Below are 115,343 nucleotides of genomic sequence, written 5' to 3' on the forward strand. Positions count from 1 at the left end.
CGGCAGCCTGTGCCATTGAGGTCAGCAACAGGGCCGAAAGGGCGACAAGACGCAATGGGGTTTTCATCGGGTTTCTCTTAATCCAAAAAGTTTCAGCCTGAGTGCCGGGCACTGTCAGGCAGCTGATAACAAGATGACGATTTTGTCAGGTAGGGGCATTTTTGGTGCATTCAAGACCTCAGTCTGGTTGTCGAGCAGCAGCTTGGCTACCATGGCTCTTCACTTTTCTGACGTCTTCAGTTCATGGCACTTGCAGTCCCGCCTGATTTGTCTGATCCCGGCGTGCCGGTTCAGCCGTTGGCCCGTACCTATCCGCGTGGTTTATACATTGATCCCCATGAGCATGAATGGGGCCAATTGTTATATGCCATGTCCGGGGTGATGTGGGTCGACACCCCGGAGGAAGCCCTGGCGGTTCCGCCACAACGGGCGGTCTGGCTACCGCCGGGGGTGCCCCACGGGATCCGGGTGGTCTCGGACTTGCAGATGCGCAATATCTATCTGCCTCCGGCACTGGCCAGCACTCTGGACAGCACCGTGCAGGTGATTGAAGTCGGACGTTTGCTGCGCGAATTGATCATCAATCTGGTGGAGCAGGCTGCTGGGCAATCGTCCTACACCGAGGCTGTGCTCAATCTGACGCTGCTCGAGTTGCAACGCGCGGGGCGTACCTTGCTCAGGGTGCCGATGCCCGATACACCTGACCGGCGCCTGCTGAACCTGTGCCAGTCGGTAATGGCCAGCCCGACCCTGGATATTTCCTTCGAGCAACATGCGCAGAACGCCGGGGCCAGTGTCCGTACCCTGGCGCGGCTGTTTCAGATGGAACTGGGTACGGGCTTTGCGCAGTGGCGGCGCCAGGTGCAACTGGCGACCGCAGCTGCCGAACTGATTCAGGGGACTTGTGTCAGCCAGGTCGCACGCTCGCTGGGCTATTCCCCCAGCAGTTTTAGCGACATGTTCCGACGCGAGTTGGGGGTCAGTCCTTCGTTATATGCACTGCGCCAGGGCGCAGCAACGGCGGTTTGACCGATAGGCAGAAGGCTTTGGCCGATACCTGTCGGCTGTCGGTCATACACTGGGGGCATTAATACACCACCCAGAGGGCTGAGCATGAAAGCACTGCAATTCTCCAGAACCGGCGATCTGGCCGCACTGACCCTGGTTGAAGTGCCAACCCCCGTACCCGGTGCAGACGAGGTGCTGGTGCAGGTCAAGGCGGCCGGCCTGAACCCCAGCGATGTGAAGAATGTGCTCGGGCGTTTCCCCTACACCATCTTGCCGCGTATTCCGGGGCGTGACTTTTCCGGGGTGATTGTCGAGGGACCAGCGGCGCTGATGGGGCAGGAGGTATGGGGTACCGGCCAGGAACTGGGCTTCTATGGTGATGGTTCCCATGGGGATTTTTTGCGCTTGCCGGTTGCGGGAGTCGCGCTCAAGCCCCGCACATTGAGCTTTGTTCAGGCCGCCAGCCTGGGCGTGCCCTATACCACGGCATGGGATGCGCTACAGCGCAGTGATGTAGGGGCGGATACCTGTTTATTGGTGATCGGTGCCAACGGTGCTGTAGGCAGTGCCGCCATTGCGCTGGCGAAAGTCCTCGGCGCCAGGGTGCTGGCTGCGGTGCGGCGCCCTGACCAGGCTCAAGTGCTACGGGAGCAAGGGATTGAAGTGATTGTGCTGGGCAAGCCCGAAGATCTGGCCGCTCAGGTCAGCGCAGTGTTCAGCGGTGGTGCTGAAGTCATATTCGACACCACCGGGCACTGGCTGCCAGCGACCGTTGCGGCGTTGCGGATTTTTGGTCGTGTGGCCTTCATTGCTGCACCTCTGGACGGCCATGTGCACTTGCCGGCGCTGGCGCTGTATCGCAAGGGCGGCACGTTGATCGGGGTTAACTCGCTGCTTTACAGCTGTGGCGAGTGCGCCCGGATGCTTGAACAATTTGGCCAGTATTTCGACCAGGGCCTGCTGCCCGTGCCCCGTGGGCTGCAAGAAGCGCGGTTGGCAGACGGGTTGAGCAGTTATGCCGAGGTCAATGCAGGGACCTGCGCCAAAGTGGTGCTGATCCCGTAGGCGCACTGCCGGTCAAACCCTGTAGGAGCGAGCTTGTCTCGCGATTTTTTCGCTGCGGTATCTGAGGCCGCAACAGCTCGCGAGGCAAGCTCGCTCCTACAGAGTGTGGGGTTGGTGAAATTCTTGTAGGAGCGAGCTTGTCTCGCGATTTTTTCGCTGCGGTATCTGAGTCTGCAACAGCTCGCGAGGCAAGCTCGCTCCTACAGAGGGTGGGGTTGGTGAAATTCTTGTAGGAGCGAGCTTGTCTCGCGATTTTTTTGCTGCGGTATCTGAGGCCGCAACAGCTCGCGAGCAAGCTCGCTCCTACAGAGGCGGGGGTTGGTGAAATCTTTGTAGGAGCCGAGCTTGTCTCGCGATTTTTTGCTGCGGTATCTGAGGCCGCAACAGCTCGCTCCTACAGGCCGGCTATTTCATCCATGAAATCCTGCACAAACCATTCAAGGCGCTTATGTCTGATGGCTGCCAGTCGCGCACCTTCCGGGGTTTGAAAACCTGACGCCAGCTTGAGCAACTTGGTATGGAAATGCTCGAGGGTGTAACGCTTGTCCTGATACTCGCGTCCCGTCGCCTGCGGGTTTGTGAAGTCGTACAGCGCCGCCCCCATTCTTCCCGATACATAAAAGCAGCGTGCTACGCCGATCAGGCCGATGGCATCCAGGCGGTCACTGTCCTGCAGTATCTTTGCTTCCAGGGTGGCGGGCGTCAGTGCCGCGGAAAAACTGTGGGTCTGTACCGCGTGGGCCACTGCGTTCACTCGCGACTCGGGCCAGCCCAGCCCCGTCAGGATGGTCGCGGCTTTATTCGCAGACAGGGTTGAGGCCTGCGCCCGTAAAGGCGAATCCTTTTCCACTGCCACGCAGTCGTGCAGAAGGGTGGCGGCCAGGAGAATTTCCAGATCGCCGCCTTCCCTGGCCTGAATCACTTGTGCATTGGTCCACACACGGTGGATATGTGACAGATCGTGGGAGCCGTCCCCGTTGTCCTCCGCCAGCCAGGCCTGCAAGGTGTCGGCCAGAGCCTGAAAGGGAAAGAATGGCTGAGTGTTCACGGGGCAGGCTCCGGTCCGGACAGGTAAAGGGCTTATTGCGCCAGACGCAGGCTGGCACGGATCCCCAGTACTTCAGCTTCGTTGGCTTTGTAGCCGTCTGCAGGACCTGCGTAGGAAAGGGCATAGGCGTTGCTGTCATGGGTGGCGGCGACCAGGGTCTGGGTGATCACGTGGTTGCCGTTCTGGGTGATTTTGCAGGTGGTTTCCAATGCCTCCAGACCGCCCAGGGTGCTGCTGTGAATTTTGTTACAGGCACTCTGGTAGCCGGCGCCGGCGAAGTTCTTCTGCAAGGTCTTGCGCATCTGCAGCAGTACCGCTTCCATATTGACCTTGTGGTCAGGAGCCAATGTGGTCTGGGTAAGCTCCATCACCATCAACGGATCACCGTTGGGGTCATTTTTTACCGCCCGCTGGCGCTGGCCATTGTCATCGGGGGCAGGTGGCACGGCCTGCACCTCCCAGTCGCCGGGCCAGGTAATCGTCTGACTTTCGGCATTCGCCGTCGGCAGCGAAAGGGCGGCGAGAAGTCCGATGAGTGCGGTGTAACGGTGCGAAAAAGTCATGGGCGACAGGCCTTTAGGGCGGTTTCATGGCAAGCATAGTGTATCAATTAGTGTCCAGCTCTTGCTTTGGGATGGAAGATCATTTGTACCATTGCTCAGCTAAACCTTTGCTTCTTATGACTAATCCCGGAGAATCGCGCCCTTCTTACGGCCGGGGCGTTGTCTGTAAGGTGTGTTTTGTCCGCCCCGGCTGCGTGGTAACGACCGGCTAGCGGAGATTCGACCGGATGAATGACCAGGCTAACAGCGTCGATGAACGCTTTGACGCGGCACCCGCGACCCTCAGTCGCTGGAGTCGTCATGACACTACCTGGATGCTGGGCCTGTTTGGCACGGCCATTGGCGCAGGTACTTTGTTTTTGCCCATCAATGCAGGGCTTGGCGGCTTTTGGCCGTTGCTGATTCTGGCGTTGCTGGCGTTTCCGATGACGTTTTATGCTCACCGCGGTTTGACCCGCTTCGTACTCTCCGGACGCGAAGGCTCTGACATCACGGATGTTGTTGAAGAGCATTTCGGCTTGCGGGCCGGTGCATTGATCACGCTGCTGTATTTCTGTGCGATTTTTCCGATTCTGTTGATTTACAGCGTTGCTCTGACCAACACGGTCGGCAGCTTCATGCTCAATCAACTGCATGTCACACCACCACCCCGGGCGATTTTGTCGCTGGTGCTGATTCTGGGCCTGCTGGCCGTGGTGCGTTGCGGCGAGCAAGTGATAGTCAAGGCCATGAGCATGATGGTCTATCCGTTCATTGTCGCGCTGTTGTTTTTGGCGGTGTTTTTGATCCCCCACTGGAATGGCGGGATTCTGAGCACGGCGAGCACCTTGCCGGCGCCTTCAGCATTGCTGCACACCTTGTGGCTGGCGATTCCGGTGATGGTGTTTTCGTTTAACCATTCGCCGATCATCTCGGCCTTTGCCGTTGATCAGAAGCGCCGTTATGGGGCGAACGCCGATGAGCGCAGCTCGCAGATCCTGTCCCGCGCCCACCTGTTGATGGTGGCAATGGTGCTGTTCTTCGTCTTCAGCTGCGTGCTCACCCTGTCACCTGAGCAGCTGGCTGAAGCCAAGGCGCAGAATCTGTCGATCCTGTCCTACCTGGCCAACCACTTCAGCAACCCGACCATTGCCTTTGCCGCCCCGTTGATTGCCTTTGTAGCGATAGCCAAATCGTTCCTGGGTCACTACATCGGCGCCAGCGAAGGTCTTAAAGGCCTGGTCCTGAAGACCGGCAAGCGCCCGGCAGCGAAAGCCCTGGACCGCATGACCGCAGCGTTCATGCTGATAGTGTGCTGGGCAGTAGCAACGCTCAACCCAAGCATTCTGGGAATGATCGAAACCCTGGGCGGCCCGGTGATCGCGGCCATCCTGTTCCTGATGCCGATGTACGCGATTCGTCGGGTACCAGCCATGCGCCAGTACTCGGGCAAGATCTCCAACGTGTTTGTCACCGCCGTTGGCCTGGTGGCAATTTCGTCGCTGGTTTACTCGCTGATTCCTTGATTCAGCTCCGCCCGTCGCTGCCATTCCGGGCGGCGCCGGGCGGGTGATTGTCCCTCGCAAGCCGTTCAAGGCTTGAGTCTGGCAAGCGCACCGAGGGTTCCCGTGGGCCATCCCAGTCGAACCCACTGCCGCTGCATGCAGACCTTCATACCCTCTATAGCGACCATACGGCTGGCTGGTGAACTGGCTGCGCCGGCGCCTGCGCGCTATTACGGCGATCCGCGTAACACATCCATACGTCTTATGCGTCTTCTGCGTCTTCTGTAGGAGCGAGCTTGCCTCGCGAGCTTCTGGCGATTCGAAGGACTGCGCAGGAAAAGCTCGCGAGGCAAGCTCGCTCCTACAATGAATGCGTAAATGCGTGAATGCGTAAATGCGTAAATGCGTGAATGGCTGAATGAATGGTTGAGCGGCAATCGAATCTCGGCGCTGTGGTCCGTGTGCCGTATGTCACTTTCGGCTATGTCACTCACTTGCGCGCTTGATCTGCATCAAGGCTGTCGGCCCGCACCGGCATAGCCTGAGCCCAAGCCATATTCCAGGAGGTAGTGACAGATGAGCATCATCGTAACCGGGGCCGCCGGTTTTATCGGCAGTAACCTGGTAAAGGCACTCAACCGGCGCGGTGAGCGTGACATCATTGCCGTGGACGATCTGACCGATGGCGACAAGTGCCGCAATCTGGCGGACTGCGATATCGCGGACTACATCGATAAACGCGAGTTCGTGCATCGTTTTTCCAATCGTCAGTTGGGCGATATACGCGCCGTTCTGCATCAGGGCGCGTGCTCCAGTACGCTGGAACGTGACGGCCGGTTGATGATGGAGAACAACTACCGCTACAGCTGTGACGTGCTGCAAGCCTGTCAGGAGCAAGCGACGCCCTTTATCTATGCCTCTTCGGCAGCGGTCTATGGCGCCAACCGGGACTTTCGCGAAGTTCGCGAGTGTGAGCGGCCGTTGAATGTCTACGCCTACTCAAAATTCCTCTTCGATCAGCATGTGCGGCAATTGTCGGGCAAGGCACGCAGCCAGGTGGTGGGGTTGCGTTACTTCAATGTGTTCGGCCCCCGCGAGCAACACAAAGGCCGTATGGCTTCGATGGTGCGGCATTGCTTCAATCAATACCGCGACCACGGGCATGTCGAGTTGTTCGGTGAGTACGGCGGCTATCCGGCAGGCGGGCACATGCGTGATTTTATTTCGGTGGAGGATGTGGTCAAGGTCAATCTGCACTGGCTGGATCACCCGCAAACCAGTGGCATTTTTAATCTGGGCAGCGGTGTGGCCCGCTCATTCAACGAGCTGGCGCTGGCAACGATCAACTGTTTGCGTGGAGCGCAGGGCCGACCTTCCCTGACCCTGGAAACTGCAGTGCTTGAAGGGGTGTTGCGCTACTGCGAGTTCCCCGAAGAGCTCAAGGGCAAGTATCAGGTCTACACCTGCGCCGACTTGAGCCGGCTGCGTGAAGCGGGTTATGAGGAACCGATGTCGGGGCTGGAGGCGGGAGTGGAGGGGTATTGCAGGCGTCTGCTGACTTGCTGAGTTACCGGGGGGCTGCCATCGCGGGCAAGCCCGCTCCCACAAGATAAGCGCAGCTTCTGTCGCTGGGCCCGCTCCTGCAGGTTGTGTGCAGCTTCTGTAGGAGCGGGCATTGCGCGGTCTGTTGCGGGATTACCTGGCCGTCAACAACGCCTCTAGCTTTTCCTGGTCACGGGCGAACTGGCGGATGCCTTCGGCCAGTTTTTCGGTGGCCATTCCGTCTTCGTTCGAGGCCCAGCGGAACTGCGCTTCGTTCAGGCTCTGGCGCGGTTCGCCCTGATGCCCAGGGCTCAATTTGCGCTCCAGTTTGCCTTCGTCCAGGGCCAGTTTTTCCAGCAGGTCCGGGCTGATGGTCAGACGGTCGCAACCGGCCAGCTGTTCGATCTGGTTCAGGTTGCGGAAGCTGGCACCCATGACCACGGTCTTGTAGTCATTGGCTTTGTAGTAGTTGTAGATGCGGGTCACGGACTGCACACCCGGATCATCGGATCCTGTGTAGTCAATGCCGGTGGACTTCTTGTACCAGTCGTAAATACGGCCCACGAACGGCGAAATCAGGAACACCCCGGCATCGGCACAGGCTGCGGCCTGGGCAAACGAGAACAACAGGGTCAGGTTGGTCTGGATGCCGTCATTTTCCAGTTTTTCGGCGGCACGGATGCCTTCCCAGGTCGAAGCGAGCTTGATCAGTACCCGGTCGCGGCCCACGCCGGCCTTGTCGTAAAGCTCGACCAACTGGTTGGCCTTTTTCAGCAAGGCAAATTCGTCGAACGACAGGCGGGCATCGACCTCGGTCGAAATACGGCCCGGAATGACCTTCAAGATACCGCTACCCACCGAGACCGCGAAGTGGTCGCAGGCCAGGCCGACATCACCGTTGGCGTGGGCGATGGCATTTTTCAGCAGCTCGGCATAACCCGGCATGGCTGCGGCTTTGAGCAGCAGGGATGGATTGGTCGTGGCATCAACGGGTTTGAGGCGGGTAATTGCGTCGAGGTCGCCGGTGTCTGCGACCACGGTGGTGAACTGCTTGAGTTGTTCCAGCTTGGAAGTCATGAGCGTCTCTGTCGGAAAAGGTGTTAATGGCTGTAAAGATTGAGTGCGGTGTCGATCAAAAGTTCGTTAAACCCAAGCTGGCAGAATGCCGCCGAATACCTTGGTAGTGCAACTGATCGTGCGATTTAATCTGCCTCAGCAGCCATTTACCTCGATTCAGAGTTCCAGCGTGTACCGGTCTGGCTCGCGGCTTTGCTCACTCATCTGTACTGCGTTGATGGTTTTGCCCGTGGCCTGCTCAACCCGGCGCGCCACTTCAGGGTCGTCGGCAAAGGGAATCAGGCTGGCTTCGTCGATATCGGTCGCGGTTTTATGTTTCAAACACCAGCTAATGGCGCAATAGAGGCTGATGACGGCTGCGCTATTGAGGGCTATTTCGATCATGTCCGGCACTCCTTGTCGAAAGCACCCGATACCGGTCCGGCGACCTGCATCGGGTTGTTGGTCAGGCTATCTGAGCCGTCAGTTCGGCTTGCTTGAGGTCGGCCACGCGCACTGTTCGCCACAGGTTCCAGCACATCAACAGCATGCCGCTGAGGAAGAACAGCCCGCCCACCAGACGTACGACGTAGCCCGGGTGGCTGGCGCTCAGCGACTCCACGAACGAATAGGTCAGGGTGCCGTCATCGTTGATCGCGCGCCACATCAGGCCCTGGGTGATGCCGTTGACCCACATCGAGGCGATGTACAGCACGGTGCCGATGGTCGCCAGCCAGAAGTGCAGGTTGATCAGCCCGATGCTGTACATCTGCTCGCGGCCGAAGATCTTGGGAATCATGTGATAGAGCGCGCCGAAAGTGATCATCGCCACCCAGCCCAGGGCCCCGGCATGGACGTGGCCGATGGTCCAGTCGGTGTAGTGGGACAGGGCATTGACGGTCTTGATGGCCATCATCGGCCCTTCAAAGGTCGACATGCCGTAGAACGCCAGTGACAGCACCAGAAACCGCAGGATCGGGTCGGTGCGCAATTTATGCCAGGCCCCGGAGAGGGTCATCATGCCGTTGATCATGCCGCCCCAGCTGGGAGCCAGCAGGATGATGGACATGGCCATGCCCAGCGACTGGGCCCAGTCCGGCAGTGCGGTGTAGTGCAGGTGATGGGGGCCGGCCCAGATATAGAGGGTAATCAGGGCCCAGAAATGCACGATGGACAGGCGATAGGAATAAATCGGCCTGCCGACCTGTTTCGGCACGAAGTAGTACATCATCCCGAGAAAGCCGGTGGTCAGGAAAAAACCTACCGCGTTATGCCCATACCACCACTGCACCATGGCATCGGTGGCTCCGGCATACACGGGATAAGACTTGAACCAGTCCACCGGAATCGCCAGGTGGTTGACCACGTGCAGCATGGCGATGACCAGAATGAAGGCGCCAAAAAACCAGTTGCCGACATAGATATGTCTGGTTTTGCGCTGCACCACGGTAGTAAAGAACACGATGGCGTAGGCGACCCAGACCACCGTCAGCCACACGGCACCGGTGAATTCTATTTCGGCGTATTCCTTGGTGGTGGTATAGCCCAGCGGCAGGGTGACCAGCATGATCACAATTACCGATTGCCAGCCCCAGAAGGTAAAGGCTGCCAGCTTGTCCGAGAATAACCGTACCTGACAGGTGCGCTGCACCGCGTAGTAGCTGGCGGCAAACTGTGCGCTGCCGGCAAAGCCGAAAATCACCAGGCTGGTGTGCAACGGTCGCAGGCGGCCGAAGGTGGTCCAGGGCAAATCCAGGTTCATTTGCGGCCAGACCAGTTGCGAGGCGATCCATACGCCCATGGCCATGCCGACCACCCCCCACACCACGGTCATGATGGCGAATTGGCGGACGACCTTATAGTTATAGGCCTGCCCGTTTAGTGCTGTGCTCATGCTCAAGTCTTCCACGGTTCAAAGTCCTGCCAGGCCTGGTGGTCTGGCGCTGGGTGAACTCTAGGAAGTTGGCAGGAAACAAGACAGATTCAGGGGGGGAGAATTAATACGGAGCAGATTTAGCGGCATATTTAAAAGTGTTTTTTAAAATCTGATCTGGTTTTTAGCCGATTTACATTTTTTAAATACTTCTGAGCTGTACTGTTTTCCCTCTGTGTCTCCGGAAAAATGGTCGGCGAAGCAGCGCTTTTTCCGCAGATTAGCTATACATAAATCCGGCACACAAATAGTTACGTTCTCCACAGGAGTTACAGAATGAAGCTCGGACTGATGATTAGTACGTTGTGTATTGCCTCGATCGGGGTAGTGGGCTGTGCAAGCAAGGTCCAGCAGCCGGATGAATACTCCGGTTTTTTGAAGGATTACAGTCGCCTTAAAGAAGCCAAATCGCCTTCGGGCGCCGAAGTGATGCGCTGGATCGATCCCAAGCTGAATATTAACCAGTACACCAGCGTCTATATCGAGCCAAGCCAGCTCTACCCGGCGCCGAAGCCGACGGAGAAGATCCCGCAAAGCACGTTGAACGGCATTACCCGCTACTACGATCAAGCACTCAAGCGTGAACTCAGCAAATCACTGCCACTGGCCAGCGCCCCCGGGCCGGGCGTGATTGTGGTGCGACCGGCGATCACTGCCGTGAGCAGCGAGACCGAGAGCCTGGCACCTTACGAATATATTCCGGTAGCGCTGGTGGCGGCGGCGGTCAGTACGGCGTCGGGCATTCGCGATCAGGAAACCCAGCTGGCAACCGAAGCCGTATTCATTGACGGGCAGAGCCAGGACGTAGTGGCGCAGGTGGTGCGCAAAGGCACCGGCAAACCGCTGGAGAACAGCAGCCAGCAAATGAAGACCGACGATGTGAAAAAAGTGATAGATGGCTGGGCATCAGATCTTCATCAGTCGTATTTGAAACTGAAGAGCCAGTAAGCTCCGGGATCTGCAACTGAGTGCGGGCAAAACAGTTGCAGCACCCCGGCTTGCCGGGGTGCTGCAGGTTACAGCTCAGGGTGCTACAGGTGTCAGCAAGGGCATTTTCCATTGCCCGTCGGCAAGTTCAGGCTTGGGCATATAAATACGCAGTACGCCGTAAAACGGCCCGTCAGGCGCCGGCAACCAGTTGTTTTGCAGATCCCCGGCCGGGGGTTGAGGCTGGAGGTACAGGGTCACACCGCCATCTGCGTCGCGCTTGAGATCGGGCAACATGCGCGAATTGATCAGGTAGCGATCCAGCGGGTTGTCCACCAGCAATTTGCTTTTGCCGTCATACATGGTCAGCGACCAGAAGGCATTGGCAGGGGGCAGGGCATTTTTGTCAAAGTGCAAGGTATAGCGCTGTCTGGAGCCGTCCAGGGGGCGGCCCTGATTGTCGACGAAATAGCCGATGTAATCGGCCTCTTCGGCAGAGTTGCCAAAGATCCCCATATTGGTCCCTGCATAACGGTACAGGTAGTTGTTTTTCAAGTGCTCGCGGGAGCCGAACAGGTCTCCACTGCTGATCTTGTGCGTGTCGACCTGCTCTTTCTTGAACTGCTCGAATTCGGCTTTACCTGCTGCAATTCCTTCTTCCAGGGCCTTGCGTTGCTCGGCGGACAGCTGGCCCGTTGCATAGGGCAGGCCCGGTTCAATGCCAATTTTTTTGAAGCGCTCGCGTAATGCCGTTTCACCGGGCTGCGGCTCGGCAAATGCGAGCATGAAATTCAAGTAGTTGAACAGCTCGGGGCTGTCACTCATGTTCGCCATGGGGGCCGGCCAGTCAATGGCTGCAGACAGCGGCGGGGCGGGTTGGCCGAGGAACTGGCTCAAGGGCTGCACTATGTAACCGCGCTGGATTTCCTTGACCCTGGGCAGGTCTTTTTCATCAAACAGCTGGGTCCGGTACAGGCCGTAGGCAATTTCGCTTTCGCTGGGAATCACGGCCTCGATACCGGCCGGTTTCTCACCTTGCCAGCCCGGCCCGACAATCAGGAAGTTCCCGCCTTTGTTGCCCGTGGTACGGCTACCGAGGTAGGCGAAGTTTTGCGTGTACAGGTCGATCAACTGCGTGGAGTAGTAACGACCGTCTTCAATTGCCGGCAGCGTCAGCACCAGCGGCTCGGCTCGCAGGTCCATCCATAGAAATGAATAGGGCGTGTCCGAATTGGGGGTCACGAAAGCGCTGTCTTTGGGGCTGAACACCATGGCGGTGTTGCCGATGTCATTGAACGGCGCCTTGAAGTCCTTGCCGCCTTGGTCCACGGCCTGGGCGTAGAGAGTTTTGTACATCTCCACCACCGGGAAACCATACAGATAGGCTTCTCTGGCGATGCTTGTGGCCTCTGCAGGCGACGCGCTGAAGTTCATGGCTGATACCTGGGTTGTCATCAGTGACAGGCAGGCTGCCAGGGCATAAACGGGGGGCTTGAGGTACCTGGCAAAGTCCCTGACTGTGGATTGACTGCTCATGACAGCAACCTGATGTCATCGGGTTTCCAGCTTTTATCGAGGCAAGCGCCGGTCTGGGCGAAGGTTTTGCCCTGTTCCATGCCTGGAGTGGCCAGCATGACGTGGGCGTGCTCCCGGGGCCGGGCGCTGAAGCCAGAAGCACGAAGCTGCGAATTCATGAAATTTCCTTATTTTCCGAAGGTGACATTAATGCCGGCGAACAGTGTGAATTGCGGCAAGTCATCGCCTTTGCGTTCCACTGTCCATTGTGGTTCCAGGTAGGCGTTGAGGATGTTGCCCCCGGCTTTCCATGCCTTGCCGAAACCCAGGCCGACGGGGATATAGTGGGTGTTGTTTTTCAGGTCATAGGTCCAGGTGCCGGTGGAGCGCAAGTACCAGCCCTTTGGCAGGTTGTGGATGATGAACGGCTGGAAGGTGGCGCTCTCGACATGCTGGCGATCACTGTGACCGGCAAAAGAGCTTTGATACTGCACCAGTGCCCCCAGCAGGCCACGGGATGAGGCATCTATGGCAATCGCTGCCAGCCCCGCTTGCCATTTGCCGGTGCCCAGTTCGTCATGCTCGGCAGTGGGCGCCGTAATTTGCGGGCCGATGCCCAACTGCACGCCATCGGTCTTGAGCAGGAAAATATCGAACAGGTTGAGATCGCCCATACCGGTGCTGTAACCACTTCTGGGGTCGGGGCGGGTGCTGATGGGCAGGGTGGCACGCAACAGTTGCGGTACGCCGATAAAGTCGTTCGGGGCGACGGGCAGGGCGCCGCGCAGCAGGGCGTCATTGGTGTGGATATTGCTGTCGTAGACCCGGGGCGTGTAGTAGTCCTGCAGGTTCAGGCCCGGGGCCAGGCTCAGGGGGTTGTTACTTTTGTTGGCTATATCGGGATTGTCTGCCAGGGCAGCAGTGACAGGGGCCAGGGCCAGGGTCAGTAAGAGTCCCGAAGCAAGGTGTGTCTTAGCCATGAGCGTCCAATTCCCTGGAAGTCTTAAGAATGCAGCGCTAGGAAGCTAGCAGCAAATGGCGCGCCTGCCAGTTCCCGGGGTCTGCTGCCGGGTACTGTTTTGCTCGAGGCTGGGCATTTTTGGAATTTTTCAGTACCGGCACGGTCTTTTTGTTCCGCGGCCCATGACATTTTACCTGCGGGCCGTAGGTCGGCTGCCTGATTCGTGTTTAACTCCGGCTTCTTCAAAAACCGTTAAGAAGGACATCGTTCATGGCTCAAGTGACGCTTAAAGGCAACCCTGTTCAAGTCAAAGGCGAACTGCCGGCAGTAGGCTCCAAGGCGCCGGCGTTTTCGCTGGTAGCAGGTAATTTGTCCGATGTGACGTTGGCCAGCTTTGCTGGTAAACGCAAAGTGCTGAACATCTTCCCGAGTGTTGATACGCCAACTTGCGCGACTTCGGTGCGCACCTTCAACACCAAGGCCAACGATCTGGAAAACACCGTGGTGCTGTGCATCTCGGCTGACCTGCCGTTCGCCCAGGCCCGTTTCTGCGGTGCCGAAGGTCTGGAACACGTACAGAACCTGTCGACCCTGCGCGGCCGTGAGTTCATCGAGAACTACGGCGTGGCAATTGCTGACGGCCCGTTGGCTGGCCTGACTGCCCGTGCGGTAGTCGTGCTGGACGAAAACGACAACGTGCTGCACAGCGAACTGGTTAAAGAAATCGCTGAAGAGCCGAACTACGAAGCAGCCCTGGCTGTTTTAAAGTAAGTCGCAACGCTTCAGCAAAAACGGCCGGGCATTTAATGCCCGGCCGTTTTTTTGTGGGCTGCTACAAATAACGCTGCAGGCGTCGAGCCCGGCCAGTGTCAATGTCACACCCGTCGGTTAAAACCGAACCGCTCCGACTGCTCCGGCAGGTGATTCACAGGATTCTGGGGCAAACCCGTGGCCTTGACAGCGCTATAACGTAAATACCCGGTAAAGAACCTTTTCATAACCGTGCGCACTGCTTATCTTTCAGCCTCCTGATAATAAGCGCTCGCCGCCCAATGGTTGATCATTCAATGCAATCGTCTGTTTCCCACAAATCTCGTCGCTGGCTGTTTGGCCTGCTGGTCCTGCTGATCGTTGTTGCCCTGTGCTGGTGGCTGTGGCCATCCGCCTCGAAAAAGGCAGCCACTGCTCAGCCCGCCGGGCACACCAGCAAGTCGGGGATGATGCGTCGCGGATTTGGCGGTTCGACCCTGGCGGTGCCGGTTCGGGTGGCGGACGTGACGCGGGGTGACTTTGCGGTCTACTACAAGGCACTGGGTACGGTGACCGCGCTCAACACCATTAATGTACGCAGCCGGGTGGCAGGGGAGCTGGTCAAGGTCTATTTCAAGGAAGGCCAGATGGTCAAGGCTGGCGAACTGTTGGCCGAAATCGATCCGCGCAGCTATCAGAACGCCTTGCTGCAAGCCGAAGGCACGCTGTTGCAGAATCAGGCCCAGTTGAAGAATGCCCAGGTCGATGTACAGCGCTATCGCGGCCTGTATGCTGAAGACAGTATCGCCAAGCAGACCCTGGACACCGCAGAAGCACTGGTCAGCCAGTATCAGGGTACGGTCAAGACCAATCAGGCAGCGGTCAACGACGCCAAGCTCAATCTTGAATTCACCAAGATTCGCGCCCCGATCACCGGTCGTGTGGGCTTGCGCCAACTGGACGTCGGCAACCTGGTGGCAGCCAACGACACCACGGCGCTGGTGGTGATCACCCAGACCGAGCCGATTGTGGTCAGCTTCACCTTGCCCGAGAAGGACCTTGCACTGGTGCTTGAGCGTTATCGCAGCGGCGCCAGATTGCCGGTACAGGCCTGGAACCGCGGCGACACCCAGGAACTGGCGACAGGGGTGCTGAGCAGTATCGACAACCAGATTGATATCACCACCGGCACCCTGAAATTCAAGGCCCTGTTCGATAACCGCGATCAGGTGTTGTTCCCCAATCAGTTCGTTAATGTGCACCTGCTGGCCGACACCCTGAAAAACGTGATCCTGGCCCCGACCGCAGCGATTCAGTACGGCACCAACGGTTCGTTCGTCTATGCGATGGACGGCGACAAGAAGGTCAAGATTCGCAGCATCAAGGTCGGTGTCACCGATGGCGATGTGACGGTGATCGAAGAAGGTCTTGAGCCCGGCGACCGTGTAGTGCTTGAAGGCACTGACCGCCTGCGTGATGGCGGCGCGGTGGAAGTGGTCAACGACAGCGCCGAGGTGCCGGCAACCCCGGCGCAACATCTGCAAGGCGGGCCTGAAGCCGATGCAACGGCCGATGGCAAGGTCAAGGGCAAGGCGCACGAATGAATCTGTCGCGGCTGTTTATCCTGCGCCCGGTCGCAACCACGCTCTGCATGCTCGCCATCGTGTTGTCCGGGATCATCGCCTATCGCCTGCTGCCGGTATCGGCCTTGCCCCAGGTCGATTATCCGACCATCCGCGTGATGACGCTGTATCCCGGCGCGAGCCCGGATGTCATGACCAGTGCCGTGACCGCACCGCTTGAGCGTCAGTTCGGGCAGATGCCGGGCCTGACGCAAATGGCTTCCACCAGTTCCGGCGGTGCTTCGGTGCTGACCCTGCGCTTTAATCTCGACATCAATATGGATGTCGCCGAGCAGCAGGTGCAGGCCGCGATCAATGCCGCCAGCAACCTGTTGCCCAAGGATTTGCCGGCGCCACCGGTGTACAACAAGGTCAACCCGGCCGACACCCCGGTACTGACGCTGGCGATCACCTCCAAAACCATGCTGTTGCCCAAACTCAATGATCTGGTCGACACCCGCATGGCGCAAAAAATCGCCCAGATCAGCGGCGTCGGCATGGTCAGCATTGCCGGTGGTCAACGTCAGGCGGTGCGGATCAAGGTCAACCCCGAAGCGTTGGCCGCCAACGGCTTGAATCTGGCGGATGTGCGCACCCTGATCGGCGCGTCCAACGTCAACCAGCCCAAGGGCAACTTTGACGGCCCGACCCGGGTGTCGATGCTGGACGCCAACGACCAGTTGAAGACCCCCCAGGAATACGCCGAGCTGATCCTGGCCTACAACAACGGCGCGCCGTTGCGGCTCAAGGATGTGGCGGAAATTGTCGATGGCGCCGAGAACGAGCGTCTCGCCGCCTGGGCCAATGAAAATCAGGCCGTATTGCTGAACATTCAGCGCCAGCCGGGAGCCAACGTGATTGAGGTGGTGGACCGGATCAAGGCACTGCTGCCAAGCATCACCGACAACCTGCCGGCCGGTATCGACGTCACTGTTCTCACCGACCGCACCCAGACCATCCGTGCCTCGGTGCGCGATGTGCAGTTTGAATTGCTGATCGCCATCGCGCTGGTGGTGATGGTGACGTTCCTGTTTCTGCGCCGTGCCAGCGCTACCCTGATCCCTTCGATTGCCGTGCCGCTGTCGTTGGTGGGCACCTTTGGGGTCATGTACCTGGCCGGATTTTCCATCAACAACCTGACGTTGATGGCCCTGACCATCGCCACCGGTTTTGTGGTCGACGACGCCATCGTGATGCTGGAAAACATCTCGCGCTATATCGAAGAGGGCGACAGTCCGATGCAGGCGGCGCTCAAGGGTGCCAAGCAAATCGGTTTTACCCTGATCTCGTTGACCCTGTCGCTGATCGCCGTACTGATTCCGCTGCTGTTCATGGCTGACGTGGTGGGGCGCCTGTTCCGCGAGTTTGCGATCACCCTGGCTGTGGCGATTCTGCTGTCGCTGGTGGTCTCGCTGACGCTGACGCCCATGATGTGCGCGCGCCTGCTCAAAGCCGAACCCAAGGAAGAAGAACAGGGGCGTTTCTATCGCGCCAGCGGCGCCTTCATCGACTGGATGATCGCCCGCTACGCCAGCATGTTGCAGTGGGTGCTCAAGCATCAGCCACTGACCCTGCTGGTGGCCATCGGCACCCTGGCGCTGACGGTCGTACTGTATATGGTGGTGCCCAAGGGCTTCTTCCCGGTGCAGGACACCGGGGTGATCCAGGGTATCTCCGAAGCGCCGCAGTCCATCTCGTTCAGTGCCATGAGCCAGCGTCAGCAAGAGTTGGCCCGGATCATTCTGCAGGACCCTGATGTCGAGAGCCTGTCGTCCTACATCGGGGTGGACGGCGATAACCCGACCCTCAATAGCGGGCGCATGCTGATCAACCTCAAGCCCCATAGCGAGCGCAGCGAAAGTGCCTCGCAAGTGATCGAGCGCCTGCAACCGCAGCTCGACCAGTTGGTGGGTATTCGCCTGTACATGCAGCCGGTGCAGGACCTGACCATCGAAGACCGCGTCAGCCGTACGCAATACCAGTTCAGCCTGTCCTCGCCGGACGCCGAGATGCTCAGCACCTGGAGCCAGAAACTGGTGACGGCGCTGAACAATCAGCCCGAGTTGACCGATGTGGCCAGCGACCTGCAGGACAAGGGCCTGCAGGTGTACCTGATGATTGACCGCGATGCGGCTTCACGCCTTGGGGTGTCGGTGGCCAACATCACCGATGCCCTGTACGACGCCTTCGGTCAGCGGCAGATTTCCACCATTTATACCCAGGCCAGCCAGTACCGCGTGGTGCTGCAAGCCCGGGACGGCGAAAAAATCGGCCCCCAGGCGCTGGAGCAGATCCACGTCAAAACCACCGATGGCGGCCAGGTGCGGCTGTCGAGCCTGGCCAAGGTCGAAGAGCGTCAGGCGCAACTGGCGATCTCCCATATCGGCCAGTTCCCTTCGGTGATGGTGTCGTTCAACCTCGCGCCCGGGGTGGCCCTGGGGCAAGCGGTCGAGTTGATCGATCAGGTGCAGAAGGACATCGGCATGCCGGTGGGGGTGAAGACCGAGTTCCAGGGCGCAGCCCAGGCCTTCCAGGCTTCGTTGTCGAGCACCTTGCTGCTGATTCTGGCGGCGGTGGTGACCATGTACATCGTGCTTGGCGTGCTGTACGAGAGCTACATCCACCCGATCACCATCCTCTCGACCTTGCCCTCGGCGGCGGTCGGAGCCTTGCTGGCCTTGATCCTGAGCGGCAATGATCTGGGGATGATTGCGATCATTGGCATCATCTTGCTGATCGGTATCGTGAAAAAGAACGCGATCATGATGATCGACTTCGCCCTCGACGCCGAACGCAATCAGGGCATGGCCCCCGAGCAAGCGATCTATCAGGCGGCACTGCTGCGCTTCCGGCCGATCCTGATGACGACTCTGGCGGCGCTGTTCGGCGCCATACCGCTGATGCTGGCCACCGGCTCGGGCGCTGAATTGCGTCAGCCATTGGGGCTGGTAATGGTCGGCGGTCTGCTGGTGAGCCAGGTACTGACCCTGTTTACCACTCCGGTGATCTATCTGTACTTCGATCGCCTGGGCCGCCGCTGGCGGGGTGATGCGGCTGCGCCCGAGCAGGCGTCGCTATGAACCTGTCCGGTCCGTTCATCAAGCGTCCCGTCGCGACCATGCTCCTGAGCCTGGCGATCATGTTGCTGGGCGGGGTGAGTTTCGGCTTGCTGCCGGTGTCGCCGCTGCCGCAGATGGATTTCCCGGTGATCGTGGTCTCGGCCAGTTTGCCGGGTGCCAGCCCCGAGGTGATGGCATCCACCGTGGCTACCCCGCTGGAGCGTTCCTTCGGCGCGATTGCCGGGATCAACACCATGAGCAGCCGCTCGAGCCAGGGTTCTACCCGGGTCATCCTGCAGTTCGATCAGGACCGCGACATCAACGGCGCCGCCCGTGAGGTGCAGGCGGCGATCAACGCTTCGCGCAACCTGTTGCCCAGCGGCATGAAAAGCATGCCGACCTACAAAAAGGTCAACCCGTCCCAGGCACCGATCATGGTGCTGTCGCTGACCTCCGACGTGCTGTCCAAGGGCGAACTGTACGACCTGGCCTCCACCATCCTGTCCCAGAGCCTGTCCCAGGTCCCGGGGGTAGGTGAAGTGCAGATCGGCGGCAGCTCGCTGCCGGCGGTGCGCATCGAACTGGAGCCGCAACTGCTCAACCAGTACGGCGTGGCCCTGGACGACGTGCGCAATACCATTGCCAACGCCAACGTGCGCCGGCCCAAGGGCGCGGTGTCCGATGGCGATCGCAACTGGCAGATCCAGGCCAACGACCAGCTGGAAAAGGCCAAGGATTACGAGCCGCTGATCATTCGCTACCAGGACGGCGCGGCCTTGCGCCTGAGCCATGTGGCCAAGGTTCAGGACAGCGTTGAAGACCGCTACAACAGTGGTTTTTTCAACAATGATGCGGCCGTATTGCTGGTGGTCAACCGCCAGGCCGGGGCCAACATCATCGAGACCGTGAACGCGATCAAGGCCCAGCTGCCGGCGCTGCAGGCGGTGTTGCCGGCCAGCGTCAAACTGAACCTGGCCATGGACCGCTCGCCGGTGATCAAGGCCACCTTGCACGAAGCCGAAATGACCCTGCTGATTGCCGTGGCGCTGGTGATTCTGGTGGTGTTCCTGTTTCTGGGTAACTTCCGGGCGTCGCTGATCCCGACCCTTGCGGTGCCGGTATCGCTGGTGGGCACCTTTGCCATCATGTACCTGTACGGCTTCTCGCTGAACAACCTGTCGCTGATGGCGCTGATTCTGGCCACCGGGCTGGTGGTGGACGATGCCATCGTGGTGCTGGAGAACATCTCGCGGCATATCGATGCCGGTATTGCGCCGATGAAAGCGGCGATGCTGGGGGCCAGGGAAGTCGGTTTTACCCTGCTGTCGATGAACGTTTCGCTGGTGGCGGTATTTCTCTCGATCCTGTTTATGGGGGGGATTGTCGAAAGCCTGTTCCGTGAATTTTCCATCACCCTGGCGGCCTCGATCGTGGTGTCGCTGGTGGTGTCGCTGACCCTCACCCCGATGCTCTGCGCGCGCTGGCTCAAGCCCCATGTGCCGGGTACCGAGAACGCCATGCAACGCTGGAGCATGGGCCTTAACGAGCGCATGGTCGCCGGCTATGCCCGCAGCCTGGACTGGGTATTGCGCCACAAGCGCCTGACCCTGTTGAGCCTGCTGGTGACCATAGGCGTCAACGTGGCGCTGTACGTGGTGGTGCCCAAGACCTTCATGCCGCAACAGGACACCGGGCAGTTGATCGGCTTTGTCCGCGGTGACGACGGCCTGTCATTCAGCGTGATGCAGCCGAAGATGGAAATCTTCCGCAAGGCAGTGCTGGCCGATCCGGCGGTGGAGAGTGTTGCCGGCTTTATTGGCGGCAATGGCGGCACCAACAACGCAATCATGATCGTGCGCCTCAAGCCCATTTCCGAGCGCAGGATTTCGGCGCAGAAGGTCATTGAACGCCTGCGTGAAACCATGCCCAAAGTACCCGGCGGGCGCCTGATGCTGATGGCCGACCAGGATCTGCAGTTTGGCGGCGGACGCGAGCAAACCAGTTCGCAGTACTCCTACATCCTGCAAAGCGGTGACCTTGGTGAACTGCGCATCTGGTACCCGAAAGTGGTGGCTGCGCTCAAGGCCCTGCCCGAGCTGACGGCCATCGACGCCCGTGAAGGACGGGGCGCACAGCAGGTAACGCTGGTGGTAGACCGCGATCAGGCCAAGCGCCTGGGGGTGGACATGGACATGGTCACCGCCGTGCTCAACAACGCCTACAGCCAGCGGCAGATTTCCACTATCTACGACAGCCTGAACCAGTATCAGGTGGTGATGGAGGTCAATCCCAAGTACGCCCAGGACCCGCAAACCCTGGAGCAGGTGCAAGTGATCACTGCCGAAGGCCAGCGCATCCCGTTGTCGGCCATTGCCCATTACGAGAACAGTCTGCAGGACGACCGGGTGGAGCATGAAGGCCAGTTTGCCTCGGAGACCGTTTCCTTTGACATGGCCCCCGGGGTATCGACCGAGCAGGGCACCGCCGCGATTGAGCGGGCCATTGCCAAGCTGGGCCTGCCCGAAGACGTGATTGCCAAAATGGCCGGCACCGGCGATGCCTTTGCCGCCACCCAAAAGAGTCAGCCGTTCATGATTCTCGGTGCGCTGCTGGCGGTGTATCTGGTGCTGGGGATTCTCTATGAGAGTTATATCCACCCCTTGACCATTCTCTCGACCCTGCCTTCGGCCGGGGTCGGCGCCTTGCTGAGCATCTACCTCACGGGGGGCGAGTTCAGCCTGATTTCCCTGCTGGGGCTGTTCCTGCTGATCGGGGTGGTGAAGAAAAACGCGATCTTGATGATCGACCTCGCGCTGCAACTGGAGCGGACCGCCGGGTTCAGCCCCGAGGCGTCAATTCGCAGCGCTTGCCTGCAACGTTTGCGCCCGATCCTGATGACCACCCTGGCGGCCATCCTGGGGGCCGTGCCCCTCATGCTGAGCACCGCCGAAGGGGCAGAAATGCGCCAGCCCCTGGGCCTGACCATTATCGGCGGGCTGATCTTCAGCCAGATCCTGACCCTTTACACCACCCCGGTGGTTTACCTCTATCTTGACCGCGCACGCCATCGTTTCAACAAATGGCGTGGCGTGCGCACTGATGCTGCTCTGGACACTCCGCTATGACTTCTCGTTTGCTTAAACTCGCTCCGCTGCTGTTATCTGGCTTGTTGCTCAGCGCCTGTGCAATAGGTCCGGACTACCAGCGTCCCGAATCGGCGGCAGCAGCGGATTACAAAGAGGCTGCCGGCTGGACCCGGGCCAACCCCAGCGATGCGCTGGCCCGTGGTGCCTGGTGGGAGCTGTATGGCGATGCGCAGCTCAATGGCCTGGTGGAGAAACTCAACAGCAGCAACCAGACAGTGGCCCAGTCCGAGGCCCAGTTCCGTCAGGCCCAGGCCCTGGTGCGCAGCGCCCGTGGGGCCTTTCTGCCAAGCGCCGACTTGAGCGTGGGCAAAACCCGCTCCAGCCAGGGCACCGGTAGCTCCAACTCCAGCCTGACCAGTTCCAGCAGCGGCATTCGCGACACCTTGAACGCCCAGGTGGGGGTCAGCTGGGAAGCCGATGTCTGGGGCAAATTGCGTCGCGGGCTGGAAGCCAACGAAGCCAGTGCCGAGGCCAGCCTGGCCGACCTGGCCGCCATGCGTTTGAGCCAACAGTCGGAGCTGGTGCAGAACTACCTGCAACTGCGGGTGATCGATGAGCAAAAACGCCTGCTGCAAGCCACGGTCGAGGCTTATCAGCGTTCGTTGAAAATGAGCGAAAACCAGTACAAGGCCGGGATTTCCGGCAAGGACGCCGTGGCCCAGGCGCAAACCCAGTTGCGTAACACCCAGGCCAACATGATCGACCTGATCTGGCAGCGGGCGCAATTCGAGAACGCCATTGCCGTGCTGACCGGGCAGGCGCCTTCCGGGTTCAGCCTGTCTGAAACCACAACCGTTCCGGCGCTGCCGCAAATCCCGCTGAGCCTGCCTTCGCAGTTACTGGAACGGCGTCCGGACATCGCCTCGGCGGAGCGCTCGATCATTGCCGCCAACGCCAATATCGGTGTGGCCAAAGCCGCTTACTATCCTGACTTCAGCCTGAGCCTGCAGGGCGGTTACAGCAGCAGTCAGTATCAGGACTGGATCAGCGTACCGAACCGTTTCTGGTCGGTCGGGCCAAAAGTCTCCTTGCCGCTGTTCGATGGTGGCCAGCGTTCGGCCGAGGTTGACCGTAACGAGGCGCTGTATGACCAGACCGTGGCCAAATACCGCCAGACCGTGCTCGATGGCTTGCGCGAAGTGGAAAACTACCTGGTGCAGCTGAAGGTGCTGGGGGATGAGGCTGTGGTTCAGGAGCAGGCACTGGAGTCGGCCCGCGAGTCGTTACGCCTGACCAGCAACCAGTACAAGGCCGGCCTGATCGCTTACCTGGACGTTGTGGTGGTCCAGGCCACTGCCCTGAACACTGAGCGCAACGTGCTCAACTTGCGACAAAGCCGCCTGATCGCCAGCGTCAAACTGATTGCCGCACTGGGTGGTGGCTGGGACGGCAATACCGATTTAAGCCAGGACCGCTAATCAGCCTGAACCTTGCAGCAGCGAGGCACCGGCCCTAATAAAAGGTAAACCGGTCCTTGCCGCTGTGCTTGGACACATACAGCGCCTTGTCCGCCTTGGCCAGGGCCTGGTTCAGGCTGTCATCGTCTTCGACCCGGGTCAGCCCGATGCTGACGGTCACCGGGTAAGGGTGCGGGTCTACGCGCACTAGCCGGCACAACTCGTCCATCAACGCCTCGACATCGCTGCGCCGCACACCCGCCAGGTACACCGCGAACTCCTCGCCGCCCAGCCGCGCATACTCATGGTCAGCCATCACCGCCTGGATGCTGGCTGCAGTGCGCTTGAGCACCTCATCGCCAATATCATGGCCGTAAAGATCATTCACCTTCTTGAAGTTGTCGATGTCGATCATCGCCAGGTAGTGATCCTGCTCCCGTGGCCGGGTCGCCAATACATTGCCGGCCTGGGTCATGAAGGAGCGGCGATTGGGAATCTCGGTCAAGGGGTCAATGTAGGCCTGGCTCACCAGCAGTCTGAACATGGTGAAGTTGTAGAGCTTGATTTTGCGCAACTTGAAAAAGTTGTAGATCGTCAGGCTGCTGAGAAAGGCCAGATAGCACAGGATCAGGGTGCCCCGCAGATCGGTGACCGACACTTGAGTCATCAGGAAAGGGTTGAGGGTCAGCCAGGTGATGGCCACCACTGCGATAAACCCCCGATGGCCCAGCGGCATCACGGAGGCGCCGTAGAGGATGCTGGAGCAGGCCAGAATCAGCCAGATCGGCTGGGCATCGGCCGGCAGGCCAAAAATGATCAGGCGGATACCGATGGCAATCACTGCCACGAACAGGGCATTGAGTATGTCGAAATGCCAGGACTTGCGAATGAAACCCAGAATGATGGTGAGCACCACCAGGGTGCTCAGAAACAGGATGGACAGGGCGGTGAACCCCTGGCGGCCCTTGATGCTGACGATCAGGTTGAACAACAGCCACATGAAGATGCTTGCGCTGAAGGTGAGGCGGCAGAAGTTACGCAGTTTTTCGAAGTCATGTTGGGCGAATTCAGCTCGCAAGGCGTGGGGCGCCGCTTGCTTGGAAATCTCTTTTTCAATGGTCTTGAGCATGGCGGCCTTGATCAGGATCAACCGACGGGATTCGGGCCACCTGTGGGACTGTGCCAAGGGGGCCTCTACGTCCGGGCCGGCAGACACTCTGACAGTGGCTGCACCCGGGCGCTGCACGGATAACCCTAGCAGGAGTTTCGGGCATCAGTGCAACGGCCGGGGCGCTTGCTTCTGGCGGTTAACGGGCCTGGGCGAGCACCTCACCGATACTGCGCCGGCGTGCATAGTGCTCGCTGGCGCGGATCAGCTGTTCAAGGTCTTCGGGGGTCACGTCAATGAACGCATCCATTTGCTCCAGGGCTTGTTGCAAGTCCTGGGCGGTAATGCCCGGGTCGCCCGGGTTCGGCTCCGGGGGTTTTTTCGGGTAGCGCACCCGGGTCAGATTGTTATAGGCCAGTGCTGCCACCAGCATGCACGCCGCCGCGAGCATTACCGGCGCCAGCAGGCCCCAGCCCAGGCTGGCGCTGTCCGGATCTGCCAGGACCACCAGCAAGGCCAGCGCCCCGGCGGGCGGGTGCAGGCAGCGCAACAGGCACATGACAATCAGCGCCAGGCCTACCGCCAGGCAGGCGCTGTCCAGATTGCGCCCAAAGAAGTGCGCCACCGCCAATGACACCAGGGTTGCACAGAGGTAGCCGCCAATAATCGACCAAGGTTGCGCCAGCGCCCCTGAAGACACGGCAAATAGCAGAACCGCACTGGCCCCCAGCGGGCCAATCAAATGCATGGCCACCGGCAGGCCGAAAAACAGGCTGCAGACCCAGACACTCAAGAGCGTGCCAAGGGATACGCCAATGGCGGCGCGGCTCCATTCGGTGGGACGGGTATTGGTGGCCGCAGGCAATAGGCGGCTGATCCAGCGGGTATGCATGGTGAGGAAAATCCGGGGGTTGGCGATTGAAAGGATAAAAAAAGGGCTGTGCGGGTTTCCCGGCAAGCCCTTGAAAATGTCCCTTCATTTGGGGGAGGAACGGGAGCAGTGTGCAACAGCTGGTAACAGTCCGCAAATTCATAATAATGCTGATTAACTGCATTAATTTTGATGTTTGGAGCTGTTTGTCCTAGTCGTCAAAGCCCACTTGCTCGTGGATTTCATCCACTTTGAGTTCCAGCCGGTAGGCCACGGCAATAAACAGGGCCTGGCACAGGCACAGGGTTGCGCTCAACGAGCGAAACGCGAACGAACTGCCCTCATTGACCAGCAGCACGCTGTTGGCGCGTTTGGCCAGCGGTGACAGGTTGCTGTCGGTGATGATAAGGGTTTTGGCCTGATGCAACTGGGCAATGCGCAGGCAATGCTGGGTTTCCTTGCCATAGGGGGTAAAGCTGATGGCAATCACCAGGTCGTTGGCCCGCACGCTGCGCATTTGCTCGCGATAACTGCCCCCCAGCCCGGACACCAGATGAATGCGCTTGTTGGTGTGCTGCAGGTTGTACACCAGGTAGTCGGCCACGGCGAAAGAGCGGCGCACCCCCACCACATAGATATTGTCAGCGTTGACCACCAGGTCCACGGCCTTGTCGAAGGACTGGTCATCCAGTTCCAGCCCCAGACGTTCGATACCCGATAGGGTCGCGTTGATGCACTCACGGGCCAGATCGCCGCCGCTGGCTTTTTGCGACTTGTTGGCAATCATGCTGCGAATACGTTGCTGGTAATTCTGCGCCGGCGTGGCCTTGTGGGTGTAGGCCTCGCGAAACAGCGCCTGCATTTCACTGAAACCACTGAAACCGAAGCGTTGCGAGAAGCGCACGATGGCCGAAGGGTGGACTTCGCACTCGCGGGCAATATCACTGATCCGGTCAACCATGATCCGGTCACTTTGCTGGCTCATATAGCTGGCAATACGTTTGAGCTGACGCGGCAGGCTCTCGTATTCCTCGGTAATGAGCTGCAACAGGCGTTCGGCATTGATCGGTGGGCCGGCCTGTTCGCTCTCTGGCGTTTGCTCGATCGGTGCCGGCTGATCAGGGGAGGGCATAGGGAGTCCTTATGGATGGCTCTTCAGGTCATGGGGCAGTTTAGCCTGCAAAGTCTACAGGGTAGGTGCGCAATAAATCCTGACCGGCCGTTCAAAGACCCTGTGGCTGAATCGTTACAGGGTCGAAAATTGATCCCTCTGGATCAATATGGAACAAAAATTCTACATTAAAAAATTATGGAATAAATATTGTTTATTGTGTCCGGACGTTTTAGTCTTCATCTCACAAAGAGCGCTCAACCTTCGGGGTGATGAGTGCAGGCTGATAAAAATAACAGGAGCCAGCATGGGACAGACTCGTTTTGCCACAGGGCGTGATTTGGATTTGATCTGCCTTGGACGCCTGGGCGTCGACCTCTACTCGCAGCAAGTCGGCGCGCGGCTGGAGGATGTCAGCAGCTTTGCCAAATACCTGGGTGGCTCATCGGCCAACATTGCCTTTGGTACTGCGCGCCTGGGCTTGCGCTCGGCCATGCTGAGCCGGGTGGGGGATGACCATATGGGGCGCTTTCTCACCGAGTCACTGGCTCGTGAAGGCTGTGACGTCAGCGCCATCACTGTTGATCCGCAGCGTCTGACCGCCCTGGTGCTGCTGGGCCTTAAAGACCGCGAAACCTTCCCGCTGGTGTTCTACCGCGAAAATTGCGCCGACATGGCGTTGCGCGCAGAAGACATCGACCCGGCCTTCATAGCCTCGAGCAAGGCCCTGCTGATTACCGGTACCCATTTCTCCACCGAAGGCGTGTATCAGGCCAGCGTCCAGGCGCTGGAATACGCCGAACAGCACAACGTCAAACGTATTCTGGATATCGATTACCGGCCGGTGCTTTGGGGCCTGGCGGGCAAGGCCGATGGCGAAACACGCTTTGTCGAAGACAGCAAAGTCACCGCCCACGTGCAATCGATCCTGCCGCGCTTCGACCTGATCGTGGGCACTGAAGAAGAATTTCTGATTGCCGGCGGCGGCACCGACCTGCTGGCGGCATTGCGTGCGGTACGGGCGCTGACCGCAGCAACGCTGGTGGTCAAGCTCGGTTCCCAGGGCTGTACGGTGATCCAGGGCCAGATCCCGGCCCGGCTTGAAGACGGTGCCATTTATCCCGGCGTGCGGGTTGAGGTACTGAATGTGCTGGGGGCCGGGGATGCCTTTATGTCCGGTTTCCTCAGCGGCTGGCTCAAGGATGCCAGCGATGAACGCTGCAGCCAGCTGGCCAATGCCTGCGGCGGCCTGGTGGTGTCGCGCCATGCCTGTGCTCCGGCGATGCCGACGCCTGCCGAACTCGACTACCTGTTCAGCAGCCCGGTGCCGATCACCCGCCCGGATCAGGATGTGGCATTACAGCGCTTGCACCGGGTCAGTGTGCCGCGCAAGCAGTGGAAACAACTGTTTGTGTTTGCCTTCGATCACCGCTGGCAGCTGGTTGAAGTGGCCCAGCAGTATGGTCGCGATCACAACAGTATCTGCGCGCTCAAACAGCTGTTTATCCGCGCGGTCGAGCGGGTTGAAACTGACCTGCGGCGTCAGGGCATCGACGCCGATGTCGGGTTGCTGGCCGACCAGCGTTTTGCCCAGGACTCACTGAATGCCGCCACCGGTCGCGGCTGGTGGATTGCCCGCCCGGTAGAGGTTCAGGGTTCACGGCCACTGGCCTTTGAGCATGGTCGCTCGATTGGCAGCAACCTGATTGGCTGGCCCCAGGAACACATCATCAAGTGTCTGGTGCAGTTTCACCCCGACGACGAGCCGCTGCTGCGCCTGGAGCAGGAAGCGCAGATCAAGGGGCTGTATGAGGCATCCCTGGTCAGCGGCCATGAACTGTTGCTGGAGATCATCCCGCCCAAGGATCACCCTTCGACTCATCCCGATGTGCTGTACCGCGCGTTGAAGCGCTTGTACAACCTGGGGATTTACCCGGCCTGGTGGAAAATCGAGGCCCAGACGCCAGAGGTCTGGGAGCAGCTTGATGCGCTGATTCAGGAGCGCGACCCCTATTGCCGGGGCGTGGTGCTGCTGGGCCTGAATGCCCCGGCACAAGCACTGGCAGAAGGTTTCCGCCAGGCACGTCACAGCAGCACCTGCCGCGGTTTTGCCGTGGGCCGCACGATCTTCCAGGAGCCAAGCCGTGCCTGGTTGGCGGGGGAGATCAATGATCAAACATTGATTGAACAGGTGCAGGGCACGTTTGTGCAGCTTATCGAATCCTGGCAAGCGGCCCGCCGCTAACCCGGTTCCTGTATCTGTCCTTGTATCGGCACCTGTATCTACATCGGCACCTGGACCTGCATCTGCATCTGCGCATACATCTGCATCTGCATCTGCATCTGCATCTGTAGGAGCGAGCTTGCTCGCGAGCTCTTCAAGATCAAAAGCTCGCGAGCAAGCTCGCTCCTACAGGTACAGGTACAGGTACAGGTACAGGTCCAGAGGTTCAGGTCCAGGTCCAGATTCAGGTTCAGGTTTAGGTTTAGGTTTAGGTTCAAGTTCAAGTTCAGATCCAGCTTCAGGCACAGGTTCAAGTACAGCCGCAGGGTGCTGTTTAATTCAGAAAACAATAATAGGTGCAGCCATGCCCGCTATTCGTATTGGCATTAACCCGATTTCCTGGAGTAACGATGACTTGCCGTCATTGGGCGGCGAGACGCCATTGAGCACGGCGCTCAGTGAAGGCAAGCAAATCGGTTACGAGGGTTTCGAACTCAACGGCAAATTCCCCAAGGACGCCAAGGGCGTCGGCGATGTGCTGCGTCCCTACGATCTGGCACTGGTCTCGGGCTGGTATTCCAGCCGCCTGGCCCGGCGCTCGGCGGCCGAGGAGATCGACGCAATCGCCAGTCACGTGCAGTTGCTGGCCGAAAACGGAGCCAGGGTGCTGGTCTATGGCGAAGTCGCCGACTCGATCCAGGGCCAGCGCATTCCATTGGTCGAGCGCCCGCGCTTTCACACCGAACAGGCGTGGCAAGCCTATGCCGACAAGCTCAATGAACTGGCACAGTTCACCCTGTCCCAGGGCGTGCGCCTGGCTTATCACCATCACATGGGCGCCTATGTAGAGTCGCCGTCGGACATCGACACCCTGATGAGCCTGACCGGCCCCGAAGTGGGTCTGCTGTTCGACGCCGGCCATTGCTACATGGGCGGTGGCGAGCCGCTCGAGGTGTTGCGCAAACATATTGACCGCGTCTGCCACGTGCACTTCAAGGATGTGCGCAAGGCCGTGGTGCAACTGGCACGCAACAACCTGTGGAGCTTCCCGGACTGCATCATCAACGGCACCTTCACCGTGCCCGGCGATGGCGACATTGATTTCGCGGCATTGCTCGATGTGTTGCTGGCTGCCGATTACCACGGCTGGCTGGTGGTTGAAGCCGAACAGGACCCGGCCGTGGCGCCGAGTTTTGCCTATGCGCAAAAGGGTTATCAAACCCTGCGCGGCCTGCTGGATGCGAGGACCGGAAAATGAGCTTGCTGATCAAGAGTCAGGCCACGGGTAAAACCATGGTCGAACTGCCACTGGGGGCGCTGGAGTACGTGGGTTTTAGCGCTTATCGCCTGGCCGCCGGCGAACATCTGCCGGTCAGCGCCGGCGATCAGGAGCTGTGCCTGGTGCTGCTCAGCGGGCGGGTCACCATCAGTGGCGAAGAGCCGGGCAAGGGCGCTTTCAGCTGGGCCGATATTGGCGATCGCGACTCGGTATTCGAGGACAAATCGCCGTTCGCTGCCTACCTGCCGCCAGGCAGTCAGGCCCGGGTACTGGCCTTGGGCGAGGTGCAAATCGCTGTCTGTGCCGCACCGGGTTCGGCCACCGCCGGGCTGGGTGCACGCCTGATCAAACCCGAGGCCATGAAGCGCAGCGTGCGCGGCAAAGGCGCCAATACCCGCTATGTCTGCGACATTCTGCCCGACACCGAGCCTGCGCATTCGCTGCTGGTGGTGGAGGTGCGCACCCCGTCCGGGCACTCGTCCAGCTATCCACCGCACAAACACGACACCGACGATCTGCCGCACCAGAGCTTTCTCGAAGAAACCTATTACCACCGGATCAACCCGCCCCAGGGCTTCGTGTTCCAGCGGGTCTACACCGATGACCGCAGCCTCGATCAGGCCATGGCAGTGGAGAACAGCGACCTGGTGGTGGTGCCCAAGGGCTACCACCCGGTCAGCGTGCCCTATGGCTATGAATCCTATTACCTCAACGTCATGGCCGGTCCCAAACGCGTCTGGCAATTTCACAACGACCCGCAGCACAGCTGGCTGATGGATCTTTAACGTTTTCGGAGAACAATAATGAGCACTACCCCGGTTATCGGTCACTACCTCAACGGCCAGCTCCAGGACACAGGCGGCGAGCGTTTCAGCGACGTATTCAATCCAGCCACCGGCGCCGTGCAGGCACGGGTGGCACTGGCCAGCCAGCACACCGTAGACGAGGCCGTGGCTTCGGCACTCAAGGCATTTCCGGCCTGGTCCGAACAGTCGTCCTTGCGCCGGTCGCGGGTGATGTTCAAGTTCAAGCAACTGCTCGACGAACACCACGATGAACTGGCTGAAATCATCTGCCGCGAACACGGCAAGGTGTTTTCCGATGCCAAGGGCGAAGTGACCCGCGGCATTGAAATTGTTGAATATGCCTGCGGTGCGCCGGCTCTGCTGAAAACCGATTTCAGCGACAACATCGGTGGCGGTATCGATAACTGGAACCTGCGCCAGCCCCTGGGCGTGTGCGCCGGGGTCACCCCGTTCAACTTCCCGGTCATGGTGCCGCTGTGGATGATTCCGCTGGCGCTGGTCACGGGCAACTGCTTCATCCTCAAGCCTTCGGAGCGTGATCCGTCAGCCAGCCTGCTGATGGCGCGCCTGCTGACTGAAGCCGGCCTGCCGGATGGTGTATTCAACGTGGTGCAAGGCGACAAGAGCGCGGTCGATGCGCTGTTGCAGCATCCGCACATCGAAGCCATGTCGTTTGTCGGCTCCACGCCGATTGCCGAGTACATCTATCAGCAGGGCACCGCGCGGGGCAAACGGGTCCAGGCATTGGGCGGGGCAAAGAACCACATGATCGTGATGCCCGATGCCGATCTGGATCAGGCGGCGGATGCACTGATCGGTGCGGCTTACGGCTCGGCAGGCGAGCGTTGCATGGCGATCTCGATTGCCGTGACCGTGGGTGATGTGGCCGACAAATTGATCGAAAAACTGCTGCCGCGCATCGACCGGCTCAAGGTCGGCAATGGCTTGCAGCCGGACAGCGAAATGGGGCCTCTGGTGACCGCAGAGCACAAGGCCAAGGTCATTGGTTTCATCGATCAGGGCGTGGCCCAGGGCGCACAGTTGATTGTCGACGGTCGCGACCTGAAAGTGCCGGGCGCAGAGCAGGGGTTCTTTGTTGGCGCCACCCTGTTCGACCAGGTCACCCCTGAGATGAGTATCTACCAGCAAGAGATTTTCGGCCCGGTGCTGGGGATTGTCCGGGTGCCTGACTTTGCCAGTGCCGTGGCGTTGATCAATGCCCATGAATTCGGCAACGGCGTGTCCTGCTTCACCAGCGACGGCGGCGTGGCCCGGGCCTTTGCCCGCACGATCAAGGTCGGCATGGTGGGCATCAATGTGCCGATTCCGGTGCCGATGGCCTGGCATTCATTTGGGGGCTGGAAGCGTTCGTTGTTTGGTGATCACCACGCCTACGGCGAAGAAGGTATCCGCTTCTACAGCCGTTACAAAAGCGTGATGCAGCGCTGGCCGGACAGCATCGCCAAGGGTCCGGAATTCAGCATGCCGACGGCCAAATAGCCAACCCCACAACCCCCACCTGACCTGCAGGAGCGAGCTTGCTCCTGCAGCGGGCAGCAAGTAGTCGGGACAGGTATTTTTTCAGGGTGAAAACATGAGTACGACACGACTGACCATGGCCCAGGCCCTGGTGAAATTTCTCGATAACCAATACGTCGAAGTCGATGGGGTCGAGAGCAAGTTTATCGCCGGGATTTTCACCATTTTTGGTCACGGCAACGTGTTGGGGCTGGGCCAGGCGCTGGAGCAGGACAGCGGCGATCTGGTGGTGCATCAAGGCCGCAACGAGCAGGGCATGGCCCATGCCGCCATCGGCTTCGCCAAGCAGAACCTGCGACGCAAGATTTACGCCTGCACCTCGTCGGTCGGCCCCGGGGCTGCCAATATGCTCACCGCCGCGGCCACTGCCACCGCCAACCGGATCCCGTTGTTGCTGCTGCCGGGCGATGTCTATGCCAGCCGTCAGCCTGACCCGGTACTGCAGCAGATCGAGCAATTCCACGACCTGAGCATCAGCACCAACGATGCATTCAAGGCCGTGAGTAAATACTGGGATCGCATCAACCGTCCCGAGCAGTTGATGAGCGCGGCCATCCAGGCCATGCGCGTGCTCACCGACCCGGCTGAAACCGGCGCCGTCACCCTGGCCCTGCCACAGGACGTTCAGGCCGAAGCCTACGATTACCCGGATTACTTCCTGCAAAAACGCGTGCACCGCATCGACCGTCGCTTGCCGACCCCGGCGATGCTGGCCGACGCCCAGGCCATCGTTGCGCGTAAACGCAAGCCGCTGATCATCTGCGGGGGCGGGGTCAAGTACTCCGCGGCCAACGCAGCCCTGCAGGCCTTTGCCGAGCGCTTTGATATTCCGTTCGCCGAAACCCAGGCCGGCAAAAGCGCGATTGTCTCGGCGCACCCGCTGAACGTCGGCGGGATCGGCGAGACCGGTTGCCTGGCCGCCAACTTGCTGGCCGCACAAGCCGATCTGATCATCGGCATCGGCACCCGCTATACCGACTTCACCACCTCGTCGAAATCCTTGTTTCAGCACCCGGAGGTGGAGTTTCTCAACCTCAACATCAGCCCTTGCGATGCCCTGAAACTCGATGGCGTGCAAGTGCTGGCCGATGCCCGGGCCGCGCTGCAAGCCCTGGGCGAGATCCTCGGGCAACAGGGCTATCGCTCAGACTGGGGTGATGCCCCCGAATTGGCCAGGGCGCAACTGGACGCGGAAGTCGACCGGGTTTATCAGGTCGACTATCAGCAGCCGGACTTCGCCCCCGAGATCACCGACCACCTTGACCCGGCGGTGCTGCGCGAGTTTATCGAGCTGACCGGTTCATGCCTGACCCAAAGCCAGGTGCTGGGCGTGCTCAACCACAGCCTGGCCGACGACGCGGTGATCGTGGCCGCGGCAGGCAGCCTGCCCGGTGACTTGCAGCGGGCCTGGCGTAGCAAGGGGGTCAACACCTATCACCTGGAATACGGCTACTCGTGCATGGGCTACGAAGTCAACGCGGCGCTGGGGGTCAAGCTCGCCGAACCCGGGCGTGAGGTCTACGCGCTGGTGGGCGACGGTTCCTACATGATGCTGCACTCCGAGCTGCCGACCTCGATTCAGGAGCGGCGCAAGATCAACGTGGTGCTGTTCGACAACATGACCTTCGGCTGCATCAACAACTTGCAGATGGGCAACGGGATGGACAGCTTCGGCACCGAATTCCGTTATCGCAATGCGCAAACCGGCAAGCTCGACGGTGGTTTTGTGCCGGTGGACTTCGCCATGAGCGCGGCGGCCTACGGTTGCAAAACCTACAAGGTCAGCACCCTTGAACAGTTGCATATGGCACTGGCCGATGCACGTTTGCAAACGGTCTCGACCCTGATCGACATCAAGGTGCTGCCCAAAACCATGATCCACAGCTACCTGACCTGGTGGCGGGTGGGTGTGGCCCAGGTGTCCACCAGCCCGCGGACCGATGCGGCGGCACAAAAGCTCAACCTCGCACTTTCCAAAGCCCGGCAGTACTGATCGCAAACCTCTGACAAAAAAACCAACAGGAGCAGGCATATGTCGTTGAACACTAATTCCCTGAAGCTTGGCGTGATCGGTACCGGCGCCATCGGTCGTGACCATATCCGTCGGTGCAGCCAGACCTTGCTCAACAGCCAGGTGGTGGCCGTCACCGACATCAATCTGCTGCAAGCCGCCCAGGTGGTGGCTGATCTGGGGCTGAGCGCCGAGGTGTACCCGGACGGGCATGCCCTGATCAATGCACCGGAAGTCGATGCGGTGCTGGTGACATCCTGGGGGCCAAGCCATGAAGAGTTTGTGCTGGCCGCGATCAAGGCCGGCAAGCCGGTGTTCTGCGAGAAGCCGTTGGCAGTGACGGCCGCCGGCTGCCGGGCCATCGTTGATGCAGAAGTTGCCCATGGCAAGCGTCTGGTCCAGGTCGGCTTCATGCGTCCGTATGACGAGGGCTACCGCGCACTCAAAGCCGTGATCGACAGCGGCCAGATCGGCGAGCCGTTGATGCTGCACTGCGCGCACCGCAACCCGACGGTGGGCGAGAACTACAAGACAGACATGGCGATCACCGACACCCTGATCCATGAACTGGACGTGCTGCGCTGGTTGCTGGATGACGACTACGTTTCGGTACAAGTGGTGTTCCCGCGCAAGACCAGCAAAGCTCTGGCCCATCTCAAAGACCCGCAAATCGTGCTGCTGGAAACGGCCAAGGGCACGCGGATCGATGTTGAGGTGTTTGTTAACTGCCAGTACGGCTATGACATTCAGTGCGAAGTGGTGGGCGAGACCGGGATTGCCAAACTTCCGGAGCCGTCGCAAGTGCAACTGCGCAGCGGCGCCAAGCTGTCCAACGCCATTTTGATGGACTGGAAAGACCGTTTCATCGGCGCCTACGACGTTGAGTTGCAAGCGTTCATCGACGCCGTGCGTGCAGGCCGGGTAGGCGGCCCCTCGGCATGGGACGGTTTTGCTGCTGCGGTGGCAGCCGATGCTTGCATCGAAGCGCAGCAGAGCGGGGCAATCGTCAAAGTGCAGTTGCCGGAGCGCCCGGGGTTTTACGGCCCGCACGCCCAATAAACCAAATACCAGAAAACCTGTAGGAGCGAGCTTGCCTCGCGAGCTCTTCAAGATCAAAAGCTCGCGAGGCAAGCTCGCTCCTGCAGGAGACAGGTTCGCCCGGGTACATGGAGGCTTTATGCGTATTGGACTTGTCGGTTTTGGCCACGGTGGCCGTTTTTTTCATGCTCCGCTGATTGCCAGTTTGCCCGGCATCACGTTCGCTGGGGTTGTTACCCGCTCGCCTGAGCGGCGCCGCTTGTTGGCCAGCGAATACCCCGGGGTCAAGGCCTGGGACAGCCTGGGCCAGATGGTCGAAGCCGGGGTTGATCTACTGGTGATTTCTACCCCGCTGCAAGGCCGCCCGGAGCTGGTCATGCAGGCCATCGAGCTGGGTGTGCCGGTGGTCAGTGACAAGCCTTTCGCCGCCGATACCCATCAGGCCGAACAATTAGTGGCCGCAGCTCAACGTCAGAACGTGCTGTTGAGCGTGTATCAAAACCGGCGCTGGGACTCGGATTTTTTGACCATCCGCAAATTGCTGGATGCCGCTGCCCTGGGCCAGGTCACCCGCTTTGAATCATTCGTTGAGCGCTTTGCTCCCGATTCGGTGGGGGATGCCAGCGGCGGTGGCTGGCTGCGGGATCTGGGCAGCCATCTGGTTGACCAGGCGCTGCAGCTGTTCGGCCCGGTGCAGACGGTTTACGCCGAACTGGCCGATAGCCCCGGGCACCCCGGCATCGATCACACTTTCTTCATCGCCCTGACCCACGCCAATGGCGTGGTTTCCCACATCGGTGGCAGTTGCCTGCAAAGCAGTCCACGCCCCAGGTTTCGGGTGACCGGCAGCCTGGGCAGCTACAGCGTTGAAGGCTTTGACGGACAAGAGGCGGCAGTGCTCGCCGGGTTGTCGCCCAAAACCGAAGGTGAGCGTTGGGGCGCCGAAGAGCATCGGCGCTGGGGCTGGTTCGAGCAGGGGGCCGAGCGTGAGCGGGTACCCACCGAACATGGCCGCTGGCAGCAGTTTTATCTGCAAATGATCGACGCGGTAAAACACCAGGGGGCAGTGCCGGTGGACCCGCAGGATGCGTTGCAAGCCCTGCGGGTGCTGGACGCGGCGCGCCTGAGTGCCGAGCGCAGGCAAGTCATCCGGCTCGATCAGGCAAGCTAAAATAGAATTATTTTTTTAATAAATTCTAAATACGGTTGATATAGAAATTATTTTCCAATAGAGTCAATTCCAGGTCAGCGAGACCTGGCCTCAGCTGTCATTCAAGTACGTACCGCATCTATAAAACCAACAAGAATGTGGAGACTGCCCTAATGAAACACCGCCTACGTTTTGCTTCCCTTGCACTGTCGATGATGCTGGCCAGCGGCGCAGCCATGGCCGACGTAAAAATCGGTGTGAGCATGTCCCAGTTCGATGACACGTATCTGACTTACTTGCGTGAGTCGATGAATGAAAGAGCCAAGAGCAACCCCGAAGGCGTGCAGTTGCAGTTTGAAGATGCCCGCGCTGACGTGGTCAAGCAGCTGAGTCAGGTCGAAAATTTTATCAGCCAGAAAGTCGACGCCATTGTGGTTAACCCGGTGGACACCGCCGCGACCCGCAAAATCACCGAAGCAGCGGTCAAGGCCGGGATTCCGCTGGTCTACGTCAATCGCCGCCCGGATGATGAAAAACTGCCGCCGGGCGTTGCCACCGTGGCCTCCAAAGATATAGAAGCCGGTCAGATGCAGATGGAATACCTGGCGAAAAAAATGGGTGGCAAGGGCGATATCGTCATCCTGTTGGGCGATCTGGCCAACAACGCCACCACCAACCGCACCAAAGGCGTGAAAGAGGAACTGACCAAGTACCCCGATATCAAGGTTGACCAGGAGCAGACCGGGATATGGCTGCGAGACAAAGGCATGACCCTGACCAATGACTGGCTGACCCAAGGCCGCAAGTTTGATGCGGTGGTCTCCAACAACGACGAGATGGCCATCGGTGCGGCAATGGCCTTGAAGCAGGCCGGCATCGAGCCCGGCACTGTGCTGATTGCCGGTGTCGACGGCACCCCCGACGGCGTGCGTGCGGTGGAGAAGGGCGAACTGGCGCTCACGGTGTTCCAGGACGCCAAGGGCCAGGCCTACGGCTCGGTCGATACCGCCCTGAAAATGATCAAGAAAGAACCGGTAGAGCAGGCGGTCTGGGTGCCTTTCCAGCTGATCACCAAAGACAATGCCAAGGATTTCAAGTAGTCGTCATCTCAATCCAATAACAACAATATGCGGCAGGGCTCAAGCCTTGCCCGCTGTCTCGGACATTCACCGAGGCATCTGAGGAGTACTGGCTATGCTCGCGTCAGCGACTGTTTCAAGCACCTCGACCATGGCGCCCGCGCCTGCGGCTCTCCCTCAAGAGGTTCCTTATCTGCTGGAGGTGGTCAACGTCAGCAAGGGTTTTCCCGGCGTAGTGGCGCTTGATGACGTGCAACTGCGGGTACGTCCGGGTTCGGTTCTGGCCCTGATGGGGGAGAACGGCGCCGGCAAGTCGACCCTGATGAAAATCATCGCCGGTATCTATCAACCCGACTCCGGCGAGTTGCGACTGCGGGGCAAACCCGTGACCTTCGCCGGTCCCCTGGCGGCTTTGCAGGCAGGGATAGCCATGATCCATCAGGAACTGAACCTGATGCCGCACATGAACATTGCGGAAAATATCTGGATCGGCCGCGAGCAGCTCAACGCGCTGCACATGATCGACCATCGCGAGATGTTCCGTTGCACTGCGCAACTGCTGGAGCGTCTGCGGATCAACCTCGACCCCCAAGAACTGGTAGGCAACCTCAGCATCGCCGAGCGGCAGATGGTGGAAATTGCCAAGGCCGTGTCGTACAACTCGGACATCCTGATCATGGATGAACCGACCTCGGCCATTACCGACAAGGAAGTCGCCCACCTGTTTTCGATCATTGCCGACCTCAAGTCCCAGGGCAAAGGCATCATCTACATCACCCATAAAATGAACGAAGTGTTCAGCATCGCCGACGAAGTGGCAGTGTTTCGCGATGGTGCCTATATCGGCCTGCAGCGGGCCGACAGCATGGACGGCGACAGCTTGATTTCGATGATGGTGGGGCGCGAGTTGAACCAGCTGTTTCCAGTGCGGGAAAACCCGCTGGGCGAACTGCTGTTGTCGGTCCGCGACCTGAGTCTGGACGGCGTGTTCAAGGGGGTTACGTTTGACCTGCACGCAGGCGAGATCATGGGCATTGCCGGTTTGATGGGCTCGGGACGAACCAACATCGCCGAAACCATTTTCGGCATCACCCCTAGCAGTGGTGGAGAAATCCAGCTGGACGGGCTGCCCGTGCGTATAACCAGTCCCAACATGGCCATCGAGAAGGGCTTCGCCCTGTTGACCGAAGACCGCAAGCTGACCGGACTTTTCCCCTGCCTGTCGGTGCTGGAAAACATGGAAATGGCGATTCTGCCGCATTACGCCGGCAATGGTTTTATCCAGCAAAAAGCCCTGCGCGCCCTGTGCGAAGACATGTGCAAAAAGTTGCGGGTCAAAACCCCTTCCCTTGAGCAATGCATCGACACCCTGTCCGGCGGCAATCAGCAAAAGGCCTTGCTGGCCCGCTGGCTGATGACCAACCCCCGGGTATTGATTCTGGATGAGCCGACCCGGGGTATCGACGTCGGGGCCAAGGTCGAGATTTACCGGCTGATCTCCTTTCTCGCCAGCGAAGGCATGGCGGTGATCATGATTTCATCGGAACTGCCTGAAGTGCTGGGTATGAGCGACCGGGTCATGGTCATGCACGAAGGTGAACTGATGGGCACCCTGGACCGCAGCGAGGCGACCCAGGAGCGAATCATGCAATTGGCCTCCGGTATTACCGCGATTCATTAATGACTTCAGTGCAGCGGCCCGACAGGGTCAGTGGCGCAGCAGAACAAGAGAGAAAACGTCCATGAACGCAATAACTGAAAACAAGCCTGCCGTGGCCCCGCCTAAAACCAAAAGCCGTCGTCGGTTCCCCACCGAGCTGAGCATCTTTCTGGTGCTGATCGGCATTGGTCTGGTGTTTGAAGTATTTGGCTGGATCGTGCGTGACCAGAGTTTCCTGATGAACTCTCAGCGTCTGGTGCTGATGATCCTGCAAGTGTCGGTGATTGGCTTGCTGGCCATTGGTGTCACCCAGGTGATCATCACCACCGGTATCGACCTGTCATCGGGCTCGGTGCTGGCGCTGTCGGCGATGATTGCCGCCAGCCTGGCGCAAACTTCTGATTTCACCCGGGCGGTATTCCCGTCGCTGACCGACCTGCCGGTGTGGATCCCGGTGCTGGCCGGGCTTGGCGTGGGGCTGCTGGCGGGGGCGATCAACGGCAGCATCATTGCGATTACCGGGATTCCGCCCTTTATTGCCACCCTGGGCATGATGGTGTCGGCCCGTGGCCTGGCGCGTTACTACACCGAAGGCCAGCCGGTGAGCATGCTCTCGGACTCCTACACCGCCATCGGACATGGGGCGATGCCGGTCATCATCTTCCTGGTGGTGGCGCTGATATTCCACATTGCCCTGCGCTACACCAAATATGGCAAGTACACCTACGCCATCGGCGGCAATATGCAGGCGGCGCGTACCTCGGGGATCAACGTCAAGCGTCACCTGATCATCGTCTACAGCATCGCCGGTCTGCTGGCGGGTCTGGCCGGCGTCGTGGCGTCGGCACGGGCTGCCACCGGGCAGGCGGGCATGGGCATGTCCTATGAACTGGATGCAATTGCTGCGGCAGTGATTGGCGGCACCAGCCTGGCGGGCGGAGTAGGGCGCATTACCGGTACGGTGATCGGCGCACTGATCCTTGGCGTCATGGCCAGTGGTTTCACCTTTGTCGGGGTTGATGCCTACATCCAGGACATCATCAAGGGCCTGATCATCGTGGTGGCGGTGGTGATCGACCAGTACCGCAACAAGCGCAAGCTCAAGCGCTAACCCCACGCCCTGTAGGAGCGAGCTTGCTCGCGAGCTTTTCCGATACGCCACGAACAGCTCGCGAGGCAAGCTCGCTCCTACAGATAATTCATGTGCCCGGCAGCCGCATCGATAGCCCACACCCCTGTAGGAGCGAGCTTGTCTCGCGATCTTTCCGATACGGCCCGAAGAGCGCGCGAGCAAGCTCGCTCCTACAGTTAATCATGTGCCCGGCAGCCGCATTGCCAAGCCCACGCTCAATCCAACAACGTCTTAGTCCTGACAGAAGCGGATGCGGTTGCCGAAGGGGTCATGGACTTCCAGAACCTGCCCCCAGCCCTGCTGAACAATCTCCGGGCGTCCGTAGCCGTAGCGCTTGCCCTGGAGTTCGTCATGCAACAACTGGATATTGTGCATCGGCACAAATAGGGTCGCCCCGGGGCTCGCATCGCCATGGTGCTCGGAGAGATGCAGTTGCAGACCGTTGCGGCTGATCCCCAGATACAGCGGCAGATCCGCTTCGAAGCGGTGCTCGAATTCGACGCTGAATCCCAGAAAATCCAGATAGAACTCCCGGGCCTTGGCTTCGTCAAACATCCGCAGGATCGGGATGGCCTTGTCGAACCTGATGACCGGCAAGGGATTCTCGGCGGGCAGTATTGCTGACGCAGTGTTCCAGTCCTTGTAGCCCAGCAAGTGCGCCACCGTTTCCAGCGCCGTGGCATGAGTCAGCTCTTGCGCGAGCAGTTCCCGGGAGGCACGCAGCCGCCTGGCCATCTGTTTGGCTTGTTCGATCGAAATCATGGTTGTTCTCCTGAGGTCGAGGCGCACGGTGCCCGCATTGCCAAACCTCGACTGTCAAAAGAAACGGGAGGATTCGGGAACAGAAACAATACTTTCACCTTTCCTTGCGGACGCGAGCGGCAGGCAGTATCAGCCTGCGCTGATATTACATAGCGCGCAACGAGCGCGAAAGGGCAACCCGTATCTATCGCCAGGCGCTAGCGACTTCGAGCGGTAACGGGCCACCCGCGCCCGATGCGCCGGTTATGCTTGTCGCTCAGCTTTTGTCACAATGGGCAGGGGGCATGACGACCAACGCTGGCATGCAAAGCTGCTCCCCCGATAGAGGCGTGAGCCAGCCAGAGGGGTCGGACATTCGTGGTGATAAGGAACTGCAGTTGAACCAACATACATTGTCCATGCGCCTGGAGCGTGTCGCGGCGCATGTGCCGGCGGGTGCGCGTCTGGCCGATATCGGCTCGGACCATGGCTATTTGCCGGTGGCGTTGATGCGCCGTGGCCTGATCACCTTTGCGGTGGCCGGCGAGGTGGCATTGACGCCTTTCAGTGCGGCCGAACGTACCGTGCGCGAGAACGCAATGGAGCAACGCATTACTGTGCGTCTGGCCAGCGGGCTGGCGGCAATCGCCCCGGGCGACGCAATCACTGCCATCAGTATCTGTGGCATGGGCGGTGAAACCATCCGTGACATCCTCGACAGTGGCAAGGCCCGCCTCAGCGGCCAGGAACGGCTGATCCTGCAGCCCAACGGCGGCGAACAACCATTGCGCCAATGGCTGATGGAGAACGGCTACCGGATCCATCACGAGGAATTGCTCCAGGAAAACCGGTTCGATTACGAAATCATCGTTGCCGAACACGACGGGCCGGTGTTGTACAGCCCTGAGCAACTGTTCTTCGGACCGTTGCAGATGCAGGCCCGCAGCCCGGCGTTCCTGCTCAAGTGGCAGCGCATCCTGCGCCACAAGCAGCAGAACCTGGCCAACCTGGCACGGGCGCAGCAGGCCGTGCCAGAGCACAAGGTGCAGGAGATCGCCCGGCAAGCGCAGTGGATCATCGAACTGCTGGCTTGAATCCGCCAGATCCAGCGCGGGCCTGTACCAGTGGCCCGCATGACATCGAACCAGGCACTTGCTCAGCGCAGTTCCATTCCCGGCTCAAGAGCAGCTTTTTTTACCCCGGGCCGGCTCCCCAATAGTTATGTACCTTCGCGGGCCACAACAAAGTTCGAATTAACCACTGTGTTCACAAACAGATAAAGACCCTATGGCTTTTGTAATGTCGCCGTCTACACGGGCTGGTTGTGTTCGGCGTAAACAGGCCGCTATACACTTTATTTCGTAATTTGCATACAGAGGTGGCTGCCCTCGCAAGTTGTATTGATATCTTGATGTGCCGATGGGTAGGGTGCAGCCAGGATATTCATTGTTCAGTCCGTTACTTAAATTAGTTTATTCATTATAAAGGATGAACCCATGTCTATTATTGACTCGTCGCCAACACAGGCGACTAATTGGAAACAGCTTTCGTACTTCCGAGTGTTTGTCGAGAACGACGCGCACCTGCAAAATGCCCGTTATCCGCTGCTGAACAATAAGCGCCAGCAGTTACGCGTTACCGTGCGTCTGGCGGCGAAAGATGCGGCAGGTAATGTTGCAACTATCCCGAAAAGTGATCTGGATCAGATTCGACTGATTGATTACAACACGTCGGCCCTGATTGATTATAATGATAACTTTTCCGGAGACTGGACCAGTTCATGGCACCATCGAGGCTTTATCTGGGATCGAGGCTTTCTTGATTCAATCAGATCCCTGAGGCTGGAACAGCCGCAGCTGTTTGAAACCAGTGACAGCAGCGCTGATGATGCAGATTATGCAGATGATCCAGACGCGAAAGTCTCCGAGCCTATTGAGCAAACATCTGAATCATTCGGCCCGGCTCTAATCTCTCCTTCGATGGACGCAATCCTGGCGGACTGCCCCGGCGGCTACCAGTGCGTCACTTTTTATGTTTCAACCGGCGCCCGCGCTGCGCGCCGATTGGCGGCACGCATTACCAACGGTGATGGCACGGTATTTCGCAGCAACTACAGCGATGTGACCGACGACCTGGGTGAGGGTGATAAACGCGGGCGCTTCAACTCTTCGTTCGAGGTGGAGCCTGTCAGCTTCCCGTCTTTGCCGAACGAGAACTTTGGTGATCGAAAAGCCGACGGCTCAGGTTATCTGAGGGATACGTTGGTTACATCGAATAAGTTTTCTGGGGGTGAGTATCGTGCATTTGAACAACACGTTAATATCCGCATGCCCAACGGCCGTAAAGTGCCAATCAAATCGGTCACTTCTCACCCGGGCGATGCTGATGGAGCGATAGGGGGCGAGATGATGTGGGCATCTCGAGGCCCTGTGACTCGCTCAAAAACAACGTTTACCTATATTTCCTATCCTGGCGAAAGCCACGTGCGAATGCAGGAACCACCTAATTGGTATGGCGACAATGGCCGCTTTCTTAAGCTGTACAGTCTCTTGGCCGCGGCCTTTACAAATTATACACCGCGTATCTTCAACCCTCGTGCCGGTGAAGTTGTGATCGGGCATTTTCTCACTGATCAGAATTATCAATTTTATTATCGGGCACAGGGCGGGGCCGAGCATCAGGTGCCGAATAAAATGATAATGCCGCTCCACCTGATGGATATTTATGGCACCGAACACCGTCTTCGACTCGGACTGGTGTCCACCCATAATTATTTGACGTTGAATAAAGTTTAATTTGTCGGAGAGGGATCAAGTGGCGGCGGTCACCCTTGCCCAAGGGATTGTTCCTTCGCGAATCATGATCCGTTCGCGGTGCTTGCAATAGCTTGAGCATATTTGCCCCGCCACTCCTTAGCCCTCGTCAAGCAAGCCACCTGTATGTTGTGGATGCAGGCATCCTGGGGTCAGGGCGCAGCCGGTAGTTCTGCCGGATGCGCCCTGACCCTCTTTGTTATCCGTATTGCTATCTATTTGCCGCGACTCGGGCAGTAGCCACCATGGGTCAGTCCGGCTGGCCCGTTCGTACCTTTGCAGTTCCCAAGCTGACGCCACTGGCCGGTCATTCGGGCTGGTTGACGGTCTGCCCGTCGATGGGTTCCCGGGGGCATGTTTGCAAGGGTGTGTACCAGTGAACGGCAGAAGCGACATACAGGTGTTGTTGCTTTGGCGGCGTAAAGGGCGTGTCCAGAGTGCCCAGCGCTATGGAGACCCATTCGCTGAATTGGCCTTCAGAGCGTGACCAGAACAAGGTCGAACCACATTGCATGCAGAATTCGCGCAGCACCGAGGCCGACGAGCAATAGCCCGTGATGCTGGTGCTGCCGCTGAGTATCCGCAGTGCGCTGCGGGGCACGCTGGCATAAGACGCGAATGCGGCACCATGGCCTTTGCGACACTGGCTGCAATGGCAATGACTGACGGCCTTTGGCGCTGTAAGCAGTTCATAGCTGACGGCTGCGCAAAGGCAGCTGCCCTGGTAGACCCTGGTCATGTCGTCGTCCCTGAAAAAGATCCCGGCTTGGTGTCTGACTGAAAGTCGTCGCCATGCATAGTGCCTTGACCGGACGGTGCAAGAAAAGGGTGAGCTTCAATCCGCTCACGGCTGGTGATTGGCAGGCGTACAAAGAGCAGTGCCAATGCCCGCATTTACCGACGGGCAGGCAGTGCTCTGTGGCCGGGAGCAGGCTTAGCGGCCGCTCGCTCTCAATGCATCGGGGGTGTACATATCGGCCGTCAGCTTAAGATTGTTCATGATCGGGCCTTTGCGCTCTTCGTTGGTCAGCCCGTAAGCGGTGTACTGCCTCGAACTCAGGTCATAGAAAAACTGCACCCCGGAAATCGCCAGCTTGGCGTCAGGATGCTGGAAGTAATTCATCATGGCGTGCTTCCAGATTTTTCCGCGGGCATCGTAGTTGTCCGCCAGTGTGCCGGCCCAGGTATCCTCATCCAGGTAAATGACCCGCTTGCTGTACAAATGGCGATAGCCTTCTTTCAAGTTGGCCTCCAGCACCCAGACTCGACGCAGCTCAAAGCGCAGGTAGTCAGGATCAGGGTGAGAGGGGGTCAGCAAGTCACTGTATTTAACTGCACCACTGTTGACGCGAAAGGCGTTGACCGGGATGTAGATCTCTTTTTTACCCAGGTTTTTCCACTCGTAACGTTCAGGCGAGCCGTTGAACAGGCGGTCGTCATCCACGACCATGGTGCCATTGGTGCCAATCATCGGCTGGTCGAAGCCAAACCCGGGCAACTGTCGAACCCGTCGAGTCCCGGGGTTATAACTCCAGGCCAGACGTCCCTGTTTGCTCCAGTCGTAGTAGTCCTGTGAAACCGTGCTGACACCTGCATCCCGTTGTGGCTGCATGGTGAAGTTCCAGGAAAATGCACGCACGCCCTCGGAGACCGGTAGCTCGTTCGGATTATTGGCAGGTGACAAGCCGCGAAGACGGGTTTTACCCCAGCCAATACTGCCGTTAGGCAGTACCGATGCGTTTGAACGGGTGATGTCCTGGGTCCAGGGCCCGGCGATCAGCATATGGTTCCACAGCAATTCCAGGCCGCTTTTAGGAATAGGGAAAGGCACTTGCCCCAGGCCCTTGATACCCATTCCGTCATTCACCAGTTCGGCGTTCAGGGCATTCCACTGAGCGTGCTGGCAGACATAATCGGGTACTCCAAAGATCCGCTTGCCCGCATAAATGTTCATTTTGTAGCTGTCAGGGTATTTCTCGAACAGGACTTTCTGGCCCTCGGTCAGATTGGCCGCGTGTTCCTTGTAGTTGCTTGAAGTGAGCACCAGAACGGGCACTTCATCCTTGAACGGGTCTACGGGTTGGTCACCGGAATACAAGGTGTGATTCCAGCCCGGTACTTGATCTACATACTCGCCGGTAAATGCGGGAATGCTGCCGGCAGCGTTCCCTGCACGTTCTGCACCCAGGCAGGTAAGATTTTTCCCCAGTTGAGCGGCCTCCTCAGGTGTGACTTTGGAAAACGCAGTGCAAGAGGCGGTGAGTCCGGCCAGTAAAGATAAGGTCAATGCCATATTTTTTTTATTGGTTTTCATTTTAACCTGCAGGAACTGGTGCGTTGAAAAAGAGGTGGGTCAGAGGGATGCGCTACTCTGGTCTGGCGGGTTATTCAGATGCTTCAAACGTTGCTTGAGCGTGAGCATGTGTTCCAGGTAAACCGTCACTTCTTGAGTGGGAACGCCTGGCACAATGCGTCTGGAGTACGCATCCAGAGATGCTTGCAGGACGTCTTTATTATCCGGTGCCGCAAAGTAGGCCATGTCTGCCAGTTTGCAGGCCAGGGCCGGATTAACGTCCTGCAATACCCTAATTCGGGCGGTCAATTTGTCGATTCCGCCGCTCAGGTCGACTATTTCACTGCCAAAGGCCGAGAGCGGGGCAGGGGACCAATCCGAAGGCACGCCATTCCACCAGCCGCCATCTTCTTTCAAGACCATTTTTGCAACGTCTTGAAAGCGGTTGTATGTCTGCGCCATGTCCGTGCGCCCTTGCAGTTTTTCAGGCAGCTTGACGGCATCCACGATTTCATCTGGACGTTTATCGTCATTGAGCCCGTTGGCCACTTGGGTGACAGCCGAATCCAGCATCTGGGCAGCTGCCAGCAGCTTGTCTTGAGCTTCAGCGCCAGAGACCATTGCCGCGCCATGCATGGGCAGTACCCGTTGCGGTCTGGTTGCGGCCATATCGCGTAATGCCTGTGCCCATTCGGCGACATGGCGCTGACGGCGCTTGCCATTGCCGGCATTGAGCAGGAAGGGTTGCCAAAAGTCGGCGCTGACCACCACTTTGCGTGAAGGTACGCTCACCCAAAGCTGGTCGGCAGACTCTCCGCGGGCCTGGGTCAATACGAAGTCTTCGCCGCCAATGCTAAGGGTTTTGGTGCCGTGGAAGGTTTCGGTGGGCAGGATGGTATCTTCCATGCGCCGCGGAACATCCCGCGGGTCCTGGTTGTTGAGGCGCACCATGGAGAAGTTGACCAGCCTGATGTCAGTGGCCAGTTCGGAAAGAAAAGTGTCAGTGGTAATGATGCGCGGCTTCTCTCCGGCCGCGAGTAGCGCCCAGGCACCAAATGCATGGTCGGCATGGTGGTGGGTGATAATAATGGTGTTAACCGGTTTGTCACTGATCTTGCGCAGCGCCTCAAGCAGAGCCGGCCCTGCGGGTGCATAACCGCTATCGACCAGCACCAGGCCCTCGGCCGTTTCGAATACCGCGACATTGACAAAGGGCAGGCGTAACAACCAGGTCCCCTTGCCCTGTGGCTCTATGGTCAGCTTTGAGCGCGCATCGTCAATCGCGGCCTGGTTGGTTCTACTGTACATATGATTGGCAATGGCCGCGGATACAGGGCCGCCAAAACCGGCGTTCGGATTGGAGCGCAGGGTATTCAATATGTTGGGGTATTGCTTCATCAGGTCGGTGCGTAGTTCAAACCGTTCAATGGCTTTAGGGTCTGGCGGTGCGGCGGATATTGGCACTTGAGGCGCAGCCTGCAGCCCCCCCGCGATCACACTCAAACCCATTACCAGTAATGCTTTCTTATAATTGTTATGCATGTTTATAAATAACCTTTGATTGATAAAATAAATCAATAATGGCTGTCAATAGTTACTGCAGACATTGAAATAAGTCGGGCCACAGGATGGCGGCCTTGACTATAAATATTTGAAGAGGGGCAGCATCGTCCGTGCGGACTAGATGATATTGCCGATAACCTGAAATTGATTATCGTCATTAGTCATAGGGCTATTTCTACAGAGTGTGACGGATGTCACAGAAAAAAGACTGTTTATAAAACAGCGGTGCAAGTTTTTTCTGTGAGTCGTGATCACGGATGGCAGATGCATTGAAAAACAAAGGGCTGCCGACAGGTTGATCTATTATGCAAGGCGTGCTCAAGACATGATGATGGGCGGGGGCAGAGCGAGCGGGAGTGATTTTTTACGAGGCCTGTGTGGCCGGGGGGTGGTGTGATTGGCGCCTGTTGGAAGAACTTCAAATCCAGTGCATTGCTTACCGGTGCGGGCTATTGCTTTGTGATCGCATGTTCGCTGAGCAGTTTTTATCTGTACTGTTACTGGGATGAACCAAGGCCGGTAGAAAGGGTATTAGTCACGACGGAAGGTACACTATATGCGTATGCGGACAGTTCTCAGTATTCGACCTCGTTTCTGGTTAAAGAAAACAGTGGCAAGCTGATCAAGTTAACGGCGGTGCCTGATTATACCCGCCTCATCAAGGGGTTTGGTTCTGATCTTGGTAAAGCTATTGTGGTCAGGCATTACGAAGGCAGGGTTATAGCGTGTCGTATAGAAGGTGTGGAGTTTTGTATACCGCGGTGCTTTACTTTCTGGGAGTGTCAAATCAAGGTGGTTGAATCAGACGCCAGGGCAATGAGGAAAACCATCTATACAGTGTTGTTTATGGGAGTTGGTTTGGTGCTGGTGTTCATGTACAGGAAGCTGTAAAAAACAAGCAATTAAAATAGTCCCGACGCTGTGCAAAAGACTTTGCGCGGCCGGCTGCTATATTTAATCCGCCTGACGGCTCCCGTGCCCCGCAAACAACCCCGTTGCGTTAAAGGACGACATGATCGACTTTCTCTGCGCCATCCTCGAATTGCTGGGCCTGATTGATTCCCGGGTCAGAGCACAAGGCCCTTCCAGATGGTATCGACGCCATCCAAAACTGATCCGCAGTGTGCTCAGCATTTGCTGGATCCTCGCTTCGGCAGTGTTTTTGATCTATGTGCTGCAATGGCTGAGCATCCTGGGCCCGTGGGTACAGGGACTGGTGGCAGGAGTGATCGCGATGCAGGTGGTCGGCTTTTTAATTTTGCTGTTACGCCGGAAAAAATCTTAAAACCCCCCTCTGTTACAGGCTCCCGGAAGGTTTGCCGGCGCGGTTGCTATCGCTCCAGTTACTGACTTCTGGTGGCTGGCCCGTTCTCGACAAAGACCCCCGGGACCTGATGCGTATAGTAAAGGTGCCTTGCAGGAGCCCGGCTGGCTGGCGGTACCGATCACGGCGTTGTGCGACGCAGCGGCAAGTACGTGCCCTGCGGGGCGGTGTTCGCGCCTGTAGTCGGGCTCGGCTTTCATAATAAGTACAAGAGGATGTCATGTTGAAAAAGCGATTTGTCACTGTGCTCTGCCTGCCTTTTACCGTCTGCGCTGCACTCGCGAGCACTGAGCAGCCAGTTGTCGTACAGAGCGATTTTGATCAGATGGCGACCCCGGTGCATCAATGGTCGGACAAGGGAAAAGAGCTGTTTTATATCGACGAGGGCCCTGAAGACGGGATCGCGGTTGTGTTTGTCGGGGGCAACGGCACCAGTGCAAGAGCCCTGGAACTGACCAATTTTCTGCGCTCTACCCGCGAGCAATTAAAGCTGCGGTTCATCACATTGGAACGTAACGGTTTTGGCCAGAGTGCCTTCGATCCGAAAGGCGATTACGGCAGCTACAGTGCCGATGTCCATGCCTTGCTTGACCATCTGGGTGTTGATGAATTTTCCTTGCTGGCGATCTCCGGTGGTGGTCCTTATGTCGCCCGGATTGGAGCAGACCTTGCGCCCCGGGTGCGTTCGATTCACTACGCTGCGGCCTATTCCCAGCCGGGGGTGGGCAAGCCCGCTGAGCGTTGCAAGGTGTCCGATGAGCAATTGGCGACGACTGCCCTGGCTTATACGGTGCCCACGCAGTGGTGGGCCATGCCTGCCGACAGTTCAATCAAACACATCCGCGGCTGGCAAGATGCGGCCTACGATGATGGTCTGCGCACCTTCTTCATGAAAGGCACCCAGGACGTGAAACCTCTGTTGCATGAGTGGCGCCTGTATTGCGAGCAACCGGTGGCTTCCGGGGCGGCAGTCAAGTCACCGGTGTTCATTTATGCGGGCACCGCCGATAGCGTAGTGCCCATGGAGCACAAGGATTTCTGGGCCGGGCATTATTCAAACATTGCTGCCGTACGCGCTTATCCGGGGGAGGGGCATGACGTGCAGTACCGGCACTGGGGCCAGATTCTCAGCGACATCGCTTATCAGGGTAAGCGCCTGCTGATCTGTGATCAGGGGCAGTCACTCTTGCTGCCTGAAGAGGTGGCGCAACAAAAAATCTCCCGGGGCGCAACCCTGGATATATGCGCCTGGCAAAAAGCAGGCTGAAGGATTGCCCTCATTGCAGGCAGTTGATACTGCCGGTGATGAGGGCAGCAGAGACCGGACGCCAGCCACCACAAATCAAGGGATATTGACTTGAAGAACGCGAGCCTGAGACTCAGGCCGCAGTCGAATCAATGTTCCGGCGCAACCATCCGAAACTGTATGTCTATATCGTTGGAAACCAGACTGTCAGACCACTCGCCAGCCCCGACGTTGAAATCACTGCGTTTGAGCACCAGCTCTGCGTCGAAAATGCCGATGCTTCGCTCTGATTTCAGAAGCATCGGCACTGTTACCTCCCTGGTAAGGCCCCTGAGTGTAAGGTTGCCAATGATCTGGTAGCGGTTGTTGCCCAGGTCTTTAATGCGCGTCGACTCAAAGGTCGCCACTGGATAAGCAGTGGTGTCGAACCAGGCAGGCTTTTGCAATTCAGTGTTGGCGTCTTCGCTGCCGGCGTCGATGCTGTCGAGGTAGATGGTCAGTTTGGCCTGAGCCGCCTCGGGGTGTTCGGTGTCGAAACCGAGGGTCCCGACAAACTTGCCAAACGTGCCATACACCTTCGAGCCCATCTGGTGGTAGGTAAAACTTATGGTGCTGGCGGCGGGATTGACGTGGGTGTATTCGACGGCATCAGCTCCGGGAAAAAAGCCGAGGGTAAAAGTGACAGCCAGTGCGGTGGTACGTAGAGATCGAGGGCTCATTGCACTCTCCAGGACCGGCCCTTTATGGGTCGAAAGGTGTGGCAGTAGCTGAGGTGAAGCAAAGACTGGCCGTTTGTTGCAACCCGCAGAGGGCTCAACTTTTACCTGGCTGCGTACCAACGCCTGCCGGGTTTTGGCAGAGGTGACGCTATCCTCGGAATGCGCCCTTCAGGAATCTTAGCAGTGTTCGAGAAAGCGTTTTAAACACTCAGGCCCCGAAGCCCTAAGTAACGAGTGGCAGCCAATGGCGCCGGGGAGAAGGAGGGGCGTCGAGCATGACGCACCTCGCTTGCTGCTTTTGGTTGCTGCTGTCCGGGGGCGGCCACTGTCAATTAGCGGCCGCTCTCTTTTACGAGGGCAGCAGGAAATCGTCGCGGCTCGTCATGCCGCTGACAGTACTTGTCGAGTGTTGGCAGGGGCCAGGCGGCTTGAGAGCCGATAAAGTTTTTGCCCCTTGCGCCCTGCATGGCGCACAGAATCATTTGCTCGGCTTGCTCCGCCGTTACGCCATAGTCGGAAAATTCCGTTTTCACGCCCAGGCTATGCAGGAATTCGCGCAACTGATCCTGAGCTTTGTCCAGGTCGTTGCCGAAAATTCGTTGCAGAGTACGGTCGCGCGCTGCGTCGCGACCCCAGGCCAGGCCCAGCACCAGCGGCAATGTAAAGGAGCAGGCAATGCCATGTGCCAGGCCGTATTGCAGCGTCATCTCGTAAGAGATCGAGTGGGCAAGGGCGGTTTTGGTGTTGGAAAACGCCAGTCCTGCCTTGAGTGCGGCCAGTGCCATGCGCGAACGCAGTTCTTTGTTGGTGAGATCACGATGCAGCTGCGGCAGGCATTCGAAAATGTCCGCAATGGCGGAGATGGCGAAGGTGTCGGAAACCGGATTGGCATTGATGTTCCAGACCGACTCCAGCGCATGGGACAAGGCATCCAGCCCGGTAGAAACGGTGACGCCGCCAGGCACGGTCAGCATCAGTTGCGGGTCGATAATCGCGACTTTCGGCCAGGTGCATTCAAGGTGCAGCGAGTATTTTTTATGGCTGGCCGAATCCCAGATCGTCGCCCAGGGCGTCACCTCGCTGCCGGTACCCGCCGTGGTGGGCGCCGCGATCAGTATTTTGCTGCGCGCCGGGACGAAGGGTTTGCCGGTTGCCAGCAATGCGAGCAATTCATCAAAGTGCCCCGATTCAGTGCCCACGATCAACGCCTTGGCGGTGTCGATGGCACTGCCGCCGCCTACTGCGATGACCGCATGGCAATCGCCGGCTTGCTGCCAGAATCGCTCATAGGTGTCCCGTAGCCGGGCCACGTCAGGATTAGGCTGGACATCTTCAATCACATACACCAGACGGTCGCCCAGCAGATCCTGAATGCGATCAACCAATCCCAGCCCGCGCGCTTCGGGAAAGGTCACTAGCGCGACTTTCTGGTTTTCAGTGATGTCGGCAAGCTCAAGCAGGCTGCCCCAGCCGAATCGTGTATCAACGGGATTGTGGAATCGGGCAATCATGGCGGGTCCTTTATTTTTGTTGTTGGAAGTGGCCCCATACTCGGGGGGCTTCTCCAACAGCTCAAATCGATAATTCGCAGGCATTAATCGGCAGAACCGATACTTGATTCAATGTGAGTGCCTGGGGCAGGGATGTTCAGTTGTGAGCGCCACGCTGGATCGCGTTGCGCAATCGACCCGACACCGCATCAGCGACGATCACCATCAGCGTGATGACGATGATGCAGGTGGCAGTCTCCTGATACTTGAACAGTTTCAGGCTGCTCACCAGCTCAAAACCAAGCCCCCCTGCACCCACCATGCCGAGTACGGTCGCCGAGCGTAAATTGACTTCGAAGCGGTAAAGGACCACTGCAATCCAGGCCGTGATGACCTGCGGCAGTACCCCGAAAACGATGACCTGCAAGGGCCGTGCGCCGGTGGCCTGGAGTGCTTCAATCGGGCCTTGGTCGATCTCCTCGATACTCTCGGCAAAGAATTTTCCAAGCATGCCCAGGCCATGCAACGCCAGCGCCAGCACGCCGGGGAAGGGCCCAAGGCCTACCGCCGAGACAAATATCAGGGCCAGAATCAGCTCATTTATGCTGCGAGTGAAATTAAGAAATTGCCGGATCGCGTGGAACACCAACCGGTTTTTGTTCAGATTGCGGGCCGCAAGAAATGACAGCGGAATGGCCATCAACACGCCGAGCAATGTGCCCCAAATGGCAATTTGCAGCGTCTCCACGGCAGGGGCAAACAGTCGAGGAACAATGCTCAGGTCGGGTGGGACGGTGCGTGCAAGGAAATCACCAATTTGTGGCAACCCTGCCGCCAGTTCAGCCACGCTTAATTGCGCGCCAGTGGCACTCCAGTGCAGTGTCAGAATGACCGCCAGCACGATTGCGCCAGTGGACAGCCACCCACGCGGTCCGCGAGGCAGGCTCACGGTCCACAGATAACTTTGCTGTTTCATGCTTGAGCCCTCACTTGCGCGACGGGGGTTATCAGTTCGTCCGCTCTCGCAGTGGCGCCCTGGGGGGCCGTTGTCTGGCCGGGGTATATGCGCTGCAAGTCGTCTTCGGTCATGCTGCAAGCGCTACCGTCATACACCAGTTTTCCGTGGGCCAGGCCTACGATCCGGTCTCCAAACTCCCGGGCGTAATCGACTTGGTGCAGGTTGCACAACACCGTGATACCCAGCTCCCGCGTGGCGTCGCGCAAATATTGCAGCACCAGGCGCGCAGTCTTCGGGTCGAGACTGGCCACCGGCTCGTCGGCCAGAATCACTTTTGGGCGTTGCGCCAGGGCACGTGCGATGCCCACGCGTTGCATCTGCCCCCCGGAGAGCGAATCGGTCCGTTCGCGGGCTTTGTGCGCCAGCTCGACGCGCTCCAGGCATTGCATGGCCAGCGCCACGTCCTCGCGCCGAAACAACTGCATGATGGAGGTGAGCGTTGACACCGCGCCCAGGCATCCGGTGAGTACATTCTTCAGTACGCTCAGACGCGGTACGACGTTGTGGTGCTGAAAAATCATTGCCGCCTGACGTCGCAGAACGCTGGTGTCGCGGCAGGCCAGTGCGTCAATGCCTGCCACTGAGAGTGTTCCGGAATCGGCCTGGACCAGTCGGTTGATACACCGCAGCAAAGTAGATTTACCCGCACCGGACTGGCCCAGCACCACCACGAATTCTCCTGCTGCCACCTCCAGGTCGATCCCGCGTAGAACCGGGTTTGGGCCGTAGTGCTTGGTCAGTTAGCGGATGCTGATCATTTGAGCCTCCGCAAATCGAGATTGAGCACCTTGGCGGTTTCGCGGACGACGTCGTAAGCCGCATCGGTAGTGGGCTGGAAGCCATCCAGTTGGCCCTGGTCACCCCAAGGCACGTCCTTCACCGAAGCCAGGGCGGCAGCGACTTTTTTCTTGAGTGCCGGGTCGAGGTTTTGCCGCCAGACCATTGGAGACTCCGGGATCGGACGCGAACTCCACACCACCTGGAAGTCATCCTGCTTCACCAGTCCTCTGGCCACGGCGTTGGTCAGAATGCGGTCGGCGACGGCGCCAGCATCTACCTTGCCGTTGGCTACAGCGAGGATGCTTGCGTCATGGGAACCGGAGAACACCACTCGCGAAAACAATGTTGCGGGATCAAAACCGGCCTGTTCCAGCCCGGCTTTGGGGAACAGATGGCCAGAAGCAGAGCTGGGGTCGACAAACGCGAAGGTGTGATTTTTCAGATCGGACAATTGCTGAATGCCGCTGTCCTTGCGCGCAAGGATCAGGCTCTTGTAGGCGCTTTGCCCGGTTTTTTTGGTGACGGCTACTGCGAACGCTTCGACCTCTGCTACCGACGTTGCCAGAACATAGGAGAAAGGGCCGAGGTAGGCCACATCCAGTTTGCCTGCACGCAGCGCTTCGATGATGCCGTTGTAGTCCGTGGCGACAAAGGGTTCGACGGGCATGCCCAGTTTGGCTTCAAGGCTGCTGAGCACTTGCTTGCTCGACTCGATCATCGCCTGGGAGTCTTCCGACGGGATCAGGCCAATTCTCAATTTCTCGTTCGCTCCTGCTTGGCAGACAGCGCTTATGGAGAGGCAGGCAATAGCGGCGACACGCAAAAATCCGGAGAAATTATTCATGGCATTCCAGGCGATTGGTTGGAGTGACCTCAGGCTAGAAATGTCACGTGACAGTCATACGATCAATTCAATATAGGTTTTCGCAGCTAAGTATTGATGGAGTCTATGGATGTCGACCGCCAGGATGCGTGCCTTCCTCGCCGTGGCACGTCACGGAAGTTTCAGTGCCGGCGCACGGGCCCTTGGGCTCAGCCAGCCGACGCTCACCACACAAGTCCAGAGCATGGAGCGGCAATACAATCTGGAGCTGTTTCACCGTCGCGGGCGGCGCATTGAGTTGTCCGATGTCGGCCGGCAATTACTGCCCATTGCTCAAGCGATGGCTGCGCTGGATCTGGACGCGCACAACTTGCTGCGTGACTCCGGGCGGCTTGACAGTGGCCAGCTCAAGATAGGGGCGGTGGGGCCTTTTCATGTGATCGAGATGGTCGACAATTATTTTCAGCAGCATCCGCGTATCGATGTTTCGATACGGGTTGGCAACTCGGCGCAGGTGCTGGCCGATCTTGAGAGTTACGTGACCGATATTGCGGTATTGGCCGGATGGCACGAAGATCCAGGACTCTGCGCCGTGCATTACGCACGTCACGCCATCATCCTGTTTGCCCACCATGAGCATCCTTTCGCAAAACGCGAGTCAGTACGACTCGAGGAACTGGACGGCCAGCGGCTACTGCAACGGGAGCCTGGTTCCACTACTCGTCTGGTCCTGGAACAGGCCTTGTTGGCGGCACAAGTTGTGCCCCGCATCGCCATGGAAATCGGCAGCCGCGAGGCATTGCGCGAAGCTGTGGTGCGTGGGATCGGGCTGGGGGTGGTATCCGAAGCGGAGTTCATCGCCGATCCCCGTATTCGCACGATCCGCATCGAGGGCGATCCGCTCTACACCGAAACCTATCTTTATTGCCTGGCCGAGCGTCGCTCCAGTCGACTCATTACATCGTTTTTTGATGTGGTTCTTTCGGCGCAGGTGAACGACTCACATTCGGCTGGCGAATATTGAAAGTCCGCGATTGGCCGATTGGAGGGGCCAGGCAAATCAGGAGAATTAGTAAAACCTGGCAAGGAGCTTGTTTTGCCAACAGTCGCGCCAATGATAACTATCCAGTGGTGCTAAATCTCTCAGCCAGATTTTCCACCGAATACACTGGAGATCAATCGCTCACGCAATGATGTTTCTTAATATTACAAAGCAGGATGATAATAATTTAGTTAGGGTGGTTTTGTTTTGAACGTATAAATCAGGATGTACAGCGTGAGTTCCCTAGCAACAAATCCACGATTTACCATCGTGATCGCTATCTTTTGTTTCCTCTCAATGGCGCTTGCGGCCAAAATAACTTACCTCATGGTTTTTTCTCATGAGTTCTTGAGCAATGAGGGTCGTAAACGCTCAATGCGGTTGATTGAAACAGCTCCCGTACGCGGTACTATATTTGACAGGTTTAATCAGCCCCTGGCAGTTTCCACACCCGTGAGTACCTTATGGGTAAATCCCAGGCAGTTTGCCCCAACGAATCGGCAGGCAGTCATCCTGGATGAACAGCTTGATATTGATGCCTCGCGGATCAGGGCGTTAACATTGAATGAACAAGGTAAATCTTTTGCCTATTTTGCCCGAAGAATTAATCCTGAGCGCGCGAACAAGATCATGAAGTTATCTATTCCAGGTGTTTATGAGCGCCAGGAATACAAAAGGTTTTACCCTCAAACGTCGATGCTTGCCCAGACATTAGGCTTCACTAATATTGACCAGCAGGGTATCGAAGGCATCGAATTGATGTACAACCAAAAGCTTTCTGGCAAGCCTGGCCTGGAAGAACGCACCTTGAACTTACACAAGCGAGTCACCCGTGAGATCCTGGTGCACAAGCCCGTTACCCCCGGAGAAAATCTGCATTTAACAATTGACTCGACACTTCAATATTATGTTGAAAAAGCTTTGCTCAAAGGGGTAAAGAACAATGCAGCCAGGTCGGCAAGTGCAATTCTCATACACGCCAGAACAGGAGAAATACTGGCACTGTCTACGATGCCTTCCTTCAATCCAAACGCACGTAGAGGTTTCAACGCGGAGCGTATTCGAAATCGTGTGTTTACTGATGTGTATGAGCCAGGCTCGGTAATAAAACCATTCAGTATGGCCGCCGTTCTCACAGCCAATATAATTGACAAAAATGCCATTATCCCAATAGCGCCGGGTTACATAAAAATCAATGGATATACCATTCGGGATGTAGGCAGAGACAGCCAGTTGGACTTGGCGGGAATCATCCGTCGCTCTTCAAATGTCGGCATGAGCAAGGTTGCTATTCCGACAGGAGGAGCAGTGATTTCGCAATTGCTTACTGATCTGGGGTTCGGAAACAATACTGCGATTTACTTTCCAGGGGAAAGTATTGGGACAGTTCCCGTCAGGAGGGTATGGTCAGATATCGCTACGGCGAGTCTCTCATACGGGTATAGTTTGTCGGTCAACCTGGCGCAACTGGTTCAAGCCTATACCGTATTTGCCAATGATGGGGATCTTATACCGCTATCGTTAATCAAGGGTGAGAAGCAGCCGCCACGCAATGTCATAAGCCCGGAGGTCGCCAACAACATTCTGGACATGATGGTACATGCCGTGGATGGACCCGGAGCAGGTGGAAAGCGCGCAGCAATCGAAGGTTATGTCATTGCGGGTAAAAGCGGGACTTCACGCAAGGCATCCAGCGGTGGATATAAAAGTAATGAATATAGAGCCATGTTCGTAGGGATCGCTCCGGCCAACGCGCCTGAATTCATTATGGCTGTAGTCGTGGATGAGCCAACTGCCAATGGTTACTTTGGGGGCGCTATTGCAGCGCCGATTTTCAAGGAAATAATTGAAGATGTGCTTCGGGTCAGGAATATACCTGGCAATGCAAGTGAAGTCTTTCCAGCAGCACTGGCCCCAATCGTTCAGTAGGCGCTGTCTCTGTTGCGGCAGTCAGGGTCGGCTTTAATACCCCGTACGACTGCCGCTTTTGGCAAAACTGAGTGTGACCAGTTGCTACTGCCCTTGATTGAATGCGGTTTATTTGCCCTGGACCAGTATTGACAGTCACCTGACTGCAGATGGATTGAGTTGAGCCTTGACTGCGATACTGGCCATGCCCGCATGGAGTGGCTCACGACCTGTGAGCTTGACTACGCCCCTGGCTCGGAAAGTTGCTTCGTTCTCCAGCGCATCAAATCGACTTTGCAAGCACTTAAAATATCTCCAGAGCCCGATCCTCCCATCATGGAATCACTTTCCCATTGGCACTGTGCATCCTTGAATTTTTCAAAGGCCTTCTGAGAGGCGAGCAGCGATTCAAGGGCTTTGGCCGTCGCGCTCGAATCGATTTCTTTTGTTTGAGCTTCCAGCTTTTTGTAGGCGATATTCATTTGTGAAGTGATTTCGCGAGTCTTGCCCTCAAGGCAGCTTTGCAACGCTGTCCGGGGCTGATCGCCAATGGAGTTGTTGCATTCGTTCAGTGCTCCGGTTTGAGCATCGTTGGCCACTGCAATTTTTGCTGCGGCAGTACCAGGCGCAACTGCGGTATTGATAGCGCTATTTGCGATTGGGTTTACATCTGGTTTCGCGGGGGCTTGAGCGAGTGCAGTACCCATGGCAAATGTAGTCGCTACAGCAACCACCGAAATGAGTTTTCTCAATTTATCTATCCTTTGGAAGGCGTTTTTCGAGGGGCAAGAAACAACTTTTGATGCTTGGCCAATTGCGTACTGCGTCTGCAAGACTAGCTCTAATGGCGTTCACAGCCCAAGGCCTGTTTGACTGCATCTTGGGCAAACTGTTCATAAAGGTCGGGGGGAGATGCCGGGAATTGCAAATCAGGGTGAAGCATCATTGGATGGGCGGACTGAAGTGGCAGGGTCAGCCTTTGGGTCAACCATGGTCGCAGAGAGGGGCAGAGTTGAATCTGCTCTGGCTCTTGATGTTGCGAGGGGGCCCTTGGATTTAATCAGCCACCCACACAGCAGTGTGCTGCACTTCAAATCTCGGGGCCGGGAGAGCTCCATCCGTTACGCGCGGTAGCTCCAGACCATTTCCACCACCCGTGCGGAAATCAATATATAGACGAGCACTATCAAAAGCTGAAAGACGAGGTGGTAGCGCAGTTGGGCCAGGCGGCGAATACCATCACTGACGTTCAGCAGCATGAGTATTCCAGATATGGTGATCACCCCCCACCCAGCCATGTTGGTGGCCGTGATGCTCATAAAGAGCTTGTGATCACTGTGCAAAGCGTTCGTACCCGCTGCAAACAGAAGCGCGCACAGAACCATATTTTTGAAATTGTCGAAGATCTTGGCATTGAGATCCTTGTCGAGCAATTGCGAGTAGCGCATCCATAATTTTTGCATGTTCACTGCCTCAAGAAGGATCAATCAAGCACAGTTCGTCTCAACAACTGCTCAAAGAGTATCGGGCACGCGTTGCATTCTGAAACGCGCCACCGCCAGTTCAAGTTCGTTGGGCCGGTTGGGTGGGGACGCTGTTGTAGCTGGCTTCAAGTGTAAGGATTTAGCCAGCGCGCTTCTACGGCTTTGCGAACGTCTTCTGTTGGCCGCAAGTAGCCTTTCACGCAGGACTGCTTACGGCTAGAAGCGTTCTCTGACAGACCGTGGCGCGGCCTTGCCGAGTTACGTCTGTGCAGCTTATGCCGTGGCAGCACCGAGCAATTGACTAATGATCGCCGCCGCTTCAGGTACAGCTTGAGTGGCGATATCCAGATCCAGCGAGTTCAAGGCAACAACACCCACGCAGGCTTCAAAAAAATGCTGGTTGTGAGGGCGACTGATCGGGCTCGCCACGCCAATGGCCCCGGGCTGCAATTGACCGTGAGTCAGGCTATAGCCCAGCTCACGCCCCTGTATGACGGCCTCCGAGTCTTCGGGATGCGCCTTGCGGCCAGAAAGAATCGCAATCCCGGCCGCGCCCTGGTGAAGAGGGTGGCGGCTACCGATTCGATACCCGACGCGCATCAACGACTCTTCGGGGTCGGCAACCATGATCACCATGCATTCATTGCCCTGAGTAACGGAAATGAAAGCACTGGCTTGAGACTGTTTGGCCAGGTCGAACAGCGGTTGCTGTGCTACAGCCCTCAACCGGGGTTCGAAGCGAGCTGCAAGGAGAGTTGCTCCAGCGCCAAGACGGATAACACCTTCAGCCCCGCGACTGATCAGAAAGTGATCCTCCAGCGTGGTCACGATTCGATAGGCAATGGCCCGATGCACCTCAAGGCGAGCGGCCAGTTCGGCGATGGATATACCGCTGTCCTGTTGAGCAATGATGCTTAAAGCCTGAAGCCCTCGATCGAGGGTTTGCAGGGTGTTCTTGCTCTTTTCCATAGGAGGACGCTCCAGGTTCTTTGACGCAAACAAAAGAACGGCATATGCTAATTTTCTATATTAGTACACAGTTGTGCGATAAAAGTAAAACAATAAGAGGTCAACCATGTCTCAGCCCAGTGCGCCGGAAAAGACTGCATCCCGTGAAGCCGGTCAATCAGTCAGTGCCGGAAAATGTCCGTTCGATCATGGCCAGATGAAACCCGCTGCAAGTGCGGGGTGTCCGTTCTCTGCGGCGGCGGCCAGCTTTGATCCTTTCGACGAGCCGTATCAGCTGGATCCTGCCAGTGCCTTGCGCTGGTTCAGGGATCAGGAACCGGTGTTTTACAGTGACAAGATGGGTCACTGGATTGTCAGCCGCTACGAGGATGTGAAAGCGATATTTCGTGACAATCGGATTTACTCGCCCGCCAACGCACTGGAAAAGGTCACACCTTTTGCCCAGGAGGCACAGGACGTGCTGATGGGTCACGGTTACGCCATGGATAGAACACTGGTCAATGAAGATGAACCGGCGCACATGGATAGACGCCGGGCGCTGATGGGGTCGTTTTCGGTAGAGGAGTTGGCCCACCATGAGCCAATGGTGCGGCGTTTAACGCGCGATTACATCGATCGCTTCATCAATGCCGGCAAGGCCGATCTGGTGGATCAAATGCTCTGGGAATTGCCGCTGACGGTAGCGCTGCATTTTCTGGGCGTCCCCGAAGAGGACATGGACACTCTGCGCAAGTACTCGATCGCCCATACCGTGAACACATGGGGCAGGCCCTCTCCAGAAGAGCAGGTGGCCGTCGCCGAAGCGGTTGGACAATTCTGGCGGTATGCCGGCCAGGTACTGGAAAAAATGCGCAAGGAGGATTCGGGCGAAGGCTGGATGGGCTATGCCCTCCAGCGGCAGAAGGATATCCCCGAGATCGTGACCGACTCTTATCTGCACTCCATGATGATGGCCGGTATCGTCGCTGCGCATGAAACCACCGCGCATGCTTCAGCCAATGCCTTGAAGTTATTGCTGACCCACCGTACGGCCTGGGATCAACTGTGCGCCGATCCCGCATTGATTCCCAATGCGGTGGAGGAGTGCCTGCGTTTTTCCGGCTCGATTGTCGCGTGGCGGCGGTTGGCGACCGAATCGACGCGCATTGGCAATGTCGAGATCCCCAAAGGTGCCAGGTTGATGGTGGTCATGGCCTCCGCCAACCATGATGAACGACACTTCGAAAACGCCGACGAGCTGGATATCTACCGAGACAACACCACCGACCATCTATCGTTTGGTTATGGCAGCCACCAGTGTCTGGGCAAGAATCTGGCGCGTATGGAAATGCGCATTTTCATTGAAGAATTCACCAAGCGTCTGCCTCACATGCGGCTGGTGGAGAACCAGAAGTTTGAAGGCATCCCGAATATTTCATTCCACGGGCCGGAGCACTTGTGGGTTGAGTGGGATCCAGAGCGCAATCCGGAACGGGCCGTACCAGGGATCGTTGACAGTCACCTTCCACTGAAAATAGGTCCACCCGCGCGGGCCGATATTTACCGCCATGTGATCGTTACGCAAGTAAAGGAGGAAGCCGACGGCGTTTTGGGTATCGCGTTGGCCGATCCAGGCGGGAGTAAGCTGCCGGGTTGGACGCCGGGCGCCCATATCGATGTGATCGCAGGTGACTATGTTCGTAAATATTCGTTGTGTGGCATTTTGCACAATGGCCACGAACTGAGAGTTGCTGTTCTCAAGGAGGGAAGCGGCAGAGGCGGTTCTGCCTTTATCCATCAAACGGTCACCGAAGGCATGGCGCTGAAAATTCGCGGCCCGAGGAACCACTTTCGACTGGATGAGACGGCGGATGACTACCTGCTGATAGCAGGCGGTATCGGCATTACACCGATCATCAGCATGGCAGATCGCCTCAAACAATTGGGTAAGCGATATCGCATTCATTACGCCGGGCGCTCACTGCAATCAATGGCTTTTATCGAGAGGCTCACGCGTGACCACCTGGAATGTGTGCAGTTTTATTCCGCGGAACAAGGGGGGCGCCTGCAGGTCAGCTCGCTGCTGGATACGGCTGCGGCGGGGACCCAACTATACGCTTGCGGCCCAGAGCGGCTGCTGACTCACTTGCAAGAGCAGGTGCTCTGTAGGCCAGACCTGACCTTGCGCATCGAACATTTCAGTGCCGCGCTCAAGCCGCTTGATGCGAGCACTGAAAAGGGCTTCACGGTCGATTTGCAAGACTCCGGGCTGACCATCCAGGTGGCCCCCGAGCAAACGCTTTTGCAGGCCCTTCAAGCCTTCAACGTGGATATTCCCAGTGACTGTGGCGAAGGCCTCTGCGGCTCATGCGAGGTGCGCGTTGCTCAGGGTGAAGTGGATCACCGGGATCAGGTCTTGACCCCCTCGGAACGGCAGGTAAACGATCGAATGATGGCCTGCTGTTCAAGAGCCAGGACCGGCCGACTGGTATTGAAGCTTTAGGGCTTCAAGGCGCGGGTGGCATTCGCACACCCGCGCGCTGTCACCCATTGCTTACCCAAACAATAATAATCAGGTAAACAACCATGCAGGATCAGATCTCGAATTTTCGTGCGACCCTGGATCGCCACCCGATCTCAGGATTTCAATGGCGGCTATTACTGTTACTGACGTTGCTGTTGATCACCGACGGCTACGACGCGCTCGGGCTTGGTTACGTCGTGCCGGCACTGGCTCAGGAATGGAACGTAGATAAAGTACTGTTCGGCCCGGTGTTCAGCGCTAACTTGCTGGGACTGACGTTTGGATCACTGCTGGTCACGCCCCTGGCCGATCGAATCGGCATTCGCGTTGTACTCATAGGCTGCGTATCGGTCTATGGCCTGCTGACGTTGACAACGGCGCTGGTCAACTCCATCGAGGGGTTGGTCTGGGTTCGCTTCATTTGCGGAATCGGCATGGGTGGTGCCATGCCCTGCGCAATGGCGCTCATGTCCGAGTACTCGCCACCTCGCCAGCGCACATTGATGGTAACGCTGGCGGCTTGTGGCTTCTCCCTGGGCGGGGCAATGGGCGGTTTCGTGGCCGCAGCATTGATCGACCGATTTGGTTGGCAGTCGGTATTTCTCACCGGCGGTATCGCCCCCTTGATGCTCTTGCCGGCGTTGCTCTTGTTCCTGCCGGAGTCGTTGCCAAGGTTGCTCAAAGACGGAGCCCCTTTTGTTCGGTTGCGCAAGTTGACGCGCAGAATGAAACTCGACTGGGAGCCGGTGCCTGTATGGGATGCGCAGTCGAAGGCGTCTCAATCCCCCAGTCGCTTTGCCGTGGTCGAGCTGTTCCGCAATGGCTATGCCCGCCCCACGCTCATGATCTGGGCAACGTTCTTTATGGCGTTGATCTTGCTGTACTTCATGGTGAGCTGGTTGCCGACCTTGCTCAAACAGAACGGCGTCAACCTCAGTGAAGCAAACTTGATCACGTCATTGTTCCTGTTTGCCGGGACGATCGGCGCAGGCGCGATGTCCTACTTTGCCGACCGTGTCACCAACAAGGCAAAACTGTTGTGTGTGGTGCTTGCCGCAGCTGGATTGTTCACCTTCCTGATTGGGCTGTTTCACGACAATAAGGTCGTGATGATCGGGTTGGTTTTCGCCACCGGTATGTGTGTGATAGGCGGACAACTGACACTTAACGCGTTCAGCAGCAACTTCTACCCGGCCCATTGCCGCGCTACAGGGGCCGGTTGGGCCTTGGGAGTAGGGCGCTTTGGTTCGATTCTGGGGCCACTGTTCGGCAGCCTGTTTATCGGTATGCAGATGCCGGTCAGTCAAATTTTCATTCTCAGCGCTATTCCGGCAGTTCTGGCGGCGCTGTTCATATCTCAGGTGAAGGCACCCAAGGCGAAGGATGAAGTCCGCGAGTGGAAAGGGCAGGTCAAGGAAAGCAGTCCGCTTTGAGGTCGCGACGAAGAGCGGTTTGAGGCCAATGGGGCATAAATCCATCGACGGTTCGTTGGGTAAATATCTGCCGGCTGCGACCGGCAGATATGGGCCGATAGCAGCCTGTCGCGAAGGACTACAATCGGCTAAAAGCAGCCGCTCAAAGGCGTCCAGGAAAGTCGGGGCAATTCATCCTGAGCGGATCCATCCGATTAAATGATGAGTAGCGCCCTCATCGCTTAAGGCTTTGTGTTGGCACTCCCGAACCGACTCGACCAGAGACTCAGCCTCTAGCCACAAACGTACCGCCACTTCTGTGGAGACTTGAGAATTTCGCCCCCCTGTTAGTTAGTCAAGGCCGTTTAGGTCGCTTCGCACACAGTACCTGCCGTGGAGATTTTGTCGACAGCCCGGAATAGGGAATCGCCGAACTTTATAGAACTTCATAAGCAGCATCGTCATTCTTAAATTTAGTGCGACAGACAGGAGTCTCCCACGGCGCACGACCTCATCAAAGTGCAAAGCGAAACTTCCTCACTCTCTCGAACAAGAAATAAATTGCAACAAAGGCCTGTTGAAATATTCTAAACACCAAGAAACCAATATTTACCGACCAAAAATGAGAAGCCTTGCCTTTTATAGCTGGATGGAAACCCAGTTCAATAAAACCACACCCAATGGTAACGTATGCTTTCGCATTGCTCAGAACAAGAAAAAACATGAGCAAACTTGTTGATTGAATAAAGGATTAACGAATGACTATCGAGCGAGAGATTTTCTCGGCCCTTATCGCGCAGAACGCATTTCAAGGTGAAAAGCCAAGCGTACATAGCTTCGCCCAGCTAGCTGTAGACAAGGGATTTAGAGCACTTTCGTCAAGGCAGCAAGCGGTGGTAAACCCCTTCCTGAAAAAACAATGCGAGGGGATAAAACAACCAAATGAAAAACATAACAACTGCAAAAATAGTATAGGCGGTCGTGATTTGGTTACAGCGCTTGAGAATTCCGAAAGTTATAAGGGATGGCGCTGCGAAAGCTGCCGAAGCGCAGTTTAAAAACAATAAAGCAACACAAGAGAGTAGCGACCCAGGACTCTACAAAAACACTATTGCTCTCGCTACTCCTGAATATTACTGCAGCAGGCCATCATGGCCTGCTCGCAGGTCTTTATTTTCTTTAAGCCCTATCAGCCCACCATTAAAACGCTGCTCACTCGTCACTCATTTGAGCGCTTCGAAAAAATAGTGCACGATGCAGCCAAATTTTTCTGCGCATCTAATTTTCCAGAGAGAAAATAGTGCCCATATATCAGGTAGTACTACTGTTTGTTTTCGGTATCGCAACACTCTGGTTGGGCTGCCAGTTGGATATGAAGAACCGTCAAAATGAACTGGCCGCAAAAGACAAAGCGAAACCCGGGCCTCTTAGGGTCGCTGGCAGACATCCCTGGTATACGTCTGCACCGCTCTCAAGGTTGCTTGGTCGGCAATGATCCCTGTCCTGATATCGAAAACCGTTAGAAAAATAAATGTGTCCCCTTTTCATAGGCCGCCACCTCTCACTCAAGTGCGTAGATCAAGCCGGCATATTGCGCTGTCCGCACTACTGCAAAACGGTAGCTGAACTCGTATCTTAACTGTCCGCTATTGGCCGATAGCAGCCTGTCGCGAAGGACTACAATCGGCCAGAAGCGGACCTTGGACAAACACCGTTCAAGCCGAATGGTTAATTCGACTTCACTGTCATCACTTCAAATTACTCTGGAAAAAGCTCGCCAGTTTTTCAAAAGGAATGAGATCGACGCGATCATAAAGGTCAACATGGCCAGCGCCAGGAATGATGACGAGCTCCTTGGGTTGACCCGCAAGCTTGTAAGCTTCTTCGCTGAACTCTCTGGAGTGGGCATCGGCTCCGGCAATGAATAGCATCGGACGAGGTGAAATCGTCTCGATGTCATTGAAAAGGTAGAAGTTCATGAATTTGATGTTGCTAGTAAGCGTTGGGTGCGTGGTCAGCTCTCTGGACGAGCTGGCTGGTGTGTATTCGCCACGGGGTGTGCGATAGAAATCATAGAACTCACGCTGAATCGGGTGAGTATTTTCGTCCAGTTGGTGGACCGTGCCGCTGGTGTAGAGCGTTTCACCGCCGGTGAACTCTACATACCGCTGCTGTGCGGCTTGCGCGATGGTCTCTTTGCGCTGCTCAAGCGTCTGCCCATGCTTCAAGCCATTACGGTTGGCTGCGCCCATGTCATACATGCTGACCGTTGCAATGGCTTTCATGCGTGGGTCGATCTTGGCTGCGCTGATAACAAAGCTGCCGCTCCCGCAGATGCCGAGTGCGCCTATCCGCTCTTTATCGATAAAAGGCCGGGTGCCAAGAAAATCCACCGCGGCACTGAAGTCTTCGGCATAAATATCCGGCGAAACTGCATTGCGTGGCAGACCCTCGCTTTCGCCCCAGAATGAAAGATCCAGTGACAGTGTCACAAAGCCCTTTTCTGCCAATTTAGTGGCATACAGATTAGCGCTTTGCTCCTTGACCGCGCCCATCGGGTGACCAACAACAATCGCAGGACTTCTGGTGTTGGCGTCGAGGTTTTTAGGGATGAACAGATTGCCTGACACGTTCATTTGGTACTGGTTTTTGAAATTGACCTTCAGCACTGTCACTTTGTCGCTGGTATAGAAGTTATCTGCGCCTCTGGACATATCGGCTCCTGTTGCTGAGAGTGAACTGACAAGAAGGGTGAGTAAAACCATGAGCTTTTTCATTGGTAGCCCTATCGAAGCAGAGTAGTCAGTTTTGGGAGATAGTTACTTTCACGGCATGTCGGCCCAGCACTTGTGCAAGGTTCGCGTTTTCGTCCACATGTCCAAGGCGTGTGTATGCGTACCTCGATTCAAAGGTCGTATAGAAAACAACCAGGGTGTCATTGCCATACAACATCAGATCACCCGCGTGGATCGTTCCCGGCTTGCTCGCATTGGAGGGCAGGGCTGCAGGAAGGCTGGCGTATTTTTCATTGCTGTTGAGATCGTTCATCTCCAGCGTGAGTGGCAGGAGCGTGGCAAACGTCCGAGCGGCTGCGTTGTCGGCCAAGGTGATGGCGAAGCGTTGTTCGCCGACTGTCATCCACATGGGATATTTCTCCGTGATCGAGGACGCCGACGCGGCATCATTCATTAGGATGTAACTGCCAAGCACGAGAGCTGAATACAGCACGCCAGGCCAACCAAATGACCGCTTGCCCCAGCCTTCGCGCTGCGGGGTATTTGCGGCGGGGTGAATGCTCGCGGTCATGACCCGTCTTCAGGATCGTTGCGTGGTTCAAGCGGTTCGAGCGTGGGTAGCCGCCAGTACGGTCACCGCGGCACCCAGCAGCAGCACAATTGCACTAGCGACAAACGTGCTCTGATAGCCGTGACTATCGAACAGCATTCCACCCACGGTTGAGCCCAGAGCAATGGAAAGTTGAATCACGGCTACCATCAGGCCGCCGCCAGCCTCGGCATTATTCGGCATGGCCTGTGCGATCCAGCTCCACCAGCCCACCGGGGCCGCAGTCGCCAACAGCCCCCATAAGCCCAGCAGTGCAGCAACAGCGATGATCGAGTGGCCAAAAGGGATCAGTGCCAGCGCGATCAAGGCCATCAAGACCGGAATGACTATCAACGTCTGGAACAGGCGGCGCCTCAGAACCCGGCCGATGATCAGGGTGCCGATAAAGCCTGCCGCACCGATCACCAGCAAGATCAACGACAACGTGGATACATCGACGCGGGTTACCGTTTCAAGGAAGGGCCGCAGGTAGGTAAACAGCGCAAACTGCCCCATGAAGAAGGCTGCGCAACCGGCCATGCCCAGCGCCACGGATCGATTTTTGAACAGTTTGAATACATTTCCGGAGCCTGGTTTGCGCGGTTCCACCGGCATGGGGGGCAGGCTGATGAACATCCAGACCAGAGCAATCGTCGCGACGGGTACCACACAGAAAAAAGCCCCGCGCCAGCCAATAATGGAGCCCAGATAACTGCCCAGCGGTGCGGCAACTACGGTCGCCAGCGCGTTACCGCCATTGAAGATGGCCAATGCCTTCGGCACCTGCGCAGCGGGTACCAAGCGCATGGCCGTCGCCGCGGACATCGCCCAGAAACCGCCAATGACCACACCGATGAGCGCACGGCCGACCATGTAAGTTTGATAGTCGGGGGCCAGCCCGACGATCAAGCCCGAGACAGCCATCAACCCGGCCAGTGCCAACAGCAGCAGCTTGCGATCGAGGGTTCTGGCAAGCCACGAGATTGACAGGCTGGTCAGCACGGCAAATGCCCCGGAAATCGCAATGCCTTGCCCGGCCATCCCTTCGCTAATCCGAAGATCAACGGCCATCGGCGTCAGCAGGCTGACGGGCATGAACTCAGAAGCGATCAGGGCGAAAACACACAGCGTCATCGCAAAGACACCGCTCCAGTAGGCAGGCGCCTGGTTGCTGGTTGAAACAGTGCCCATCGGGGCCTCGCGCTTATTCGTATTCATAGCGGTAATGGTGACGAACGATCACTCCCGGGACTAGCTAATGAATACTTAACAAGGCTATAAGCTGAGCTAATTAATAGCTGTGAAAGGTGCTGCATACCATGGTCAGAGGAAACCTCAACGATCTGCTTTCATTCGTGACAGTGGCGCGCGAAGGTAGCTTCACCCGTGCCGCCGGGGTACTGGGCGTTACCCAGTCGGCACTGAGCCAGGCCATCAGTGGTCTGGAAGCGCGCCTGCAAATCAGGTTACTGACGCGCACCACCCGCAGCGTTTCGCCGACTGTCGCGGGCGAGCGACTGCTGCAAGCAATCGGTAATCGCTTCGATGAAATCGAGGCAGAGCTGGATAACCTGACGCAAATGCGCGACAAGCCTGCGGGCACCGTACGCATCACTTGCGGCGATCATGTTCTGCGTACCACGTTGCTACCCAAGCTCACCGCGCTACTCCACGAATATCCGGACATCAACGTTGAGTTCGACGTGAGTTACGGATTCAGGGACATTGTGGCGGATCGTTTTGATGCAGGCGTGCGCCTGGGTGACACTATCGACAAAGACATGATCGCAGTCCCGATAGGCCCGCCATTGCGGATGGCTGTTGTCGCCGTGCCAGGGTACTTTGCCAGCCGTGGCACTCCCGAAAACCCGCGCGACCTGATGAACCATAGCTGTATCAACCAGCGTATGCAGACATCTGGCGGGCTCTATGTGTGGGACTTTGAGCAGCGCGGCAAGCAGGTAAACGTGCGTGTAGACGGCCAGCTTATTTTCAACACGTCGAGCCATATCGTGGATGCGGCCCTGGCCGGACTGGGCATTGCGTACCTGCCAGAGGAGGAGTTTGAGCCGCACCTGCGTGAAGGGAGGCTGGAGCGGGTGCTGGAAGATTGGTGCCCACCGTTCTCTGGCTACTATTTGTATTACCCCAGCCGTCGACAGCCATCTCCCGCCTTCACACTGGTTGCCAACGCATTGCGCAAAGCCGGGTAGAGAGGGTGCTCTTTTAGTGTAGATACAGTGGGTCTGAAGTCTGCGCAAGTTGGCCGCAGCTCATGAAACGAAAAGGTAGTGACTATGCATAAAGTAATCCGCACGAAGCGTAATCGCGGATGGTTGATTTCTTTCGTTTGCCTCGCCACGGTCATCGTTTTTTTTGTTCTATCCCGTCTTGATACCTATGGTCTGGATCGCAGAGTAAGTGAGCCTTTTACATTCGAAGCAAATGGACTGCTCCTGGCGGGTACGCTCTGGCTGCCTGACCAAACTGCAACCGCGGCAGTGGTTCTGGTTCACGGGGATGGCCCACAAGATCGCACATCGCAGCAGGGTTACGATCCACTCATCAACGCTCTTCTTGATGCAGGCATTGCGGTTGTATCGTGGGATAAACCGGGCATTGGCGACTCGCAGGGGAATTGGCTCAATCAGTCGATGACTGACCGCTCTGTTAACGTGCGCAGCGCGATTTCTACCCTGCGCAGCAAGTTGCAAGGGATCCCTGTTGGTGTTCTTGGGTTTTCGCAAGCCGGTTGGGTCGTGCCCCGCCTTAGGCCCAATGGTGCGGACTTTATTGTACTTGTCGGAGGCGCCGTATCTTGGCAACGGCAAGGAGACTATTACACCAGGCAGCGGTTGCAGCGCACAGGGATGTCTGCGGCTGACATTGAACGGGCGATGGCGGAGATGGCCGAAGCTGACGAACGTTTGTTTGCCTCTTCGCAAGTGCCGTCAGCAACCCTTCTGGGCGATATGAGCCCGGAGCGGTGGGCTTTTGTGCGACGAAATCTTCACGAAGATGCAACCCAAGATTTGAAAGAGCTCGAGGTTCCAGTGCTCGCGTTGTGGGGGGCGGACGATCTGAATGTTAATCCTGAGGTCAATGCAGATATTTACCGAAAGACTGTAGGGGGCAACCATCCCGCCAATCGGATAGAAGTCATACCGGATGCAAGTCATGGACTCCTGAGGGCGGTTCCCTATAACACACAACTAACCAGCGAATGGCCCTGGCTAACCATGCTGAGATTCCTGATGGAGGGTCGTCATGCCTACGCCCCTGGTGCCCTTGAAACGATAACCGAGTGGGTTCATGCAAGAGCGGGCATAACGGAGGCACGCTGACCAGCAGATACGCGACTCACTCAGTGTGGGCCTGAAGTGAATCGCCCCTGCTTTTGTAAAGTCTTGAGTGACTGCTTCTGGCCGATAGCAGCCTGTCATGAAAGGCTGCTATCGGCCACTCCCATTTTCGTGGACTGCTTGATGGTATCGTTTCTGTCTGCCACGAGGGATTGAAATCTGCCAAGAGCTGGTCTTCGAGGGTACTTATTAAATCAGCGGCGAATCAACACTTTCAATCAATACTGCTTTGTTGCGCTTGCTATACGCCGGTACTTACGCAACTCCCGATAAGCGCTGCGGATATCCAGAAAAAATATCTCTGCGCTGCGCCAGAGCAGCATCCACACCGTAACGGTAAATACTGCCACCGGGATGGTGCTTTCAATGCCTAGAGCATTGCCTATCAGCCCCACCGCCAGTGCCAGGCCCAGGAGTGTCAGCGCTTCCAACTGTAGGATGAGAATATCCCCTCTGACTTGCTCGCTCTTTTCTGCAAAGGTATTGCTGATAGCTTGCTGTAGGCGTTCTCGCTCATTTTCGGGGCAGTTGATCTGCAGGCACAGCTTGGGGTAGTACCAGGCACTATCCAACAGGTAGTCCGCCAGCTCCGGGCTAAGTTTGGGTGCGTCCGGCGAGGCAAATGGATTGAGGTAATCGTGGGTGATCGTCAAATCGATTTTTTTGAGCATTACGAACTTTGGCCTGGTTGAGTTGTGGTCGGAGGCTTCAGTGATTCAGATAAAGCTAGTCCAAGATATCTGTTCTGCTTTGTTGGCAGTCACTCGCGCTGCAGTAGGAGCGAATTTATTCGTAATGCGTGGCTGAATGTGCACCTCGACAGCCTCCATCAACGCTGATTGTTATCGTTCTCTGCGAGTGAGTATTAGGCCGCGGGCGACGCATTCGCGGAAAGGGCTTGAGGCAGCTATTGGCCGCTTTCCGCCCGTGCTGACCGGCAGCTTGTGGCCGATAGCAGCCTGTTGCGAGGGACTACAATCGGCCAGAAGCGGTCACCAACGTCCTTCCGCGATCAATTCAAACGGCAACCGTCGTGAGAAAAACTAGCCAGATCTAACTTGCCACAAGCCCTAAGACAAGCGCGACATGTAGCAATGGCTTGATGAGTGTGTATTTCGCATGTTAAGTATATTATTTCACATGCGAAATAATCCTATGAGCCCAGTACAAAACACAGCTATTTGCCCTGATGGTAGTCCTGTAAAGCTCCATGTTCACGAGGCGATAGGCGCTGCTAAAGCAGTCGTTCAAATCAATCCTGCGACGGCTGTCACCGAACGAATGTATTTCGCTTTTGCACAATTTTTGACAGAGAATGGCTTCACTGTCATCACATACAACTACCGGGGCGTCGGTAGGGATGGGCCACATCCGAAGGATGTTAAAGCCGGATTTACGTCGTGGGCTGACAACGATGTCGAGGCCGTAACGCAGTGGGTGTCTGAGCATTACCCAAGCCTTGCCCATTTGGCTGTAGGCCACAGCTTTGGTGGCCACGCCATCGGGTTGAGTGCTAGCAGTCGCAAGCTGCGTGCAGCTGTGACTATATGCTCACATGCAGGCTGTCTCAGATTTATAAAGCCAGGCATGGAGCGCTTGAAAGTATCGGTTCTGCTGAAAATCATAGGGCCTCTAACCGCCAAACTCTTCGGTTACGTTCCGGGTCGCAGACTGGGCCTCGGAGAGGATATTCCTGCGAATGTCATGCTCGAGTGGTCACGCTGGACAAGCCTTCGCAATTACTTTTTTGATGACCCATCAGTTAACGCAGCTGCCAGATTTTCTCGACCTTCGTTACCTATTCTGGCGTTAGGTTTCAATGATGATCCTTGGGCACCGGCGCAAGCTATCGACCTGATGATGGGGCATCTAACTAAGTGCACTGTTGAACGCCGCCAATTAGGCCCCGAAGACAGTGAAGGATTTTCTATCGGCCATTTGGGGTTCTTCCGTCATCGGCATGCTGACAAACTGTGGCCGATAGTAGTCGCTTGGCTGAATACCCAATTGCCGGAAAATCAATATGAGACATGATCGTCGCTACATTTATCTATTGAACTCAGCTCAAAAAAGTTTATCCAGGCATATTGAACGGCACGTATCCAATACCGCAGGCATCAGTGCAACTCAAGCCGGAGCTTTGTTTGTAATCCGCGCCCAAGATGGGGCACTTAGCGGAGAAGTGGCATCTGCCTTGGATATCGCGCCATCGGCCATGACGGGGTTAGCGGATCGAATGGTGAAGTCAGGGTTGATCGATCGTCGAGTCGATGGACAAGATAAGCGCAGCTACCGGCTCTGGCTAACAGAGGCAGGATTAGAAGCAGCAATACTGGCGACGACCGAATTAGGCCCATTGAACGCGAGATTGACGGAAGAATTTACCGACAAGGAGTTAGAGGTAGTTTCCCGTTGGCTAACCGCTGTGCATCAACGTTGCCAATGACTGTATGCACGGCCTGCAACTACCCAAAATCCCGTATTCGTAAAGCAAGGCCAATGGGGCTGCGATTGGCAGCTCCCGGCCATTTTCAGCTGTGCTGAATGACCGCTATTGGCCCGGAGTTGCCCTTCGTGATGGGCAGTTCTCGGCCAAGCACGTATGCTCGCGCACGCTTACATTGATAGGGGTCAAGTAGCAACGTAGACAAGAACCGGCTGGAGGCAATTGAGCGAAGGTGCCGAATCAAGCATGTCGGTAGACTCACACCATGGATAGCGGCGACCTTGAAGCCAATCCATTATTTTTCGCCTATGTTCAGAAGGGCACTCCAGCATGTGTTCGATAGTGATGGACAGTTGAATGGCCAGGCCGCTTTGCGGTGAAAAGACCCAATGATATTCCCCACAGCCTACACGTAACTCTCCAGTCGCTTTTGTTGACATGCCAACCAGCCATTTGCACTTATGAACATTTGCCTCGGGCTTTGGAGGGTCTCCGAAGCAGAATGTATAAACGTTCTCATATTGCTGGCTAAAGCTGCGCACCAGTACTTCAGCAATAGCTTCGCGCCCGCTGACGCAAGGGGGAAACAGGATGGTGCTTGTCTGCACTCTCACGTTAAGAGATGCGTCCAGACTAAAAGCATGCCGCAACAAGTCAGGCCGATTTCCGTCCTTGCCGAAGATGTAGTGTTCAATCGCTTTAGTGGCATTATTCATACTCAAATCCTAGTCTTGCTACAGGTAGGCTAATCGGAATTCCGAGCGGATTATGGGTTAACCGAAGCTTCCCCCTTCGCGGAGTTTGGTACATCGAATACTCTGTCGAAGACCCACTGAAACACCAGCGCGTAAAAAAAGAAGAAAACGAACAGCCCCAGATCGGTGACCAGTGCAGCCCACCAAGAAATCTTCAGCCACCATGCCACCAGTGGCACCAACAGCAGAACCAGCCCCCCCTCAAAACCCAGTGAGTGGAGCAAACGTCTGCCCAACGTGCGAGCACGCTGTGGCTGATGCGCTTCCCAGAACTCAAAAGCATAGTTAAACAGCACGTTCCACAGCAGCGCGCATACCGACAACATCAACGACAGCGCTCCCGCATGAGCCAGACCTTCGTCGTATATAAACGAGATGCTGGGCGACAGCACCGCAACAGCGATTGATTCATAGAGGATGGCTTGTAGAATTTTCCGCGAAGGTCCTTGCATGGTGTTTTCCGAAGGGGCAGTGGATCGAATATCTGCGACGGTATCGCTCCGTACGCACCACGGAAAATGAGATAAATTTAATACTCATCAATTCAATTCATCCAGGAAACTAGGCGTGTTTTCGACTCTTCCACTCAACGCGCTGCGCACCTTCGAGGCGGCTGCGCGACTGGGCAGCTTTAAAGCGGCAGCTGAGGAGCTCTCAGTCACCCCCGCGGCCATTTCCCATCAGGTCAGGACACTGGAAGCCCGCCTCGGAGCAATGCTGTTCATGCGATCTGGACAAGGTGTGGTGTTGACCGAAGAGGGCGAGATGCTATATCGCCAGACTCATCGCGCATTATCAGACATTCGCCGCAGTCTGGAGGCTTTCTATCCGGACACTGCTCCCCAAACCCTGACCATTTCTACTACTCCGGGCTTGGCGGCAGCCTGGCTGATTCCACGGTTGGGTGGTTTCTATCGGAGCTTTCCACAATATAATGTGAGGCTTGATACACGTAACGAACTAGTCGATCTGCTGCGTGATTCCAGTATCGATCTTGCTATTCGCTCGGTCAGCCGCGATGACCCGAAGTTGTTCCGTCAGGAACTCATGAACGAGCAATTTTCGGTTTACGGTGCCCCGAATCTGGTTGCCTCGCTAAACGTAAATCAGATCGAACTGATCAACGTGCACTGGAAAACTCCGGGCGTATTTTCAATCAACTGGGAAAGCTGGTGCGCGGCTGCAGAATGCCAGGCCTGGCTTGAAACGGCGCAGATGCGTGAGTTAGACGATGAGCATTTTGCTTTGAGCGCTGCTATCGCGGGTCATGGACTGGTGCTGGCAAGCAATGTACTGGTGGCCGATAGCCTCAGGCATGGAAAATTAGTGACCTATAGACCAGAAGTAAGCCTGCCCGGGCCGCGTTATGTTGCTGTGTGCGTGCCAGGGTGGGAGCGGCAGGTGCATGTGAATGCTTTCTTGTTGTGGCTGGCAGGTGCCGCACTACAGGATGGATGACGACGCTTCTTTGCTGCCCCTATGACAGGCAGCAATCGGCCAGGAGCTGAGGTTCGTGCAAGGTTGCAATCGATCAAAATAGCCAAACACTACCCGATGGGGGAGCGCAGATAAAATCTGTGCAACCGAATAACCATGATTCGTCAGTTCGAACCGCTACTCAGTTAACTCGTAACTATCTTGAATGAGTTCGTGTATGTGTTCGGTTGCTACCGAGCCGTCCAGAACCACACTGATCCAGTGCTCTTTGTTCATGTGGTAACCCGGAAGAATACCCTCCATTTGACGAAGTGAACCCGCTTTGTCCGGATCGCATTTCACATCCAGAATATCAACCTCTCCCTCGCCTGCGAGCCCCAGCTTTTCCTTGGGTACGTTCATCACTATTCCAAACCATTTCTCAGATCCCGGGTGCCTCAGGACGGCGTATTTCGGGAATTTGATCCAGGGGTAATCAGGCTGGATATCGAACGTTTTCGCAACATGGCTCAACACTGCTTTTCTGGATGACATGGGGCTGTCCTTAGGCATTGATTATCTGGTAGCTGATGCGGGTGGGTGCTGAATCGCCTCGCCAAAGAACAATGGCCATCGATGAGAAGATGATTAAGCCCTACGCCCTTTTGCTCTCCAAACCTTGCTCACTGGATCGTTCAGAGACCGTCATTGCCACGAGCCTCTATCTGAAACCAGTCGTGTTGCAAGTCTGAAAAACTGTCTCAATGATTCTCCTGCATCTTGGATAGTGGAGTGACAGCTCTCGGTTACAGGCAGTGTCTCGAAGGTGTCCACGGAACCTGGGGCAACTCAACCCCTGTTCAGATCACTTTAACGGCCCGGCCAATAAACTGAATCGGTCCTGTGGGTTTTCCGGTCTGCGATCCATTGGGATTCTCCAGAGTCAGCTCAAAGAGCTGGTTGGGTTCCAGAGGGGGCAGGTTATCCAAAGGGACTGAAAACGTTTGCCCTGGCTTGACCAGGCCAAGGGATACCGGTGCTTGCCAGCCGTCCGCTTTGGTCCAGAACTGAAGTACTTTATCAGCCGGGACTTGCGCTACCTCCAAAGGTATCAGTTGGATTTCCCTGGGGTTGCTCGCCTGAATAACCCAGCCGGGCGCCTGGTTCTGCGGAGCTACCAGAACGACCAGGTAGGTGGTCGGGTTTACCACAGCTGTTCGTGTCAGGAGTATTGATCCGAGCAACAGCGTTGCGACAAGACTTGTTCCCGCGAGCCCACGCCATAGAGGAAGAAGGTTCCACCATGAAGTTGGCTTCGCGGTGGCTGCCACTCCTGATGCTCGCCGGTCAGTGCTGTTCACGCTGCGCTCGATTCGCCTCCAGAGCAGGGCAGAGGGGGGCTGCGGTTCAGCCAGTTCGGTCAAGGCAAGCAAGCGTTGTTCCCACGCATCGACAGCTGTTTGCAAATCGGCGTCCTGAGCGAGACGCTTTTTAATCTTGATGCGTTGCTCGGCCGGCAACGTGCCCAGCACATACTCACTCGCCAATTCATCAATGTTGTCGGGACTCTCACCCTCAGGGCTTCTGGTCATCCCATGCACTCCCGCAATACCACCAGGCTGCGTTTGATCCAGGCTTTGACAGTCCCCAGCGGGGTGCCCAGTTTCTGCGATATTTGCGAATGCGAATAGCCATCGACATATGCATGAAGAATGCAGTTGCGCCGCGCCGGCTCCAGTTGCTCAAGGCACACATAAATACGTCCTGAACGGGCTCGATAATCGAAGCTGTCCACATTCCCTGACGATGTCTGCATGGACGCTAAATCGTGCAGTGCCATTTCGCTGTGCTCGCTGACCTGCACTTCCCGGGCGTTATCTCGCATGAAGTTCAGCGCCAAATGCCGTGTCACGATGAAGATCCAGCCACGTGCAGAACCTCGTGCAGGATCGAAACTGGCGGCACGAGTCCATATCTTGATAAAGGCATCGTGCACGATGTCTTCGGCCAGGGCGTTGTCGCGAGCGATTCGCTTGGCAACCCCTAAAAGACGGGCACTTTCCTGCTGATACAAGTCCTGCAATGCCTGCTGCTCGCCTCGGGCGCAAGCAGCCAGACAGGCTTCATAGTCAAAACAGGGTTCAGGTAGAGACAAAGTTTTCAGCCGCCGGCAGTTGGTAAATAACCCCAGCCATCGGGCCGGGGTTTCGTCGAAGGAGAGTAGACGACTTTGCGCGCTAACCGCCTGTTCTGAATCCTTGGCTTAATTAGCTGCCCAAAAAATATAGTCAGCCTGATATTTCACCACCTCGCGCTTGCCTTTGTTTGCAGCGGTGCATTCGGTCATGGGGGCTACGCCGCCTTTTACGGCCACTCGCTGGATATAGCTGACATTGCTCATCGCGCCGTTGCCTTGCGCAGGGTTGGCCTTGACCAACTGATAGGGAAGGTCACCAGTACCTGAGTCTGCAACCGCCAGTTGCGTCCCGGTGATTTTAGAGCCGTCTTTGGCTTGCCAGGTGGCAGGTGGTCCGAAGTAGGTGCCGACCTGTTTGCCACTGCGATCATTAAGCACTGCTTTGGGCCCGACAAAAGTCCATTCGGTCTGACCTGCGACGTTCGCTTTGTCGCGACACTCATACGTGATTTCGCCTACGCCCACAGTCTCCAGGGCGACCTTGTGACCGTCAGGAACCTTGATGCTGTCGGGCAAATCTGTTTGGGCATACGCAGCTGGCACTGTGACCAACAAGCAGGTAGCCGCAAGCGTAGTGCTGACAATGCCCAGGAATCGTTTAGCGTTCATGCAAATCTCTCCAGAAAGGTAATCAGTTCAGCAGCTATGGCTACTACCTGTACTACCCACGGGAGAAGCAACTGGATGCAGCTAACTGGAAAAAATATCAACGCTGGAAGATTCAGCCAGTCTGCGGGTCAAGGTCCGGGCCGGCTTGCAGCGCTGCAAGCCGTCGGTACTCCGGTGCTCTTCGAAGGTGTATGGTCGAGTTTTTCGTCTGTTCTGAACTGCACGGTTGCAGCGTTATCTATATTGGCTGGTCCACCGCGCAATTGAATCCCGGGAGTATCAAGCATGACTGATTACGTACCACCCAAGGTCTGGACCTGGAACAAGGAAAACGGCGGGACTTTCGCCAGCATCAACCGGCCGGTGGCCGGCGCCACCCACGACAAGGAATTGCCGGTGGGGCGTCATCCGCTGCAGCTGTATTCCCTGGCCACGCCCAACGGGCAGAAGGTCAGCATTTTACTGGAGGAGTTGCTGGCCCTCGGTCATCAAGGGGCCGAGTACGATGCCTGGCTGATCAAGATTGGTGAAGGCGATCAGTTCTCCAGCGGCTTCGTCGCGGTAAACCCTAACTCCAAGATTCCGGCGCTGATGGATCACAGCGGGCCCAAGCCCGTGCGCATCTTCGAGTCGGGAGCGATCTTGCTGTACCTGGCCGAGAAGTTCGGGGCGTTTGTCCCCACCGAACCGGCGGCCCGGGCTGAATGCCTGTCCTGGCTGTTCTGGCAGATGGGCAGCGCGCCGTATCTGGGGGGCGGGTTTGGCCATTTTTATGCTTACGCGCCGATCAAGATCGAGTACGCCATCGACCGTTTTGCCATGGAAGTCAAACGTCAACTGGACGTGCTGGACAAGCAGCTGGCGGTGAACGAATACGTCGCCGGCGATCAATACACCATCGCCGACATAGCGATCTGGCCCTGGTACGGCGGCCTGCTCAAAGGCCGGTTATATGAGGCCGCGCAGTTCCTTTCGGTGCAGGATTACAAGCATGTCCAGCGCTGGGCGGATGCCGTTGAGGCGCGGCCTGCGGTCCAGCGAGGACGCCGGGTCAACCGGATTTCGGGGGACCCTTCGCAGCAGTTGCCCGAGCGTCACGATGCCAGTGACTTCGACGCGCGCAGCTAGTCGCTCGGCAGCCGCCCCTTGGCGGTTTCGGGTGCTGACGGGCAGCCCCTTGCCAGGGCTGCCCGCATAAACCCAAGCGTCCCGGGCTGGCACTTACCCATGCTGGCCCTACGGGTTTTATTCTTGCAATCAACGTTTCAATCCCTTATAGCTACAGAGCATTCATAACTAAAAGAGGCTGGATTAGCCCCCATGCATGAGAACACACGTATCTTTCGCTTTTCGGCCCCCCGTCCTGCGCAACGCAGTGATGGCCATGGGCCTAACCTGAAATCCGCTCGGTTCATGGCTTCTCCTTGTGCCAATGCACAGCTCTCCAGACGCTATCAATACCAGCCAATGCTGCCCCACGACGTGCTGGTGGCATTCAAACGCAAGCGCTCGTTCCCGCCACCTGCAGCTTAACGCCTGAACTCTTTCTCCCGTTGCCTGCGGCTTTAGCCGTCCGGGGCGGTGTTTTATTTTTCTGCGTTTAACTGTCGAGGGAATCAGATGTCTATTCGTGTCGCTATTATCGGTGCCGGTCCATGCGGCCTGGCGCAACTGCGTGCCTTTCAATCCGCCCATGCCAAAGGCGCTTCCATGCCGCATGTGGTTTGCTTCGAGAAGCAGGCCGACTGGGGCGGTATGTGGAACTACACCTGGCGCACCGGGCTTGATGAGCACGGCGAGCCGGTCCATGGCAGCATGTACCGTTACCTGTGGTCCAACGGCCCGAAAGAGTGCCTGGAGTTTTCCGACTACAGCTTCGATGAGCATTTCGGTCGACCGATCTCTTCTTATCCGCCCCGTGAAGTGCTTTGGGATTACATCCAGGGCCGGGTGAACAAGGCCGGTGTGCGTGATTACATTCGCTTCAATACGGCGGTCAAACATGTCAGTTTTGACCAGGCGACGCGGGAGTTCAGCGTCACTTCCCATGACTACAGCCTGCAGCAGAGCAAGACTGAGGTATTCGATTTTGTGGTGGTTGCCAGCGGCCATTTCTCGACCCCGAATGTGCCAGCCTTCGAAGGTTTTGAGCGCTTTTCGGGGCGCATCATGCACGCCCACGACTTCCGCGAAGCCACCGAGCTCAAGGGCAAGGACCTGTTGATCGTGGGCAGCAGCTACTCGGCTGAGGACATCGGCTCGCAGTGCTACAAGTACGGTGCGCGCTCGATAACCAGTGCTTACCGCACCCAGCCCATGGGCTACAAGTGGCCCAAAAACTGGGAGGAGCGCCCGCAACTGAGCAAAGTGGACGGCGACATGGCGTACTTTATCGACGGCTCCAGCAAGCGGGTGGACGCGATAATCCTCTGCACCGGCTACAAGCACCATTTCCCCTTTCTGCCCGAGGAACTGACCCTGAAGACGGGCAACCGGCTGTGGCCCGCAGAGCTCTATCAAGGGGTGATATGGGAAGACAATCCGCAGTTGATCTACCTCGGCATGCAGGACCTCTGGTACAGCTTCAACCTGTTCGACGCCCAGGCCTGGTATGCCCGCGACTACATGCTCGGGCGCATTGGCCTGCCTGCACCGGCGGCCATGAAGGCCGACAGCGCCCGCTGGCGTGCCCGGGAAGAAAGCCTGGAGTCCACGGCCTCGATGTACGAATTCCAGGGCAGTTACATCAAGCACCTGATCGAGCAGACCGACTATCCAAGTTTCGATATCGATGCCGTGAACCGGATTTTTCTCAAGTGGAAGACCGACAAGAAGCACGACATCATGGGTTATCGCGACAAGTCCTATCGTTCGGTGATCACCGGCACGGCGGCGGTCCCGCACCATACCCGCTGGTTGCAGGCGCTGGATGACTCGATGGACGAGTACCTGCGCGAAACCCGGGCCAAAGGCGACGTTAACCTATTGCGTCAGCGCTAGGGCCGGGCTCAAGGCTTGCCGACCCGGTCGTGCAAGCCGCCAGCCGTAGCGCTGCTACTGCCGTTCTGACCGGCAGCCGTCAATCACCCGTTACCTGCCGATTCTCTTCATAGCGCAACCAGCCCGCCACCAAAGGCCTTTTGTCCGCGCGGTCATTGGGGTGGGCGCGGCCTTCGAGCACCGGTACTTCTGCGAAATCAAACGGGCTCATGTGTTCGATACAGGCAATGTTCACGCCGTATTGATGGGGGGAAGAGCGGCGCTGGTGAAAGGTATAGATGCCACAACGCGAGCAGAAGTAATGCCGGGCTTCGTTCTTGTTGAACTGGTAGAGCGTCAGCGCATCCTTGCCCTGCACTATCTCGATGTCTGCCAGATTGGCCGACACGGCGACCGCACCGCGCATACGGCAGTAGGAACAATTGCACCGGCGTACCGTGTTCAGGCCATCGCTCAGCCGTAGCGCGAAACGTACGGTGCCGCAATGGCAGGCAGCCTGGTAAACCGGGCGGTTATCGGCAGGGGTTGTGCTCATGACAGGCCTCGCTGGCAACTGGAAGGTGGGCTCGGTGCGCGCTGGCCTGACGCATACATGGCCAGAAAGCGCAGCCTGCGGACAGATGGCGCAGGTTCTTTGATCCTCGGGCAATTTGTCATATTTAGTATTGCTTCACTACAGATTAGTAGGCCGCCCAACCTGTTTAACCTGGCTGATGACTTCTCTGGCCGGCGGCGGCATGTCCTGGTAGCGGTTGCCGAACATGCTGCAGAACAGGGTGCCGAAGTCGTCGCCGCTACCACCTTGTGGCCAAAGAACCCTGATTGACTCATCGATCTATCGCTTCAGGGTATTTGGCCTCAGTATGGCGCTCCGGTACATCAACACTTCGGGATTGAGTGAACTATGGATGTTGAAGCTGCGGATCTTTCCCTGGCGGCGGTGGCGGGGGCAATTGCTGATCCGTCGCGCGCGATAATGTTGTGCGCGCTCCTGGATGGTCGCGCACGCACGGCCACTGAACTTGCGGCACTGGCCGATATTGCGGCGTCCACTGCGAGCGGTCATTTTGCACGGCTGCGTGAGCAGGGGCTGGTGCAGATGCATGTGCAGGGCCGTCATCGCTACTACCGGCTCAACAGTCCGCAAGTGGCCCGGGCGCTGGAAGCGCTGCTGTCGATCACCGATCGCGCAGCGACGGTATTCAGGCCCAGTACGCCTTCGGCGTTGAAGCAGGCAAGGACTTGCTACGACCATTGCGCCGGCGAAATCGCGGTGAAGGTGCATGACGCAATGCTGGCAGAGGGCTGGATCCAGATCCAGGGCCAGGACTATGACCTCACCGAGAAAGGTGCGCAGCTGCTGGCCAGACTGGGGATTGAGGTGGATTACCTGGTGCAGCAACGCAGGCGCCTGGCCTATCCCTGCATGGACTGGAGCGAGCGCACGCCGCATATGGGCGGCGCGCTGGGGGCCGCACTGCTGGAACTGATGCTCAAACGCGACTGGGTGAGCCGTCATCTCGACTCCAGGGCACTCACCCTGACCGCCAGGGGAGCAACCGCGCTGGCTAAAACATTCGGCGCCTGACAGGGGTTGAAGCCGCTGCGGTTTGAACCTGTCCGGGCACAGGCCTTGGGTGCCCGGCACCAATTACCCTAAGATCGGAGCCGCGCCCGGGTTTATACTCGGCGCCCTCGCAATTAATCGTAATCAAACGGACCGAGATTCTTCATGAGCAGTTCTCTCTCTATGACGCCCGCGCGCAAGTCGTTTGCGCCGCTGGTGGCCTTTGTCTTGCTGGTGTTTGGCGCCGCCTTCCTGCAAAACAGCGTCGGCTCGCGCCAGGTGCTGTTGCTGGTGGTGGGCGCGGCACTGGGGTTGACCCTTTATCACGCAGCCTTCGGCTTTACCTCGGCCTGGAGGGTGTTCATAGCTGATCGCCGAGGCGCAGGTTTACGCGCACAAATGGTCATGCTGGCGTTGGCTGTGGTGCTGTTCTTCCCCGCGTTGGGGGCGGGCACTCTGTTCGGCCAGCCGGTGGTCGGGCTGGTGGCGCCGGCCGGAATTTCGGTGGTGTTCGGTGCATTCATTTTCGGCATCGGCATGCAACTGGGCGGCGGCTGTGCGTCAGGCACCCTGTTCACCGTGGGCGGCGGTAATGCACGCATGCTGGTGACCCTGTTGTTCTTTATCTGCGGTTCGTTGATCGCCACCCAGCACGTTGACTGGTGGTTTGCATTGCCGTCGTTCCCGGCGATTTCCATCGTCAAGAGCTTCGGTGTGGTGCCGGCGATGCTCGCAAGCCTGGCCATGTTCGGGATCATCGCCGCGGTGACCGTGCGCCTGGAAAAGGGCCGTCACGGTCAGCTTGAAGCGGGCGTGACCAGCGAGCACCAGGGCCTGCGGCGCTTCCTGCGCGGACCGTGGCCGTTGGTATGGGGGGCGATTGCACTGGCCTTGCTCAACTACGCCACCCTGGCGCTGGCGGGCCGGCCATGGGGCATTACTTCGGCGTTCGCGTTGTGGGGAGCCAAGGTTGCCAGCGGGCTGGGTATCGATGTCGCAAGCTGGGTGTTCTGGCAGGTTCCGGGCAACGCCAAAGCCCTGGCCGCACCGGTGTGGGAAGACATCACCAGCGTCATGGATATCGGCATCGTTCTGGGTGCGCTATTGGCCGCCGGGCTGGCCGGGCGTTTCGCACCAAGCCTGAAAATCCCCGCGCGCTCGCTGCTCGCAGCCGTGATCGGTGGTTTGCTGCTCGGTTACGGTTCGCGTCTGGCCTACGGCTGCAATATTGGCGCGTACTTCAGCGGCATCGCCTCGGGCAGCCTGCATGGCTGGTTGTGGTTAGTGGCAGCGTTTATCGGCAATAGCGTGGGCGTGCGTCTGCGGCCCTGGTTCTTTGCCAGTGAGCCTCGACCGCAGGCATTGAGCGGTTGTTGAACGCTCAGTAAATCCTGAAATTGCGTCGCGTATTCCACGCTGGAATCCAATATATAAAATTAATGAATTTTTATTATCGGTCCGGCAGGAGTAGTTTGATTTCAAGCCATGGAGAACCCCCTTGAAATCATCCACCAGCGACGCCGTTGCAAAATTCGATGCCTCACGGGCCAATGAATACGGGCGCCAGAGCCGTATCGCGCTGGCAGGTTATGACGCCTGTCACGAGCTGGCGGCGTGCATGCTGGCGGCCAGCCTGGGCCACCGCAACACGGCGAAAATTCTGGTGGTGGGTGCTGGTGGTACGGCCCAGGAAATCATTGCGATGGCAGCGCTGGAGCCAGGCTGGCGCTTCACTGCGCTCGACCCGTGCGAACCGATGCTGGAGGTAGCAAGGCAGCAGTTGGATGCCCGCGGTTTGCTTGCAAGAACCGATATCCACCTTGGGCATATTGAGGACCTGGCGGCAGACGCCACTTATGACGCCGCCACCCTTGTCGGTGTGCTCCACCATCTGGGCGGGGACGATGCCAAGCGCCGCATTCTGCAATCGATCGAGGCTCGTCTTGAACCGGGTGCGCCGCTGATTGTCGCGGGCAATCACCATGCCTATGCCAGCGAGCCGTTATTGCTTGCGGCCTGGGGCCAGCGCTGGCGGCAACACGGAGCCAGCGCCGATGAAGTAAAGGTCAAGCTTGGCAAAATCCTCCAGGGCGCGGACCCGCCACACTCCGAGGCGGCGGTGCAAAAACTGCTGCATGAGGCCGGGTTCGGCGCGGCCACCCGTTTCTTCAGCAGCCTGTTCTGGGGCGCCTGGTTGACGACTAAGACGGCCTCAAGCGGATCACCCGCAGGGCAGTAAAAACGCCGATCACCGGGGCCAGTGCGAACACCCCGAACAGCCAGCCGGCCGCACTCATGGTGCCGGCGATGCCACCGGGCTCAGTGAGGCCGGCGAGGTTCGCCACCATCCCCGCCAGCGCTGCGCCGAGCGCGGTGGCAAATAACTGCACGGTGGTGATGGACGCACTGGTCAGGTCCTGCTCGCCCGCGGGCGCGGCCTGGAACACCCGGGTCAGCAGGTGCGGCCAGGCCAGGCCCACCCCCAGTCCGATTGCTACCAGCGCCAGGCAGATCGGCATGACCGCCAACCAGTCACCGCTACTTGGGCTACCCATCAAAACCGCCAGCATCAGCATGCCGACCAGGCCCAGGATCGGCCCTGCGAGGATTGCGCGCCGGATGCCTGCGCCGCTCGCCCCTGAACTGGCAACGGAGCCCAATGTCCAGCCGGCCCCCATCAGCGCCGCAAGATAACCGGCGACCAGGGCGGACTGATGGTGCAGTACCTGAAGGAACAGCGGCACGAATATTTCGCCACTGGTCACCGCGACCGCAAGCAATGACATCGTGGCATATAGAGCACCCAGCGCAGTGCTGATCCGGAACGCCCCATCAGGCAACAGCCGGTGGCGGGCTCGGCGTTCGCTACGTATCAGCAGGGCGGTGAGGATGACGGCGGCGCCAAGCCCCAGAATATTGTGTGACAGCTCGGGCGACACGCTGCCGGCTGAAACAGCGAGCACTGCTGCTGTCAAGAACAGCAGTTGGGCCAGCGCAAGTGGCGAGCCTGGCGCTCTGTCGGCACTGCGTCCGGGCAGTACGGTTGCAGCCAGCAGGGCGAACAGCGCTGCCACCGGGATCAGCGACCAGAACGCTGCCCGCCATACCCCGAACCCGGCGAAGATGCCGCCTATGGCAGGGCCGACCAGGGTTGCCACCCCCCACATGCCCGAGATCAGCGCCATCGCCCGCGGCCACAGGGATTCATCGAATACCAGGCGGATCATTGCGTAGGAGAGCGCGAACAGGAACCCGCCGCCCAGTCCCTGAATAAAGCGCCCGAGCAGCATCACCGGCATTGACGGGGCAAGCCCGCAGATCAACGCGCCCGCCGCAAACACCAGGCTGGCGCTGATATAGGCACCTCGGGGCCCGGTGCGGGCGAGCAGCCTGGCCGACAGCGCGGAGCCGAGGATCGAGGCCGCGACGAACAGGGTGGTGTTCCAGGCGTAATAGTCGATGCCGCCGATGTCCCTGACCACCGATGGCAGAATCGTGGTGGCTATATAGACATTGACCGCATGCAGGATGACACCACCGGCGAGCGCGAGTGAGCGCACCCCATTGGCGCCCGAGAGCAGGGCGGCCCAGCCGGTATTTGCGGGGCGTGCACAAGGCTGTGGCGCTGGTACCGATTGCGGGTGTTGATCAGACGGAAGGTGACGCTGGTCCATGGTGGCTCCACTTGGTGAGGTCACTCGCAGCAGCGAATGAAGGCTTGCAAAGGCAAGCCGACACTCTTTATAAGACCTCATGTAAAGGTGAGGTCAACAGGAGTCAGGGGCCATGATTGATGTACGCGTGCTGCTTGGGGTAGGGGAGGTCGCCCGTCGCTGCGGTGTCACCATTGCCACCGTGCACTTCTACGAGGCCAAGGGGCTGATCCACGGGCAGCGCAATGCGGGCAATCAGCGTCGTTATTCGCGGGATATTCTGCGCCGGATTGCCATCATCAAAATCGCACAGCGTGCCGGTATTCCCCTGGCCACCATCAAGGGTGCGCTGGACCAGCTGCCATCCGGGAGACCACTGACGGCCACGGACTGGGCGCATCTCTCGACAATCTGGCGGGACATGCTGGCCGAACGGATACGCAGCCTCAGCCAGCTTCGCGACCAGTTGGACGGTTGCATCGGCTGTGGCTGCCTGTCGATGGAGGACTGTCCGCTACGCAACCCGGGCGATCATTTGAACCGGCTCGGGGCAGGTGCGGTTTTGCTCGAAAAAGACACCGCGTCATTGGCTGATTAAAGGCCTGCCCCCGGCCGCGGGGGCGGGAATGACGGGTGGATACAAGGCATCTTTGCCCGGGAGGCATGCATTGCATACTGTGAGAGTTATTCGTCGCGCCGGTCAGGGCGATGCTGAGGCCATTGCTGCGCTGGTTAACCAGGCCTATGAGCCTTACATCCGCAGGATCGGAAAAAAACCGGGCCCATGCTGGATGATTACCGGCAGGTGGTGGCTGATACCCACACCTTCGTACTTGAAGAAGGGGCGGATCTGCTGGGGGTGCTGGTGATGAGCCTGGAGGATGCAGGGTTGCTGCTTATCAATATCGCCGTACAGCCTCGGTATAAAGGCAAAGGTATCGGCAAAATACTGATGGCCTTCTGTGAGCGCCATGCACTGCGTAATGGCTGCGACGCCATACGGCTCTACACCCATGAACTGATGACCGAGAACATCGCAATCTATAAAAAGCTTGGCTACCAGGAAACCCGCAGGGCCAGCGAAAATGGATTCGCCCGGGTGTTTATGCGCAAGGCTCTGTCAGTTCGCTGATCAGCCATCATGCGCTTGATCCACCAGCATGATTTCGATCCGCTCCTTGCCCCGGCCGGTATTCTTGCGTTTGAGTTTTACAGCGCCAACCTCGCGGGTTGATCTGGGATGGGTGCCGCCACAGGCCATCCTGGCAAAACCCTCGACTTCCCAGAATCGGCGCTGTGTCGGCACATCGCTGAAGTCTGTGAATATAGTCAGGTCGCGGCTGATCAATTGTGCGGCCGCCGATTCGATCTCCGGGAACAACGGGGCGAGGTTCTGATCACTGGCGAAATCGATGCGGGCCTTGTCCTGAGCTATGTGCGCGCCGATACGCTGGATGCCCGGGCATCTTTGATAGACCAGCTGCAAGACCATTTCTGCTGCAAAGTGCAGGCGCATCAGCCGGTATCGCCGCGCCCAGTCAATCTGCCAGGTCACGGCGTCGCCCGGTTTCAGCGAATGGTCATGGGGCAGGCTGTAAATGATGTCCAGGCCATGTTTTTCAGCCTTGAGCACCGGGTATCCGGCAAGGGAACCGCCATCGCTTTCCTGGCCCCCGGAAAACGCAAAAAATATCGTTGCCCGGGCCTGAACCCGCTCGCCATCGACGTGACTGACGAGAGTGTCCAGGGTTGTTCGATAGGGATCGTCCCAAAATACCTTTCGAGTCACGGCCAAGGATCCTTTTGCTCCAGAAAGGCGATTATGCTAATCAATCCGGATCTGCAGTTCTTGTACGATCTTGCTGTTCAGGGCCTTTATTCAACATTCCGGCTGAATATGTTCAGCTCTGCGCAGGCCGCTACAGAATCCGGCAAAGTTGCTCTCTGCGCACTATTTCCCCTCGCTGTGAAAACCACTGAAAATCCAGTTCAAAACTTGCGTACCTTCCGGTAAAAAATTGCGGGTCAGCAAGTCTGTCCGGAACCATGTTATCGAAAATCATGGGTTCTATAATTCTTAACTGTCTTGGGTTCTCGATACCTGCCGCACCGATCTGCCAAGGGTAATACCTGGGGTGATTACCTGAAATAGTTTGTCTGACCTCGGCGACATAGTCGGGATTATGAATAATTGGATAGGGTAGTTGCTCCAGATGCCCGTTAACAAAGCCGGCTCTGCCACTGTAAGGAAGCTGGAGTGGTTCAAAAGAAGTGGATGACCAGCTTGAATAAACTGCTGCCCTGTTAGCCGAGTTGGTTTGCCCGATATTTTGCAGATCAGCACGGGACAAGTGCGGTAAAAAGCGCTCCCGGGTCGGTCCTTGTTCCAGCAAATAGGCTAGATCCATCTTAGGTATCGGCGCTGCCGTTGCTCCCACTCGCTGGGCATGTCCGGGAAATCCCCGGCCGCCTCCCGGTGCACCCCCGGCATGTTGCAGTTTGTACTGCCAGCTGCCCACAAACTTGCCGGCCTTTTTGACCCCCTTGGCCGCAGCCCCGGCCATCGACGGGGCCGCTGAAGCCAGCCCGGTTGCCATGCCCACCCAGCCCAGAATCCGTCCGGCGTTTTCATTGCCACTGGCCAGCAAGGCTATCGAGGCCACATCCGCTGCCAGCGACACCACGCTCAATGTCGCGGTGGTGACTGCCGTTACATAGCTGGCGGTCAGCGCCGCGGTGGGCGCCGCCAATGCACCCAGGGAGGCCACGGTGCCGATCACGGCCAGGGCGATGCCGGCCGCCGGTAACAGCCAGTCCAGCCACGAATGACCCGATGGATCGATGCGGTTGACCGGGTCGCCGGCGCAGTAGGCATAGCCATTGAGGCCGCCTTCGCCGAAGGGGCTGAGGCTGTCACGGCTGTGGAAACGCATCAGCACCGGGTTATAGATGCGGTAATCACCCAGGAAATACCAGCCGCTGTCCTGTTCGCGCAAGGCGCCGGCGTAGCCCAGTCGGCTGGTGCCGGGCTGGCTCTGGCCGTAGGCGCCGTAGACCGGGGTGTTAATCCCGTCGTTGGCCTCAGTGGTTATCGAACCCTGGGCATCGGTGCCCAGCAGCATCACTTCGCGCACTGCCGAAGCGAGACGGCTTTCAGCCACCGGGACGTCACCGGCCCGTACCCAGCGGGTCTGGGTGTTTTCACCCACCTCGCAACTGAGTTGACCGCCGGTGTGGTAACGCCAGCGCGGGCCGGTAGAGTCTTCGGTCTTGATGATGTTGCCCGCCGGGCCGTAGTGCCAGCGGCGCTCGCCGGTAGGCAGGGTTACCCCGATCAGTCGGCCCAGGGCGTCGTAGTGCAGTGGATTACCGCGCTCGTCGCGTTTGAGATTGCCCAGCGCGTCGTACTCCAGGGTTACCGGTGCCGGGTAATCGGCGCGGCTGTGGCTGACGCTGAGCAGCTGGGTGAGATCGGCGGGGTTGTAGCCGAATACGCTGACATTGTTGGCGCTGGCGTCGGCAAAGACCGTTTCCAGACGGCGCACATTGTCGAGGGCGTCGTACTGAAAGTGCTGCTCGCGGTAGGTTTTGCCGTGGGCATCTTCGGGCAACGACGGGCCTGCAAGGCGATGGGCAATCATCCGTCCGCGCAGGTCGTAGTCGAAGCTTTCACTACGCACCAGAACACCGTCACGGGTCAGTTCGCGCTGGGTCAGCTTGCCGTCTTTACGCCATTGCTGGGTCTGGATTTCAAGGGACTGTCGGGTGGGCGTGCGGGTAGCCGTTTCACGACGGGCCGGGCGGCCCAGGCTGTCGTAGCCCAGGGTTACGGTCATGTCCCGCGAGCCGTCTATAGATTGCGTGCGCTGCTGGTGAATCCGCGAGGCTGCATCGTAGGTGACGCTAATACTGACGTCGGGGCCTTGCTGCACGCTCAAACGCCCGAATTCATCGTACTGGCAGCGCTGTTCAGCGCCGTCGGCATCGGTCAGGCGCGTGACTTTGCCCGCCGGTGTAGTGCTTTGCTGTTGCGAGCGCGGCTGGTCGCCATGCCAGGCGTAGTCGGCTTTGCTCAGTTGGCCGGACGGGGACCAGTGATCTTTTTGCAGACCCAGATTGCCTTGGGCTTCCAGCAAACGGCCGCTTAGCGGATCGTATTTATTGAACACGCTGATCCCGGGCGCTTGCAGCGACAGCAACGCGCCGCCCAGTTCCGGTTGGCGCTCACTCTGCACCCGGGTACCGTCGGGCAGAACCTGGGTATGGGCGTGGATTTCTCCTTCGGCATATTCCCATTCAGAGACACTCTGCCCGACCTTTTCCCACACCAGTCGGCCCAGGCCGTCATATTTGCGCTCGCCCAGCAGGACTTCATTAGTGCCCAACGACGGATGAGTGATCGAGACCGTGGCCGGTAAATCACCGTCATGGCCTTGGGCGTAGGTGCGTTTAATAAGCGACCCATCAGGCAGCGTTGTCGATACCAGCCGATCCCGCACATCCCACTGCTGTCGGGTCTCCAGGCCCATGGCATCAGACTGGCTGATGCAGCGGCCAAGGCCGTCATAGCTCCAGCTCAGTTCGTGCTGAAGTACGCCATCGGCGCAATACAGTCTCTCGGTCAGCGGCTTGCCATCCAGGGTATGGGTGGTCACGGTTTTGGCCCCGGCCACGCCATTGGCGTCGGTCTGCCAGCTGCTGCCGGTCAGGGCTACCGGGTCGGCCAGGGTGTGCTGGGTGATACCGTCCGCGCCGGTTTCGGTCAGCACATTGCCCCAGTCATCAAAGGTGCGTTCAGTGGTCAGGCTCAGGGCCGGGACGTCTTCGTTACCGGGATCGTAAGTCGTTTCACGGAACACCCGGCCCAGCACGTCATATTCGGCGGTCCAGGCGGTATAGGTCTCACCGCTGTCGGTTTGTTTTTCACGGCGGATTTCCCGGGCCATGCCATCGAGCCAGACAGTTTCCTTACGCCCGGAAGCGCCGATTCGGGTCTGGCAGCGCTCGCTGGCCGACAACGAATAGGCCCAGTTGACCTCAGCCTCGAAAGCCGAATCCGGGGCCGCGACTTCCTGAGTCACACGCCCCAGGGCATCGTGGGCAAAGGCCATGCGCAGCTGCTCGTCGGTCTGCTCGGTGACCATCAGGCCGGAGTACAAATCCTGCGACGATTGCGCAACAGTTGACTGGCCATCGTGACCTGTAATGGTGACCTTTTCCTGCAGGACTGCGCGCTCAAGTGCGCGGGCGTTTGGGGCTTGGGTCAGGCTGTAGCTGTAGGCCCGGGTAGTGCTTTTACCCTCTACCGTCTGGGTTTCGCTGAGCATGCGAGCGTGATGGGGCGAGGCCGGATCGTTAATGAAATTTTGCGTCGAGCGGCCCAGTTCGGTGGACTGATTGCCCTCAACCAGCAACAAACGTTCTTCACTGCTCTGGACAAAAGTCGGCAATGCAAACCCCGGAGCATCCTGACGCACCGGTAGCGCCTGATAACGGTAGCGGGTCTGTTTGACCGGCCCTTCGGTGCCGGGTGGCGGGCTGACCGTACGACTTTTCAGACGGGTGATGCGGCCCAGTGGGTCGGCCGGGCAGTTGTCGCTCTCACCGGTTACCGGGTAGTACTCCGACTCTTCAACTCCGCCCAGGGCATTGCGGTGCCACACCGGGTTGCCCAGCTCGTCGTAGCGGGTTTCTTCTTCGGTAACAAGTTCTCGCAGCACCCGTTGGCCATCCAGCTGCGCCTTGCGGGTAATGACCTTGTGCGGGAACTGGAAGTAAGGCAGTTGCCGGGCAATGGGCAGCCAGGGCTCGTCGTAATAGGTGGTCTCGGTTTCCTGCAGGGTCTGGCCCTGTTGCGTGCGTTCGCGGGTCAGCAGGTGAAAGCGGTTAAAGGTGCGGGACACTGTTTGCAAAACAGTACCCCGGGCATCCATCAGGGTTTCGGTGGAGCCATAAAGGAAATCGCCGCCCCCGGTCAGGTGATAGAGATTGTCTTCGCGGTTGCGCCACTGGCGCACTGCCGGCCAGCCAAAATAGTGATTGCTGCCAAACAGCCCATAGTCATAACGAACCAGTTGCACCGGTTGGCCGTCCCCCGGGTCTTTGCGGGTCTGACTGACCACCGGCATCCGCGCAAACGGCGCCCCCGGCGGCAACGCCAGACCGTTTGCCTCGCTATAGGTCACTTCCTCGGTGCTGCCGGTGGGCTGGGTGCATTTGTTCAGCAGCAACAGGCCTGAATCACTGCGGGTGTATTCAAACTGCCAGCCACTGTCGGGAAGTTCGTCCACTGTCACCCGGCGCAACTGCCCGGAGACCCGGTGAAATGACATCACCACCTGTGCGGGGGTGTCCGGCTGTAAGGTCAGACGGGTTTGCTGGCCTTCGTAGGAAAGCGCCAGCACCGTACGGCCCCGGGCATCGCTGACCTTTTGCAGGTACGCCCCATTGCCAACCGAACGCCAGTCAAAATTCAGGGCGCTGCCATTTGCAGGTACGCCCCATTGCCAACCGAACGCCAGTCAAAATTCAGGGCGCTGCCATCGGCACCCACCAGAGTGCTGACCACCCACAGGCTGGCATGCCCCGGCAAAGGAATCAGGCGCTCACAGCTGCCGTCGTTATGCCTGACCCACATTTCCTGACGCTGCACCGTGACCGTCACCACAGGCAAGCGCACATCGGGGAAACGCATGCTCTGGCCGACAATCTCACCGCGAAAACGCTCGCCGGAATTGAGTTGCAGTTGTTGGCTGGCCCCGTCCCACGAGGTGGTACCAAGCATCCAGCCCAGACCGAAGCCCTGATCTTCGGCCATCAGCGGGCTATGGCTCAGGCGCAACTGGCTGATAGGGCCGCGCAAATCGTTGGCGGCGCCGGTGGGCAGGGTTATCGAGGCCGAGAACGCACCGGTGCGCGGATCGACCCCGGCACTGATGCTGCTCATAAAGTTGTAGGCTCCGGAATACAGGTCACCGCTGTTGAGCAGGCTGGGGGCGGATTTGATCTCGGGGGAGGGCGTCGTGTGGTCAGTCGGGGCAGTCATGATGACTATTCCTTGGCTATCTGGAGAGGAGCCGCACAATAGGAACCCTTGCTTGAGGCCAGCAATGAGCGAGGTTTGTAGGAGGGAGCGGGACAGAAGTCCGCACTGGGGGCATTTTCAGGGCAACAATTGAATTTCTTGCGATAAACGCACTCCATTAGCCCCTGCGTAACAGGTTTTTCGTCGTTTTCCATGTTTTGCTGGACAAATAGCTGTCATTTCAGTTGCTGACTCGATAAGTCGGCCTTAGACTGCCGCCCCTCGTAAATTGAGTGCCGGGTGGCGCTTGAAATAGATGGCACCTAACTGGTTGGGATGAAGAACGGTCAGGACGCTCCCTAATTCGCCTTAATGCACGTATTTTTTATAGAGAAATCAATGACAAAGGATAAGTTGCTGGCCATGCCGGCGGATGACTACATGAATGCCGAGCAACATGCTTTTTTCAGCGAGCTGTTGCAAAACATGAAGGTTGAAACCCACGAGCGTATTGAGCAGAACCGCATCGCGATCGAAAGCCTGGACACTCCAGCTGACCCTGCGGACGCCGCTTCGGTTGAAGAAGAGCGTACCTGGTTGGTGAACTCTATCGATCGCGACCAGCGCATGCTGCCTCAACTGGAACAAGCACTGGAACGCATCAAAGATGACAGCTTCGGCTGGTGTGATGACAGCGGCGAGGCAATTGGCCTTAAGCGCCTGCTGATCAGCCCGACCACCAAGTACTGCATCGAAGCTCAAGAGCGCCATGAGCAAATCGACAAGCATCAGCGTCAAGCCTGACTGTTTGCTTTGCCGGAGCCGCGCCACGCGGTTCCGGCATCAGTCGGGTCCTGCAGTCGTTCGTATTGCAGCCATTGTTGTAACTCCCTCCAAAACAATTTCCGAATCTTGAGCTGGCCGTGCTTCTTGCGTCTTATATTGGGCGCGGCATTATTGCGCGCAGTAGAAATAATCGAGGGCAGGATTGATGAGCAATTCAAGCAACGCGGGAGCAGTGTTGCGGGTCGGCATCTTTTTCGATGGGACGGCCAATAACCAGTTCAATAGCCTGCAGGGACAGCAGCGTCAGGAACAGGGGCTGCTGATTGATCCTGGCAGCAGCTATGGCTCTGCTGTGACCAATATTGCCAAGCTGCACCAGTGCTACCCGGCCCAGTCAGGGTTTGACCCTGCTGGCCATGCCGTGACTTCGCTGTATATCAGCGGTATCGGCACCACCACCGGCGCGGCCGATACTCAGTTTCCGGGCCAGACCTATGGTCGTGGCCATACGGGGGTGCTGGGCAAGGCTGAACTGGCCCGGACCCGGTTGACGGAGTGCTTGCAACACTTTGTCGCGCAGCTGCCCCCCAATACCCTGAGCCGTTTGCAGCTGGACCTGTTTGGTTTCAGTCGCGGCGCCGCGGCGGCCCGGCATTTTGTGAACCAGATCAACGCCAGCGCATTTACCGCCCAGTTTGCCCTGGCCGCCGACTTTGCATGCTCCATCCACTTTATTGGTCTGTTTGACACAGTCGCCGCCATGGGCGGGCTGGAGGATTGGGGGGATGTGGCCGATGACATCAATCCCGGACTCAACCTGTACCTGGGCCCGGACTGCGCGCAACAGGTGGTCCAGTTGAGCGCGCGGGATGAACAACGGCGAAATTTTTCCTTGAGTCGCATCGCGCCACAGTGGCCGCTGGATATTGCGGTGCCGGGGGCGCATGCCGACGTCGGCGGCGGTTATCCGCTGGATATGCTGGAACAGGTTTTTTTGAGCCGCTGGCAGAGCAATCTTGTGCAGCCGTCCACAGCCATTGAACAGACCCGGGCCTGGAAGTTGACCCAGTCTCAGTTGCTGGCATGGCAGGCCGAAGACCTGATTGATCCCCGCGCTGCGGAGAATTTCCTGCAGATCCGCACTCTTGAACGCAAGGAAGGTAGCCGTGAAGACCCGATGAAACGGGTACAGGCTGCAGTGTTCATGCAGCGCAGGATCGATGGCCGTCTTGCCCGGGTGCATTTGCGGATCATGCATGGCCTGGCGGTTGAGCACGGTGTGCCCTTCAACGCATTGACCGATGCCCAGGCCGCGTTGCCCGATGAGCTGAAGCCCATAATGGCCACGCTTGAGGCCCAGGTGCGCCAGGGGACGATCAAGCTGAGCGCCGATGAAGAACGTTTGCTGCGCCAGCGCTATATCCACCAGTCGGCCAACTGGAACCCCGGCGTGGGGGCGGGCGAGGCCGTGGTGCAAAGGGCATTCTTCAATATTCCCGAGGAAGGCGGGCGCTGGGTCTTCGATCAGAAAGCACCGGATTACGCCTAGGCAAAGCAGAAGATTGTTACGGCTTATGCAATTGATCTATGCCGTAGATAGCTTTTTCCGGCGACGGTTAGCCACTAATATAGCCGACATCGTTAGGTGCCTAACTAATAGCTGGAGAAACCATCATGTCCAATCAAGTTGATGTTGCCGTAATGATCGGGAGTGGTGTGCCCAAGAGTTTGCGCGATACCGGGCAGAAGGCCTGCTGGGTGGTGCTGGTCAATGGTGAGCAGCGCGGGACGGCTTTTTCCAGTCGCCCGGAAGCCGAAGAGTGCCGCGCGGCATGGCTGGCGCAGCTGAATGCCGGCCAACTGTGCAACAGGGGGCATGCTCAGCGCGCTTGATGCAATACACAGGTTGGCACTAGGAGTTGAGGGCGCCGGCGTCCACTGCAGCCTTTAATTCTTTTGCCGATTGTTTGGCGGCATCTGCTGCCAGTTCGGCTGTCTTGAACCAGCGATCCTTTTCGACCTGATGGAAGGTGACAGTCGTTAGTGGTGGCTTGGCGCGCATGATGATCACTGCCTGAAATTCGCCGTCGACGTCTTTGGACTCACCGCGGATAAAAAATTCGCCAATATCAAATTCCGTCACGTGTCGCTTTCCCTTGGAGGTAATGAAGCCTGCATGACCCGGCGGCATGGGCCAGGTCGATTTTTACGCGAGTATGGCAGTAGTTGACTCTCAGTGGCGCAGTTAACTCATTCACGCGACGAAAGCCCTGCCGGGCACAGACTCAATCCGGCAAAAAAATTGATTGATTGCTTGATAGAGAAGAGGATGTATATACCCATCTTCGGGCATGACCCGGTAGAATGGTGCCCCCCGGCTATTTTTTTCAGCCAGTTTTCGCTGATGCAGGCGCTGCTTCACTCTGTTGTGCCTGTTCGCCGGGGTAATCATGGCGTTGCTCTATTTAGTCCAGATGTTACATGCCACTCCTGATTCGAGCAGTCAGGAGCACTTGTCGTACTCGGGTTTTCAATTAATTTTTGCTGTCGGTGGTTTGCCCGGACAGTTCCATTTCAGGTTTTCGAGGGTTTTGCGTTGGCAGTCAGTAATTTGGAAATGCATGCGTTGTTCGTTTTGGGTGACTTGCGGGCACGTTTGGTCAAGCTGTTCCACTCGCGCTTTGTATACGTAACTGAACAAAACGCCGAAGGTATTTACATCGCTGAAATTGATACCGAAACAGCCTTGGTGGTAGATGACAAACCGGGTCTTGAACTCAAGGTCGGCGATCATTTTCGCGCAGCAGTGTTGCCCAGCCGTGAAGGTGGCAAGTTCGAAATAAAATTCCGTGATATCAAGACCACCATTTACGGCATCGGTGATTACGCCTATGTCGCCTCACCTCTGGGTGAAGGCGTGGTATTCAAAGAAGGCCAGACCGTGATGTTGATCTTTGCTGCCAAAGAGCAACTTACCGAAGGCTTGAGCAAAACATTGAAAGCCGTCACTGCCAAAGCCGCCAAATGGCCCAAGGGCGAGTTGACCTTCAAGGCCAGCAAAGAGTGACGCTGACGCGCTCCGCAAACCTGTAGCCCCTTTCGGCAATTGCCCTGTACCTGTAGCAGCTGACGAGAGAATCGAGGCTGAGTCCGGTTGCGAAACCGTCGTAAAGTCATGCCCCGCGGTTCCTCAGATAACCCCGGCCCTGCGGATTACGATTGCTTCGCAAGCGGACGTAGCCTTCGCCAACTGCTCTGCAACGGCTGTTAACGGGCAGCGCCCGCACGCCATCCATCTTCCCCTCAAACAGCCTAGGCCTTATGGACGATGTCCGGGTTTCGGGCCAGCTTGATTATCGATCCCACTGGCTGAACAGGCCGGAACCCAAAAAATAATAAGAATGTGCGAGGGATCGTGAGCATGAGCGCCATCGTCTTTTCATTAGCTGTGCGAGGTCGAAATGGCCGACGCTCATAAAGTCCCTCCCATGCAGCGTTTTGTGAACCGTTGCGCCGACCGGTTAATGACGCACCGAAAATCCCTGCTGGGTTTTTTTCTGCTGATAACCCTGGGCCTGGGTTACAGCGCCACCCACGTACGGCTGGACCCGGGTTTCAACAAGCAGATCCCGGTGCGCCATGCCTACATGCTCAACTTTCTGGATTTCAGCCGCATCTTCACCGGGGCCAACCGGCTGCTGGTCAGCGTGCACTGGAAGGGCCAGGGCGATATCTACAACCCCGAGTTCCTGCAGACCCTGCAACAGGTCACGGACGACGTGTTCTATATCTCCGGGGTTAGCCGGCCCAGCGTCACCTCGCTGTTCACACCCAACGTGCGCTATATCGAAATCACCGAAGAAGGCTACGTCGGTGATCTGGTGGTGCCGCCGCAATATGCGGCAACCCCCGCAGACCTGCAGCAAGTACGCAGCAATGCCGCACGCTCCGGGCAGATTGGCCGGCTGCTGGCCAACGACCTGAAATCGGCCATGGTGCGGGCCGACCTGCAAGACACCGATCCGAAAACCGGGCAGCCGGTGAGCTATGTGCAAATCGCCCGCAGCCTCGAAGACATTCGCGCCAAATACAGTAATGCCGACATCGAAATCAACATCGTCGGTTTCGCCAAGCTGGTGGGCGATGTGGTCGAGGGGCTGAACACGGTGATGGGTTTTTTCGCCATCGCATTCCTGATTACTGGCCTGCTGCTGTGGGTCTATTCCCGGTCGTTGCGTCTGACCATGGTCGCGCTGCTGGTGGCCTTGTTGCCAGTCATCTGGCTCCTGGGCTTATTGCCGTTACTGGGCCTGGGAATCGATCCGATGTCGATTCTGGTGCCGTTTCTGATCTTCTCCATTGGCGTGTCCCACGCGGTACAAATGACCAATGCCTGGAAGCAGGAAGTGCTGGCGGGCAGCGATTCGGTCAGTGCGGCCAAGGCTGCCTTCAGCAAGATATTCATCCCGGGGGCCCTGGCCTTGCTGATGAATGCCCTGGGCTTCGGGGTGATCATGTTGATCGATATTCCCATCGTTCACGAACTGGGGATTACCGCGTGCATCGGCGTGATGCTGATGATCATCACCAACAAAATCATGCTGCCGCTGATCATCGCCCATCTGCAACTTGAGCCGCATCTGCTCAATGCCCGCAGCCCCGGTTCGACCCGGCGCCATCCTCTGTGGTGGCGGCTGTCGGCGCTGGCCCCGCCGGGCCCGGCACTGTGGGTCTTCGCCATCAGCCTGGTGCTGCTGGCAGCGGGGGCGTACAAGGCCCGTGAACTGCAGATTGGTGACATTGGTTCCGGGGCTCCGGAGCTGCGGGCCGATTCGCGCTATAACCAGGACAACCAGAAAATCATCAGCAACTACTCCATCGGCCTGGATGTGCTCTCGGTGTTTCTGACCATTGGCGGGCGCAGTGAAGCCTGCCTCGACCCGGCAGTCATGCGCGCGGTCGAAACCTTCGATTTCAAGATGCGCGAAGTGCCAGGTGTGCAATCGGTGCAAAGCGTGGCCGGCATGGCCAAGCAAGTGATTGCCGGCAACAACGAAGGCAACCCGCGCTGGGCCGCGATTCCGGGTTCCGCCCAGGGCTTGCAGCAGGGCGCCTATGCCTATTCGCCGGACTCGGGGCTGGTCACCGACAGTTGTCAGAAAATGCAGATTCTGGTGTTTCTGACCGATCACGAAGGGGCCAGCGTGGCCCATGTACTGGGGGAGGCCAAGCGCATCATTGGCGCCATCCAGGTGCCGGGTGTGACCTTCCATCTGGCGGGCGGCAACATCGGGGTCATGGCCGCTTCCAATGAAGCGGTCAAGCAGGCCGAGGTGGTGATGCTGGCGGCGTTGTTCTTCTCTGTGGCGCTGTTTTGCCTGCTGACCTTCCGTTCATTGCGCGCGGTGCTGTGCATTCTGGTGCCGCTGGCGATTGTGGCAGTGCTGTGCAATGCCCTGATGGCTCTGCTGGGCATCGGCCTCAAGGTCGCGACCTTGCCGGTCATGGCGCTGGGGGTCGGGGTGGGGGTGGATTACGGGATCTACCTCTACGAGCGCATCGAGCACGAGATGGCGGCCGGGCAAGACTTGCGCGAAGCGTTCTACCGGGCCATGTGCCAGCGCGGCACGGCGGCCGTATTTACCGCCGTCACCATGTCCCTTGGGGTCTGTACCTGGGTGTTTGCACCCCTCAAGTTCCAGGCCGATATGGGCGTGCTCCTGGCCTTCATGTTTCTGGTCAACGTACTGGGCGCGATCTTTCTGCTCCCGGCGCTGGCTGCGTGGTTCAACCTGGGCAAGCCGCTGGTGAACAAAAGACCATCCAGCGTACGCGCTTCCTGCGATCAACCGCTTGTCAATCTGTAGGAGCGAGCTTGCTCGCGATGGCATCGCCGCTACCCATTGAAGAATTGCAGTGTCTGCATCGCGAGCAAGGGCGCTCCTGCAGATCGGCATGTACGTCTAATAACAAGGAGAACACCCCCATGCGACGTCTTTCTCAGGTGGGCGGCTGGCTGTCAGTCGCTCTGGTTTTGCACAGTTACAGCGGGCCGCTCCAGGCCCAGGCCCCAGCCGACCAGATTGCCCGGCTGGGCAAGGATCTGACCTGTGTCGGCGCCCAGCAGGCGGGCAACGCCGAGGGCACTATCCCGCCGTTCGGCGGCCAATGGCTGGGGGCGGCTCCCGGCATGAAGTTCGAAGGCACAGGTAAACATCCGATCGACCCTTACCCCAACGAGAAGCCGTTGTTCGTGATTACCGCGCAAAACCTGAGTCAGTACGGTGCGCACCTGTCCGAGGGCCAGAAAGCCCTGTTCAAGCTCTACCCGCAAACCTTCCGCATGCCGGTGTACCCGTCCCACCGCGATTTCCGTTTTTCCGACACGGTGTGCAAGGCCACTCTGGAAAACGCCTCGGTCGCCAAGCTGGTGGATGATGGCGAAGGCGTGGTGGCCCGTACCGGCGGGGTCGCGTTTCCGATCCCGCAGAACGGCATTGAATTGCTGAAAAATGCCTCGCTGTTCACGGTCAGGGCCTGGACTGAGGAATACACCTCGGACAACGCCTATGTGCTCAAGGACGGCAATATCAACTGGGGCCGCGTGCACTCGCGCAACATGGCGCCGGGGCTGGAGCCGGGCAAGATCGGTGATACCACCGGCAACTCCTCGTTCTACCTCAACGAAACCCTGCTGCCACAGCGCGACAAGGGCGAAATCAACACCGGTACCGAGTACTGGAACGACAAGACCGAGCCGCGCCAGAGCTGGCGCTACGACCCGGGCACCCGGCGCGTGCGGCAGTCGCCGGGCTACGGTTTTGACATGGCCTTCCCGGGCTCCGGCGGTTCGATCACGGTCGACGAAGTACGGATCTTCAACGGTTCGGCCCAGCGCTATAACTGGAATATCGTTGGCAAAAAAGAGCTGTATATCCCTTACAACACCGCGCGTCTGCACGCCAGCGATCTCAAATACGCCGGGATGCTGACCCCGGGCCACATCAACCCCGACAACATGCGTTATGAACTGCACCGCGTCTGGGTCCTCGAAGGTGTGCTCAAACCCGGCAACCGTCATTTGTATGGCAAGCGCACGATGTACATCGACGAGGACAGCTGGTTTCCGGTCATGGGCGACAACTACGACAACCGTGGCGAGCTGTGGCGTACCTCGATGGTCAACTACTTCTACGCCCCGGAAACCCAGACCTGGCAGGCAGGTGTCGGCCTGTACCACGACTTGAACGCCGGCAGTTACCTGGCCTTCAACTTGATCAATGAGCAGCGCAACGGCTATGTCCTGAACAAGGGCGGTCTGGCCCCCGGAGACTTTGGCCCGGAAGCCGCTCGCCGGGCTGGCAAATAAACGGTCAACCCCCCTGACTTTACCCGTCTGCCACAGGTTGCCTGTGCGCGGGCGGGCGGGTGATGCACAACAATAAGAAACAAGGAGCACGGCATGCTTAAGCACTGCACACGTTTTGTGGGGACCGGTTTACTGTCGGGTTTGAGCACCCTGGTACTGGCGGCGCCGACCATCGAGCTGGGAGAAAACACCACCCTCGACTCGTCGCTTACGGTCAACTACACCGCCTCCATGCGTACAGAAAAGCCTGATCACGAATACCTCAACAGCATCAACAACGACGATGCCACCCGCAACTTCAAGCGGGGTTCCTTGATCAACAACCGGGTCAGCGTATTTGGCGAGTTGATGCTCAAGCACGACAACCTCGGTGCCGTGATGCGAGGCAGCCACTTCTATGACGAGGTGTACCACCAGCGCAACGACAACGACTCGCCGGACACGGTCAACAAAACCGGGCGCTACAACGACTTCAGCCGGGACACGCGCAAACTCAGCGGCAGCAAGGCCCGTCTGCTGGACGCCTATGTGTATGGCGACTTCACCGTCAACGACGATCAGTACGTGTCACTCAAGGCCGGCCGGCACCTGGTGGCCTGGGGCGAGAGCCTGTTCTGGCCCAACATCAGCCAGGGCCAGGCGCCCGTGGATGCGACCAAATTCAACGTGCCGGGAACCGAAGCCAAGGACGCCTACCTGCCTGTGGGGCAGGTGTCGGGCTCGTGGTCGATCAACGAAGATTTGGCCTTGCTCGGTTTTTACCAATACAAATGGGAAGAAACCCAGCTCAACCCGGTGGGTGATTACTTCGGCAGCGACACCTTTGGTCCGGGGGCCGAGTTTTATCGTCTGGCTCCCGGCATTGTCAGCAGCCTGCCCGATTCAGCTGCGGTGGGTTATGGCGGCTCGGTCAAGCCGGGCAACAGCGGCGAGTGGGGTATAGGTACCCGCTACCGGATCACCCAAAACACCGAAATCGGCCTGTTCCACTATCGCTACCACGATCGCGTACCGGCGCTGTTTTTCGACTTTACCGGGCAGACCCATTACTCCTCACTGAACAAGGTCGGGGGCAGTGGCTACGGTCCGAGTTACCAGTTGGGTTACTTCGACAACATCAAGCTGACAGGCATCAGCTTCACCACCAAAGCGGGGGACTCGGTACAGTTTGCCGGCGACCTGAGCTACCGCGACGGTGCGGCGGTCTACCTGAGCAATGGTGCACCGGCCCGGGGCCAGCTGTGGCAAGGCAACCTCAACGCGGTGTACATGATCGGGCCGACGTTCATGGCGCAGCAAACCACCCTCATGGCCGAAGTGGTGCACCAGCGGATTCAGGGGGTTGATGACCTGACCGTTACCGGCGGCGGGGCGGGTACCGACGGCACGTTCAACAAATACGTGTACGACGGCCAGACCCGGGGTTCCAGCCTGCTGGGGATTGGCACGTACTTTGATCATCCGAACATATTCAATGGCTGGGACCTGACCACCAAGGCCACCTGGACCCAGAACATTGATGGCAGCGCCTACTCCGGTTTGGGCCGTGCGGAAAAGCGCCTGACCCTGGGCGGGGATTTCAAATACCTGGGCAACTTCCAGCTGGGGCTGACCTACGTGGCCTACCTGAGTTCGGCAGACCTGGCCCAGGGCCGGACCATGGCCGACAGGGACTACCTGTCGTTCAACGGCAAGTACACCTTCTAGTCCTGCCCCCATCGCCGGCAAGCCGGCTCCCACAAGGTCAGAAGCAGCACAGTCATTGTGGAAGCCGGCTTGCCGGCGATGGGGCTTCAAAGTCAGACAGCCAGCTGCCACAAGGTCAGATGCAGCACAGTCATTGTGGGAGCCGGCTTGCCGGCGATGGGGTTTCAAAGCCAGACAGCCGGCTGCCACAAAGGTCAGAAGCAGCACAGTCATTGTGGGAGCCGGCTTGCCGGCGATAAGGTTTCAAAGCCAGACAGCTGGCTGCCACAAGGTCAGAAGCAGCACTGTCATTGTGGGAGCCGGCTTGCCGGCGATGGGGTTTCAAAGCCAGACAGCCGGCTGCCACAAGGTCAGAAGCAGCACAGCCATTGTGGGAACTGGTTTGCCGGCGATAAGGTTTCAAAGCCAGACAGCATCCCACAAAGGGTAATCCCCAACCCGCTTCACCAGACCTGCCCGTAAAGGATTGGCAACCACATAGCGCGCCAGATTTTTCAGATCTTCTTCGCGACGCAATGCATGATCGTGAAACCCTTTTTGCCAGCGCCTGCCGGTTCTGTCTGTCATGCGATTGATGGCGCGAGCACTCAATGACTTGGTACGCCCCATGAGCTTGTCAAGTGAAGCGCTTTGCAGCTCTACCAGCCAATGAAAATGATCGGGCATTACAACCCATGCGAGTGAATTGACCGAACCTTGTGTGTGCTCATGACGAAATTGAGCAACCACTAACCTGCCAACGCGCCAGTCAGAGAACAGAGGTTCCCGGTCCAGCGTATTGGCGGTCAACAGGTAGATGCCATTGGCCTGGGAAAATCGGCCATACCTTAAACGGCTGGAAGCAGGTCGTTGGGTCATGAGCTCTACTCATAAGTCAGAGCTGCAAAGACTAGTTTCTGAGGCAAGCGACTTCCGAGAGTCTCTGGACCAAATATTTCATGGCCTGATGCATCGCCGGCAAGCCGGCTCCCACAGGGTCAGAGGTAACACAGTCATTGTGGGGTGCTGTCTGGCTTTGAAAGCCTATGGCCGGCAAGCCGGCTCCCACAGGGTCAGAGGTAACACAGTCATTGTGGGATGCTGTCTGGCTTTGAGAGCCTATGGCCGGCAAGCCGGCTCCCGCAATGGTAGGGTCGCGTCTGACCTTGTGGGAGCTGGCTTGCCGGCGATAGGTGCGCCACGATCTATCTGGCCTCGCGGGGCATTCCCAGGGCCCGTTCGGCGATGATGTTGCGCTGTATTTCGTTGCTGCCGCCGTAGATGGTGTCCGCCCGGGTGAACAGGAACAATGCCTGTAACCGCGTCAGTTCATAAGGCGCTGCCGCCAGCAACTCTGCCTCCGGCCCCAGTACATCCATCGCCAGTTTCCCCAGCTCCAGGTGCCAGGTCGACCACGCCAGTTTATAAATGGTCGCCTCAGGTCGCAGGCTGCCATCCTGTAGCCCCGAGAGCATGCGCAACGAGTTGTAGCGCAGTACCCGCAAGCCGCTCCAGGCCTGGGCGATGCGTTGCCGCATGATCGGGTCTTGCGCCGCACCATTGGCCTTGGCGATGCGCACCACTTCGTCCAGTTCGTTCTGAAATTGCATCTGCTGGCCAAGGGTCGATACCCCGCGCTCGAAACCCAGCAGGGCCATGGCGATTTTCCAGCCGTCACCGGGCTGGCCAATCAGGTTGTCGGCCGCAGTGCGCGCCTGGTCGAAAAATACTTCATTGAATTCGCTGGTGCCGGTCAGTTGCCGGATCGGCTGCACGCGAATCTGCGCCTGAGCCATCGGCACCAGCAGGAATGACAAGCCGCGATGCCCGACACTGCCCGGCTCGGTACGCGCCAGGACAAAACACCAGTCCGATTCATGGGCCAGGGACGTCCAGATTTTCTGCCCGCTGATCAGCCACTGGCCACTCTCACTGTCGAGGCTGGCGCGGGTCTTGATATTGGCCAGATCGGAGCCGGCACCGGGCTCGGAGTAGCCCTGGCACCAAAAGTGCTGCCCGCTCAGAATGGCCGGCAGAAACCGCTGTTGTTGCCCGGGTGTACCAAAGGCCGCCAACGTCGGACCGACCAGTCCTTCGCCGATGTGCCCCATGCGCCCCGGGCCACCCGCGCGGGCGTATTCCTCATAAAAGATCACTTGCTGGTTGATGCTCAAACCACGACCACCATGCTCGATGGCCCAGCCCGCACCCACCCAGCGGCCCGCGGCCAGTTCGCGCTCCCACTGCTTGCGCAATCCGGGGGCGAAGTCTTCGTCTCCCGGCCCGCCACGAAAGCGCAGTTCGTTGTATTGCCCGCTCAGGTGCTCCTGCATCCACTGCGCCACCTGTTGGCGAAAATGCTCATCTGCCGCGCTGAAACCAATGTTCATGGGCGCTCTCCGAAAATATGCCTGGCCAATTGCTCACGATGAAAGGCCGGCGTGCCCAATAACTGCTCGCTGGCCCGTGCCCGCTTGAAGTACAGATGCGGGTCGTACTCCCAGGTGAAGCCAACCCCGCCATGCAGCTGGATCGACTCGGCGGCGCAGTTGAAAAAGCCTTCGCTGGCATGGATTTTTGCCGTGGCCGCGGCTTCCGCCAGTTGCAGCTGGGCACTGGGGTCGCCATCGATATTCAGGCACTGGTCGGCAATGCAGGCGCCGTAGTAACTGGCGGACCGTGCGCACTCAACGGCCAGCATCAGGTCAGCGCAGCGGTGCTTGACCGCCTGAAAACTGGCGATGCTGCGACCAAACTGTTCGCGGCCGCCGATATAGGTCAGGGTCAGATCCAGTACCTTTTGCGCGCCGCCGGTCTGCTCGGCGGCGAGCCCGATACAGGCCATGCGCAGCACATCGCGCAACAGCGGCCAGCCGAGGCCGGGCTCGCTGAGCAGGTGCTCATCGTTGAGCACCACGTCATTAAGGGTGATGGTGGAAAAACGTCGGGTCTGATCCAGCGTCGGTTGCTGCTGGCGGCTGATGCCGGGCGTCAGGGCAGACACGGCAAACAGGCGGATCCCGGCCTCGCCGATACTGCCCGGGGTGCGGGCGGCAATGATCAGCAAATCGCACTCGGCACCGTCGATTACATACAGGTACTGACCGTTGAGGCGATAACCACCGGCACAGCTCTGTGCATAGACCTGCACGCCGCTGTCGTCCCAGCGCGGGGCGCTGGTCCAGGCCAGGCTGGCGCTGATTTCGCCGGCCGCCAGCCGGGGCAGCCAGAGGTTCTTGAGCCCCTGATTGCGGCTCAGCAGCAGCGCCGGAATCCCCATGCAGCAGGTGGCAAAAAACGGCGTCGGCAACAAGCAGCGGCCCAGCTGTTCCTGCAACAGGCACACCTCGACAAAGCCCAGGCCGAGCCCGCCATATTCTTCGGGAATCGCCAGTGCCGGCCAATACAGCTCGCGGGCAATGCGGGCCCAGGCCGTGTGGTCGAGACCGGACTCGGCGGCCATTGCCGTGCGCACCGCTCCGGAGCTGGCCACCTGCGCCAAAAAGCGTTCGGCAGACTCTTGAATCATTCGCTGCTCTTCGGTCAGGGCAAGCTCCATAGGACTCCTCACTCTATAAGTGGATCAAGTCTTGAGCATGGAAGGGCAGCACAGGCGCGTAATCCCTGAGCCGGACTAGTCCATTTGGCGGTCGGATCCCCGGCACGGCCCCGCAGGTGTTTAGTCTCAACGGACGATGAGCCACCCCCTGCGCATTCCCATACTGCCCGCATGCCTTTCGCCAATTGAGGAGCACCTGTGAACAGTGCAGCCCCCACCGCAACCCATACCGCCTTTCACACCCGTATTGAGGCGGGGATCGCCGAGCTGGTGATCGACCGGCCACCGGTCAATGCCCTCAATAGCCAGGAGTGGCTGGACCTGGCCCGCACCCTCGAAGCCCTGGGGCAAGACCCGCAAGTGCGGGTCATCGTGATTCGTGCCGAGGGCCGCGGTTTTTGTGCCGGTGTCGATATCAAGGAACTGGACGCCCACCCCGAACGCATCGTGGCCGTCAATGCGGGCAACTACGCCACCTTCAAGGCCGTGCATCGCAACCCGGTGCCGGTGATCGTGGCGGTTCATGGCTATGTACTGGGTGGCGGGATTGGCATTACCGGGGCTGCCGATATCGTGGTGGCATCCGATTGCGCGACGTTTGCGCTGCCGGAAGTTGACCGTGGCGCCATGGGCGGCGGCGCGCATTTACAACGCCTGTTCCCGGTGCAAAAGGTCCGTTATCTGTTTTTCACCGGCGACAAGATCGGTGCGGTGGAGGCCCAGCAGTACGGCTTTATCGAACGTGTCGTACCCCGCGAGCAACTGCGCGAAACCGCTTTGCAGATCGCCCGCAAGATCGCCAGCAAAAGCCCGGACATGATCCGCATCGCCAAAGAGGCGTTGAACGGTATCGAAGACGGCAACCTGGAAGACAAATACCGCTGGGAGCAGGGCTTCACACTCCAGGCATACAACAGCGCGGACTCTGCCGAAACCCGGCGCGCCTTTGTTGAAAAACGCGACGCCACGTTCTGAGGAGCTGACGATGGACCTGACTTACTCCCCCAAGCAAAAGGCCTTTCGCCAGGAGGTGCGCCACTGGCTGGGGGCCAACCTGCCGGCCGAGCCATTGGCCAGTTATGACACCCGTGAAGGGTTCGAGCAGCACCGCCAGTGGGAAGCCAAGTTGTTCGACAGCCGCTTTTCCATGGTGATGTGGCCCACCGCCCTGGGCGGGCGCGGCTGCGACCTGATCGAATGGCTGATTTTCGAAGAAGAATATTACGGCGCCGGTGCACCGATGCGGGTCAACCAGAATGGCCAGCTGTTACTGGGCCCGACCCTGATGGAATTCGGTACCGAGGCGCAAAAGAAGCGCTTTCTGCCGCGCATGGCGGCCAGTGCCGACATGTGGGCCCAGGGCTGGTCGGAGCCCAATGCCGGTTCCGACATGGCGGCGATCACCAGCAAGGCCACCCGCGACGGTGACAGCTATGTGCTCAACGGCCAGAAAACCTGGTCGACCCGGGCCATCTTTGCCGACTGGCTGTTCGGACTGTTTCGCAGCGACCCCGCGTCCAGCCGCCACCACGGCTTGTCATTTGTGATGGTGCCGCTCGATGCACCGGGCGTCACCGTCCGTGCCATCAAGGCCCTGAACGGCAAGGACGCGTTTGCCGAAGTGTTCTTCGATGACGTGCGCATCCCGTTGGAAAACCGCATCGGTGAAGAAGGGCAGGGCTGGCATGTGGCGATGGCCACTGCCGGTTTTGAACGCGGATTGCTGTTGCGTTCGCCGGCCCGCTTTCAGTACACCGCCCGCAAGCTGGTGGAGCTGTACCAGGCCAATCGCGCCAGCGCCGACCGTGATCCGAGCCTTGGCGAAGCCGTCTGCAAGGCCTGGTCGGACGCCCAGGCCTATGCCTTGTCGGCCTATCACACCGTAGGCCGGCTGAGCCGCGGCGCGCAGATTGGCGCCGAATCGAGCACCAACAAAATCATCTGGTCGGAACTGGATTTGCGCATGCACGAGACCGCGATGCGGATTCTGGGTGCCAATGGCGAGCTGACCGGTAAATCGGCAGACGGCCACGACTGGCTGGAGGGCTTCCTGTTTGCCCAGGCCGGGCCGATCTACGCCGGGACCAACGAGATTCAGCGCAACATCATTGCCGAGCGCATGCTCGGCCTGCCGAAGTGAGGCCGGGTATGGACTTTACCTTTACCGATGACCAGCAAGTCTTCCGCGAAGCCATCAGTCGTTTTTTGATGACCGAAGCGGCACCGGAAATGCTTCGCGAAATCTGGGAAACCGACGTCGGTCGCTCACCGGATTTGCGCAACAAAATTGCCGAGCAGGGCCTGACCGCGCTGTCGGTTCCCGAAGCCTTCGGCGGCCTGGGCATGGACGATGTGGCCTGGGCCTTGATGACCCAGGAACTGGGTTACTACGCCATTCCCGACTCTCTGGGCGACACCGCTTATGTCGCCAGCGCACTGATTGCACAGTTGCCAGCCCAGACCCCGCAGCGTGGCGAATGGCTGGAGCGCATTGCTGAAGGCAGCCTGCGGGTTGCCATCGGCCACCCGGTCAACCCGCTGGTGGCCGATGCCGCCCATGCCGACCTGCTGCTGCTGGCCCATGGCGATGAAGTGCATGCCGTGCCCCGCAGCCAGGTTGACGTGCAACCCCACAGCAGCATCGATGCATCCCGGCGTCTGGCGCAGGTCAGCTGGCAACCGGGCCCAGCCACCCTGGTGGCCGAGGGCGAGCATGGCCGCCAGCTTTGGGCGCAGACCCTCGACCGTGGCGCCTTGCTGGTGGCCGGGCAACTGGTGGGCCTGGCCCAGCGCATGCTCGATTTGTCAGTGGATTACGCCGCCCAGCGCAAACAGTTCGGCAAGCCGATTGGCAGTTTCCAGGCGGTCAAGCATCACCTGGCGGATGTTGCCACCCAGCTTGAATTTGCCAAGCCGGTGCTGTATCGCGCCGCTTACGCCCTGGCCCACGGCGAGAAAAACGCCTCGGTGTGGGTGTCCCAGGCACGTCTGGCGTGCTGTGAAGCCAGCTGGCTGGCGGCCCGTCACGGCATTCAGGTACACGGTGCCATGGGGTACACCTGGGAAGTCGACCTGCAAATGTTCATGAAGCGGGCCTGGGCGCTGGACAACGCCTGGGGTGATCGCGCCCTGCATAAAACCCGGGTGGCCGAGCATGTACTGAGCGGCGCGGCGCCTTTGGGCCCCGGCCATACCTTCGAGGATTGATTGATGCCCCAAGCCTATATTGTTGACGCCTTGCGCAGCCCGACCGGCAAGCGCAAGGGCGGTCTGGCCCATGTTCACGCGATTGATCTGGGCGCCCATGTACTCAAGGCACTGGTTGAGCGCAACCAGATTCCGGCCGACGAATACGACGACGTGATTTTTGGCTGCGTTGACACCATTGGTTCGCAAGCGGGGGATATCGCCCGCACCAGCTGGCTGGCCGCCGGTCTGCCGCTCAATGTGCCCGGCACCACCATTGACCGCCAGTGCGGCTCGTCGCAGCAGGCGCTGCACTTCGCCGCGCAGGCAGTGATGAGCGGCACCCAGGATGTGATCGCGGTGGGCGGTGTGCAAACCATGACCCAGATCCCGATTTCTTCGGCGATGCTGGCCGGGCAGCCCCTGGGTTTCAGCGACCCGTTTTCCGGCAGCAAAGGCTGGCAGGCACGTTTTGGCAATCAGCCGGTCAACCAGTTTTATGCGGCGCAGCGGATTGCCGACCACTGGGATATCAGCCGCCAGCAGATGGAAGCCTACGCCCTGGAAAGCCACCGTCGGGCACTGGATGCCATCGCCGGGCGCCGTTTTGTCAATGAAATCGTGCCCTGCGAAGGGGTGTGGGACGACGAAACGCCGCGCCACACCAGCCTCGCCAAAATGGCCGAGCTGGAGCCGGTATCTGCCGAGTTCCCTTCGATTACTGCAGCGGTTTCCAGCCAGACCTGCGATGCCTCGGCAGCCTTGCTGGTGGTCTCGGAAGCTGCGCTCAAGCGCTACAACCTGACACCCCGGGCGCGGATTCATCACCTCTCGGTGCTGGGCGACGACCCGATCTGGCACCTCACGGCACCGATTGCCGCGACCCGTGCCGCGCTGAAAAAAGCCGGCATGAACATCAACGACATCGATCTGGTGGAAATCAACGAAGCCTTTGCCTCAGTGGTTATGGCCTGGGCCAAGGAACTGGATTTCGACCCGGCCAAAACCAACGCCAACGGCGGCGCGATTGCCCTTGGCCATCCGCTGGGGGCCAGCGGCGCGCGGTTGATGACCAGCCTGCTCAACCAGCTTGAGCGCAGTGGCGGGCGCTATGGCCTGCAGACCATGTGCGAAGGCGGCGGGCAAGCCAACGTGACCATTATTGAGCGTCTCTAGGAGCATTGACATGGCAATTTGTGCAAACCGTACCGTGATCATCACCGGCGCTGGCGGCGGCCTGGGCCGCGCCTATGCTCTGGCTTTCGCCGGGGAGGGGGCCAATGTGGTGGTCAACGACATTCGTCGCGAAGCCGCTGAAGAAGTGGTCGCCGAAATTCGCCAGGCAGGCGGCCAGGCCATCGCCAACGCCGATGACATCACCACCACCGCCACCGCGCAAAACATCGTCGATGCCGCACTGGCGGCGTTTGGCGAAGTGCATGTGCTGGTCAATAACGCGGGGATTTTGCGCGACCGGATGTTTATCAGCCTGGGTGAAGACGACTGGGACGCGGTGATGCGCGTCCATCTCAAAGGCCACTTCTGCCTCGCCAACATCCTCGGCAAGCGCTGGCGTGACCTGGCCAAGGCCGGTCAACCGGTGGCCGCACGCATCATCAATACCAGCTCGGGGGCCGGCTTGCAGGGCTCGGTGGGACAGTCCAACTACAGCGCCGCCAAAGGCGGGATTGCCGCCTTGACCCTGGTACAGGCCGCGGAGCTGGCGCGCTACGGAGTGACCGCCAATGCCCTGGCCCCGGCGGCCCGTACCTCTATGACCGAAAGCGCGATGCCGGACGTGGTGAAGAAGCCTGACGACGGCGGCTTTGATGCCTGGGCCCCGGAAAACGTTGCGCCGCTGGTGGTGTGGCTGGGCAGCAGCCTGTCGGGCCATGTGACCGGGCAAATCATCGAAAGCCAGGGCGGCAGACTGTCCCTGGGGGATGGCTGGCGCACCGGTGTAACCCGGGACAAGGGCGCGCAATGGCAGCCCGAAGAAGTGGGCGTGGCCATGGCCCAGATCCTCGCTGAAGCCCCCGCCCCGCAGCGGGTCTGGGGCAGCTGACACGAATGCCCCTGTGGGAGCTGGCAAGCCAGCTCCCACAAGGTTGCGCATGTTGTTTCGTTAGAACAAGAGAATTTCTGCCATGAGACAAGCTCCTCCCTATGTGCCTGGTCACCAGTTGCTGGCCGGCAAGTCGATTTTGATTACCGCTGCCGCCGGTGCCGGTATCGGTTATGCCGCTGCCAAGCGCTGCGCCGAAGAAGGCTGCCGTGCCTTGATGATTTCTGATATCCACCCGCGCCGCCTCGAAGAAGCGGTTGAGCGCCTCAAGGCCGAAACCGGGTTGCAGGCGGTGTACGGGCAACTGTGCAACGTCACTGTCGAAGCCGATGTTCAGGCGCTGGTGGCCGCTGCCGAAGAGGCGCTGGGCGGGGTCGACGTACTGATCAATAACGCCGGCCTTGGCGGTCAGGTACGCCTCACGGAAATGACCGATCAACAATGGTCGTCGGTACTCGATATCACCCTGACCGGCACCATGCGCATGACCCGCGCCATGCTGCCGCATATGGAACGCCGTGGCGCCGGTGCCATCGTCAACAACGCCTCGGTGCTGGGCTGGCGTGCGCAAAAGGAACAGGCCCACTACGCCGCGGCCAAGGCCGGGGTCATGGCCCTGACCCGTTGCAGCGCCCTGGAAGCCGCGGAGAGCGGGGTGCGGATCAACGCCGTGGCGCCGTCGATCGCTTTGCACGACTTCCTGAAAAAAGCCTCCAGCAGCGAATTGCTGGAGCAGCTCACCAGCCGTGAAGCCTTTGGCCGCGCCGCCGAAGTCTGGGAAGTGGCCAACGTCATGGTGTTTTTGGCCAGCGACTACGCCTCGTACATGGTCGGCGAAGTGCTGCCCGTCAGTTCACAACAGGCTTGAGGTGAGGCAATGAGTACGCTTTTTAGCAGCGCCGGGCAGTTACTCGCCGCACAGGGGCTGGATCTGGGGCGCACCGACTGGCTGCTGCTGACCCAGGAGCGGATCGACCTGTTTGCCGAGGCGACGGGGGATCACCAGTGGATTCATGTTGACCCGGTGCGCGCTGCCAGCGGCCCGTTTGGTGCCTGCATTGCCCACGGTTATCTGACCCTGGCGCTGGCCAATCTGTTTATGCCGCAGTTGATGCAGTTCGCCAATCTGGCCATGGGCGTCAATTACGGCAGCGACCGGCTGCGTTTTCCGGCAGCGGTCAAGGTGGGTTCGCGGGTACGCGGGCATGGCCAGATCCTGGGGGTCGAGGCCTTGGGCGATGCGTTGCAGGCGGTGGTGCGCATCAGCGTCGAAATCGAGGGCAGCGAGCGCCCCGGCTGCGTGGTGGACACCATCAGCCGCTACACCTTCAACCCTATTGAACAGTGAGCCTTGAACATGAATTTAAATGACGTTGTGATCGTATCCACGGCCCGCACCGCGCTGAGCAAATCCTTCCGCGGTTCGTTCAACGACACTGAAGCACCGGTGCTCGGCGGCCATGTGGTACGGGCGGTGGTAGAGCGTGCCGGTATCGAGCCGGGCTCGGTCGAAGACGTGATCATGGGCGCCGCCGCACAACAGGGCACCCAGGGCTACAACATCGGCCGCCTGTGCGCCAATACCGGGGGCTTGCCCGACACCGTGCCGGGCATGGCTATTGATCGCATGTGCGCCTCGGGCCTGATGAGCATCGGCGTGGCCGCCAAAGGGATCATGACCGGCGAAATGTCGATTGCCGTTGCCGGGGGGGTCGAGTCGCTGTCCCTGACCCAGAACAAGTACAAGAACACCTACCGGGCCCAGTCCGAAGCGGTGCTGGAGTGCATGCCGACGGCCTACATTCCGATGCTTGAAACGGCCGAAATCGTGGCCCGACGCTACAGCATCAGCCGCGAAGTGCAGGACCAGTACTCCCTGCAAAGCCAGCAGCGCACCGCAGCCGCACAGGCCGCCGGGCTGTTCGCCGATGAAATCGTGCCTTTGGCTGCGCGCAAGCTGCTGTTCGACAAGGAAGGCAAGCCCAGCGGTTATCAGGACGTGATTGCCGACCGCGACGAGTGCAATCGCCCCTCCACCACACTGCAAGACCTGGCCGCCCTGAAACCGGTCTGGAAAGACGGCAAGTGGGTGCAACAGGGCGAGTTCATCACTGCGGGCAACGCCTCGCAATTTTCTGATGGTGCTGCGGCGGTGCTGCTGATGAGCCGTGCCGAGGCGAAACAGCGCGGGATCGAAGCGCTGGGCACCTACCGCGGGATTGCGGTGAGTGGTTGTGCGCCGGAAGAGATGGGCATTGGTCCGGTGTTTGCGATTCCCAAATTGCTCAAGCGCTTTGGCCTGACCGTATCCGACATCGACCTGTGGGAGATCAACGAAGCGTTCGCCTGCCAGGTGGTGTACTGCCGTGATTTTCTGGAGATCCCCAATGACCGCCTGAATGTGAATGGCGGGGCGATTTCCATTGGTCATCCGTTTGGCATGTCGGGTGCGCGGATGGTGGGCCACAGCCTGCTGGAAGGCCGTCGCCGTGGCGCCAGGTTTGTGGTGGTCGCCATGTGTATCGGCGGCGGCATGGGCGCGGCGGGGCTGTTTGAATTGAACTGATCTGGAACTAGACCTGGACCTGGACCTGGACCTGTAGGAGCGAGCTTGCCTCGCGAGCTTTTCCACGGAGCGACACAGAGCTCGCGAGCAAGCTCGCTCCTACAGAGAACGCAGGCTGTGATGGGGGACATGTTTGGTAACGCTTTTTGCGACCTGTGGGGTATAACGCCTTATGGCTTTTCAATAAGGACAATCCGTTATGCAAACCCCTTCACAAAGGCCGCTGTGGCAGATCTATCTGATCTTCCTGGCGCCTATGGTGCTGTCCAACTTCCTGCAGGGGTTTTCCGGCACCCTTAACGGAATCTATATCGGGCAGATGCTGGGCACTCACGCACTGGCAGCGGTGTCGGGAATGTTTCCCGTACTGTTTTTCTTTATCGCTCTGGTGATTGGTCTGGGCGCCGGGGCTTCGGTGCTCATCGGTCAGGCCTGGGGGGCCGGCGAGACGTCCATGGTGAAGCAGATCACCGGGGCCACATTGACCCTCGGTGCGCTGGTCGGGCTGATCGCTGCAGTGCTCGGCAGTGTGTTTGCACGACCTGCCATGCAGGCGTTGGG

General features: G+C 58.3%; 102 protein-coding genes (2 of these 102 running past the window's edge). 59 read left to right on the forward strand and 43 right to left on the reverse strand.

Going from position 1 to position 115,343, the window contains the following annotated elements; translation table 11 throughout:
• Positions 1 to 67 carry the beginning of a DUF411 domain-containing protein gene (locus tag B195_RS09175; protein WP_003447581.1) on the reverse strand. It extends 380 nt beyond the left edge of the window, so only the first 67 of its 447 coding nucleotides appear in the window; the start codon lies at positions 65 to 67; the stop codon falls past the left edge of the window.
• Positions 68 to 243: 176 nt separating this feature from the next.
• Here B195_RS09175 and B195_RS09180 point away from each other — a divergent pair, with 176 nt between their 5' ends.
• The gene (locus tag B195_RS09180) at positions 244 to 1,029 is read left to right on the forward strand and encodes a helix-turn-helix transcriptional regulator (RefSeq protein WP_003447583.1); all 786 of its coding nucleotides are present in this window, start codon (positions 244 to 246) and stop codon (positions 1,027 to 1,029) included.
• Positions 1,030 to 1,113: 84 nt separating this feature from the next.
• Positions 1,114 to 2,073, forward strand: coding sequence for a zinc-binding alcohol dehydrogenase family protein (locus B195_RS09185; protein ID WP_003447585.1), 960 nt, complete (start codon positions 1,114 to 1,116; stop codon positions 2,071 to 2,073).
• A gap of 394 nt (positions 2,074 to 2,467) precedes the next feature.
• On the opposite strand, the gene B195_RS09190 is transcribed toward B195_RS09185, so the two are convergent.
• Positions 2,468 to 3,121, reverse strand: coding sequence for an HD domain-containing protein (locus tag B195_RS09190; protein ID WP_003447588.1), 654 nt, complete (start codon positions 3,119 to 3,121; stop codon positions 2,468 to 2,470).
• 32 nt (positions 3,122 to 3,153) lie between these two features.
• Positions 3,154 to 3,684, reverse strand: coding sequence for a DUF4946 domain-containing protein (locus B195_RS09195; RefSeq protein ID WP_003447590.1), 531 nt, complete (start codon positions 3,682 to 3,684; stop codon positions 3,154 to 3,156).
• A 227-nt stretch (positions 3,685 to 3,911) separates the two neighbouring features.
• Here B195_RS09195 and B195_RS09200 point away from each other — a divergent pair, with 227 nt between their 5' ends.
• Both B195_RS09200 and rfaD read left to right on the forward strand, forming a co-directional pair.
• Entirely contained in the window at positions 3,912 to 5,189 is a 1,278-nt protein-coding gene (locus tag B195_RS09200) for a serine/threonine transporter (RefSeq protein ID WP_003447591.1), read from the forward strand.
• Positions 5,190 to 5,744: 555 nt separating this feature from the next.
• Positions 5,745 to 6,734: an ADP-glyceromanno-heptose 6-epimerase gene (rfaD, locus tag B195_RS09205; protein WP_003447593.1), complete on the forward strand. Its 990-nt coding sequence runs from the start codon at positions 5,745 to 5,747 to the stop codon at positions 6,732 to 6,734.
• 129 nt (positions 6,735 to 6,863) lie between these two features.
• Here rfaD and tal read toward each other — a convergent pair whose 3' ends face one another.
• The 3 genes from tal to ccoN all read right to left on the reverse strand — a co-directional run bounded on the left by tal (position 6,864) and on the right by ccoN (position 9,660).
• Positions 6,864 to 7,787: a transaldolase gene (tal, locus tag B195_RS09210; protein WP_003447594.1), complete on the reverse strand. Its 924-nt coding sequence runs from the start codon at positions 7,785 to 7,787 to the stop codon at positions 6,864 to 6,866.
• A 156-nt stretch (positions 7,788 to 7,943) separates the two neighbouring features.
• Positions 7,944 to 8,171 carry a hypothetical protein gene (locus tag B195_RS09215; RefSeq protein WP_003447596.1) on the reverse strand — a complete coding sequence of 76 codons (228 nt, stop codon included), beginning with the start codon at positions 8,169 to 8,171 and terminating at the stop codon, positions 7,944 to 7,946.
• 61 nt (positions 8,172 to 8,232) lie between these two features.
• Complete coding sequence (gene ccoN, locus B195_RS09220; protein WP_003447597.1) at positions 8,233 to 9,660, reverse strand: cytochrome-c oxidase, cbb3-type subunit I; 1,428 nt, start codon at positions 9,658 to 9,660, stop codon at positions 8,233 to 8,235.
• A gap of 315 nt (positions 9,661 to 9,975) precedes the next feature.
• On the opposite strand from ccoN, the gene B195_RS09225 reads away from it, so the two are divergent.
• On the forward strand, positions 9,976 to 10,647 hold the full coding sequence (locus tag B195_RS09225) for a DUF3313 domain-containing protein (protein ID WP_003447598.1): 672 nt from the start codon (positions 9,976 to 9,978) through the stop codon (positions 10,645 to 10,647).
• Positions 10,648 to 10,722: 75 nt separating this feature from the next.
• On the opposite strand, the gene B195_RS09230 is transcribed toward B195_RS09225, so the two are convergent.
• The 3 genes from B195_RS09230 to B195_RS09235 are packed head-to-tail and all read right to left on the reverse strand — an operon-like array spanning position 10,723 to position 13,121.
• A complete protein-coding gene (locus B195_RS09230) occupies positions 10,723 to 12,162 on the reverse strand; it encodes a DUF1254 domain-containing protein (protein ID WP_003447599.1) in 1,440 nt (479 codons plus the stop codon).
• The gene (locus B195_RS22925) at positions 12,159 to 12,320 is read right to left on the reverse strand and encodes a hypothetical protein (RefSeq protein WP_158525120.1); all 162 of its coding nucleotides are present in this window, start codon (positions 12,318 to 12,320) and stop codon (positions 12,159 to 12,161) included. Before B195_RS22925 ends, B195_RS09230 begins: the two co-directional genes overlap by 4 nt.
• A 9-nt stretch (positions 12,321 to 12,329) precedes the next feature.
• Complete coding sequence (locus B195_RS09235) at positions 12,330 to 13,121, reverse strand: hypothetical protein (RefSeq protein ID WP_003447600.1); 792 nt, start codon at positions 13,119 to 13,121, stop codon at positions 12,330 to 12,332.
• Between the two features lie 251 nt (positions 13,122 to 13,372).
• Here B195_RS09235 and tpx point away from each other — a divergent pair, with 251 nt between their 5' ends.
• The 5 genes from tpx (at position 13,373) to B195_RS09260 (ending at position 23,097) form a co-directional block, all read left to right on the forward strand.
• A complete protein-coding gene (tpx, locus tag B195_RS09240; RefSeq protein ID WP_003447601.1) occupies positions 13,373 to 13,873 on the forward strand; it encodes a thiol peroxidase in 501 nt (166 codons plus the stop codon).
• Positions 13,874 to 14,154: 281 nt separating this feature from the next.
• Complete coding sequence (locus B195_RS09245) at positions 14,155 to 15,456, forward strand: MdtA/MuxA family multidrug efflux RND transporter periplasmic adaptor subunit (protein ID WP_037001985.1); 1,302 nt, start codon at positions 14,155 to 14,157, stop codon at positions 15,454 to 15,456.
• Positions 15,453 to 18,554: an MdtB/MuxB family multidrug efflux RND transporter permease subunit gene (locus B195_RS09250; RefSeq protein ID WP_003447603.1), complete on the forward strand. Its 3,102-nt coding sequence runs from the start codon at positions 15,453 to 15,455 to the stop codon at positions 18,552 to 18,554. Before B195_RS09245 ends, B195_RS09250 begins: the two co-directional genes overlap by 4 nt.
• A complete protein-coding gene (locus B195_RS09255) occupies positions 18,551 to 21,658 on the forward strand; it encodes an efflux RND transporter permease subunit (protein WP_003447604.1) in 3,108 nt (1,035 codons plus the stop codon). The genes B195_RS09250 and B195_RS09255 overlap by 4 nt, the downstream gene beginning before the upstream one ends.
• Positions 21,655 to 23,097 (forward strand): efflux transporter outer membrane subunit, encoded by a 1,443-nt coding sequence (locus tag B195_RS09260; protein ID WP_003447605.1) that lies wholly within the window; start codon positions 21,655 to 21,657, stop codon positions 23,095 to 23,097. Before B195_RS09255 ends, B195_RS09260 begins: the two co-directional genes overlap by 4 nt.
• Before the next feature lie 34 nt (positions 23,098 to 23,131).
• On the opposite strand, the gene B195_RS09265 is transcribed toward B195_RS09260, so the two are convergent.
• From B195_RS09265 to B195_RS09275, 3 genes are all read right to left on the reverse strand, one after another.
• Positions 23,132 to 24,205 carry a GGDEF domain-containing protein gene (locus B195_RS09265; protein ID WP_029612454.1) on the reverse strand — a complete coding sequence of 358 codons (1,074 nt, stop codon included), beginning with the start codon at positions 24,203 to 24,205 and terminating at the stop codon, positions 23,132 to 23,134.
• A 178-nt stretch (positions 24,206 to 24,383) separates the two neighbouring features.
• On the reverse strand, positions 24,384 to 25,076 hold the full coding sequence (locus B195_RS09270) for an HPP family protein (protein WP_003447608.1): 693 nt from the start codon (positions 25,074 to 25,076) through the stop codon (positions 24,384 to 24,386).
• 190 nt (positions 25,077 to 25,266) lie between these two features.
• Positions 25,267 to 26,187 (reverse strand): MurR/RpiR family transcriptional regulator, encoded by a 921-nt coding sequence (locus B195_RS09275; RefSeq protein WP_003447610.1) that lies wholly within the window; start codon positions 26,185 to 26,187, stop codon positions 25,267 to 25,269.
• Between the two features lie 286 nt (positions 26,188 to 26,473).
• Between B195_RS09275 and iolC the strand changes: the two genes are divergently transcribed.
• The 10 genes from iolC (at position 26,474) to B195_RS09325 (ending at position 40,063) form a co-directional block, all read left to right on the forward strand.
• Positions 26,474 to 28,411 carry a 5-dehydro-2-deoxygluconokinase gene (gene iolC / locus B195_RS09280; RefSeq protein WP_003447611.1) on the forward strand — a complete coding sequence of 646 codons (1,938 nt, stop codon included), beginning with the start codon at positions 26,474 to 26,476 and terminating at the stop codon, positions 28,409 to 28,411.
• Between the two features lie 343 nt (positions 28,412 to 28,754).
• Entirely contained in the window at positions 28,755 to 29,648 is an 894-nt protein-coding gene (gene iolE / locus B195_RS09285) for a myo-inosose-2 dehydratase (RefSeq protein WP_003447616.1), read from the forward strand.
• Positions 29,645 to 30,454: a 5-deoxy-glucuronate isomerase gene (gene iolB / locus B195_RS09290; RefSeq protein ID WP_003447618.1), complete on the forward strand. Its 810-nt coding sequence runs from the start codon at positions 29,645 to 29,647 to the stop codon at positions 30,452 to 30,454. The genes iolE and iolB overlap by 4 nt, the downstream gene beginning before the upstream one ends.
• An 18-nt stretch (positions 30,455 to 30,472) precedes the next feature.
• Positions 30,473 to 31,975 carry a CoA-acylating methylmalonate-semialdehyde dehydrogenase gene (locus tag B195_RS09295; protein ID WP_003447620.1) on the forward strand — a complete coding sequence of 501 codons (1,503 nt, stop codon included), beginning with the start codon at positions 30,473 to 30,475 and terminating at the stop codon, positions 31,973 to 31,975.
• A 94-nt stretch (positions 31,976 to 32,069) separates the two neighbouring features.
• Complete coding sequence (iolD, locus tag B195_RS09300) at positions 32,070 to 34,007, forward strand: 3D-(3,5/4)-trihydroxycyclohexane-1,2-dione acylhydrolase (decyclizing) (protein ID WP_003447622.1); 1,938 nt, start codon at positions 32,070 to 32,072, stop codon at positions 34,005 to 34,007.
• A gap of 39 nt (positions 34,008 to 34,046) precedes the next feature.
• A complete protein-coding gene (locus tag B195_RS09305; RefSeq protein ID WP_003447624.1) occupies positions 34,047 to 35,084 on the forward strand; it encodes a Gfo/Idh/MocA family protein in 1,038 nt (345 codons plus the stop codon).
• A 118-nt stretch (positions 35,085 to 35,202) separates the two neighbouring features.
• The gene (locus B195_RS09310; RefSeq protein WP_003447626.1) at positions 35,203 to 36,234 is read left to right on the forward strand and encodes a Gfo/Idh/MocA family oxidoreductase; all 1,032 of its coding nucleotides are present in this window, start codon (positions 35,203 to 35,205) and stop codon (positions 36,232 to 36,234) included.
• A gap of 152 nt (positions 36,235 to 36,386) precedes the next feature.
• Positions 36,387 to 37,313: a sugar ABC transporter substrate-binding protein gene (locus tag B195_RS09315; RefSeq protein WP_003447628.1), complete on the forward strand. Its 927-nt coding sequence runs from the start codon at positions 36,387 to 36,389 to the stop codon at positions 37,311 to 37,313.
• A gap of 94 nt (positions 37,314 to 37,407) precedes the next feature.
• Positions 37,408 to 38,973 carry a sugar ABC transporter ATP-binding protein gene (locus tag B195_RS09320; protein ID WP_003447629.1) on the forward strand — a complete coding sequence of 522 codons (1,566 nt, stop codon included), beginning with the start codon at positions 37,408 to 37,410 and terminating at the stop codon, positions 38,971 to 38,973.
• A 61-nt stretch (positions 38,974 to 39,034) separates the two neighbouring features.
• Positions 39,035 to 40,063 carry an ABC transporter permease gene (locus B195_RS09325; protein WP_003447631.1) on the forward strand — a complete coding sequence of 343 codons (1,029 nt, stop codon included), beginning with the start codon at positions 39,035 to 39,037 and terminating at the stop codon, positions 40,061 to 40,063.
• Between the two features lie 252 nt (positions 40,064 to 40,315).
• On the opposite strand, the gene B195_RS09330 is transcribed toward B195_RS09325, so the two are convergent.
• Entirely contained in the window at positions 40,316 to 40,846 is a 531-nt protein-coding gene (locus tag B195_RS09330; protein ID WP_003447633.1) for a glyoxalase superfamily protein, read from the reverse strand.
• A gap of 377 nt (positions 40,847 to 41,223) precedes the next feature.
• Between B195_RS09330 and B195_RS09335 the strand changes: the two genes are divergently transcribed.
• The gene (locus B195_RS09335) at positions 41,224 to 41,919 is read left to right on the forward strand and encodes a tRNA (adenine(22)-N(1))-methyltransferase TrmK (protein ID WP_003447634.1); all 696 of its coding nucleotides are present in this window, start codon (positions 41,224 to 41,226) and stop codon (positions 41,917 to 41,919) included.
• 402 nt (positions 41,920 to 42,321) lie between these two features.
• Entirely contained in the window at positions 42,322 to 43,620 is a 1,299-nt protein-coding gene (locus B195_RS09340; RefSeq protein ID WP_238143956.1) for a hypothetical protein, read from the forward strand.
• Between the two features lie 325 nt (positions 43,621 to 43,945).
• Here the strand turns inward: B195_RS09340 and B195_RS09345 are convergent, their stop codons facing one another.
• From B195_RS09345 to B195_RS09355, 3 genes are all read right to left on the reverse strand, one after another.
• The gene (locus B195_RS09345) at positions 43,946 to 44,377 is read right to left on the reverse strand and encodes a GFA family protein (protein ID WP_003447639.1); all 432 of its coding nucleotides are present in this window, start codon (positions 44,375 to 44,377) and stop codon (positions 43,946 to 43,948) included.
• Between the two features lie 195 nt (positions 44,378 to 44,572).
• Complete coding sequence (locus B195_RS09350; protein ID WP_003447641.1) at positions 44,573 to 45,952, reverse strand: DUF1329 domain-containing protein; 1,380 nt, start codon at positions 45,950 to 45,952, stop codon at positions 44,573 to 44,575.
• 39 nt (positions 45,953 to 45,991) lie between these two features.
• A complete protein-coding gene (locus B195_RS09355) occupies positions 45,992 to 47,473 on the reverse strand; it encodes an MBL fold metallo-hydrolase (RefSeq protein WP_003447642.1) in 1,482 nt (493 codons plus the stop codon).
• Positions 47,474 to 47,887: 414 nt separating this feature from the next.
• On the opposite strand from B195_RS09355, the gene B195_RS09360 reads away from it, so the two are divergent.
• From B195_RS09360 to B195_RS09370, 3 genes are all read left to right on the forward strand, one after another.
• A complete protein-coding gene (locus B195_RS09360) occupies positions 47,888 to 48,385 on the forward strand; it encodes a hypothetical protein (protein WP_100917154.1) in 498 nt (165 codons plus the stop codon).
• A 121-nt stretch (positions 48,386 to 48,506) separates the two neighbouring features.
• On the forward strand, positions 48,507 to 48,779 hold the full coding sequence (locus tag B195_RS09365; protein WP_003447647.1) for a hypothetical protein: 273 nt from the start codon (positions 48,507 to 48,509) through the stop codon (positions 48,777 to 48,779).
• A gap of 259 nt (positions 48,780 to 49,038) precedes the next feature.
• Positions 49,039 to 50,085, forward strand: coding sequence for an alpha/beta fold hydrolase (locus B195_RS09370; RefSeq protein ID WP_003447649.1), 1,047 nt, complete (start codon positions 49,039 to 49,041; stop codon positions 50,083 to 50,085).
• 128 nt (positions 50,086 to 50,213) lie between these two features.
• On the opposite strand, the gene B195_RS09375 is transcribed toward B195_RS09370, so the two are convergent.
• The 5 genes from B195_RS09375 to phnD all read right to left on the reverse strand — a co-directional run bounded on the left by B195_RS09375 (position 50,214) and on the right by phnD (position 54,915).
• On the reverse strand, positions 50,214 to 50,783 hold the full coding sequence (locus B195_RS09375; protein WP_003447651.1) for a YceI family protein: 570 nt from the start codon (positions 50,781 to 50,783) through the stop codon (positions 50,214 to 50,216).
• A 332-nt stretch (positions 50,784 to 51,115) separates the two neighbouring features.
• Entirely contained in the window at positions 51,116 to 52,294 is a 1,179-nt protein-coding gene (psrA, locus tag B195_RS09380) for an iron-containing alcohol dehydrogenase PsrA (protein WP_003447652.1), read from the reverse strand.
• A gap of 136 nt (positions 52,295 to 52,430) precedes the next feature.
• A complete protein-coding gene (gene phnE / locus B195_RS09385) occupies positions 52,431 to 53,249 on the reverse strand; it encodes a phosphonate ABC transporter, permease protein PhnE (protein WP_003447654.1) in 819 nt (272 codons plus the stop codon).
• Positions 53,246 to 54,031 carry a phosphonate ABC transporter ATP-binding protein gene (gene phnC, locus B195_RS09390; RefSeq protein WP_238143964.1) on the reverse strand — a complete coding sequence of 262 codons (786 nt, stop codon included), beginning with the start codon at positions 54,029 to 54,031 and terminating at the stop codon, positions 53,246 to 53,248. Before phnC ends, phnE begins: the two co-directional genes overlap by 4 nt.
• Positions 54,032 to 54,045: 14 nt before the next feature.
• The gene (phnD, locus tag B195_RS09395) at positions 54,046 to 54,915 is read right to left on the reverse strand and encodes a phosphonate ABC transporter substrate-binding protein (protein WP_083912812.1); all 870 of its coding nucleotides are present in this window, start codon (positions 54,913 to 54,915) and stop codon (positions 54,046 to 54,048) included.
• A 109-nt stretch (positions 54,916 to 55,024) separates the two neighbouring features.
• Between phnD and B195_RS09400 the strand changes: the two genes are divergently transcribed.
• Together B195_RS09400 and B195_RS09405 are read left to right on the forward strand one after the other, a co-directional pair.
• The gene (locus tag B195_RS09400) at positions 55,025 to 55,918 is read left to right on the forward strand and encodes a LysR substrate-binding domain-containing protein (protein ID WP_003447660.1); all 894 of its coding nucleotides are present in this window, start codon (positions 55,025 to 55,027) and stop codon (positions 55,916 to 55,918) included.
• A gap of 243 nt (positions 55,919 to 56,161) precedes the next feature.
• A complete protein-coding gene (locus B195_RS09405; RefSeq protein WP_238143957.1) occupies positions 56,162 to 57,865 on the forward strand; it encodes a penicillin-binding protein 2 in 1,704 nt (567 codons plus the stop codon).
• A 221-nt stretch (positions 57,866 to 58,086) separates the two neighbouring features.
• Here the strand turns inward: B195_RS09405 and umoC are convergent, their stop codons facing one another.
• The 3 genes from umoC to B195_RS09425 form a co-directional block, all read right to left on the reverse strand.
• Positions 58,087 to 58,596 (reverse strand): lysozyme inhibitor LprI family protein, encoded by a 510-nt coding sequence (gene umoC, locus B195_RS09410; protein WP_003447664.1) that lies wholly within the window; start codon positions 58,594 to 58,596, stop codon positions 58,087 to 58,089.
• A 369-nt stretch (positions 58,597 to 58,965) separates the two neighbouring features.
• On the reverse strand, positions 58,966 to 59,307 hold the full coding sequence (locus B195_RS09420) for a hypothetical protein (RefSeq protein ID WP_003447675.1): 342 nt from the start codon (positions 59,305 to 59,307) through the stop codon (positions 58,966 to 58,968).
• 294 nt (positions 59,308 to 59,601) lie between these two features.
• On the reverse strand, positions 59,602 to 60,297 hold the full coding sequence (locus B195_RS09425; protein ID WP_003447676.1) for an IclR family transcriptional regulator: 696 nt from the start codon (positions 60,295 to 60,297) through the stop codon (positions 59,602 to 59,604).
• 106 nt (positions 60,298 to 60,403) lie between these two features.
• On the opposite strand from B195_RS09425, the gene B195_RS09430 reads away from it, so the two are divergent.
• The 3 genes from B195_RS09430 (at position 60,404) to B195_RS09445 (ending at position 65,270) form a co-directional block, all read left to right on the forward strand.
• The gene (locus tag B195_RS09430) at positions 60,404 to 62,779 is read left to right on the forward strand and encodes a cytochrome P450/oxidoreductase (RefSeq protein ID WP_003447677.1); all 2,376 of its coding nucleotides are present in this window, start codon (positions 60,404 to 60,406) and stop codon (positions 62,777 to 62,779) included.
• Positions 62,780 to 62,862: 83 nt separating this feature from the next.
• Entirely contained in the window at positions 62,863 to 64,233 is a 1,371-nt protein-coding gene (locus B195_RS09435; protein WP_003447678.1) for an aromatic acid/H+ symport family MFS transporter, read from the forward strand.
• A 737-nt stretch (positions 64,234 to 64,970) separates the two neighbouring features.
• The gene (locus B195_RS09445; protein ID WP_003447680.1) at positions 64,971 to 65,270 is read left to right on the forward strand and encodes a hypothetical protein; all 300 of its coding nucleotides are present in this window, start codon (positions 64,971 to 64,973) and stop codon (positions 65,268 to 65,270) included.
• Between the two features lie 690 nt (positions 65,271 to 65,960).
• Here B195_RS09445 and B195_RS09450 read toward each other — a convergent pair.
• Genes B195_RS09450 through B195_RS09460 form a run of 3 tightly spaced genes read right to left on the reverse strand, consistent with a single transcriptional unit; the run spans position 65,961 to position 68,727 of the window.
• Entirely contained in the window at positions 65,961 to 66,989 is a 1,029-nt protein-coding gene (locus tag B195_RS09450) for an alpha/beta hydrolase (protein ID WP_003447681.1), read from the reverse strand.
• 25 nt (positions 66,990 to 67,014) lie between these two features.
• Positions 67,015 to 67,518, reverse strand: coding sequence for a cyclophilin-like fold protein (locus B195_RS09455; protein WP_003447682.1), 504 nt, complete (start codon positions 67,516 to 67,518; stop codon positions 67,015 to 67,017).
• 27 nt (positions 67,519 to 67,545) lie between these two features.
• Entirely contained in the window at positions 67,546 to 68,727 is a 1,182-nt protein-coding gene (locus B195_RS09460) for an MFS transporter (RefSeq protein ID WP_003447683.1), read from the reverse strand.
• A gap of 128 nt (positions 68,728 to 68,855) precedes the next feature.
• On the opposite strand from B195_RS09460, the gene B195_RS09465 reads away from it, so the two are divergent.
• Entirely contained in the window at positions 68,856 to 69,749 is an 894-nt protein-coding gene (locus B195_RS09465; protein ID WP_003447685.1) for a LysR family transcriptional regulator, read from the forward strand.
• An 84-nt stretch (positions 69,750 to 69,833) separates the two neighbouring features.
• Positions 69,834 to 70,880, forward strand: coding sequence for a S9 family peptidase (locus tag B195_RS09470; protein WP_003447687.1), 1,047 nt, complete (start codon positions 69,834 to 69,836; stop codon positions 70,878 to 70,880).
• A gap of 236 nt (positions 70,881 to 71,116) precedes the next feature.
• On the opposite strand, the gene B195_RS09475 is transcribed toward B195_RS09470, so the two are convergent.
• Complete coding sequence (locus B195_RS09475) at positions 71,117 to 71,569, reverse strand: hypothetical protein (RefSeq protein ID WP_003447689.1); 453 nt, start codon at positions 71,567 to 71,569, stop codon at positions 71,117 to 71,119.
• A gap of 484 nt (positions 71,570 to 72,053) precedes the next feature.
• Between B195_RS09475 and B195_RS09480 the strand changes: the two genes are divergently transcribed.
• A complete protein-coding gene (locus B195_RS09480; RefSeq protein WP_003447693.1) occupies positions 72,054 to 72,932 on the forward strand; it encodes an alpha/beta fold hydrolase in 879 nt (292 codons plus the stop codon).
• A complete protein-coding gene (locus B195_RS09485; RefSeq protein WP_003447695.1) occupies positions 72,922 to 73,344 on the forward strand; it encodes a MarR family winged helix-turn-helix transcriptional regulator in 423 nt (140 codons plus the stop codon). Before B195_RS09480 ends, B195_RS09485 begins: the two co-directional genes overlap by 11 nt.
• Positions 73,345 to 73,529: 185 nt before the next feature.
• Here the strand turns inward: B195_RS09485 and B195_RS09490 are convergent, their stop codons facing one another.
• Together B195_RS09490 and B195_RS09495 are read right to left on the reverse strand one after the other, a co-directional pair.
• Positions 73,530 to 74,060, reverse strand: coding sequence for a hypothetical protein (locus tag B195_RS09490; protein WP_003447697.1), 531 nt, complete (start codon positions 74,058 to 74,060; stop codon positions 73,530 to 73,532).
• A gap of 50 nt (positions 74,061 to 74,110) precedes the next feature.
• Entirely contained in the window at positions 74,111 to 74,551 is a 441-nt protein-coding gene (locus B195_RS09495) for a PACE efflux transporter (RefSeq protein ID WP_003447699.1), read from the reverse strand.
• A gap of 115 nt (positions 74,552 to 74,666) precedes the next feature.
• Here B195_RS09495 and B195_RS09500 point away from each other — a divergent pair, with 115 nt between their 5' ends.
• Positions 74,667 to 75,557, forward strand: coding sequence for a LysR substrate-binding domain-containing protein (locus B195_RS09500; RefSeq protein ID WP_003447700.1), 891 nt, complete (start codon positions 74,667 to 74,669; stop codon positions 75,555 to 75,557).
• Positions 75,558 to 75,713: 156 nt separating this feature from the next.
• Here the strand turns inward: B195_RS09500 and B195_RS09505 are convergent, their stop codons facing one another.
• From B195_RS09505 to B195_RS09520, 4 genes are all read right to left on the reverse strand, one after another.
• Complete coding sequence (locus tag B195_RS09505; protein WP_003447704.1) at positions 75,714 to 76,070, reverse strand: MmcQ/YjbR family DNA-binding protein; 357 nt, start codon at positions 76,068 to 76,070, stop codon at positions 75,714 to 75,716.
• Positions 76,071 to 76,375: 305 nt separating this feature from the next.
• Positions 76,376 to 77,107, reverse strand: coding sequence for an anti-sigma factor domain-containing protein (locus tag B195_RS09510; protein ID WP_003447706.1), 732 nt, complete (start codon positions 77,105 to 77,107; stop codon positions 76,376 to 76,378).
• Positions 77,104 to 77,670: a sigma-70 family RNA polymerase sigma factor gene (locus B195_RS09515; protein ID WP_029612448.1), complete on the reverse strand. Its 567-nt coding sequence runs from the start codon at positions 77,668 to 77,670 to the stop codon at positions 77,104 to 77,106. The genes B195_RS09510 and B195_RS09515 overlap by 4 nt, the downstream gene beginning before the upstream one ends.
• A gap of 108 nt (positions 77,671 to 77,778) precedes the next feature.
• Entirely contained in the window at positions 77,779 to 78,321 is a 543-nt protein-coding gene (locus B195_RS09520; protein ID WP_003447710.1) for a DUF3455 domain-containing protein, read from the reverse strand.
• Between the two features lie 285 nt (positions 78,322 to 78,606).
• Between B195_RS09520 and yghU the strand changes: the two genes are divergently transcribed.
• The 3 genes from yghU (at position 78,607) to B195_RS09530 (ending at position 81,321) form a co-directional block, all read left to right on the forward strand.
• Positions 78,607 to 79,449 (forward strand): glutathione-dependent disulfide-bond oxidoreductase, encoded by an 843-nt coding sequence (yghU, locus tag B195_RS09525; protein WP_003447712.1) that lies wholly within the window; start codon positions 78,607 to 78,609, stop codon positions 79,447 to 79,449.
• A 192-nt stretch (positions 79,450 to 79,641) separates the two neighbouring features.
• Complete coding sequence (locus tag B195_RS22860) at positions 79,642 to 79,854, forward strand: hypothetical protein (RefSeq protein ID WP_127196685.1); 213 nt, start codon at positions 79,642 to 79,644, stop codon at positions 79,852 to 79,854.
• 87 nt (positions 79,855 to 79,941) lie between these two features.
• Positions 79,942 to 81,321, forward strand: a complete 1,380-nt coding sequence (locus tag B195_RS09530) for an NAD(P)-binding domain-containing protein (RefSeq protein ID WP_003447714.1) — start codon at positions 79,942 to 79,944, stop codon at positions 81,319 to 81,321.
• A gap of 79 nt (positions 81,322 to 81,400) precedes the next feature.
• Here the strand turns inward: B195_RS09530 and B195_RS09535 are convergent, their stop codons facing one another.
• Entirely contained in the window at positions 81,401 to 81,856 is a 456-nt protein-coding gene (locus tag B195_RS09535; protein ID WP_003447716.1) for a GFA family protein, read from the reverse strand.
• A gap of 369 nt (positions 81,857 to 82,225) precedes the next feature.
• On the opposite strand from B195_RS09535, the gene B195_RS09540 reads away from it, so the two are divergent.
• The 3 genes from B195_RS09540 to B195_RS09550 all read left to right on the forward strand — a co-directional run bounded on the left by B195_RS09540 (position 82,226) and on the right by B195_RS09550 (position 85,127).
• On the forward strand, positions 82,226 to 82,909 hold the full coding sequence (locus tag B195_RS09540; RefSeq protein WP_003447717.1) for a helix-turn-helix transcriptional regulator: 684 nt from the start codon (positions 82,226 to 82,228) through the stop codon (positions 82,907 to 82,909).
• 144 nt (positions 82,910 to 83,053) lie between these two features.
• Entirely contained in the window at positions 83,054 to 84,265 is a 1,212-nt protein-coding gene (locus B195_RS09545) for a YeeE/YedE family protein (protein WP_029612446.1), read from the forward strand.
• A gap of 121 nt (positions 84,266 to 84,386) precedes the next feature.
• Positions 84,387 to 85,127: a cyclopropane-fatty-acyl-phospholipid synthase family protein gene (locus B195_RS09550; RefSeq protein WP_003447719.1), complete on the forward strand. Its 741-nt coding sequence runs from the start codon at positions 84,387 to 84,389 to the stop codon at positions 85,125 to 85,127.
• Here B195_RS09550 and B195_RS09555 read toward each other — a convergent pair.
• Positions 85,090 to 86,562, reverse strand: a complete 1,473-nt coding sequence (locus tag B195_RS09555) for an MFS transporter (RefSeq protein ID WP_003447720.1) — start codon at positions 86,560 to 86,562, stop codon at positions 85,090 to 85,092. The two genes, B195_RS09550 and B195_RS09555, sit on opposite strands and share 38 nt — an antisense overlap.
• 112 nt (positions 86,563 to 86,674) lie before the next feature.
• On the opposite strand from B195_RS09555, the gene soxR reads away from it, so the two are divergent.
• Together soxR and B195_RS09565 are read left to right on the forward strand one after the other, a co-directional pair.
• Complete coding sequence (gene soxR / locus B195_RS09560) at positions 86,675 to 87,139, forward strand: redox-sensitive transcriptional activator SoxR (RefSeq protein ID WP_003447721.1); 465 nt, start codon at positions 86,675 to 86,677, stop codon at positions 87,137 to 87,139.
• Positions 87,140 to 87,325: 186 nt separating this feature from the next.
• Positions 87,326 to 87,673, forward strand: coding sequence for a GNAT family N-acetyltransferase (locus tag B195_RS09565; protein WP_003447722.1), 348 nt, complete (start codon positions 87,326 to 87,328; stop codon positions 87,671 to 87,673).
• Here B195_RS09565 and B195_RS09570 read toward each other — a convergent pair whose 3' ends face one another.
• The 3 genes from B195_RS09570 to B195_RS09580 all read right to left on the reverse strand — a co-directional run bounded on the left by B195_RS09570 (position 87,674) and on the right by B195_RS09580 (position 93,586).
• The gene (locus B195_RS09570; RefSeq protein ID WP_003447723.1) at positions 87,674 to 88,330 is read right to left on the reverse strand and encodes an alanyl-tRNA editing protein; all 657 of its coding nucleotides are present in this window, start codon (positions 88,328 to 88,330) and stop codon (positions 87,674 to 87,676) included.
• A gap of 130 nt (positions 88,331 to 88,460) precedes the next feature.
• The gene (locus B195_RS09575; protein ID WP_100917155.1) at positions 88,461 to 92,945 is read right to left on the reverse strand and encodes an RHS repeat-associated core domain-containing protein; all 4,485 of its coding nucleotides are present in this window, start codon (positions 92,943 to 92,945) and stop codon (positions 88,461 to 88,463) included.
• 68 nt (positions 92,946 to 93,013) lie between these two features.
• The gene (locus B195_RS09580) at positions 93,014 to 93,586 is read right to left on the reverse strand and encodes a hypothetical protein (protein ID WP_100917156.1); all 573 of its coding nucleotides are present in this window, start codon (positions 93,584 to 93,586) and stop codon (positions 93,014 to 93,016) included.
• A 378-nt stretch (positions 93,587 to 93,964) separates the two neighbouring features.
• Between B195_RS09580 and B195_RS09585 the strand changes: the two genes are divergently transcribed.
• The 3 genes from B195_RS09585 (at position 93,965) to B195_RS09595 (ending at position 96,244) form a co-directional block, all read left to right on the forward strand.
• On the forward strand, positions 93,965 to 94,369 hold the full coding sequence (locus B195_RS09585) for a TraR/DksA C4-type zinc finger protein (protein ID WP_003446412.1): 405 nt from the start codon (positions 93,965 to 93,967) through the stop codon (positions 94,367 to 94,369).
• A 187-nt stretch (positions 94,370 to 94,556) separates the two neighbouring features.
• Entirely contained in the window at positions 94,557 to 95,900 is a 1,344-nt protein-coding gene (locus B195_RS09590) for a DUF2235 domain-containing protein (RefSeq protein WP_003446413.1), read from the forward strand.
• Positions 95,901 to 96,025: 125 nt separating this feature from the next.
• Positions 96,026 to 96,244, forward strand: a complete 219-nt coding sequence (locus B195_RS09595) for a hypothetical protein (RefSeq protein ID WP_003446414.1) — start codon at positions 96,026 to 96,028, stop codon at positions 96,242 to 96,244.
• A 19-nt stretch (positions 96,245 to 96,263) separates the two neighbouring features.
• Here the strand turns inward: B195_RS09595 and B195_RS09600 are convergent, their stop codons facing one another.
• Positions 96,264 to 96,494 carry a hypothetical protein gene (locus B195_RS09600; RefSeq protein ID WP_003446415.1) on the reverse strand — a complete coding sequence of 77 codons (231 nt, stop codon included), beginning with the start codon at positions 96,492 to 96,494 and terminating at the stop codon, positions 96,264 to 96,266.
• A 453-nt stretch (positions 96,495 to 96,947) separates the two neighbouring features.
• Between B195_RS09600 and B195_RS09610 the strand changes: the two genes are divergently transcribed.
• The 4 genes from B195_RS09610 (at position 96,948) to B195_RS09625 (ending at position 103,427) form a co-directional block, all read left to right on the forward strand.
• Positions 96,948 to 97,418: a hypothetical protein gene (locus B195_RS09610; protein ID WP_029612994.1), complete on the forward strand. Its 471-nt coding sequence runs from the start codon at positions 96,948 to 96,950 to the stop codon at positions 97,416 to 97,418.
• Between the two features lie 421 nt (positions 97,419 to 97,839).
• Positions 97,840 to 100,218: an RND family transporter gene (locus tag B195_RS09615; RefSeq protein ID WP_003446420.1), complete on the forward strand. Its 2,379-nt coding sequence runs from the start codon at positions 97,840 to 97,842 to the stop codon at positions 100,216 to 100,218.
• Between the two features lie 119 nt (positions 100,219 to 100,337).
• Positions 100,338 to 101,720, forward strand: coding sequence for a DUF1329 domain-containing protein (locus B195_RS09620; protein WP_003446421.1), 1,383 nt, complete (start codon positions 100,338 to 100,340; stop codon positions 101,718 to 101,720).
• 93 nt (positions 101,721 to 101,813) lie between these two features.
• Complete coding sequence (locus tag B195_RS09625; RefSeq protein ID WP_003446423.1) at positions 101,814 to 103,427, forward strand: DUF1302 domain-containing protein; 1,614 nt, start codon at positions 101,814 to 101,816, stop codon at positions 103,425 to 103,427.
• 399 nt (positions 103,428 to 103,826) lie between these two features.
• Here the strand turns inward: B195_RS09625 and B195_RS09630 are convergent, their stop codons facing one another.
• The 3 genes from B195_RS09630 to B195_RS09640 all read right to left on the reverse strand — a co-directional run bounded on the left by B195_RS09630 (position 103,827) and on the right by B195_RS09640 (position 106,965).
• Positions 103,827 to 104,285: a transposase gene (locus B195_RS09630; protein ID WP_003446441.1), complete on the reverse strand. Its 459-nt coding sequence runs from the start codon at positions 104,283 to 104,285 to the stop codon at positions 103,827 to 103,829.
• 326 nt (positions 104,286 to 104,611) lie between these two features.
• On the reverse strand, positions 104,612 to 105,796 hold the full coding sequence (locus tag B195_RS09635; RefSeq protein ID WP_003446443.1) for an acyl-CoA dehydrogenase family protein: 1,185 nt from the start codon (positions 105,794 to 105,796) through the stop codon (positions 104,612 to 104,614).
• Positions 105,793 to 106,965, reverse strand: a complete 1,173-nt coding sequence (locus B195_RS09640) for an acyl-CoA dehydrogenase family protein (protein ID WP_003446445.1) — start codon at positions 106,963 to 106,965, stop codon at positions 105,793 to 105,795. Before B195_RS09640 ends, B195_RS09635 begins: the two co-directional genes overlap by 4 nt.
• A gap of 198 nt (positions 106,966 to 107,163) precedes the next feature.
• On the opposite strand from B195_RS09640, the gene B195_RS09645 reads away from it, so the two are divergent.
• The 9 genes from B195_RS09645 to B195_RS09685 all read left to right on the forward strand — a co-directional run.
• On the forward strand, positions 107,164 to 107,940 hold the full coding sequence (locus tag B195_RS09645) for an enoyl-CoA hydratase family protein (protein ID WP_003446447.1): 777 nt from the start codon (positions 107,164 to 107,166) through the stop codon (positions 107,938 to 107,940).
• A 10-nt stretch (positions 107,941 to 107,950) separates the two neighbouring features.
• A complete protein-coding gene (locus B195_RS09650; protein ID WP_003446449.1) occupies positions 107,951 to 109,105 on the forward strand; it encodes an acyl-CoA dehydrogenase family protein in 1,155 nt (384 codons plus the stop codon).
• An 8-nt stretch (positions 109,106 to 109,113) separates the two neighbouring features.
• Complete coding sequence (locus B195_RS09655; protein ID WP_003446451.1) at positions 109,114 to 110,172, forward strand: acyl-CoA dehydrogenase family protein; 1,059 nt, start codon at positions 109,114 to 109,116, stop codon at positions 110,170 to 110,172.
• 3 nt (positions 110,173 to 110,175) lie between these two features.
• Positions 110,176 to 111,327, forward strand: a complete 1,152-nt coding sequence (locus B195_RS09660; RefSeq protein ID WP_003446453.1) for an acetyl-CoA C-acetyltransferase — start codon at positions 110,176 to 110,178, stop codon at positions 111,325 to 111,327.
• Between the two features lie 10 nt (positions 111,328 to 111,337).
• Positions 111,338 to 112,216, forward strand: a complete 879-nt coding sequence (locus B195_RS09665) for an SDR family oxidoreductase (RefSeq protein WP_003446455.1) — start codon at positions 111,338 to 111,340, stop codon at positions 112,214 to 112,216.
• Between the two features lie 82 nt (positions 112,217 to 112,298).
• Positions 112,299 to 113,084 (forward strand): SDR family oxidoreductase, encoded by a 786-nt coding sequence (locus B195_RS09670; RefSeq protein ID WP_003446457.1) that lies wholly within the window; start codon positions 112,299 to 112,301, stop codon positions 113,082 to 113,084.
• A gap of 9 nt (positions 113,085 to 113,093) precedes the next feature.
• Entirely contained in the window at positions 113,094 to 113,564 is a 471-nt protein-coding gene (locus B195_RS09675) for a MaoC family dehydratase (protein ID WP_003446460.1), read from the forward strand.
• A gap of 9 nt (positions 113,565 to 113,573) precedes the next feature.
• Complete coding sequence (locus B195_RS09680) at positions 113,574 to 114,782, forward strand: acetyl-CoA C-acyltransferase (RefSeq protein WP_003446462.1); 1,209 nt, start codon at positions 113,574 to 113,576, stop codon at positions 114,780 to 114,782.
• 199 nt (positions 114,783 to 114,981) lie between these two features.
• Positions 114,982 to 115,343, forward strand: the 5' portion of a protein-coding gene (locus B195_RS09685) for an MATE family efflux transporter (RefSeq protein WP_003446464.1). It continues 994 nt past the right edge of the window; 362 of the gene's 1,356 nt are visible here — the first part of the coding sequence; its start codon is at positions 114,982 to 114,984; its stop codon lies off the right edge, out of view.

Origin of the sequence: Pseudomonas sp. Lz4W (assembly GCF_000346225.2) — a bacterium.
GTDB classification, from domain to species: Bacteria; Pseudomonadota; Gammaproteobacteria; order Pseudomonadales; family Pseudomonadaceae; genus Aquipseudomonas; species Aquipseudomonas paraversuta.

Bases quoted from the DNA above. Each gene is read 5' to 3' on its own strand.
- B195_RS09250 (WP_003447603.1), top strand. From the start codon at position 15,453: ATGAATCTGTCGCGGCTGTTTATCCTGCGCCCGGTCGCAACCACGCTC.
- B195_RS09615 (WP_003446420.1), top strand. From the start codon at position 97,840: ATGCAGCGTTTTGTGAACCGTTGCGCCGACCGGTTAATGACGCACCGA.
- yghU (WP_003447712.1), top strand. From the start codon at position 78,607: ATGACTGATTACGTACCACCCAAGGTCTGGACCTGGAACAAGGAAAAC.
- B195_RS22860 (WP_127196685.1), top strand. From the start codon at position 79,642: ATGCATGAGAACACACGTATCTTTCGCTTTTCGGCCCCCCGTCCTGCG.
- B195_RS09270 (WP_003447608.1), bottom strand. From the start codon at position 25,076: ATGCATACCCGCTGGATCAGCCGCCTATTGCCTGCGGCCACCAATACC.
- B195_RS09445 (WP_003447680.1), top strand. From the start codon at position 64,971: ATGACTATCGAGCGAGAGATTTTCTCGGCCCTTATCGCGCAGAACGCA.
- phnE (WP_003447654.1), bottom strand. From the start codon at position 53,249: ATGAAACAGCAAAGTTATCTGTGGACCGTGAGCCTGCCTCGCGGACCG.
- B195_RS09585 (WP_003446412.1), top strand. From the start codon at position 93,965: ATGACAAAGGATAAGTTGCTGGCCATGCCGGCGGATGACTACATGAAT.
- rfaD (WP_003447593.1), top strand. From the start codon at position 5,745: ATGAGCATCATCGTAACCGGGGCCGCCGGTTTTATCGGCAGTAACCTG.
- B195_RS09465 (WP_003447685.1), top strand. From the start codon at position 68,856: ATGGTCAGAGGAAACCTCAACGATCTGCTTTCATTCGTGACAGTGGCG.
- B195_RS09350 (WP_003447641.1), bottom strand. From the start codon at position 45,952: ATGAAAACCAATAAAAAAAATATGGCATTGACCTTATCTTTACTGGCC.
- B195_RS09200 (WP_003447591.1), top strand. From the start codon at position 3,912: ATGAATGACCAGGCTAACAGCGTCGATGAACGCTTTGACGCGGCACCC.
- B195_RS09470 (WP_003447687.1), top strand. From the start codon at position 69,834: ATGCATAAAGTAATCCGCACGAAGCGTAATCGCGGATGGTTGATTTCT.
- iolB (WP_003447618.1), top strand. From the start codon at position 29,645: ATGAGCTTGCTGATCAAGAGTCAGGCCACGGGTAAAACCATGGTCGAA.
- B195_RS09310 (WP_003447626.1), top strand. From the start codon at position 35,203: ATGCGTATTGGACTTGTCGGTTTTGGCCACGGTGGCCGTTTTTTTCAT.
- B195_RS09355 (WP_003447642.1), bottom strand. From the start codon at position 47,473: ATGCATAACAATTATAAGAAAGCATTACTGGTAATGGGTTTGAGTGTG.
- B195_RS09425 (WP_003447676.1), bottom strand. From the start codon at position 60,297: ATGGAAAAGAGCAAGAACACCCTGCAAACCCTCGATCGAGGGCTTCAG.
- tal (WP_003447594.1), bottom strand. From the start codon at position 7,787: ATGACTTCCAAGCTGGAACAACTCAAGCAGTTCACCACCGTGGTCGCA.
- B195_RS09340 (WP_238143956.1), top strand. From the start codon at position 42,322: ATGTCTATTATTGACTCGTCGCCAACACAGGCGACTAATTGGAAACAG.
- B195_RS09455 (WP_003447682.1), bottom strand. From the start codon at position 67,518: ATGACCGCGAGCATTCACCCCGCCGCAAATACCCCGCAGCGCGAAGGC.
- B195_RS09510 (WP_003447706.1), bottom strand. From the start codon at position 77,107: ATGACCAGAAGCCCTGAGGGTGAGAGTCCCGACAACATTGATGAATTG.
- B195_RS09320 (WP_003447629.1), top strand. From the start codon at position 37,408: ATGCTCGCGTCAGCGACTGTTTCAAGCACCTCGACCATGGCGCCCGCG.
- iolC (WP_003447611.1), top strand. From the start codon at position 26,474: ATGGGACAGACTCGTTTTGCCACAGGGCGTGATTTGGATTTGATCTGC.
- B195_RS09450 (WP_003447681.1), bottom strand. From the start codon at position 66,989: ATGAAAAAGCTCATGGTTTTACTCACCCTTCTTGTCAGTTCACTCTCA.
- B195_RS09185 (WP_003447585.1), top strand. From the start codon at position 1,114: ATGAAAGCACTGCAATTCTCCAGAACCGGCGATCTGGCCGCACTGACC.
- B195_RS09485 (WP_003447695.1), top strand. From the start codon at position 72,922: ATGAGACATGATCGTCGCTACATTTATCTATTGAACTCAGCTCAAAAA.
- B195_RS09535 (WP_003447716.1), bottom strand. From the start codon at position 81,856: ATGAGCACAACCCCTGCCGATAACCGCCCGGTTTACCAGGCTGCCTGC.
- B195_RS09460 (WP_003447683.1), bottom strand. From the start codon at position 68,727: ATGGGCACTGTTTCAACCAGCAACCAGGCGCCTGCCTACTGGAGCGGT.
- B195_RS09660 (WP_003446453.1), top strand. From the start codon at position 110,176: ATGCCCCAAGCCTATATTGTTGACGCCTTGCGCAGCCCGACCGGCAAG.
- B195_RS09230 (WP_003447599.1), bottom strand. From the start codon at position 12,162: ATGAGCAGTCAATCCACAGTCAGGGACTTTGCCAGGTACCTCAAGCCC.
- B195_RS09245 (WP_037001985.1), top strand. From the start codon at position 14,155: ATGGTTGATCATTCAATGCAATCGTCTGTTTCCCACAAATCTCGTCGC.
- B195_RS09265 (WP_029612454.1), bottom strand. From the start codon at position 24,205: ATGCTCAAGACCATTGAAAAAGAGATTTCCAAGCAAGCGGCGCCCCAC.
- B195_RS09225 (WP_003447598.1), top strand. From the start codon at position 9,976: ATGAAGCTCGGACTGATGATTAGTACGTTGTGTATTGCCTCGATCGGG.
- B195_RS09325 (WP_003447631.1), top strand. From the start codon at position 39,035: ATGAACGCAATAACTGAAAACAAGCCTGCCGTGGCCCCGCCTAAAACC.
- soxR (WP_003447721.1), top strand. From the start codon at position 86,675: ATGATTGATGTACGCGTGCTGCTTGGGGTAGGGGAGGTCGCCCGTCGC.
- B195_RS09435 (WP_003447678.1), top strand. From the start codon at position 62,863: ATGCAGGATCAGATCTCGAATTTTCGTGCGACCCTGGATCGCCACCCG.
- B195_RS09650 (WP_003446449.1), top strand. From the start codon at position 107,951: ATGGACCTGACTTACTCCCCCAAGCAAAAGGCCTTTCGCCAGGAGGTG.
- B195_RS09640 (WP_003446445.1), bottom strand. From the start codon at position 106,965: ATGGAGCTTGCCCTGACCGAAGAGCAGCGAATGATTCAAGAGTCTGCC.
- B195_RS09595 (WP_003446414.1), top strand. From the start codon at position 96,026: ATGTCCAATCAAGTTGATGTTGCCGTAATGATCGGGAGTGGTGTGCCC.
- B195_RS09405 (WP_238143957.1), top strand. From the start codon at position 56,162: ATGTACAGCGTGAGTTCCCTAGCAACAAATCCACGATTTACCATCGTG.
- B195_RS09260 (WP_003447605.1), top strand. From the start codon at position 21,655: ATGACTTCTCGTTTGCTTAAACTCGCTCCGCTGCTGTTATCTGGCTTG.
- B195_RS09630 (WP_003446441.1), bottom strand. From the start codon at position 104,285: ATGACCCAACGACCTGCTTCCAGCCGTTTAAGGTATGGCCGATTTTCC.
- B195_RS09565 (WP_003447722.1), top strand. From the start codon at position 87,326: ATGCTGGATGATTACCGGCAGGTGGTGGCTGATACCCACACCTTCGTA.
- B195_RS09430 (WP_003447677.1), top strand. From the start codon at position 60,404: ATGTCTCAGCCCAGTGCGCCGGAAAAGACTGCATCCCGTGAAGCCGGT.
- iolE (WP_003447616.1), top strand. From the start codon at position 28,755: ATGCCCGCTATTCGTATTGGCATTAACCCGATTTCCTGGAGTAACGAT.
- B195_RS09215 (WP_003447596.1), bottom strand. From the start codon at position 8,171: ATGATCGAAATAGCCCTCAATAGCGCAGCCGTCATCAGCCTCTATTGC.
- B195_RS09655 (WP_003446451.1), top strand. From the start codon at position 109,114: ATGGACTTTACCTTTACCGATGACCAGCAAGTCTTCCGCGAAGCCATC.
- B195_RS09540 (WP_003447717.1), top strand. From the start codon at position 82,226: ATGGATGTTGAAGCTGCGGATCTTTCCCTGGCGGCGGTGGCGGGGGCA.
- ccoN (WP_003447597.1), bottom strand. From the start codon at position 9,660: ATGAGCACAGCACTAAACGGGCAGGCCTATAACTATAAGGTCGTCCGC.
- B195_RS09345 (WP_003447639.1), bottom strand. From the start codon at position 44,377: ATGACCAGGGTCTACCAGGGCAGCTGCCTTTGCGCAGCCGTCAGCTAT.
- B195_RS09365 (WP_003447647.1), top strand. From the start codon at position 48,507: ATGATCGACTTTCTCTGCGCCATCCTCGAATTGCTGGGCCTGATTGAT.
- B195_RS09675 (WP_003446460.1), top strand. From the start codon at position 113,094: ATGAGTACGCTTTTTAGCAGCGCCGGGCAGTTACTCGCCGCACAGGGG.
- B195_RS09420 (WP_003447675.1), bottom strand. From the start codon at position 59,307: ATGCAAAAATTATGGATGCGCTACTCGCAATTGCTCGACAAGGATCTC.
- B195_RS09315 (WP_003447628.1), top strand. From the start codon at position 36,387: ATGAAACACCGCCTACGTTTTGCTTCCCTTGCACTGTCGATGATGCTG.
- B195_RS09555 (WP_003447720.1), bottom strand. From the start codon at position 86,562: ATGGACCAGCGTCACCTTCCGTCTGATCAACACCCGCAATCGGTACCA.
- B195_RS09475 (WP_003447689.1), bottom strand. From the start codon at position 71,569: ATGCTCAAAAAAATCGATTTGACGATCACCCACGATTACCTCAATCCA.
- B195_RS09400 (WP_003447660.1), top strand. From the start codon at position 55,025: ATGTCGACCGCCAGGATGCGTGCCTTCCTCGCCGTGGCACGTCACGGA.
- tpx (WP_003447601.1), top strand. From the start codon at position 13,373: ATGGCTCAAGTGACGCTTAAAGGCAACCCTGTTCAAGTCAAAGGCGAA.
- B195_RS09330 (WP_003447633.1), bottom strand. From the start codon at position 40,846: ATGATTTCGATCGAACAAGCCAAACAGATGGCCAGGCGGCTGCGTGCC.
- B195_RS09620 (WP_003446421.1), top strand. From the start codon at position 100,338: ATGCGACGTCTTTCTCAGGTGGGCGGCTGGCTGTCAGTCGCTCTGGTT.
- B195_RS09195 (WP_003447590.1), bottom strand. From the start codon at position 3,684: ATGACTTTTTCGCACCGTTACACCGCACTCATCGGACTTCTCGCCGCC.
- B195_RS09295 (WP_003447620.1), top strand. From the start codon at position 30,473: ATGAGCACTACCCCGGTTATCGGTCACTACCTCAACGGCCAGCTCCAG.
- B195_RS09275 (WP_003447610.1), bottom strand. From the start codon at position 26,187: ATGCCCTCCCCTGATCAGCCGGCACCGATCGAGCAAACGCCAGAGAGC.
- B195_RS09545 (WP_029612446.1), top strand. From the start codon at position 83,054: ATGAGCAGTTCTCTCTCTATGACGCCCGCGCGCAAGTCGTTTGCGCCG.
- B195_RS09670 (WP_003446457.1), top strand. From the start codon at position 112,299: ATGAGACAAGCTCCTCCCTATGTGCCTGGTCACCAGTTGCTGGCCGGC.
- B195_RS22925 (WP_158525120.1), bottom strand. From the start codon at position 12,320: ATGAATTCGCAGCTTCGTGCTTCTGGCTTCAGCGCCCGGCCCCGGGAG.
- B195_RS09370 (WP_003447649.1), top strand. From the start codon at position 49,039: ATGTTGAAAAAGCGATTTGTCACTGTGCTCTGCCTGCCTTTTACCGTC.
- B195_RS09490 (WP_003447697.1), bottom strand. From the start codon at position 74,060: ATGAATAATGCCACTAAAGCGATTGAACACTACATCTTCGGCAAGGAC.
- B195_RS09180 (WP_003447583.1), top strand. From the start codon at position 244: ATGGCACTTGCAGTCCCGCCTGATTTGTCTGATCCCGGCGTGCCGGTT.
- B195_RS09505 (WP_003447704.1), bottom strand. From the start codon at position 76,070: ATGTCATCCAGAAAAGCAGTGTTGAGCCATGTTGCGAAAACGTTCGAT.
- B195_RS09375 (WP_003447651.1), bottom strand. From the start codon at position 50,783: ATGAGCCCTCGATCTCTACGTACCACCGCACTGGCTGTCACTTTTACC.
- B195_RS09590 (WP_003446413.1), top strand. From the start codon at position 94,557: ATGAGCAATTCAAGCAACGCGGGAGCAGTGTTGCGGGTCGGCATCTTT.
- B195_RS09480 (WP_003447693.1), top strand. From the start codon at position 72,054: ATGAGCCCAGTACAAAACACAGCTATTTGCCCTGATGGTAGTCCTGTA.
- iolD (WP_003447622.1), top strand. From the start codon at position 32,070: ATGAGTACGACACGACTGACCATGGCCCAGGCCCTGGTGAAATTTCTC.
- B195_RS09625 (WP_003446423.1), top strand. From the start codon at position 101,814: ATGCTTAAGCACTGCACACGTTTTGTGGGGACCGGTTTACTGTCGGGT.
- B195_RS09680 (WP_003446462.1), top strand. From the start codon at position 113,574: ATGAATTTAAATGACGTTGTGATCGTATCCACGGCCCGCACCGCGCTG.
- B195_RS09520 (WP_003447710.1), bottom strand. From the start codon at position 78,321: ATGAACGCTAAACGATTCCTGGGCATTGTCAGCACTACGCTTGCGGCT.
- B195_RS09665 (WP_003446455.1), top strand. From the start codon at position 111,338: ATGGCAATTTGTGCAAACCGTACCGTGATCATCACCGGCGCTGGCGGC.
- B195_RS09530 (WP_003447714.1), top strand. From the start codon at position 79,942: ATGTCTATTCGTGTCGCTATTATCGGTGCCGGTCCATGCGGCCTGGCG.
- phnD (WP_083912812.1), bottom strand. From the start codon at position 54,915: ATGAATAATTTCTCCGGATTTTTGCGTGTCGCCGCTATTGCCTGCCTC.
- psrA (WP_003447652.1), bottom strand. From the start codon at position 52,294: ATGATTGCCCGATTCCACAATCCCGTTGATACACGATTCGGCTGGGGC.
- B195_RS09635 (WP_003446443.1), bottom strand. From the start codon at position 105,796: ATGAACATTGGTTTCAGCGCGGCAGATGAGCATTTTCGCCAACAGGTG.
- B195_RS09580 (WP_100917156.1), bottom strand. From the start codon at position 93,586: ATGACTGCCCCGACTGACCACACGACGCCCTCCCCCGAGATCAAATCC.
- B195_RS09495 (WP_003447699.1), bottom strand. From the start codon at position 74,551: ATGCAAGGACCTTCGCGGAAAATTCTACAAGCCATCCTCTATGAATCA.
- B195_RS09255 (WP_003447604.1), top strand. From the start codon at position 18,551: ATGAACCTGTCCGGTCCGTTCATCAAGCGTCCCGTCGCGACCATGCTC.
- B195_RS09235 (WP_003447600.1), bottom strand. From the start codon at position 13,121: ATGGCTAAGACACACCTTGCTTCGGGACTCTTACTGACCCTGGCCCTG.
- B195_RS09305 (WP_003447624.1), top strand. From the start codon at position 34,047: ATGTCGTTGAACACTAATTCCCTGAAGCTTGGCGTGATCGGTACCGGC.